This window comes from Shewanella sp. Arc9-LZ, assembly GCF_010092445.1.
GTDB lineage: Bacteria > Pseudomonadota > Gammaproteobacteria > Enterobacterales > Shewanellaceae > Shewanella.
In genome coordinates this window covers 2,479,870-2,595,212 of sequence record NZ_CP048031.1, presented here as the reverse complement: position 1 = coordinate 2,595,212, position 115,343 = coordinate 2,479,870, and the positions used below count along the sequence as shown (strand labels likewise).

Annotated in this window: 91 protein-coding genes (2 of these 91 only partly in view); 62 read left to right on the top strand and 29 right to left on the bottom strand. The window is 40.8% G+C overall.

The features are described from left to right. The 14 genes from GUY17_RS11130 to GUY17_RS11065 all read left to right on the top strand — a co-directional run. A protein-coding gene (locus tag GUY17_RS11130; protein WP_162023200.1) for a PAS domain-containing hybrid sensor histidine kinase/response regulator crosses the window boundary here: on the top strand, positions 1–1,396 show its 3' portion. The gene continues 1,052 nt to the left of window position 1, outside the view; the window shows 1,396 of its 2,448 coding nt (coding positions 1,053–2,448); its start codon lies off the left edge, out of view; the stop codon is at positions 1,394–1,396. A 102-nt stretch (positions 1,397–1,498) separates the two neighbouring features. Then, entirely contained in the window at positions 1,499–3,832 is a 2,334-nt protein-coding gene (locus GUY17_RS11125; protein WP_162023199.1) for an ATP-binding protein, read from the top strand. 197 nt (positions 3,833–4,029) lie between these two features. Further along, positions 4,030–4,839 (top strand): bifunctional diguanylate cyclase/phosphodiesterase, encoded by an 810-nt coding sequence (locus GUY17_RS11120; RefSeq protein WP_254439812.1) that lies wholly within the window; start codon positions 4,030–4,032, stop codon positions 4,837–4,839. A gap of 278 nt (positions 4,840–5,117) precedes the next feature. Beyond that, positions 5,118–5,486: an Hpt domain-containing protein gene (locus GUY17_RS11115; RefSeq protein WP_162023198.1), complete on the top strand. Its 369-nt coding sequence runs from the start codon at positions 5,118–5,120 to the stop codon at positions 5,484–5,486. A 12-nt stretch (positions 5,487–5,498) separates the two neighbouring features. After that, a complete protein-coding gene (locus GUY17_RS11110; protein WP_162023197.1) occupies positions 5,499–6,950 on the top strand; it encodes a sigma-54 dependent transcriptional regulator in 1,452 nt (483 codons plus the stop codon). Positions 6,951–7,220: 270 nt separating this feature from the next. Beyond that, positions 7,221–9,173, top strand: a complete 1,953-nt coding sequence (locus GUY17_RS11105; RefSeq protein WP_162023196.1) for a pilus assembly protein N-terminal domain-containing protein — start codon at positions 7,221–7,223, stop codon at positions 9,171–9,173. Between the two features lie 14 nt (positions 9,174–9,187). Next, complete coding sequence (locus GUY17_RS11100; protein WP_102037622.1) at positions 9,188–9,910, top strand: tetratricopeptide repeat protein; 723 nt, start codon at positions 9,188–9,190, stop codon at positions 9,908–9,910. Between the two features lie 1,002 nt (positions 9,911–10,912). Further along, the gene (locus GUY17_RS11095) at positions 10,913–11,305 is read left to right on the top strand and encodes a hypothetical protein (RefSeq protein ID WP_162023195.1); all 393 of its coding nucleotides are present in this window, start codon (positions 10,913–10,915) and stop codon (positions 11,303–11,305) included. A gap of 85 nt (positions 11,306–11,390) precedes the next feature. After that, a complete protein-coding gene (locus GUY17_RS11090; RefSeq protein WP_162023194.1) occupies positions 11,391–12,152 on the top strand; it encodes a hypothetical protein in 762 nt (253 codons plus the stop codon). A 38-nt stretch (positions 12,153–12,190) separates the two neighbouring features. Beyond that, on the top strand, positions 12,191–13,534 hold the full coding sequence (locus tag GUY17_RS11085; protein ID WP_162023193.1) for a CpaF family protein: 1,344 nt from the start codon (positions 12,191–12,193) through the stop codon (positions 13,532–13,534). Then, on the top strand, positions 13,521–14,387 hold the full coding sequence (locus tag GUY17_RS11080) for a type II secretion system F family protein (RefSeq protein ID WP_162023192.1): 867 nt from the start codon (positions 13,521–13,523) through the stop codon (positions 14,385–14,387). The genes GUY17_RS11085 and GUY17_RS11080 overlap by 14 nt, the downstream gene beginning before the upstream one ends. After that, positions 14,384–15,208, top strand: a complete 825-nt coding sequence (locus GUY17_RS11075; protein WP_162023191.1) for a type II secretion system F family protein — start codon at positions 14,384–14,386, stop codon at positions 15,206–15,208. The genes GUY17_RS11080 and GUY17_RS11075 overlap by 4 nt, the downstream gene beginning before the upstream one ends. A gap of 12 nt (positions 15,209–15,220) precedes the next feature. After that, positions 15,221–16,432, top strand: coding sequence for a hypothetical protein (locus GUY17_RS11070; protein ID WP_162023190.1), 1,212 nt, complete (start codon positions 15,221–15,223; stop codon positions 16,430–16,432). A gap of 21 nt (positions 16,433–16,453) precedes the next feature. Continuing rightward, positions 16,454–16,795 carry a hypothetical protein gene (locus GUY17_RS11065; RefSeq protein WP_162023189.1) on the top strand — a complete coding sequence of 114 codons (342 nt, stop codon included), beginning with the start codon at positions 16,454–16,456 and terminating at the stop codon, positions 16,793–16,795. Positions 16,796–16,852: 57 nt separating this feature from the next. Here the strand turns inward: GUY17_RS11065 and GUY17_RS11060 are convergent, their stop codons facing one another. The 3 genes from GUY17_RS11060 to GUY17_RS11050 form a co-directional block, all read right to left on the bottom strand. Continuing rightward, on the bottom strand, positions 16,853–19,744 hold the full coding sequence (locus tag GUY17_RS11060; RefSeq protein ID WP_162023188.1) for a DEAD/DEAH box helicase family protein: 2,892 nt from the start codon (positions 19,742–19,744) through the stop codon (positions 16,853–16,855). Positions 19,745–19,754: 10 nt separating this feature from the next. Further along, entirely contained in the window at positions 19,755–20,342 is a 588-nt protein-coding gene (locus GUY17_RS11055) for a class I SAM-dependent methyltransferase (RefSeq protein ID WP_162023187.1), read from the bottom strand. Positions 20,343–20,422: 80 nt separating this feature from the next. Then, positions 20,423–21,013, bottom strand: coding sequence for a hypothetical protein (locus tag GUY17_RS11050; RefSeq protein WP_162023186.1), 591 nt, complete (start codon positions 21,011–21,013; stop codon positions 20,423–20,425). Positions 21,014–21,384: 371 nt separating this feature from the next. On the opposite strand from GUY17_RS11050, the gene GUY17_RS11045 reads away from it, so the two are divergent. Next, a complete protein-coding gene (locus GUY17_RS11045; protein WP_162023185.1) occupies positions 21,385–22,389 on the top strand; it encodes a DUF4382 domain-containing protein in 1,005 nt (334 codons plus the stop codon). A 195-nt stretch (positions 22,390–22,584) separates the two neighbouring features. On the opposite strand, the gene GUY17_RS11040 is transcribed toward GUY17_RS11045, so the two are convergent. Beyond that, positions 22,585–22,938, bottom strand: coding sequence for a YkgJ family cysteine cluster protein (locus GUY17_RS11040; RefSeq protein ID WP_101031310.1), 354 nt, complete (start codon positions 22,936–22,938; stop codon positions 22,585–22,587). Positions 22,939–23,181: 243 nt separating this feature from the next. Next, the gene (locus tag GUY17_RS11035) at positions 23,182–23,862 is read right to left on the bottom strand and encodes an Hpt domain-containing protein (RefSeq protein ID WP_162023184.1); all 681 of its coding nucleotides are present in this window, start codon (positions 23,860–23,862) and stop codon (positions 23,182–23,184) included. 219 nt (positions 23,863–24,081) lie between these two features. Here GUY17_RS11035 and GUY17_RS11030 point away from each other — a divergent pair, with 219 nt between their 5' ends. Further along, positions 24,082–24,489: a response regulator gene (locus tag GUY17_RS11030; protein WP_123777549.1), complete on the top strand. Its 408-nt coding sequence runs from the start codon at positions 24,082–24,084 to the stop codon at positions 24,487–24,489. Positions 24,490–24,492: 3 nt separating this feature from the next. After that, entirely contained in the window at positions 24,493–27,243 is a 2,751-nt protein-coding gene (locus tag GUY17_RS11025) for a PAS domain-containing protein (RefSeq protein ID WP_162023183.1), read from the top strand. A 697-nt stretch (positions 27,244–27,940) separates the two neighbouring features. On the opposite strand, the gene GUY17_RS11020 is transcribed toward GUY17_RS11025, so the two are convergent. Together GUY17_RS11020 and GUY17_RS11015 are read right to left on the bottom strand one after the other, a co-directional pair. Beyond that, complete coding sequence (locus GUY17_RS11020) at positions 27,941–28,819, bottom strand: NAD(P)-dependent oxidoreductase (RefSeq protein WP_101087147.1); 879 nt, start codon at positions 28,817–28,819, stop codon at positions 27,941–27,943. Between the two features lie 596 nt (positions 28,820–29,415). After that, positions 29,416–32,400, bottom strand: coding sequence for a TonB-dependent receptor (locus GUY17_RS11015; protein WP_162023182.1), 2,985 nt, complete (start codon positions 32,398–32,400; stop codon positions 29,416–29,418). Positions 32,401–32,670: 270 nt separating this feature from the next. On the opposite strand from GUY17_RS11015, the gene GUY17_RS21300 reads away from it, so the two are divergent. Then, complete coding sequence (locus GUY17_RS21300; RefSeq protein ID WP_302476608.1) at positions 32,671–32,799, top strand: hypothetical protein; 129 nt, start codon at positions 32,671–32,673, stop codon at positions 32,797–32,799. A gap of 251 nt (positions 32,800–33,050) precedes the next feature. On the opposite strand, the gene GUY17_RS11010 is transcribed toward GUY17_RS21300, so the two are convergent. Together GUY17_RS11010 and GUY17_RS11005 are read right to left on the bottom strand one after the other, a co-directional pair. After that, positions 33,051–35,291, bottom strand: a complete 2,241-nt coding sequence (locus GUY17_RS11010) for a peptidase U32 family protein (protein ID WP_162023181.1) — start codon at positions 35,289–35,291, stop codon at positions 33,051–33,053. Positions 35,292–35,582: 291 nt separating this feature from the next. Further along, positions 35,583–37,184: an ABC-F family ATPase gene (locus tag GUY17_RS11005; RefSeq protein ID WP_101087233.1), complete on the bottom strand. Its 1,602-nt coding sequence runs from the start codon at positions 37,182–37,184 to the stop codon at positions 35,583–35,585. Positions 37,185–37,487: 303 nt separating this feature from the next. Here GUY17_RS11005 and GUY17_RS11000 point away from each other — a divergent pair, with 303 nt between their 5' ends. The 4 genes from GUY17_RS11000 (at position 37,488) to GUY17_RS10985 (ending at position 44,420) form a co-directional block, all read left to right on the top strand. After that, positions 37,488–38,630 carry a PcfJ domain-containing protein gene (locus GUY17_RS11000; RefSeq protein ID WP_162023180.1) on the top strand — a complete coding sequence of 381 codons (1,143 nt, stop codon included), beginning with the start codon at positions 37,488–37,490 and terminating at the stop codon, positions 38,628–38,630. Between the two features lie 255 nt (positions 38,631–38,885). Continuing rightward, on the top strand, positions 38,886–39,662 hold the full coding sequence (locus GUY17_RS10995; RefSeq protein ID WP_162023179.1) for a hypothetical protein: 777 nt from the start codon (positions 38,886–38,888) through the stop codon (positions 39,660–39,662). 556 nt (positions 39,663–40,218) lie between these two features. After that, positions 40,219–42,936: an EAL domain-containing protein gene (locus GUY17_RS10990; RefSeq protein ID WP_162023178.1), complete on the top strand. Its 2,718-nt coding sequence runs from the start codon at positions 40,219–40,221 to the stop codon at positions 42,934–42,936. A 581-nt stretch (positions 42,937–43,517) separates the two neighbouring features. After that, entirely contained in the window at positions 43,518–44,420 is a 903-nt protein-coding gene (locus GUY17_RS10985) for a homocysteine S-methyltransferase family protein (protein WP_162023177.1), read from the top strand. Between the two features lie 537 nt (positions 44,421–44,957). Here the strand turns inward: GUY17_RS10985 and eat are convergent. Genes eat through GUY17_RS10970 form a run of 3 tightly spaced genes read right to left on the bottom strand, consistent with a single transcriptional unit; the run spans position 44,958 to position 48,707 of the window. Further along, positions 44,958–46,361, bottom strand: a complete 1,404-nt coding sequence (eat, locus tag GUY17_RS10980; RefSeq protein ID WP_101087155.1) for an ethanolamine permease — start codon at positions 46,359–46,361, stop codon at positions 44,958–44,960. Between the two features lie 49 nt (positions 46,362–46,410). Continuing rightward, positions 46,411–47,304: an ethanolamine ammonia-lyase subunit EutC gene (gene eutC, locus GUY17_RS10975; RefSeq protein ID WP_162023176.1), complete on the bottom strand. Its 894-nt coding sequence runs from the start codon at positions 47,302–47,304 to the stop codon at positions 46,411–46,413. Further along, a complete protein-coding gene (locus GUY17_RS10970) occupies positions 47,304–48,707 on the bottom strand; it encodes an ethanolamine ammonia-lyase subunit EutB (protein WP_162023175.1) in 1,404 nt (467 codons plus the stop codon). Before GUY17_RS10970 ends, eutC begins: the two co-directional genes overlap by 1 nt. A gap of 215 nt (positions 48,708–48,922) precedes the next feature. Between GUY17_RS10970 and GUY17_RS10965 the strand changes: the two genes are divergently transcribed. Both GUY17_RS10965 and GUY17_RS10960 read left to right on the top strand, forming a co-directional pair. After that, entirely contained in the window at positions 48,923–49,882 is a 960-nt protein-coding gene (locus GUY17_RS10965) for a helix-turn-helix domain-containing protein (RefSeq protein ID WP_101087158.1), read from the top strand. Between the two features lie 192 nt (positions 49,883–50,074). Continuing rightward, the gene (locus GUY17_RS10960; protein ID WP_162023174.1) at positions 50,075–50,965 is read left to right on the top strand and encodes a dienelactone hydrolase family protein; all 891 of its coding nucleotides are present in this window, start codon (positions 50,075–50,077) and stop codon (positions 50,963–50,965) included. Positions 50,966–50,987: 22 nt separating this feature from the next. On the opposite strand, the gene GUY17_RS10955 is transcribed toward GUY17_RS10960, so the two are convergent. Together GUY17_RS10955 and GUY17_RS10950 are read right to left on the bottom strand one after the other, a co-directional pair. Then, positions 50,988–51,896 carry a sensor histidine kinase gene (locus tag GUY17_RS10955; protein ID WP_162023173.1) on the bottom strand — a complete coding sequence of 303 codons (909 nt, stop codon included), beginning with the start codon at positions 51,894–51,896 and terminating at the stop codon, positions 50,988–50,990. Beyond that, on the bottom strand, positions 51,889–52,434 hold the full coding sequence (locus tag GUY17_RS10950; protein ID WP_162023172.1) for a heme NO-binding domain-containing protein: 546 nt from the start codon (positions 52,432–52,434) through the stop codon (positions 51,889–51,891). Before GUY17_RS10950 ends, GUY17_RS10955 begins: the two co-directional genes overlap by 8 nt. Before the next feature lie 185 nt (positions 52,435–52,619). Here GUY17_RS10950 and GUY17_RS10945 point away from each other — a divergent pair, with 185 nt between their 5' ends. From GUY17_RS10945 to GUY17_RS10935, 3 genes are read left to right on the top strand one after another with little or no spacing between them, the layout of a single operon-like run. Continuing rightward, positions 52,620–52,985: a response regulator gene (locus tag GUY17_RS10945; protein WP_162023171.1), complete on the top strand. Its 366-nt coding sequence runs from the start codon at positions 52,620–52,622 to the stop codon at positions 52,983–52,985. Beyond that, a complete protein-coding gene (locus GUY17_RS10940) occupies positions 52,982–53,560 on the top strand; it encodes a chemotaxis protein CheC (protein WP_101087163.1) in 579 nt (192 codons plus the stop codon). Before GUY17_RS10945 ends, GUY17_RS10940 begins: the two co-directional genes overlap by 4 nt. A gap of 14 nt (positions 53,561–53,574) precedes the next feature. Beyond that, a complete protein-coding gene (locus GUY17_RS10935; RefSeq protein WP_254439810.1) occupies positions 53,575–54,867 on the top strand; it encodes a sensor histidine kinase in 1,293 nt (430 codons plus the stop codon). Here the strand turns inward: GUY17_RS10935 and GUY17_RS10930 are convergent. Both GUY17_RS10930 and GUY17_RS10925 read right to left on the bottom strand, forming a co-directional pair. Further along, the gene (locus GUY17_RS10930; protein ID WP_162023170.1) at positions 54,856–57,960 is read right to left on the bottom strand and encodes an ATP-binding protein; all 3,105 of its coding nucleotides are present in this window, start codon (positions 57,958–57,960) and stop codon (positions 54,856–54,858) included. The two genes, GUY17_RS10935 and GUY17_RS10930, sit on opposite strands and share 12 nt — an antisense overlap. A 90-nt stretch (positions 57,961–58,050) precedes the next feature. Then, positions 58,051–59,385, bottom strand: coding sequence for an HD domain-containing phosphohydrolase (locus tag GUY17_RS10925; RefSeq protein ID WP_162023169.1), 1,335 nt, complete (start codon positions 59,383–59,385; stop codon positions 58,051–58,053). Positions 59,386–59,485: 100 nt separating this feature from the next. Between GUY17_RS10925 and GUY17_RS10920 the strand changes: the two genes are divergently transcribed. From GUY17_RS10920 to GUY17_RS10910, 3 genes are read left to right on the top strand one after another with little or no spacing between them, the layout of a single operon-like run. Continuing rightward, a complete protein-coding gene (locus GUY17_RS10920) occupies positions 59,486–60,088 on the top strand; it encodes a response regulator (RefSeq protein WP_101087167.1) in 603 nt (200 codons plus the stop codon). Next, positions 60,081–62,078, top strand: a complete 1,998-nt coding sequence (locus tag GUY17_RS10915; protein ID WP_162023168.1) for an EAL domain-containing protein — start codon at positions 60,081–60,083, stop codon at positions 62,076–62,078. Before GUY17_RS10920 ends, GUY17_RS10915 begins: the two co-directional genes overlap by 8 nt. Then, complete coding sequence (locus GUY17_RS10910; RefSeq protein ID WP_162023167.1) at positions 62,075–63,208, top strand: HDOD domain-containing protein; 1,134 nt, start codon at positions 62,075–62,077, stop codon at positions 63,206–63,208. The genes GUY17_RS10915 and GUY17_RS10910 overlap by 4 nt, the downstream gene beginning before the upstream one ends. 185 nt (positions 63,209–63,393) lie before the next feature. Here the strand turns inward: GUY17_RS10910 and GUY17_RS10905 are convergent, their stop codons facing one another. Next, a complete protein-coding gene (locus GUY17_RS10905) occupies positions 63,394–64,308 on the bottom strand; it encodes a LysR family transcriptional regulator (RefSeq protein WP_162023166.1) in 915 nt (304 codons plus the stop codon). A 354-nt stretch (positions 64,309–64,662) separates the two neighbouring features. Here GUY17_RS10905 and GUY17_RS10900 point away from each other — a divergent pair, with 354 nt between their 5' ends. The 18 genes from GUY17_RS10900 (at position 64,663) to GUY17_RS10815 (ending at position 86,251) form a co-directional block, all read left to right on the top strand. Then, positions 64,663–65,397, top strand: coding sequence for a histidine phosphatase family protein (locus GUY17_RS10900; protein WP_162023165.1), 735 nt, complete (start codon positions 64,663–64,665; stop codon positions 65,395–65,397). Between the two features lie 54 nt (positions 65,398–65,451). Continuing rightward, on the top strand, positions 65,452–66,222 hold the full coding sequence (locus GUY17_RS10895) for an SDR family oxidoreductase (protein WP_101087172.1): 771 nt from the start codon (positions 65,452–65,454) through the stop codon (positions 66,220–66,222). Between the two features lie 62 nt (positions 66,223–66,284). After that, positions 66,285–67,409, top strand: coding sequence for an NADH:flavin oxidoreductase (locus tag GUY17_RS10890; RefSeq protein WP_162023164.1), 1,125 nt, complete (start codon positions 66,285–66,287; stop codon positions 67,407–67,409). A gap of 90 nt (positions 67,410–67,499) precedes the next feature. After that, entirely contained in the window at positions 67,500–68,711 is a 1,212-nt protein-coding gene (locus GUY17_RS10885) for an acyl-CoA dehydrogenase family protein (RefSeq protein WP_162023163.1), read from the top strand. A 198-nt stretch (positions 68,712–68,909) separates the two neighbouring features. Next, positions 68,910–69,944: a phosphotransferase family protein gene (locus tag GUY17_RS10880; protein ID WP_162023162.1), complete on the top strand. Its 1,035-nt coding sequence runs from the start codon at positions 68,910–68,912 to the stop codon at positions 69,942–69,944. A gap of 189 nt (positions 69,945–70,133) precedes the next feature. Next, positions 70,134–70,895, top strand: a complete 762-nt coding sequence (locus GUY17_RS10875) for an SDR family NAD(P)-dependent oxidoreductase (protein ID WP_101087176.1) — start codon at positions 70,134–70,136, stop codon at positions 70,893–70,895. A 103-nt stretch (positions 70,896–70,998) separates the two neighbouring features. Continuing rightward, on the top strand, positions 70,999–72,804 hold the full coding sequence (locus tag GUY17_RS10870; protein WP_162023161.1) for an acyl-CoA dehydrogenase: 1,806 nt from the start codon (positions 70,999–71,001) through the stop codon (positions 72,802–72,804). A 385-nt stretch (positions 72,805–73,189) separates the two neighbouring features. Beyond that, a complete protein-coding gene (locus tag GUY17_RS10865; RefSeq protein WP_059743536.1) occupies positions 73,190–73,651 on the top strand; it encodes a MaoC family dehydratase in 462 nt (153 codons plus the stop codon). A 75-nt stretch (positions 73,652–73,726) separates the two neighbouring features. Further along, the gene (locus tag GUY17_RS10860) at positions 73,727–74,647 is read left to right on the top strand and encodes an SDR family NAD(P)-dependent oxidoreductase (RefSeq protein ID WP_162023160.1); all 921 of its coding nucleotides are present in this window, start codon (positions 73,727–73,729) and stop codon (positions 74,645–74,647) included. Positions 74,648–74,768: 121 nt separating this feature from the next. Continuing rightward, the gene (locus GUY17_RS10855) at positions 74,769–75,950 is read left to right on the top strand and encodes an acetyl-CoA C-acyltransferase (RefSeq protein WP_162023159.1); all 1,182 of its coding nucleotides are present in this window, start codon (positions 74,769–74,771) and stop codon (positions 75,948–75,950) included. Positions 75,951–76,039: 89 nt separating this feature from the next. After that, positions 76,040–77,710 carry an AMP-binding protein gene (locus GUY17_RS10850; RefSeq protein WP_101087180.1) on the top strand — a complete coding sequence of 557 codons (1,671 nt, stop codon included), beginning with the start codon at positions 76,040–76,042 and terminating at the stop codon, positions 77,708–77,710. A gap of 54 nt (positions 77,711–77,764) precedes the next feature. Next, positions 77,765–78,829, top strand: coding sequence for a patatin-like phospholipase family protein (locus GUY17_RS10845; protein ID WP_162023158.1), 1,065 nt, complete (start codon positions 77,765–77,767; stop codon positions 78,827–78,829). Between the two features lie 84 nt (positions 78,830–78,913). Then, complete coding sequence (locus GUY17_RS10840; protein ID WP_162023157.1) at positions 78,914–79,912, top strand: NADP-dependent oxidoreductase; 999 nt, start codon at positions 78,914–78,916, stop codon at positions 79,910–79,912. A 213-nt stretch (positions 79,913–80,125) separates the two neighbouring features. After that, positions 80,126–82,240 (top strand): molybdopterin-dependent oxidoreductase, encoded by a 2,115-nt coding sequence (locus tag GUY17_RS10835; RefSeq protein WP_162023156.1) that lies wholly within the window; start codon positions 80,126–80,128, stop codon positions 82,238–82,240. Between the two features lie 74 nt (positions 82,241–82,314). Continuing rightward, entirely contained in the window at positions 82,315–83,148 is an 834-nt protein-coding gene (locus GUY17_RS10830) for a MoxR family ATPase (protein WP_101087184.1), read from the top strand. A 6-nt stretch (positions 83,149–83,154) separates the two neighbouring features. Beyond that, positions 83,155–84,327, top strand: a complete 1,173-nt coding sequence (locus GUY17_RS10825) for a VWA domain-containing protein (RefSeq protein WP_162023155.1) — start codon at positions 83,155–83,157, stop codon at positions 84,325–84,327. A gap of 142 nt (positions 84,328–84,469) precedes the next feature. Next, a complete protein-coding gene (locus GUY17_RS10820; RefSeq protein WP_162023154.1) occupies positions 84,470–85,378 on the top strand; it encodes a haloalkane dehalogenase in 909 nt (302 codons plus the stop codon). A gap of 102 nt (positions 85,379–85,480) precedes the next feature. Continuing rightward, entirely contained in the window at positions 85,481–86,251 is a 771-nt protein-coding gene (locus GUY17_RS10815; RefSeq protein ID WP_254439808.1) for an SGNH/GDSL hydrolase family protein, read from the top strand. A 680-nt stretch (positions 86,252–86,931) separates the two neighbouring features. Here GUY17_RS10815 and GUY17_RS10810 read toward each other — a convergent pair. After that, the gene (locus GUY17_RS10810) at positions 86,932–87,270 is read right to left on the bottom strand and encodes a cytosolic protein (RefSeq protein WP_123777506.1); all 339 of its coding nucleotides are present in this window, start codon (positions 87,268–87,270) and stop codon (positions 86,932–86,934) included. A 609-nt stretch (positions 87,271–87,879) separates the two neighbouring features. Here GUY17_RS10810 and GUY17_RS10805 point away from each other — a divergent pair. The 5 genes from GUY17_RS10805 (at position 87,880) to GUY17_RS10785 (ending at position 90,329) form a co-directional block, all read left to right on the top strand. Further along, positions 87,880–88,284 (top strand): hypothetical protein, encoded by a 405-nt coding sequence (locus tag GUY17_RS10805; RefSeq protein WP_162023152.1) that lies wholly within the window; start codon positions 87,880–87,882, stop codon positions 88,282–88,284. Positions 88,285–88,407: 123 nt separating this feature from the next. Then, positions 88,408–88,740, top strand: a complete 333-nt coding sequence (locus GUY17_RS10800) for a hypothetical protein (RefSeq protein WP_162023151.1) — start codon at positions 88,408–88,410, stop codon at positions 88,738–88,740. A gap of 123 nt (positions 88,741–88,863) precedes the next feature. Beyond that, positions 88,864–89,163 carry a hypothetical protein gene (locus tag GUY17_RS10795; RefSeq protein ID WP_254439806.1) on the top strand — a complete coding sequence of 100 codons (300 nt, stop codon included), beginning with the start codon at positions 88,864–88,866 and terminating at the stop codon, positions 89,161–89,163. Positions 89,164–89,253: 90 nt separating this feature from the next. Further along, positions 89,254–89,823 carry a hypothetical protein gene (locus GUY17_RS10790; RefSeq protein WP_162023149.1) on the top strand — a complete coding sequence of 190 codons (570 nt, stop codon included), beginning with the start codon at positions 89,254–89,256 and terminating at the stop codon, positions 89,821–89,823. After that, complete coding sequence (locus tag GUY17_RS10785; RefSeq protein WP_217351050.1) at positions 89,814–90,329, top strand: DUF4279 domain-containing protein; 516 nt, start codon at positions 89,814–89,816, stop codon at positions 90,327–90,329. The genes GUY17_RS10790 and GUY17_RS10785 overlap by 10 nt, the downstream gene beginning before the upstream one ends. A 1,216-nt stretch (positions 90,330–91,545) precedes the next feature. Here the strand turns inward: GUY17_RS10785 and GUY17_RS10780 are convergent. The 9 genes from GUY17_RS10780 to GUY17_RS10740 all read right to left on the bottom strand — a co-directional run bounded on the left by GUY17_RS10780 (position 91,546) and on the right by GUY17_RS10740 (position 101,788). Then, positions 91,546–92,649 (bottom strand): sorbosone dehydrogenase family protein, encoded by a 1,104-nt coding sequence (locus tag GUY17_RS10780; protein ID WP_217351049.1) that lies wholly within the window; start codon positions 92,647–92,649, stop codon positions 91,546–91,548. 60 nt (positions 92,650–92,709) lie between these two features. Beyond that, positions 92,710–93,495, bottom strand: a complete 786-nt coding sequence (locus GUY17_RS10775) for an alpha/beta fold hydrolase (protein ID WP_162023148.1) — start codon at positions 93,493–93,495, stop codon at positions 92,710–92,712. 90 nt (positions 93,496–93,585) lie between these two features. Next, the gene (locus GUY17_RS10770; RefSeq protein ID WP_162023147.1) at positions 93,586–94,440 is read right to left on the bottom strand and encodes a crotonase/enoyl-CoA hydratase family protein; all 855 of its coding nucleotides are present in this window, start codon (positions 94,438–94,440) and stop codon (positions 93,586–93,588) included. Positions 94,441–94,450: 10 nt separating this feature from the next. After that, positions 94,451–95,143: a crotonase/enoyl-CoA hydratase family protein gene (locus tag GUY17_RS10765; RefSeq protein ID WP_162023146.1), complete on the bottom strand. Its 693-nt coding sequence runs from the start codon at positions 95,141–95,143 to the stop codon at positions 94,451–94,453. A gap of 34 nt (positions 95,144–95,177) precedes the next feature. Next, positions 95,178–96,089: a bile acid:sodium symporter family protein gene (locus GUY17_RS10760; RefSeq protein WP_162023145.1), complete on the bottom strand. Its 912-nt coding sequence runs from the start codon at positions 96,087–96,089 to the stop codon at positions 95,178–95,180. Positions 96,090–96,175: 86 nt separating this feature from the next. Beyond that, positions 96,176–97,381, bottom strand: coding sequence for a DUF2855 family protein (locus GUY17_RS10755; RefSeq protein ID WP_162023144.1), 1,206 nt, complete (start codon positions 97,379–97,381; stop codon positions 96,176–96,178). A gap of 125 nt (positions 97,382–97,506) precedes the next feature. Continuing rightward, positions 97,507–98,511 carry an alpha/beta fold hydrolase gene (locus GUY17_RS10750; RefSeq protein WP_254439804.1) on the bottom strand — a complete coding sequence of 335 codons (1,005 nt, stop codon included), beginning with the start codon at positions 98,509–98,511 and terminating at the stop codon, positions 97,507–97,509. A gap of 25 nt (positions 98,512–98,536) precedes the next feature. After that, the gene (locus GUY17_RS10745) at positions 98,537–99,199 is read right to left on the bottom strand and encodes a nitroreductase (RefSeq protein WP_162023142.1); all 663 of its coding nucleotides are present in this window, start codon (positions 99,197–99,199) and stop codon (positions 98,537–98,539) included. 141 nt (positions 99,200–99,340) lie between these two features. Continuing rightward, positions 99,341–101,788: a TonB-dependent receptor gene (locus tag GUY17_RS10740; RefSeq protein WP_162023141.1), complete on the bottom strand. Its 2,448-nt coding sequence runs from the start codon at positions 101,786–101,788 to the stop codon at positions 99,341–99,343. Positions 101,789–102,368: 580 nt separating this feature from the next. Between GUY17_RS10740 and GUY17_RS10735 the strand changes: the two genes are divergently transcribed. Continuing rightward, a complete protein-coding gene (locus tag GUY17_RS10735) occupies positions 102,369–104,165 on the top strand; it encodes an acyl-CoA dehydrogenase C-terminal domain-containing protein (protein ID WP_101088254.1) in 1,797 nt (598 codons plus the stop codon). Between the two features lie 270 nt (positions 104,166–104,435). Continuing rightward, positions 104,436–106,175 carry a DUF885 domain-containing protein gene (locus GUY17_RS10730; RefSeq protein WP_162023140.1) on the top strand — a complete coding sequence of 580 codons (1,740 nt, stop codon included), beginning with the start codon at positions 104,436–104,438 and terminating at the stop codon, positions 106,173–106,175. A 126-nt stretch (positions 106,176–106,301) separates the two neighbouring features. On the opposite strand, the gene GUY17_RS10725 is transcribed toward GUY17_RS10730, so the two are convergent. Beyond that, entirely contained in the window at positions 106,302–106,910 is a 609-nt protein-coding gene (locus tag GUY17_RS10725; protein ID WP_162023139.1) for a flavin reductase family protein, read from the bottom strand. Between the two features lie 587 nt (positions 106,911–107,497). Here GUY17_RS10725 and GUY17_RS10720 point away from each other — a divergent pair. Together GUY17_RS10720 and GUY17_RS10715 are read left to right on the top strand one after the other, a co-directional pair. Continuing rightward, the gene (locus GUY17_RS10720) at positions 107,498–107,785 is read left to right on the top strand and encodes a coiled coil domain-containing protein (protein ID WP_162023137.1); all 288 of its coding nucleotides are present in this window, start codon (positions 107,498–107,500) and stop codon (positions 107,783–107,785) included. Positions 107,786–107,972: 187 nt separating this feature from the next. After that, positions 107,973–108,440 carry a hypothetical protein gene (locus GUY17_RS10715; RefSeq protein ID WP_162023135.1) on the top strand — a complete coding sequence of 156 codons (468 nt, stop codon included), beginning with the start codon at positions 107,973–107,975 and terminating at the stop codon, positions 108,438–108,440. Positions 108,441–108,571: 131 nt separating this feature from the next. On the opposite strand, the gene GUY17_RS10710 is transcribed toward GUY17_RS10715, so the two are convergent. Then, positions 108,572–108,784: a hypothetical protein gene (locus tag GUY17_RS10710; protein WP_011637494.1), complete on the bottom strand. Its 213-nt coding sequence runs from the start codon at positions 108,782–108,784 to the stop codon at positions 108,572–108,574. A 380-nt stretch (positions 108,785–109,164) separates the two neighbouring features. Between GUY17_RS10710 and nhaA the strand changes: the two genes are divergently transcribed. The 5 genes from nhaA to GUY17_RS10685 all read left to right on the top strand — a co-directional run. Next, positions 109,165–110,526: a Na+/H+ antiporter NhaA gene (nhaA, locus tag GUY17_RS10705; protein ID WP_162023134.1), complete on the top strand. Its 1,362-nt coding sequence runs from the start codon at positions 109,165–109,167 to the stop codon at positions 110,524–110,526. Between the two features lie 130 nt (positions 110,527–110,656). Continuing rightward, positions 110,657–110,809 carry a TetR/AcrR family transcriptional regulator gene (locus GUY17_RS21335; protein WP_162023133.1) on the top strand — a complete coding sequence of 51 codons (153 nt, stop codon included), beginning with the start codon at positions 110,657–110,659 and terminating at the stop codon, positions 110,807–110,809. Between the two features lie 959 nt (positions 110,810–111,768). After that, on the top strand, positions 111,769–112,926 hold the full coding sequence (locus GUY17_RS10695; protein WP_162023131.1) for an iron-containing alcohol dehydrogenase: 1,158 nt from the start codon (positions 111,769–111,771) through the stop codon (positions 112,924–112,926). A 12-nt stretch (positions 112,927–112,938) separates the two neighbouring features. Then, positions 112,939–113,973, top strand: a complete 1,035-nt coding sequence (locus tag GUY17_RS10690; protein WP_101088262.1) for an NADP-dependent oxidoreductase — start codon at positions 112,939–112,941, stop codon at positions 113,971–113,973. Positions 113,974–114,102: 129 nt separating this feature from the next. Beyond that, positions 114,103–115,343 carry the 5' portion of an NAD-dependent succinate-semialdehyde dehydrogenase gene (locus GUY17_RS10685; RefSeq protein WP_162023129.1) on the top strand. 142 nt of this gene lie beyond the right edge of the window, so the window shows 1,241 of its 1,383 coding nt (coding positions 1–1,241); it begins with the start codon at positions 114,103–114,105; the stop codon falls past the right edge of the window.

Here is a 115,343-nt window from a genome sequence, read left to right as displayed (position 1 = left end):
AGCCGGTAAAATAAATATTGTTAATGAACCTTTTAAGCTTGATCGTTGCCTTGAAGAAGCGATTGATATCGTATCTGGCCCAGCTTTAGAAAAAGGCTTATCAGTTATCTTAAATATTATGCCAACAGTGCCGCTAGCTATCATTGGTGATAAAGCCCGTATCAGGCAAATATTAATTAATTTATTGGCCAATGCCGTTAAGTTTACCCCCCAAGGGGAGGTCGTTGTATCGGTTAATTACATGAATAATGATGACCAACTCACCTTACAGATAACCGTTCAAGATACGGGGATTGGTATTGAGGCGGATAAAATTGAACAGATGTTCGAAGCGTTTATGCAATCAGACACCTCATCAACTCGTGTTTATGGTGGTAGTGGCTTAGGGCTGGCAATTTGTCGTCAGATTTGTGAAGCGATGGGCGGTGATATTTGTGTTGAATCGACTCTCGGGGTAGGTAGTCGTTTTATTGTTGAAATTCCGCTGAAGCTTGAGCCTAAAATTTGTGATTCAACCGCCAAAATTATTAATAATAATAAATATTCACATTGTTGGGTTGTCGGCCAAAATAACAGCTTAAATCCAGCCGTTTACAATATGTTGCAGCATTACAGTCTCACTTATAGTGCGTTTAACAACCCGACTGATTTACCCCAACAGCTGGCAGATAATGTCGATATTATTGTGTTAACAGAACCAAATCAATTGCAGTCTTGTCGTGATTATTTGCAAGCCATCAATAACCTTAAATCAACCAAAGTGTGTTTTCTTTCAATAGACTTACTCGGCCAAGAGAGTAGTTTTGTGTATAACAATCAAAACGAAATTCAGCTTAATGGCCCATTTAAATTATCACATTTGAGTTGGGCATTAGAGTTATTAGATGATCCTTTGGTTAACCTAGAGTTAACTCATTCATGCGAGAGTGGGTTTCCAGCATCACTGGCACTGCAGTTTACTGATAAGCATGTATTAATCGTTGAAGATAACATCAACAATCAGGCAGTGTTAAGTCAATTACTGGTTCAAGTGGGTTGTGAGGTTCATTGTGCTGAAAATGGCCAAGCAGCATTGAACTACTTAGCTGAACACAAAACCGACTTAATCCTTATGGATATTCAAATGCCTGTTATGGATGGCATTACCGCGACAGAAAAAATTCGTTCTGGTCGAGAGATATTCAGTCAAACACCGATTATAGCCGTGACGGCTAATGCTATTCATGGTGATAAAAAGCGTTTTATTCAAGCAGGAATGAATGATTATCTAGCAAAACCCATCAATCGAGACAGCTTGTATGAGTTACTCCAACGCTATTTGAATTCAACCAATAGTGTTAAGCGGAGTAAGTTAGATAAACTCCAATATACCTTAGATCAATTAAATGGCTTATAACGGTTGCCTCAATGATTTGTGCATATAAATCAACTCTATATAGCGATAGCACTGATAGTAATATAGAGTGTTATTGATGTTTGATAATTCTAGGGACCTAATATGGATCAACCACAGCCGACAATTGATGAAGCAAACAGGCTTAAGGCATTACTTGAGTTGAATTTGCTGGATACGTTTCCAGAAGAGCAGTTTGATCACATGACTCGTTTTGTCCAAGCCTACTTCAATGTATCAATTTGTTTGGTCAGTTTGGTTGATAAAAATAGACAATGGTTCAAATCTAAACAAGGCTTAGAAGCCTGCGAAACAGGTAGAGCAGAGTCCTTTTGTGGCCATGCTATTCATTCCAGTGATGTATTTGTTGTTGAAGATACCTTAGAAGACAAACGCTTTGCTGATAACCCCTTAGTTTTAGATGGCCCTAAAATTCGTTTTTATGCAGGATTTCCTTTGCAAACTGCTGGTGGTCATCGTATTGGCACCTTGTGCATTATCGACACTAAGCCAAGACAATTTAATTATAGCGACAAACAGCATCTGCAAGATTTTGGTAAAGTAATTGAAAGCCTGATCCGTCAACGCAGTGCAGAAATAGCAACCGACAAGCAAAGCTCATTTACCCAAAGGTTAATCAGCTTACTCACGAAACCATCGCCGCTATGGACCCGCAGAGCCGTGGCTTTTTCAATCAGTTTGATTGTACTGGCATCGAGCCTGTTCCTTGCCGTACAAACAGACAATCAACATGTAATTTCGCAAGCTGATATTATTGAACATTTAACTCCGGATGAGTCAACTAACGACTCTTGGTGGCATTATACGCTATACATTTTTGCTGGTGGCTGCCTGGCCATGCTGATGTATTTCTTGCTTCGATTACCGGCTAACTTACGTAAAATGTTACATATTTTATCAGTTAATCAAGTTAGGAATGAAAGACGTTTTCGTGATGCGATTGAAGCATTAGCTGATGGATTTATCATTTTTGATAATCAGCAAAAAGTGGCGGTGTATAATCAAAATTTTATTTCGCTTTATCCTGAACTGGCTGATATTGTTCACGAAGGCATCAGTTATCAAGAATTACGAAAAAACTCCACAGTACGCAGTTTAGTTAAACAACCTGATTTTCTAGATGTAGATGACCTACGTAAGCAGCAACCTGAGCGGATTATTGAGTTCAATGACGGCCGTTGGATTAAAATGGTTGAACGACCAATGCGAGATGGCGGTATTGTTGGGTTCCATACCGATATAACTGAGTTGAAACGCAAAGAACTACAACTCATCGAAGCGCGCCAAAAAGCAGAAACGGCTAACGTAGTTAAATCAAAATTTTTAGCCAATGTCAGTCACGAAGTCAGAACCCCATTAAATGGTATTATTGGCCTTTTGGATGTGTTGGTTGACGATGAAGAGCTTAATTCGCAGCAACAATTTTATTTAACCACAATGCAAGATTCATCTAATAGCCTACTGCAAATATTGAACGACATTTTAGATGTCAGCAAAATGGAAGCCGGTAAGTTAACCTTAGTCTCTGAACCCTTTAATTTAACGACCACACTGCAATCTGCCTGCAGCTTAATGAATACAAATGCTGAGGCGAGTGGTTTATCGCTTAGTTTATCATTACCTGAACAAGAGTTAAGTTTGCTCGGTGACCCAGGCCGCATACGCCAATTAGTGCTTAATTTATTATCAAATTCGATCAAATTCACCAAAGTGGGAAGTATAAACTTAACCGCAACATACGATGTGGTCTCTGATACTCAAGTGAGCGTGACCATTACCATTACCGACACCGGTATTGGTATTCCTGAAACGATGCTGAATCACATCTTAGAACCCTTCACTCAAGTCGATAATAGTGCAATAAAACACAGCTCAGGTACTGGGCTTGGCTTAGCAATCAGTAATAATTTAGTTAAGTTAATGCAAGGGACATTAACCATAAACAGCCAAGAACAAAGCGGTACCGAAATCATTATTGGTATACCGTTTACCCTAGCTAAACCGGTTGAATATAACTCAGCAACATTAATTAGTAATCTCAATCTTCGCGATAGAAATGTCAAAATATTGCTCGCCGATGATGACAATACTAATCAACTAGTGATGCAAGCGATGTGCGACAAACTGCAATGTAATATTGATATTGTTAATGATGGAATAGAGGCCGTTGAAGCGGCCAAAAAACTAAAGTACGACGTTATTTTAATGGATATATATATGCCAAGAATGGATGGCATTACCGCGTCTACACTCATTCGTGCAGACTCTTTATGCAAAAAAACGCCCATCATTGCTTTTACCGCCAATGCTATGGAAGGGGATAAAAAACGCTTTATGGATGCCGGTATGGACGATTATGTTTCAAAACCGATTAACAAAGTTCATTTCTTACAAACCCTGTCTAAATTCCTACAGTAGTCATCTGTTTGCTTTGTAATTTGAGTTGCATTTTGCAAACAGAATGGCAAGTTGCTATCTAAAATAACTTAACTAATTTCATTGCGGTTATTGCTTTATATATCAGTAATTTATCGATTGATTAATAATTGTTTTTTTGGCTCGACTCTTGCTGTCTATTAATTACCACATAAGTATTAATCGTTTTGGAGTCAGATATGTATCCCCAAAAACAAACTGTGATCAATGAAGATGCAAGTAACTCACACTGGAATGACCTTACCGACGTTATAGAGGAGGCATTAAAACAACATTGTTTCAGCATGGTGTATCAACCGCTTATTTCAGTGCAAACAGGTCGAATTGTCGGCTTTGAATCATTGGTTCGATGTGACTCGCCAACGTTTGGGGTTATTTCACCCAGTGACTTTATCCCTTGTGCTGAGCAAAGTGGACAAATCTTAGAGCTAGGGAGTTGGATATTTCAACAAGCATTGCTAGATTTAAAGCGCATGCGTAACCAGGGCATGCAAAACATTTGTTTATCGTTGAATGTATCCCCAGTTCAGTTGCTGCATACTAATGTTTATGAACAACTCATGTCTCTTATTATCGAACTCCAAATCCCGCCGTCTGCCGTTAAATTAGAATTAACCGAAACCGCACTCATTCACGATCCCCAAACCATTTGTAAAGTGTTTAATGCCTTTAAACAAGAAGATGTACAAGTGTGGCTGGACGATTTTGGTACTGGGTTCGCCTCATTAAGTTTATTGCGAAAATTCAATATTGACGGCCTAAAAATAGATCGCAGCTTTGTCAGTGGCATTGCAGACAATAATGAAGATTTCACTTTATGCAGCGCCGTTATCGCCATGGCGCAACGACTTGGATTACATATTGTCGCAGAAGGCGTCGAGACAGAAAGCCAGCTGCAAATATTAAGTCAGCTTGGGTGCGATGTCGTCCAAGGTTACTTATTAGGTAAACCACAAACATTAGAAAAGAACCTTAGCCTATGGAGTTAACACATTTTGTTTATCGTTTATGACCAAACTATTTTTGTAGATACTGAAGCTGCATATTGATTTGCAAAATGCGAATCAATATGCGACTGTAAATTAAGTAGCCTTTGTTTATAATATGAGGTTAATTAATTCACTGAATAATAACGGTAAAATTGTTTCCTTTATCTTGGCGTAACTCTTGCGTTTACCCTATAAGACAAGCCAAAACGCGACTTTAATGCTTTTTGCTCATTATGCTTATAACGCAGTGGTTATATTAAACCACCATGAGGTGAACAATGTTAGAACCCACAGCAATAACAGCATGCCCAATCATGCAGCGAAGTACCTTAGACAATTTATTGTCCGATTTAGGTTTTGAAACTTATCAACATTTGCTTAATTTATTTGAACAAGAATTAATTCAATTGCATTTAAATCTGCAAACGGCAGTAGAGCAACAACAATACCAAGAGATTAATAACGTGACGCACATCCTGAAGAACACTGCTGCATTATATGGAGCAGAACGTTTATCGAAAAGTGCCTGTCTGGTATATCAAATAGAAATTGGCCAAGCGTTTATCCCACAAACTCAGCAGTTAATAGCTATTTTAGTTGAAACACTCAATGTATTTAACGTGCATATTCACTCGTTAGTCGAGTAGGGAAGGTCGGTAATGAATGAACACAATAAACCGCTCGTATACGTAGTTGAAGACAGCCTCTCTAGTGGAGCGTTATATTGCAGCCAATTGAAAAAGGCCGGTTTTGATACGCAACATTTTGTCGATGGTTATTCTGCACTCGTGGCGATTAAAGAAAAAATGCCTGCTGTATTAGTGCAAGATGTTTGTTTACCCGACATTAGTGGTTTAGAAGTATTGAAATACGTCAATAATCAAGACACCTCAGCCAAAGTGATTATCATCACTTCAAACAGTTCTATCGATGTTGCCGTTGATGCAATGCGCTTAGGTGGCTATGACTTTATTGAAAAACCGTTTACTTCAGAACGCCTAACCACATCAGTAGGTAATGCTGTTAAGCAACAAAATCAAGACATAAAAACCATTACTGTAGAGCCAGAAGCAACCTCGCTCGAGCGAATGAACTTTATTGGTGAATCGTTATCAATGCATACCGTATTTCGCTTATTAGAAAGTGCTGCACGCAGTAAAGCCAGTGTGTTTGTAACCGGTGAAAGCGGTACAGGTAAAGAAGTGTGTGCTCTTGGTTTGCATCAGGCCAGTGCTCGCGAGCAAGGTCCATTTATTGCCATTAACTGTGCGGCTATTCCTGCAGAGCTATTTGAGTCAGAGTTTTTTGGTCATGTTAAAGGTGCATTCAGTGGCGCATTAACGGATCGTAAAGGTGCTGTCGAAGTCGCCAATGGTGGTACGCTATTTTTAGATGAAATTTGTGAAATGCAATTAAATTTGCAAGCAAAATTATTGCGTTTTTTACAAACGGGTACATTTTGCAAAGTGGGCAGTAACGATCTGCAACAAAGTGATGTCCGCATCGTTTGTGCAACGAACCGTAATCCGGCAGAAGAAGTCGGTGAAGGCCGTTTTCGGGAAGACTTGTACTATCGACTCAATGTTATCCCGGTTATGTTGCCGCCATTACGTGAGCGTGGCGATGATATTTTATTGCTAGCAAATCATATTTTGCAGTCTAAAACGGCTGAGAATAACAAACAATTTACTGACTTTAGTGCTGACGTTAAGCATACCTTTATGCAATACGATTGGCCTGGTAATATTCGTGAATTGCAAAATGTCATCGAAAACATTGTGGTAATTTACGATGGCCAGTCTGTTCAGCCTGACATGTTACCAGGTAATTTTGGTCATTCAATCGTCAGCCATACCAACAGCCATCTTACAAATAACCATGGTATTCAGCCGAATCAAACAACCACTAATATCACGGCCAGAACCTCAACCAATAGCGTTAATACCCAACAACCTTCACCACATAATATTGTTCAGCTTTGGATAGTAGAGAAAAATACCATTGAAGCAGCCATTGACCAATGTGACGGTAATATTCCACTAGCAGCAGCTTATTTAGGCATTAGCGCATCAACTATTTATCGAAAAATGAAAAGCTGGGCTGAGAGTTAATAGTCTTTTCTAAACCTTTAAAAGTTACCTTAATCGGTAACTTTTTTTTGCCATTTGAAAAGCTATTCAAATTGCTAGGCTCATCCCCCTAAGTGCGTCGCAAAATGCGAATCGATTTGAGAGCAATGTAAGCCAGAACATTTAATAACGACAAATAACTATCTAACCTATTGTTTTAAAACAGCTAATATATTTTTAATTTTGTGGCCAGCTTCCTGCATTAATCATTGTACTGTCTTAAATGACGCGTCAAATGTTAAGGGGTGAACCATGAAACAATCTCTCTGTGTAACGTCAATCTGTTTGTTGCTAGTGAGCATGTCAGTATTTTCTGGCACTAAAGGCCTAGATTTTATTGAAACAGCAGATGGCCGCCAGTCCAGTATGATCCGAGAAATGGTCCAGTGGACTCATTCACGTTTGGTGTTTAAAAAAAGCATTTCACGCGTAGCCATTGGCCAAGATGCCATTATGCAAGTTGAAGTACTCGATAAAAATGAAGTACTGGCACTGGCAAAAAAAGTGGGCCGTACCAGCCTTATTGTTTGGTATACCGACGACACCTCTGAAACGTTTCTATTCAGTGTCACAGAAGACTTGAGTGTGTTAAGGCAAGCGCTCAGTGATATTCACCCTAAAATTCGCCTAACATTAGCACCTGATCGCGCAGCTCTGGTACTTAGGGGCCGAGTGCCAACGGTAAAATATAAATTAGCCGCTGAAACTGCCGCTCGTCATTACTTAGATGCAGGTAAAAACCGTATCAACGATAACAATAGTTTAGTCATGAAATCACCTACCGATTTTTTGGCCGACTTAAGTCCTAATATTCGTCTACCGTCGCAGCAACTGCGTAAGTCTAATCGGGGGAGTGTAGGCCACGCCGCTATTATCAACTTAATTCAAGTTGATGTATTACCAATGAGCATGATTGAAAAAGTCAAAAAGGCCATTATTCAATTAGGTGGTGAATCAGTCACGGTAAGTCGTATTCAAAAAGGCGACATGCCTGATGATCAAGCCGACACCTTGTTACTAGGCGGTCAGGTTGAAACCCAAGTTGACCTCGTTAGAGTATTAAATTTAGCATCGCGCCTTTTCACTGGAGATCGTATTAATTCAATCACTGGAAAAATAGAAGCAGGCAGTAATGACATTACCGTTATCGCCAATGAGTCGGGTGGGTTAATCAGCTCAAGCCAACAGGTAAGCAGTAATTCGTCATCAAATAGAGGCGGTAATGCAAAATCTAGCAGTAACAATGTGAAGTCAAATATTGCCCGAGCTAAGTTGTTGTCTATGGCGAATGGTAGATTGTTGTCGACCATCGAAGTCCGCGATTTACCCCAGGTACGTGTAGCGATTCAAATGTACGAAGTGAATCGTCGCAGTTTAACCCAATGGCGTCCTGACTTTTCATTGATCACTCAAGGCTACAACAAAACCGACGGTAATTTCGGTTTAGATGGGGCAACTAATCAAGCACTGGGTTCAGGCCAAGTCGAAAATGCATTGCAGGTATTAGGTGGCGCACTGGTGAACAACTTCCAAGTGGGCGGCAGTGAGATTGCATTTGATTTACTGTTTTCATTGTTAGAAAAAGACGGTATCTCACGCACATTATCTCGTCCGACGTTAACCGTCTTAGCAGGAGAAAAAGCCGTATTCCGAGCCGGTGGTGAAGTGCCAGTGCCAACATCATTTTCACCCAATGGAATTAGTAGTGCCAATGGGGGTAATAGCCAAGGGGTATTTAGTGGCACCGAGTTTAAATCGTTTGGTATCCAGCTTGAAGTACGAGCAATGGTGGACGAAAACGACTTAATCACTTTAGATTTAAGTCCTAGTATTTCAACACCAGACACTTTGTTAACCCAACAAATATCGTCGAGCACAGGGTCATCATTAACCACTAGTGCATTCAATGTCAGAAACCTGACCACCAGTACGCGCTTACGTGATGGACAGCCATTAATCATCGGTGGGTTAGTCAGCCGTGACATAAGCGATTCACGTGACTTTGTACCGGGTATTAACGATGTTCCGTTGCTGGGTAAGTTAACCGAGTCATCGTCTGACGCCGATACCGCCCGCGAGTTAATTATTATTGTGACGCCAACACTGGTAAGAGAGCCACGTCATGATGTTGCCTTATGGCAATTCCAAACATCAGCTGAAATGCTACAAAGCATGCAATTTCCATTAGCTGACTCGTCACTATAAAGAGGACATTAATTATGAAGACCTTAACTCATTTCCGCCTCAGTACCGTGATTGTGGTTGCCTTAGTCAGCAGTGCGTGTAGTACCAGCCAAACTAAGCGTGAATATCAACCAGATGATCAGTTAACGGCGATGTTAAAACAATACAATGTAAATCAAACCGATGGTGTTAATTGCCAAGGTTATCAGTCTGCTATTAGTGACTGTGAACGCTTGTCGAACGACCTAGGTGCATTATCAATGACCTATCCACAACACCAACAAATTGGTTTTACAGCCGCGATTGTTTACCATCAAATCGGTCGTGATGTTGATAGCCAAATGGTGCTAGATAGGTTGTTATCGCAACAACAACCAGTATCCGAAGTAGCCATTTTGCGCAGTAAACTGGCCATGCAAGAGGGTAATATCAACCTGGCAAGAACCGTATTACAACGACAAGTGCAGTTACAACCGGATCACCCAGAACTGCATGCAACATTAGCAGCAAGTTATTATTTAGAAGGTCGTTACGAAAAAGCCGAAGCCGTGATTGCTACCGCCGACCGATTAGGCGCTCCAGTATGGCGAACCAGTTACCACTTAGGACTAATTCACGAAGCACAATCAAATTGGTCGCAAGCGTGTCATTTTTACGCCGATACCCTGAGTTACCAGCCGGCACACCGACAAAGTTTGTCGAGACTGCTGTATTTAAGTGATCATCCCGAGTGTCGAGTCCAGTTAAGTAGTCTGTAATGTCATAACTCAGTCTGTAAAAGTCCCCAAATGGGGACTTTTTGCTTTAGGCCAATGCTCTAATCTGTAATACAGAGCTGACTAACGATTCGCTTAAGCCAAGACGTCGCCGTTGGTAACGATAAGCCCGTAAATATCGTATTAATTTGCTCTGTGTAAGAATATTTATAAAAATTTTACTCAACAGCTCAACAGCTCAACAGCTCAACAGCTCAACAGCTCAACAGCTCAACAGCTCAACAGCTCAACAGCTCAACAGCTCAAAATTCATATACTCAGCAACTCAGTATCAGTTAAGTGATTACAGCATGGAATTGATTAACCGCTCAGTTGTCGCAATAGGCTACAAAAAATCACATTCAGAGAATATGCCCAAGCCGATATCCCTGGCACCAATAGCAACACAGTAATAACGGATGACAGTGGCCTTAATCACTTATCACCTTGAGCCAAACATTTAGAAATGCAGCAACACTAACCGCGAACCAATGGAGCAGCTAAAGCCGTCGACAATAGCCGCCAATAAGGGCCTCAGTTATCTAACAATGTAATTACTAATGACAGGTAAATGTAGATCCGATTGATGATTCAGGCGTTAAGCATGGATACAACCGTACTGATAACACTCACAGAACCAGTGTTCATGAGTCACGCTATTGAATTAATGGACTGCGCAAAAATTGGATTAACAGTAGATTTACAACTTTTCGCATTTTGCCATTCACTCTGCAATTCATATCCATTTTCAATTCGATACTGTTGATAATCTCATTGTATGCAAAATCAATTTTAAAAGCATAAGTACATGATAAATAACAATTTTAAATTTTATTTTATGAATATCCTATATTGGCATGTTGTTCGCAATTACTTATACAGAGGCAGTTTATAGCAGTATCTAGATTCCTCTTAATGTAACAGAGCAAGTTAATTCTCTACCCACTTTCACAGTACAACAATTGATGGCTGTGAACATGATAGTTAATAAATGAGGTAAACATTATGAAATCTATTAAATCAATGATTAAAAACAATAAGAAGCAAGGCGGTTTTGTTATGACATCTGAGTTGATTTTATTATCAACTGTCATGGCAGCAGGCTTAGTAGTAGGACTAACTACAATGCGAGATTCGGTAACGGCTGAGTTAGAGGATGTTGCAGAAGCGATTGGTTCATTAGACCAAAGCTACGCATTTGACGGCATCATTAATGCTGAAAATACCGCAGAAATCAGTGGCTCAGGCTTTATCGATGCAGTCGATGTAAATGCAGGTGATGGTGCAACCTTCCAGTTTGTTGCAACCGACTTCGCAGAATCTGCTGTGTCGATTTCAAATTCACCTAGTGCAGGTGCTGCTTCGGCCTCTCAGGCTGACGGTAGTTTAGATAACTAATTTAATCTAAGTCTACGTCGGTTGTCTCACACAGAGGCAATCGGCGCCTAATCTTTAGATTAACAACATAACGCAGAGGTGCATCATGAAACGCAAATTCACAGGTAGTACGACAATAGCCATTGCACTATTCGTCACCTCCGGCGTATTGGCATCAGCACTGGGTATTCGTCAAGTAGATCGTTTATCTACAACCACTGCGGTAGTGTTAAGCCAAGATTTAAAAGCCGGTGACACTATTACTTCATCAGTATTAACAAGGAGAAAAACAGATAAAGATGATTCTGAACAAAGTGTACAAAATCCACAGCAGTTACTTGGCAAAGTACTTAATGTTGCCAAACGCAAAGGTGATGTGGTGTTTGCTAACGAACTCATTTTACCCACGGTTAAATCGTTATCGTATGCAGTACCAGAGGGCCGGGTGTTATTCACTCTTTCACAATTACCTACAGGCCTGCCGTTTGCCAAGCTCAATCAAGGCGACCGATTCGATATTTTAGTCCGCGGACGTAAACGTGTCAGAACCGTTGCTCGCAACGTGCAATTAATCGGCGTACTTAAGCCGCCCAAAAAGACCAATAACAGCAAAGGGGCAATCGACAGTTTAAATGCCCAAAGTGCCAACTCATCCAATGGCGCATTAGCGCTAGTCATGGCCGTTAGACCTGGAGATGTTTATCCACTTGCCAGCATTGGTGCCAGCGATATTGTGTCTATTGTATTACACAGCGCCTACGATATTGCCAACGGAACCCAGCCGTTATTGGGCATGGCCCAAACGCACAGAGACATCATTATTCACAGTGGTAATAGCCGCAAAACGGTCAGTATTGAACGTGAGTAATCCGCCTAAATGGAAGTCATAATGCAGTGAGGTGAGATATGTTTAATTCCGAGCATAATATTTTTTCCCCAACAACATTGAACATCTCATCAATCCCCAATGATGAAATGCGTCGACTTAAGCAACTGCTCCATAACAGCTTAATTGATGATATGGACAACGACGACTCATTGCATTTAAAGCAACCCACTCAGCTTAAGCAGCAGCTTGAGCAACTAATCGATTTATTACCAGGGCAACAACAACAGCCATTAAATGCTGCAGATAAGGCACTCCTTATCCAGCAAGTTATCGAAGAACTACAAGGGCTTGGGCCGATTTCTGAATTAATGTTAGACCCAGCCGTTACCGACATTTTAATTAATGGTCCTTTTTCGATTTGGGTTGAGCGTCACGGAGCATTGCGCAAAACCACTCAAGCGTTCGATAACGACTCGCACCTAAGACGATTTCTAGAGCGTATCGTGAGTGCACAAGGTCGTCAGTTAGATGCTAATAATCCTATGGTGGATGCAAGATTGGCCGACGGCAGTCGTTTACATGCGGTTATTCCACCGTTATGCACTATTGGCGCAGTTGTATCAATTCGCCGTTTTCATCATGAAACCATTAGCGCTGAGACATTAGTGTCTAGTGGGTTTATCAACCAAGACATTCTAACGTTTTTAGAAAAAGCCGTTATCGCAGGCATAAACATTGTTATTGCTGGTAGTGCGGGCTCAGGTAAAACCAGCTTACTTAATGTGATTTCTGGCTTTATCCCTAACAGCGAGCGTGTTATCACCATTGAAGAAACGGGTGAGCTGCAACTACATCATCCGCATGTTATTCCACTGGAAAGTCGTGGAACAAACGGCGAGGGTAATGGCGAAGTGTCATTACGAGACTTAGTGAAAACGGCACTACGAATGCGTGCCGACCGCATTATTGTTGGCGAAGTCAGGGGCGGTGAAGTATTTGATATGCTCCAAGCCATGAACTGTGGTCACGATGGAAGCCTAACCACTGTGCATGCCAATAACCCGCAAGATGTGATTAATCGTCTGCGCTCATTGGCCCAAATGGAAGAAGCGGCAATATGCCGTGACACCATTGATCATATGATCAGTTCATCAATACAAGTCATTGTTCAAGTTAGACGTTTTAGAGACGGTAGCCGTCGAGTAGTGAGTGTATGTGAAGTGATACAAACCGCAGCTATAACGGAGGTAAAACCACTTTTTGAGTTTCAACAACAACCACAAACAGATCATAACCATATCGTAGGCCAACATGTTTGCAGCGCAACACAATGCCAGTTAAGCGAACAAATTGCAGCCAAAGGCTTTGATGTTACCGAGCTTAACTCGCTATTTTCGGAGGTAGATTATGCCTTGGTATGAAGTGATTGTATTGGTGGTGTTATTGGCTGTGATGCTTGTGTGTGCCAGGGCTTGGTGGTTTGCCGATGCCCAACCTAAGCCGCAAGAGCTTGAACCACAAACTAAATTAACTAGCGGAATACGCCAAAAGTTACGTTTATTAGACATTAACTTAGCGCCCATTAGTGTGTTGATTGGTATTTTAACTCTATCTATATGTGCCTATATGGCGATTCATACGGCGTTTCCTCAACATCAAAGCATCGCGGTGATCATGGCATTAGCCATATTAGTCAGTAGTTATTTTGTATTAGATGACTTAGTCACATGGCGTATCAAACGGGTAGAAACTGAATTAGTAGATGCAATGGATACCATGCATTCATCGCTACAAGCGGGGTTGTCACCATTACAAGCTATTTCAACCGCAGCCAGTTTAGCCAAAGGGCCATTAAAAGCAGAGCTGACTGAAATTGTCACGCGTTTGTCATCGGGTTATGACGCCAGTCAATCGGTTAATCGATTAGTTAATCGCTACAACACCGAAGGCACACGATTATTTGCTCAAGCATTGGTAGCAAGGCATCAAACTGGCAGCGACTTTAATGCCATGTTACAAGCAGTAACGAAGCTTATGCGTCAACGTATTCAGCAGTATCAATTTATTAATAGCCAAATGTCAGGCACACGTTATGCGGCGTTCTTTTGTGGGCTTATGCCTTATGCACTTATTCCATTGTTTGTGTCGCAGGAGCAGCATTGGTTTGCACCATTACTAGAGCACCCTAATGGCGCTAACTTCTTAAGCACTGCGTTGTTATTACAAATTATTGGCTTCTTTTGGTTACGTAAAGTATTAAAGGCCAACTTATGAATACATCACTTTTTACCGATCTTATTCTAGGCGTGTTATTGGTTATAACTTGTTGGTTATTTTACTTATTCCATAACACCCGCGTCGACGATAAAGACATTACTTCTTTTGGTGATTTACTGCCATTAGACAACATATATCCTGCAAACCTGATTAGACAAGCGGGTTTATCGGTATTTCGTAATCGGTTGCTGTATTGGTCTATTAAACTCAGTTTAGCGATTACAGCCGTTATCATGGCACTTGAATTTATGCCGACAATGCCGGTATGGCTTCACATTCTGATCAGTGTTATTGCATTTTTCATGTTAGATGGCTGGTTACTGTTAAAACGCCAAATGAGAAAACAGCGCATCGATGCATCATTAGAATTTTTTATCAGTTTATTAGTGGTGTATTTACAATCCGGAACGCCTTTAAGCCAGGCATTTAGGCTGTCGGCAAAATATGGCTTAACCAAAGAACACCCATTAGCAGATGAGTTATTACTGCTGTCTTTAGAATTAGAGTCTGGTCGTGATAGGCAACGCGCTTTTGCGGATTTAGCCAAACGAACCGGGGTGCAAAATCTGAATAAATTGGCGGCTATTATTAACATTGGTTTGCAAATTGGCTCACCATTAATCAATTGTCTGCAATCACAACTCAGTGCAATACAGCAGCAACGCCAGCAATTGGTAAACAGTAAAATTAATCGAAAGTCGCTAGAAGTATTATTACCGATGTTATTGGTGTGTTTTCCGATGTTTCTGGTTCTGGTTTTTTTCCCCGCCGCAATTCAGTTTATGGATTTGCTGAGCGTTTTAGCCGATTCATTATAAGAGGCAGCCAACATGATAAATAACATATCAACAAGGTTAAGTAAGCAGGCTGGTTTTGTGTTGACCATTGAGCTTATATTAATCACAACCATTTTAATCATTGGCAGTTTTGTGGGTATATCGGCGGTAAGAAACGCGCTGGTTAAATCTCAAGTTGCACAGCAAAACAGAGACATAACCGTGGCCGACAGTAATGGGGTTAAGTTAGGTAAAATGCTGAGCCTAAATGAGCACGAAACCCCAATTGTACCGTTTATTGATGGCGGCGTTGCACCATTAGCGCCCGATCCAGCACACAAAAACTACCGTGCAATTTTAGGGGTAAGGGATGACCGTTTTACCTCACGTGAACCAGTTTATTACGATTCACCTAACTGTACTGGTAACCCTTGTATTAAAGGCATTAGCGATGAAACCTCAGACAATAGAGGCGTTGATAACATTGATGCTTCCGGTGCCGTGAGTTATTTGCATGCGCTTCAAGGTGGGCCTAATTATGCCATTGGCCGATCGGATGACGGTATTATTGGCCATTTATATCGTTCAACGCCGTTACAATGCCCAGTTGATATTAGCGATATTCAATCGCGCTACATGTCGCAAAGGGTTGTAACGGGCACGCCGTGTGAAGCCTTTGAAGTTAATCAAACTGAAGCCGATGTCAGTTGTTTGGTCGGGGTTGAAGCTGGTACGTCTGTAATTGAAGTCGAACCACCGGTAGAGAATCCTTTATGTGAAAGCTGTCCTACTGGCACTGAGTCTCAAGGGGATATTTTAGACCGTTTTCTTCCAGAGATTGAGCCTTTAGTTGATACAGTCTTCAGTACGTTATCACTAGCCGGTTTAGTGCCTGACTTAGATGTCACTGTGGGCGATATATGTTGCCCAATCGGAACACAGCTTGAAGACAATGACAATTTAGTCAGTTCCGTGGTTTACACCTTAGTAGAAACTACATTCGATATCATTAATGTAGATTTAATCAGCAGCCCGCTAGTAATCGATTTATTAGCGACACTCGGCATACAACAAGGCACACTAAACTGTGTTGCTAACATAAACTTATTAAGTGCTGAGTCTGTTGTCGACCCTTACAATGATAATTTCAATGTACTTGATCGTTTCACTCCACCATTTACGATTAACTTGCCAACCAATAACAATGCAGACGATGAGTGGCTCTATGTCGCTCCGGACGGTGAAGGGATCAATACTGGTTTGTAAAAAAACCGCGAGGTAATTACCATGAGACAGCTAAATGATGATGTGTTACAGCAAATGTATGTATCTTCTTTATTAGTGATTGCGTCACATCATGAAGATAAAAAAGACAAGCAACTGTCTAAGCTAAAACGTGATGCAACGTTATTACTGCTTTCACAAAAAAACAGATTAAAGGTGTCGCAACAATACATGCTCGAATTTAGTCGAGATGTACTAAATTGCTTGTCCAAGCAGTCTGAATTTAACGTAATACGCGCCAATTTAGAACACGTTGATATCACGACAACATGTCCACTTGAATATGAACAAAAACCTACGTTAATTGATGACGAAATTGATTTTATCAACAAGCAGTTTGATTAAGTATCGTACTTAATTAAACTGTAATATTGCCAGACCTAAACAAAGGTTCAAGTGGGGTTATTTAACAAAATCAGAGGCATTTAATACCTGCTTTAAGCGTGCAAAGGTCTGCATTGAGTCATTGGCGAGTATTGGTGAGTAAGCTGGATTATGGGCATTAAGTTGATATTGACCATTAGTGAGTTTACTCACTTTACGTAATAAATATTGGTTATTGCCTGCATCATCTTGGATTTCAATCGCCATGATTTTACCGGTAATCGAACCAGCATTAATTGCTGTAATACGTTCTAGTAACAATAAATTACCATTTTCAATTGGATTTTTACCGCCGTTCATCGAATCACCACTTGCTGGAGCAACAAAAAAAATCGATGGATCGAGTTTACTAAAGGTCGAGTTTAACGTCAGTGTTTCACTATTGTCGTCAGTACCCGTTTTAAAATGACCGCAGGCAATTTTTAGATCTGGGTAATAACTAAGGGATGCCTGTTCATCGCGACTCACTTCAATTGGAAGTGTAACCACATTCGATTGTACAGTTTTGCTTATTGGAGTGAGTGTCGATGCTGATTGGCGTTGGCTATAACGCGCTAACAACAATTCGCTTAATTCGCTCATTGCGGTAGACATTACTTCAATATCATCAACTTTTACATCAACATTTGCATGTAACCGATTTTCTTGTACAACAAACCAAGACTGAGTGTCTGATTTATCTTGTTTGCATAAAAACGTAATCGGGTTGTCTAGCCAATACTTGCGCCATTTTGGGGAATGCACATCAATATGCTGTAAATCGGTTTTAACATCTTGAGTCCACAATTTCGGATAACGTTTAAATACCTGCCAACTCTTAATGCATACCGCTTCAATTGTGGGTGGATGGTTTAATCCGTCTAACTCAACAAATGCTTCGAGTAAAATGGCTTTAAAGCATTTCGTCATTGTGGTTTTTTCAACGCCACGACTCAAAAATGGCAAATAGGGCGTTAACGCCAGTAATGTTTTGTCTTCACGTTCTTGGCTTAATACCAGTTCAAACCAACTATCATTTTGCTTGGTCATTTTACTCCAAACATAACCACTGTGATAAAACTCTGTGGCAGTAGGGCGGTGACCTAAATCATCTTTGAGTAATTGGTATTGTTGATCTGCTTTGGTGTAATCAAGTTTTAGCTGTTGCCAAAAGTCGACCAATTCGGGATCGATATTGATTAAGCACTTAGAATCGATTTCAGGATTGTTAAGACGCTTAATCGCTTCATTGGCATTCGCTGCTTGCAATAACGCCATTGGGCGATTTAAAAAGCTGATGTGATTACCGATGAAATCAATAACAGACACAAAGGTTTTATTGGTTTCGGGAGATGTGCGTAATCCACGGCCTAACTGTTGTAAAAATAGAATTTTGGATTCAGTCGGACGTAAGATTAAGATGGTGTCTATTGAGGGTAAATCAGTACCTTCATTAAACAAATCGACTGAAAATATCACCTCTATTTCACCCGAGTTTAATTGGCTAAGTGCTTCGCCGCGCCTAACTTCTGAGCCGCTATGCACCGACACAGCTTTAATACCTCGGGCAGAAAAACATTGGGCCATAAAGTCGGCATGAGCTTTAGAGACGCAAAATGCTAAGGTGCGTTGCTGCTTGTGGGTTTTCCAATGGCCAAACACGTGTTTAGCGCGCTTCTGTGTAGCAAATAGATTCATTAATTGTTGCGGATCAAACTTACCATTGCGCCACGGTAGTTCTCGGTAATCGACCGTCTCGTCTTTAATACCTTGGTAATGAAATGGTACCAGAATGCCTGATTCAATCCCGTCGATTATGTTTCGCTCAAACACCAAATTATTATCACATAACGATAGAATATCAGCTTGATCCGTGCGCTCTGGTGTGGCAGTTAAACCGAGTAAAAATTGCGGGGTAAAGTGGTTGAGTAATAACCGATAACTGACGGCGCCAGCATGATGAAACTCATCAACAATGACGTAGTCGAAGTGAGCTTGATCTAGTTTATTAAGATATTCCGGTTTGCCTAATGTTTGAATCGATGCAAATACAATGTCAGCATCAATGACTTTAGTTTTGGCATTAAAGTGGCCAGTTGTACTTTGAGGTAATAAGGTTCTAAAAGTCCTTTCTGCTTGAATTAATATCTCTTCTCTATGAGCAACAAATAGCACTTTTTTAGCGTTGAATTGCAATACATCAAATGCAGCTAACCATGTTTTACCCATGCCCGTGGCTAATACAACCAGTCCCTTGGATTGCTTAGCTAAACGTGTATCCGCTAATGCTATCAAGGCTTCTGCTTGGGCAGAATTAGGTACAGGTTCTTCTGGCTCTGTTTCATGAACAATAGCTAAAGGTGGTTTACACAATTTACGTTTTTGGGCATAGTCGTTGATGAAGGTATCACTTAGATCGATTGCCTGTGAATGATTGAAAATATTCAAGAATTGTTGGCGGATATGGTTAAACTCTTTAGGATCTTGATTCGGCAATAAGTCATGGCGCAAGCACCATTCAAATGCGTGTGTGAATGCCGCTTTACTGATGTTATTTGAGCCAATAAAAGCGCTCCCGATATCTGCTAATCCGGTTTGTTGCTGGACGAAAATATAGCTTTTCATATGAAAGCTTTGATTGCTATTACAGGTAAATATTTTGGTTTTTGCACCACGAGATTGCAAAATCATTAAGTGTCGCAATGCGACTGGGTCGGTAATCAAAAGATAGTCGGAGGTGACTATTGAAATACTTGCATCGCGTTCTAATGCATCGGATAAAGCATCAAAAATTAAATCTAGCCCTGATCGTTGAATAAACGACACCGACATTTCAATGCTAGTCGCACGGTTAATGGCTTGCGTTAATTTTGGTAAAAAAGGGTCATCCAAACCACCGCTGGTTAATACAGGTCCTTCTGCTAGCTTCATTTTTACATCTCTATTTTAACGTCTTTATGAGGATGGCATTGAGCCATTTTTCGTTTTCACGACCCGAGCGCACATCTGTAGTCACCCAAGTCTGTTTAATCATTAAACCTGTTTGTTGAATCCACTGTTCTAATAGTGACTCATTAGCATCGGTAAAAAACCGACCGTTATGAATTCGCTCCTGATCACCATATTTAAATGAACAATAGAATACGCCACCATTAACCAAACTGTTAGCCAAAATTTCAAAGGTGTTGGGTAGAGCGCTTGCTTCAACATGAAGCAGAGATGCACAAGCCCAAATGCCGTCAAACTGAAGCGATGTGTCTATTTCATCAAAGGTACAAACCGTGACATGTTGGCCAATATAATCAGATGCCGCTTTGGCTAATTCGGCACTGGCATCAATGGCGGTAACATTGAAGCCCAATTGAATAAAGGCTTTACTGTCACGACCAGAACCACAACCAGCATCTAATACACGTGCGTTAGAAGGGAGTTGTGCGACAAAGGCTTGATACAATTCGCTGACATCAGCATTCACAGTCGACTCGAAAAAATCATGCGAATGTTGATCATAAAACGCAATAGTAGACATGGTTAACCCTATAATTTAAATCGTTTAAATATGAATGATTAAGTCTGAATGCTTCAGTGTGATTTTATAACCTATTACAATCAATAACCCACTTGCTGGATCACCGTGATTGCCGTTTCATCACGGCCTTTTTTAGACGGTACTCGATGGCCGGTGTCGGCATTGGTTTTCATGGTTTGTATAAATTGATTCATTTGCGGGCCAATGCTGATGTGTATTGGTCGGTTTTTACCGTAGTAGTACAGGCGATCAAATTTCAGGTTTTCACACATCCATAGTGCAACTTGCTGCATATCAATCGGTTGGTCATTGTTGCTGCTTACTAGGGTAAAGTCACAGGCGGCACCTAGGCGGTCGCAGATGATTTTTTGATTTTGATTGAGTTCGTGCGAGCAATGTTGATCAAGCTTTGGGGCAATATGCGGATTACGATTTTTAGCAATTTTTCTAACAAGCTCGGGTGAACAAAAACCATAAGTTAAACGCAATGGGCCAAATTTGTCGACAATTGGGTCCAGTATTTGAGTGGCCAATAAACTCAGGGCGCGCCAGGTGTCAGGTTGTAATGGCAGATTTTCAATATTATGTTCGAGCGCGGTTGCACCACAATTAATGAGATCTGCGTAAGTGAAAAAGCGGCTGGCTTTACCGTTGATATTATAGGTAAACAATCAAAATCCATCGTGTACGTTCATTTGGGACAACAATAGCGCTTATTGCTCAAGCTGGCTAGATGGAACTGTGGGATGGTTGTGAGATTGATTAAATATCGTTTAATATCATATTTTTTGAAGTGAAATGGGTGTTAAATTGTCGTTAATTTTTGTTTATCAAAAAATATAATAATTTAATTGTTTACTGAGCTTTGTTATTTACTGAGCTTTGTTATAGAGCTCAGTAAACAGCCCATATTGCTGAATTGAATACTTACAGGGTTATTGAATTTTGATTGTATAAAAATCGAACATGATTTATTTAGTGATCAATACTTTTTACAGTTGTAAAACAAGCAGTAAAAAATGCACGATTAATGAGGTTTATTATGAAAAAGCTTAATACGTTACTTGCCGTCTCGATATCGACTTTACTGGTAGCTTGTGGGGGGAGTGACGATAAAACAGACTCTCCTCAAATGGGGGTATTTAGTTTAGGTGTATCAGATAACCCAAGTGATGCCAAAGACGTGACGATCGCTTTTAAACAAGTTGTGTTAAAAAATGACTCGGGGAGTATTTCGTTTGATGTGTCAGATGATGGTGCTTTGAAACAAGTTAATTTACTTGAATTTCAAGGGCAAGCAGTTGACACACTTGTGAGTGGGCAAAGTATTCCTGTTGGTGAATACCAAATGTGTATTTATATGCAAAGAAGTGAAACCCCGAATGCGGACAGTTCATATGTCATAACCAATGACGATAATTTATTTGGTTTAACGACAAACAGTAATGGTTCATGTGGCGGAGTCGGTGCAACGGATACCGATACTGGACGGCTATTTTTTAATAAGGCATTTACGATTGCAGCAGGCACAAATAGCTTTGTTGCTGAGTTTGATCTGTCTAGTGGATTACAAGACCCCCATGGCAATAAAGACTACTGGACTTTAAAACCTACGTCGGTGCAGTTACATAACATTTCTGAAGTTGGTGCGATTGAGGGAAGTATTCCTGCTGACATGATGACTCAATGTGAAGTTGCCGCTGGCGGAAGTGCATTTAGCCATGCGGTTTATTTATATCAAGATACTGCGCTATTAGAAAATATGGCTGATTTTAATATTGATGCCGTCGTTGCTCCAGACGCTGCGCCTATTGCTTCTTCAAGAGTTAACGCTATTTTAGATCAAAACAATCAAGTGATAGGCCAAGGCTATGAGTTTGGTTTTGTGGTAGCGGGTAATTATAGTCTGGGTTACACCTGTGTTGCACAGTACGATGATCCAGATGTAAAAAATACACTTGATGATGTAGAAAGTCCTTTCTTTTTACATGCTGATTTACAAGATATTGAAGTGACAAATGGTACTGTCGCGAATGGTGAGTTTTAAGCTCATCTAACATTTAGTCTTATGCTGGCATTTTCGTGAATACGAAAATGCATTTATATCAGCATAATCATTGTTCGTGTGTCGTTGGCATGCCTTGTTAATGCATTGACTGGTATTCCTCGGCAGCCTTACCAGACATAAATATTATCTGTTCTGGCAGGTTCTATCACTGCTGTATTTACTACAGATTAAATGTCAAACCAGTACTTGGCGGGTGTTGGCGATATAGTGATGGATCTGCGCCTCAGTTTTTGTGTCAATCATCACTTCCGGTCGACGGTGCTCAGGGCAAGGCATACGTGGTGTTGTGCCAAAAACACGACATATCAATGGGCGCTCTTCATAAACCTCGCAACCATTTGGACCTAAGTATACGCAGTTCCACTCTTTTAATGCGGCTTCATGTTGGGCGTTAGTTTTAAAGGGGAGGCGTGCCATTTCTTCTGAAGATGTGGTTACTGGACCACAACAATCGTGACAACCTGGCTTACATTCAAATGACGGAATGCGTTCACGCAGCAGATCGACTATCTCTATGTTATTTTTCATTAATGCCTAACGTTTAAAGAGTTCGCGGACATTATACGTCGATAGTGGGTTCACTAAAAGTTGCCAAGGTATATATTTGGCCGCAACTTATTTAATAGCCACTTATTTAGTAGCCACTTATTTAGTAGCAATGGACCCTTTGTGCAGGATGGTATATTAGTGGAATAACACTTTTTGTTTAATATTTGCCTAGTGGCATCAAAGATAAATCTACTTTTACACCAAGTAACGGCTAAATGGCTATTACAACTTGTTGGATAATGAAGATAATGCAACAAGTGCATTGTCGAAATCTAATATTTCTACTGCATCATATAGCACTGCTAATTCATGCTTAACCAATAAATTATTAGCCAACATATTTTGCAGATTTAGGATGATATTCACCGCTTCTAGATTGTTATTTTCTAGGTGTTGTTTCAGTTCTGCGAGCATAGCGGTGAGCTCTGGGATTGAATAATCAACTGTTAGGTGTTGTGTTTCAACTTCTTTTTCTGCTAATAAAGCATGGATTCTTGATAGTTCAGCTTGTGTCACTGAACGTAACTGGGGCGCCAGTTCGACACAAAGTATCTCAAAAGCATTTGAACTATTCGCGTCCTTGAGTTTTATCTCCCAGGCACATAAGGCTTGATAGATTGATGTTAAGCCAGCTGTCCCAGAAGTCCCTTTAAGCGTATGAACAATGACCAATATCTCATTGGTGTTGTTTTGCAAGATCATCTGTTCTAGATTATTCAGTTGCTGATCCAGATTTGCTTCAAAAACCTTAAGTAAACGCCGATAAAACTTTTCATTACCACCAAAAGGCTTAAGTAAACTTTCTAGCTCCTTATTATCAGATTCTGATCTAAAATTATTAATGTCATGTTTATTCATTTCATCAAGGGGCTGCTGCTGAGCAGTAATTTTAGTAGATTTCATATGTATGACTCTCGGACCATGATGACTTTCTAAGTACACTATAGAAAAGATAACAGCAGTTTACTGTATTATTGAGTTCCAATGGATGTCCTATCGTCATAAAAAGTTAGGATTTATTGTTAATCAATAGCTTAGTTTGCTTCAACAATAATTATAATGCAATATTAGTCGATAAAATTCGACATATTTGGGGTTTACACCAATCAAACTGGAGTCGGCATGCAATTAGATAAAATTTTACACGTAGAGGATGATGAGTCGATTCGAATCATTGTTGAAATGGCTCTCGTTGATATATGTGGATTTACCTTGTTGGCTTGTGATGGCGGCCAAGAGGCCATTAGCCAAGTTGAGGGTTTTACCCCAGATTTAATATTGTTAGACGCCATGATGCCGGGTATGGATGGTATACAAACGCTGAATGAAATTCGTAAAAAGCCAAATTGTCTAAACATTCCTGTTGTTTTTATGACAGCCAGGATTCAGGATTCTGAAAAGCAGGAATATTTGGCTGTTGGTGCAGTTGCTGTGATTGAAAAACCCTTCGATGCTATGAGTCTTGGTGATAGGTTAGAATCTATTTATCAAGCTAGCTTAATCTCTCAAGAAATCCACAATCAAGAGTAACTTATGCAAACTCCTGTATTACCTATTTCCGAGACAGAAAGACTTACCGCGCTAAATAATACTGGCCTGTTAGATACGGGGCCAGAGGAACGTTTTGATCGTTTAACGCATTTGGCTCAACTTTGTTTAGGCACGGAAATTGTGCTTATCTCATTAGTCGATTCCAATCGTCAATGGTTTAAGTCGAAACAAGGTTTAGATGCATGTGAGACAAGCAGAGACATTTCATTTTGTGGCCATACTATTTTAGGCGAAAGTATTTTTGAAGTTGCTGATGCTCTGCTTGATAGACGGTTTGCAGACAATCCATTAGTTGTATCTGCGCCATATATCCGATTTTACGCCGGTGTGCCTTTAGTGTGTAATGGTGAAAAAATTGGCACACTTTGCTTTATTGATAGTAAACCTCGCCATTTCACTGACAAAGAACGAAACATCGCATACGGTTTTGCTAAAAGTATTGAACAAGAAATTATTGATAGATTACAAAATCAAGCACATGAACAATTAGCCGCGAGTGAACTCATGTATCGGTCGGTGCAGGAAGGCACTAGAGTCGGCACTTGGCAGTGGAATGTTCAAACGGGTGATACCGTATTAAACGAACGCTGGGCCGAGATTATTGGTTATACCCTTGCTGAACTTGAACCCATTTCTAACGAAACATGGGCTGCTAGAATACATCCCGATGACAACATAAAATCTAGTACATCATTGCAAGAGCATTTTAATGATGAAAATCCATTTTATGACTTTAAATGCCGAATGAAACACAAAGATGGTCATTATGTTTGGATACATGATAAAGGTAGAGTGATTTCAAAGACCAGCAATGGTAAGCCATTGATGATGTATGGCACTCGTGCCGACATAACAAAACAAAAAGATAGCGAGTTAGATTTACTGCAGAGTCGTGACCAGTTTAAGACTTTGGTTGCTAATATTCCAGGCGTTACCTACAGATGCAATCCTGATAAAAAATGGACCATGCTCTTTATGAGTGACTATATTTATTCGCTTTCAGGATATCCAGCCAGTGAATTCACCGATAATTATTCTCGCAGTTACGTTAATATTATCCATCCTGAAGACCGCGCTTTGCTTGATAAAATCGTACAAGAGTCTCTGCTTAGTCGAACTAGTTGGGTATTTAATTACCGTATAGTACATAAAAATGGTTCGGTTAAATGGGTAGAGGAGCGGGGCTCCGCTGAATATGATAGTGCAGGTAAAGTGCAATTCCTTAATGGTTTTATACAGGATGTGAGCAAGCAAAAAAAACTGCAAGACCAATTGTACAAACTGACACAGCAGCTTCCGGGTGTGGTTTATCAGTATCAGGTGTGGCCAGACGGACGTAGCGCATTCCCATATGCTAGCTCTGGAATCGAAGATATTTATGGTGTTAAACCGGAAGATGTTCTTACAGATGCTTCCAATGCATTTTCTACAATTTATCCTGAAGATGTTCCTGCAGTTGTTCAGAGTATTGAAGTCTCTAGCCAACAACTGACTATATGGGAACAGGAATATCGTGTTTACCGGGATGACAAGTCGATAATATGGTTATTAGGCAGAGCAACACCGGAAAGGATGCCAGATGGTAGTACGTTATGGCATGGCTATATTCATGATATTACCCAAACTAAAGAATACTATCTCAAACTTGAGGATCTCAATCTTCAGCTGAATGTTACTCAGCAAAGTCTTGATTTAGCGAGTGAGCAAGCCAAAATTGGTTATTGGCATGCATCGCTTGAGCATGGAACATTTTGGTGGTCACCTATTATTTATCAAATTTTTGGGTTTAACGCTGAAGATGTGGTGCCGAGTTCTACATTGTTTAAAAATGCTGTTCATCCTGACGATATCGATAAAGTGCTTAAAAATGAGCAGCAGACTCGTTCGACAGGTATTGTTAACGAAGTTTACCGAATCATCCGCCCTAATGGGGATGTTCGCTGGGTACATGAATTAGGACAGCTGGTTGCCGAAGATCAGAATCCGGATAAGATAATGATAGGTTCTGTGCAAGATATTACCGAGCGGATGACATTACAGAAAATTAAAGATGAATTCATTTCAACTGTGAGTCATGAGCTTCGCACTCCGTTAACATCAATTTATGGCGCATTAAGTTTATTGCAGTCTGGTAAGTTGGTCACACTACCTGCAAAAGCGGAGAAGTTGGTTGAGATTGCGAGCAGTAACTGCAAGCAGCTTAGTCGTTTGATCAATGACTTATTAGATATTGAAAAACTGGCTGCTGGTAAAATGTTGTTTGAAATGAAACGATTAAATGTAGTTCCACTTTTACAAAGAGCTATCAATGATCATCAACCATACGCAGACCTGCATAAAATCACTTTGGCGTTACATGTAGATAAGCAAATAGATGAGTTATTTGTATATGTTGATGAGCATCGTCTGTTACAAATTCTGACTAATTTTCTATCCAATGCGGTTAAATTTTCTCCCGAATCGGGGAGTGTAATATTGTCTGCGACTCTCACTTCTGATGAAATTGAAATTGCTGTACAAGACCAAGGAGCCGGAATCCCTGAAGATTTTAAGAGCAAAATATTTGCAAAGTTTTCGCAAGCAGATGCAAGCAGCTCTAAAGTGAAAGGAGGCACGGGTTTAGGCTTAGCCCTTTGTAAGGAGCTTGTTGAAGCAATGAACGGAAGCATTGACTATCGCTCCGAACCCGGCTGTGGCGCTCGGTTTTTTGTTAGATTACCCTTATCTGTTTAACGTAAAAACAATATCGTGAGTTTAATCTACCGCTACATAAGTGTGGATTTGAGAACACATTTAGACAACATTATATTTAGAGCAACCGACTAGTATTGACCATTAGTGATAATAATAAAATGGTGACTTAATCTGAGTGTGACTTAATCTGAGTGTGACTTAATCTGAGTGAGATTTGAAACAACCGTTGTCGACATACATGACTAGATAGAGGCAATGGTCCTGATCCATTGTTAAATAATATCAATACAGAAGAAGTGATGGCTGTAATCGTCCGGCAAATCAGTTGGTGTTTTCATGCACTCATGGATATTGAAGTCTGCGATTATATTATGTTTAACCAGCATGCATTGGTGTTACACGGGAAATAAAGTCTAAGTGTTGATGAGTATTGAAATCGATACTGTAGACGTTAGCGGTAGTCGTAGCGGTAATAACACTTATACCGAATGACTTTATACAGAGTGACTTTTTTAATCAACAGAAGTGTAGTGTAGAATGGTGTAGTTAAAAGTAGTGAAGTTAAAAGTGCTTCAGTGAAAGGTTATGTAGCGAAGGGTAATGTAGAGTCTTAATGATAGTTTTAGTTTTAGTTTTAGTTATGGCTTTAGTTTAAGTTTTGGCTTTAGTTTTGATATAGACCTTTTCATCTGCAATCGTCACAGATGAAAAGGTTTTATTCACTCAGCTTTATGAATTACTTGGCTAGTTTTACAAAGTAGTCAAATATCTCAGGTACATTGCCGTTACCTAAACCCGCGTCAAATGCAGCTTGTAGATTAGCAGATGAACCTTCAGCAATTTTAGATTCTGTGCCTAAGTCTTCTACCATTTTTAAGAAGTAGCCAAGATCTTTGTTAGCGTTAGCAATAGAGAAGCCTAAATCGCTTACACCGTCTACTGCATAGTTTTTACAGAATTTCATGAACGGTGAGTTAGATGGACCCGCTGACATGATGTCGAACAGTTGCGCACGGTCAACACCAGCAAGATCTGCAACAGCAAAGGCTTGAGACATAGCACAAACGGTAGTCATACCCATAAAGTTGTTGATTAGCTTAGTCGTGTGACCTGCGCCTAATGCACCTAAATGGAATACGTTTTCGCCTTGCTCGTCTAATACTGGTTTAACCTTATTAAAGGTCTCAAGATCGCCAGCTGCCATGATGTTGAGTAAACCGTCTTTAGCGTGAGCAGGAGTACGGCCGAGTGGGGCATCAATCATACCTGCGCCTTTTGCCGCAAGGTCTGCACCAATTTTTCGCGTAGATGAAGGAATTGATGTACCAAAATCAACCAGTACAGAACCTTCTTTAATGCCCGCGAGAATACCATCGTCACCATAAACCAGTTTTTCAACTACGGCAGATGTGGTTAAGCACAGCATAACGATGTCGCTAGATGCAGCAAGTTCTTTTGCTGTCGTTACGGTTTTTGCACCGCGAGCAACACATGTAGCAACCGCTTCTTTGTTAAGGTCCATTACATTTAGCTGGTAACCTCTGTTTTGTAAGTTCTCAACCATGTTGCCGCCCATAAGGCCAAGGCCGATAAAACCGATGACTGGCTTTGTCATGTCTAACTCCTAAATATATTGGTAAATGCGTATTTCAATTTTATTCAGCTCACCGAATGTGCCAGTGCGCTATGTAATTTGTATAAAGAGCCATCTTGAGTTCAGGATTGCTATAAGCCAATTGAGTGGGTTAATGTCCTTTCAAATGGTGTATTCCTGTTTACTCTTCAAAACGACTCATTATTTATCATTTAATATTGCCGGACTGAAAATATCGGTAACAATGACGCTTACTCTTGCTTGAATTGGTTATCAGGTGGTATTACAAAATTGTAAGTAATACTAAGATTTTTGTCAACCAATTATCTTGCCAATGTTATACCAAAAATGTGATTGGTAAGGATGGCGTTGTTGGTTGTTAACTAAAACTAGAATTAATGATGGTGTGGTAGCAAGGTATCGCTATTTGTAATTCGACATTTATATCAACTAATAAATCGTTTATATGACCCTGCACATACATACCGCGTTAAGCCGCTGCTAGTGTCAGGTCCATTTAACGCTCTAATATCGTTTGTAGTGACGGTCAATAATATTGTTGTCGTTAATGGTAGAGCCTATCAATTTGATAGGCTCTACTTTAAGACATCAGTTGATTAAAACTTAGCTCGAACACCAAGAGTGTAGCGACGGTCTGCTTCACTGTAAGCCCAGATAGAATCTAGCTCAGTAGTATAAACAATTGGTTCACCCGTTAGGTTTACCGCATTGGCTACAACAGTGAAGTTTTCGTTGATATCCCAGCTAACTGAAAAATCAAGTTGGCCTCTATCTTCTCGGTAGCTGTTACCCACGGTAGGGTCGTAGTTGTCAGCAGAAGGGTCATTCTGGTTGAAAACGTTATAACCTAAAGCGCCAACAGTTTGTACACGCTTGGTGCTTTGGTCGTCTAAATAACGGTCACGCCAGTTGTAGGCTAAACGTAACTGAACTTCTTCACCTTCCCAGTAAACTTGAGTGTTAGCGGTGTGCTTAGAAATATTCAGTAATGGATTGCCATCGGGTTGCTCACTATCTGCATAGGTATAGTTTGCGTTAACACCTAAACCTGCCCAAATGCCGGGTAAAAAGCTGAACTGTTGCTGGTAACCTAATTCCAAACCTCTGACTTCACCGCTACCACCATTCACATCAGTGTCGATGACGATACCCGTTTGACCTGCGGCTTTTTGAGCATCAACATATGCTAAACCTTGGTCTTGAGTCGCATTAACAATGTCACCTTGGCTTTGACCCGCGGTGTTAAGTAAACAAATATTATTCCACTGGGTGGTATTTTGTCCGCTTATCGTGCTTGAGTCAGCTAAACAGCTGCTGTCGGTTTGGGTGAACGAGTTAACGTCTTTATAGAAAATTGCTGCAGAAAGTAAACCACCATCGCCGAAGTAATGCTCTACAGAAAGGTCATATTGAGTAACACGATACGGTTCTAACTGGTACGAACCTTGAGTACCGGTAACTAAAGAGTTATCGATTGATAATGCAGGACTTAATTCATCAAAATCAGCACGGCGCATCACTTTAGCAGCCGCAAAACGCATTAAGGTTTCTTCTGATAAAGTATAAGTGACATTCAAGCTAGGTAAAAAGTCTGAATAATCGTTACTACCAGTATTGAGGATTTTGTTACCGTTACTGTCTACAGAATCGACAATGCTTGATTCTAATTCTGTTTGAATATAACGCCCACCAACCACTGCAGTAATGTCATCAAAATCTAAATGAAACTGTGCATAGATAGCACGAGTCTTTTCGTTGATGAACTTATATGCGCCAGTGTCTTCAACTATGTTGTCAGCTAAAGTACCGTTCATTGCATAAGTGGTACCTGCTAGCATTTGCTGAGCTAACAAATAGGTTGCTTGAGCATCTTGCAGCTTTTCAGCGTCATACACGTTGTATGTTAATAAGTCGTTTTGACCCGCAATACCGGTTTGGTCGAACGAGTTACTGGCGTTTATTGTTTTAAAGCTATCGCTGATAATTGGGTTATCAATCCAGGTTGGGCTGTATAAACCGTCTGCGTTTTTAGCTTTTTTATAAGCATCTTTAAGCGTGGTTCCGTTAGGTGCTAAGTCAAAGCGATTTGAACTGTAATCTCTATCCGTAAAACGAACGCCCGTTTTTATTGCAGAGATAAAATCTACACCTACATCATGGATTTTAAAGTCAAAGCGTAATGCTTGTTCTTCGTTATCTGTGTCTAATGTTTTGTGGTAAAACTCACGGAATACCAAGTTGTCTGGATTAGTTAACATACCTGTGTCTTCAAAGACATAAGATGGAATGCCACTACCATTAGTCATGCTTGCTGTGCTGGTATGTGTGACTAAATCAAGGGTAGGGTCTGTGCGTTCAATTGGACGTAAGTTAAATTCAGAAGCTGTTTGACGTTCTTCTGATTTCGAAATTGAATATTCGCCTGAGATTTCGATGTTATCAGTAATATTCCACTCACCACCAATAGCATGAGAAGTTGTTTCTGATGTTGTAAAGTCACTCCAGGTTTTAGGAATAACCAATACGCCACTTAGGTCGTAATTTTGCAGTTGTCCATTACCATCGTAGTAGGAATCACTTCTTGGCACCACGGTACCACCAACATCGAGAATTGAATAAGCCGCTTGGCCGCCATCCAGTTTTGTCGAGTTCATGTCAACGTAGAAATTAAGCTCTTCGCTGGTTGGCGCCCACTGTAGTGATAAACCAAATGCTGTACGTTCACGTTGTTCTGTTTTTTGTTCTACTGTACTTTCTGTTCTACGAAGGTATTTGCCGTTAGGGCCACCAGATACATCAACAGTGCCATCACCGTCTAAATCGATATCGTCTTGTAAATCGACCTTGTTAAAATACTCGTCACGACGTAATTCACGGTCTTGGTACGATACGTTAGCTGCAGCACCGAAGGTACCGGCATCACCTAAATCCCAGCTATTACCGACAGCGGCGGTAAAGTTAGGTGCAACATTTTCAGTTTTGTCTGCGTATTCACCGTCGAGGGTAATCGCAATTAGCGGCTCACTAAGTTCTAATGGGCGTACTGTCTGCATGTTAACTGTGCCACCTAAAGCACCTTCAATCATTTCAGGTGTTGGAGATTTAATCACTTCAACTGTTTTTAAGAAACTAGCAGGGAAGTCATCTAAACTAATACCGCCACGTCCTGGGCCTGCTGTTGAGCGGCCATTGAGCAGAATAAGGTTTTCTGATACACCACGGATAGTGACAGATTCACCGACACCAAAATCAGATTCAATAGAAACACCTGTTATGCGTTGCAATGCTTCGGCAATGTTGTTGTCAGGTAATTTACCAATATCTTCAGCAACGATAACATCGACAATACGTTCGTCAGTACGTTTAAGTAAGTTAGCGGCTTTTAAGCTGCCAAATATACCTCGAACGGCTATAACTTCAATTTCACTTGTATTAACTTTTTCCGCTTCAGTTTGTGCTACAGGTTCTGCTGCAAATGCTGGCATCGTTAACATGGCTGTTAAAGTCGCGCCAAAAATGGTTATATTGTTGGCTTTGTTTTTTGCGCCACTGAACATGGCGCTTATTTTATTCAACTTCATAATTCCCCCCAAAGAAATTGTTTGATTTGGTATTACCAATGTTGTTGTTTTAATCAACAGATACATTTATATAACACGTTACCAACAATTGCAATTGATCATTACCAAATTATTTTATTTGTCTTACCAAAACTAATCGAACTAAACTTTATGTTGATGAGAATTACTTGTCAGTCATTATTCTACAATGCAGTCATACTCTGGCTTGTGACTATCGCGTTTAAAACAGAGATTCTTCACTTGATGCGGTCGATATAAGGCTTATATGCGATGAATACTGGTTTTACAGAGTCAGATTTAGAGATGGATATTGGTAAGGTAGGTTTGGGTATTGGTATTACAAGTGGTCGGTGGTTGTTGTCGTTGCTGTGGTTAACACATCAAAGTAGCCACTTTTAGGAGGTTGCTAAAGGTTTTTCGCGAGATAGCTTGCCAATATGTTAGCTTGAAATTAATGTCGATAAAAAGTGTTTCTGTCGGAATTAACCGTGGATCACTTCAGAAACAACAAGGGTCGCACTAATGCGACCCTTGTTGTTTCTATGATGGACAATCAATACAGAGTATCTATATTCTCATCTCTATCCCGAGTTGAGGTTAAAGAGTTAACCATTTACATGCTCTATTGATTGAGTCATTAACAAATTTTATTACAAACCTTGCTGATACTGGGCGTTAGTAGAAATGGTCACAAGTTGATTTAGCTCTACTTTAGATTCGGTGACGCCTTTAAGGACGTTTTCGAAGTGGGCAACCAGCTGAGTTTTATCGATTTCCGCTTTTGAGCCAGATCCTATGTTGGTGAGGTCGATAAAGAACTCATCAAATAAGTGTGATAGATCTTCAACGGCTTCGATGTTTAAAAACTGCTCGTGGTTATAGATACTCGGGTAACCACCTTTTTGTTTGTCTACTGCAAACGAAATACCTTTCACATTAGTGATGGTAGTGGCTTTTTCACACTTGAGCATGCAACCGTCTTCAATGCTGGGTTTATTACAGCCTACCGTTTGTTGGAAAAAGCATTGTCTGCTGGTCATCATCAAAATAGGGTGATAGATGCTGTAAAGCAGTTTGAAGTTTTCTGGTCTGGCGATGTTTTTAATTTGGTTACGATTTATCTCGTTCGAAATAAACGCACCAGCACAATTCAATTGCTCTTGTAATGTTAACAAGGCATAAGAGTTAGTGGTGTTTAAAAACGGCCCCGCAATCCACTCGATGTCCATTTCATAGGCTTTAAACGCAACGCCAGTGTTATTTGTGACAATACGCTTAGGCTTTACTACTTCTAACACTCTTACCGCTTCGATGTAATCTTTGCCGATAAGCACAGCCGGAAACCACGGAATTAACCTTGGGTTACGTAAAAAGATATCGATGTACTTGTTGTCGTTTTTCTTAAAGCTTTCTGGCAGCTTAAAGTAAATATCGGCATCGGTAACATCACACAAATTAACATCTTTTTCATCACTAATAAGCAAAGACAATGTCGGTGTGTCGGTCACTTTAGGATGTTTAGGTAACTTGGGTAAGGTTACTGCGCCTATGTATTCTCTTTGTGTTAGCTGTAATAACAGCTGGTTTTTAAGCTGAGTTAACTGGCTAAACGGCAGGCTTAAATCAGTCTGCAAGCCGTCATAATTAAATGCCTGTAATAAGTAACCGCTGCCTTTTAAGCTTTTAAAGCGTTTTTCAATTGCGGCTTCATCAACCCGTGATTCTGTTGCTTGGGTTAGAGAGATAGATGATTCAATCACAAAGTGTTGATCTGGCGTGGTCACAGTGATCGACAATGGTTGATTGACTTGACCAGAAAATGCCAGTGCTAGCGTAGGCTTGGCAATGCTCAGGTGATTAATTTTTTCGGCAACCAATTGCACAATGGCGTCTTTTTCTGACGACAGTGTTTGTTGGGCTTCTTGAATTTGAACCACTGATATCGCGTTACTTTTGTCGTTAGCATGTTTAAAGCTGTTATCGCGTGGATTATCGATAAACATGTCTTTGGTGAGGTTACCCTTTAAAAACGAGTTGGTAAAATCACGGTTGAACACTTTATGTAAGTTCGAGTCATCGGCTAATAGCTTGCCTGTTTCGATAAATTTGTCGATCTGTTTGCGCCAGCTGTCCACCACGGTATGGACATATTGTGCACCTTTAATACGGCCTTCAATTTTGAGCGAGTCGACGCCGGCATCAACCAATTCTGGTAAATCAAAGTAAGCTGAGTTGTCTTTTAGATTCAGCGGAAACTTGTTACCGGCTGCTGTGACTTCGTATTCATCACGACATGCCTGGCTGCAGCGGCCACGGTTGCCAGAATTACCAACACTGACTGAACTTGAATAACATTGACCCGAGAAGGCAATACATAATGCGCCGTGAACAAATACTTCGGTAAGCACTTCGTGGTCGTGGGCGAGGGTGGTAAGGCTTTTAATTTCGCCAAGGTTTAGCTCACGAGATAAATTGACACGAGTGGCACCGATTTTGGCTAAGAAGCCAATTTGACCTTCGTTATGAGTTGTCAGCTGGGTAGAAGCGTGAATGGCTAGGCTTGGAAAATGCTTAGTGACTAGATTAAACAAGCCTAAATCCTGGACAATAATGCCGTCGATACCCGTATTCACTAACTGATTGAGCAATTTAACCAATGTCGGAACTTCGTTTTCTAAAATAACGATGTTCATGGTGAGAAACACTTCACACTGATATTGGTGAGCAAGCGCGATAACACCAATTAAGTCATCGAATGACAGGTTGGCCGCTCGGTTACGGGCGTTGAAGGTATCTAGGCCACAATAAACGGCATTTGCACCGGCTATAATCGCAGCTTTGATCGCATCGACATCTCCACCGGGTGCCAATAATTCGATTTTTCTATTCATGATATTTTCGCTATTTTATGTCGTTGGTTATTAATTTTACAGGTCGATTTTACGTGTATCTGCAACGGATTACTATTGATTAGGCTTTTCGAATATAAATAACCTGAACTCGGGATAACAAACGTCGCTCAAACAGCCCTTTGTATTGCTTTGCTAACTGCTTAGCTTTCATCTCTATGATGAATTAAACAAAAAAGGTCTTCGTCATTGCAACATTATGCAACATGAAGACCTTACTTTAACGATGTTATCCGTTAATGGACATTGAGTAATACATGCCCAAAAAAGATGTTAGCCTCTGGCTTCTGCTTCAGCTTGGCTTGCAAGGTATTCATCAAATGTACCTTGGAAGTTTATCAATCTTTTGCCTTTTACATCAATAATGCGTGTTGCCAAAGATGACACAAACTCACGGTCATGGCTGACAAATATCAATGTGCCTTCAAATAATTTCAAGGCTTGGTTTAGCGCTTCAATCGCTTCCATGTCCATGTGGTTGGTTGGCTCGTCCATTACCAGTACGTTAATATCCATCATCATTAACTTACCGAATAACAAGCGGTTTTTCTCACCACCTGAACAGTTGCGGACTTTTTTGTTGGCGTCGTCATCAGAAAATAATAGACGACCTAACATGCCGCGAACCATTAAATCATTGTGCTTTGGTGTGCGCCATAATGACATCCAATCAAATAAAGTCATGTCATTATCAAAATCAGCAGTGCTGTCTTGTGGGCAGTAACCAATTGCAGCATTTTCAGACCATTTAATACGGCCGTGATTGTGTTGTAATTGATTCACTAAGCAGCGTAATAGGGTCGTTTTACCCACACCGTTTTCGCCAATAATCGCCAGTTTAGAACCCGCTTCAAGAATAAGGTCGCCGTGTTCGAATAACACTTCGTCGAATCCGTGAGACAATTCTTCAAGCACAAGTGCTTGGCGATGCAGCTTTTTGCTTTCTGCAAAACGAATTGATGGGGTAATACGGCTAGATGACTTAACATCATCTAACTTAATTTTGTCCATCTTTTTAGCGCGTGAGCTAGCTTGTTTTGCTTTAGATGCGTTAGCACCAAAACGGTTAACGAAGTCTTGCAGCTCGTCAATTTCAGCACTTTTCTTGGCATTGCCCGCTAACAGTTGCTCGCGAATTAAGCCTGATTGAGCTAAGAAATATTCGTAATTACCTGGGTAAACACGTAATTCGCCGTAATCGATATCAGCCATGTGGGTACAAACAGAGTTTAAGAAGTGTCTGTCGTGCGAAATGATGATCATGGTGCATTTACGTTTGTTTAGCTCTGTGGCCAACCAACTAATGGTATGAATATCCAAGTTGTTGGTAGGTTCGTCGAGTAACAAAATGTCTGGGTTAGCGAATAAAGCTTGTGCTAATAGCACGCGCAGTTTCCAACCTGGAGCAACCTGTTGCATTAAACCAAAGTGAAATGATTCTTCAATACCGGCTTCTAGCAGAATTTCACCCGCACGACTTTCAGCTGTGTAGCCGTCCATTTCAGCGAACTGACTTTCTAGGTCGCCTACTCGCATGCCGTCTTCGTCGGTCATTTCTGCTTTGGCGTAAATGCTGTCGCGTTCTTGTTTGACTTTCCACAGTCCGACATCACCCATGATCACTGCGTCGACAACACTATATTGTTCAAACGCGAATTGATCTTGACTAAGCGTACCGACTTTAAAGCCTGGTGTAATCGACACGTTTCCTGATGTTGGAGCCAAAGCACCACTCAAAATTTTCATGAACGTGGATTTACCACAGCCATTTGCGCCGATTAAACCGTAACGGTTACCGTGACCAAATTGAGCCGAGATGTTTTCAAATAATGGCTCAGGGCCAAACTGCATGGTGATATTAGCGGTAGAAATCAAAGCAATGTTCCAACTGTGTACTACTGAATATTTATCAACAATAGGCAAGACAACAGCCACGTGTGAATAAGACAGACATGAGTATATGTAAGTAAATAGGCCGCGGATTATACAGGTTAGTGCTAAGTTGTCGATTTATAATCTGCTTATATAGCAGACAATGGCGTTAACGCTGGGCTAGGAAAGCATTGAACTGAGTAAATTGGCTGATATCTGCGCGGTTGAATCGTTTGCAATAGAAACTGATGCCATATTAGTTTCAATATCAGCTACATTATTGATTTGGTTGTTTTAGGAGTCGACATGACCGCTGCATTAACCATCCCTATCCGTGATTTGGGTTTTGATTATGATGTTGAATTACATGGCTGGCATAATGGCTTAGCTGGTTTTAGAACGTTTAATCATCAATCTAATGAGCAACTTGAAGGCGGGTTAGGGCTAGGACTTGATTTAGTGACTCAAACCGATGTAGGTCAAGCCTGGTTGACGTCTATTCCAGAACATTTATTGAAGATAACCGCGCCCTTTGCTGAGCATCAATACCAAATGCTGTGGTTGGCTGCTAATTGTGAACCCGCATTACAAATATTACTCAGCAGACCGGTGCTGTTATTGCTTATTTGCGAGCAATGCAGTGTCGATAACCAACAAGCGTTGGCATTTTGCTTACTTGGACAGCGCCAAATTCTATCGGCATTAGGCTATCACAGCAGTAAAGCAGCGCTTAAGTTTATTGATAAGTTAACCTTAACCTATCAACGAGAAGCCGATTTACTGCATGTTAAACGTCAGTTAGATGTCCGTTTTTGTCACTTTAGTCGGTTTAAACATTATCAACAGATTAACTTAAATGCTTTGAGTGTTGATCACATGTACCCATTTTTTACTGGCACTCCGCTCGGGCTCGATTTGGCGTTTAATCAGCAACAAGGTCGCAGCCAATTAATGGCGTACCTTAATGACACGTTACATATGGGAATGACATTAGGGATTTTCGATCCGCTGCAACGGGTTAGTCAATTGTCGTCGATTAGTGATTTACGCCAGTTACATGATCGCTGGGTGATTGAACGCAATGAAATGGAGCTTGTTAAAACTCGCCCGCAAAATGCTGATTTCGCCTATCCTCAATTGCTTACAGCCAATGGCCAAATTAAGGCTATTAGCCGTTATGATGAGCTCGTCGCAGAAGGTCGCGAACAAGGTCACTGTATTGCTATTTATCATCAAAGCATTGCCAACGGACATTATTGTGCGTTTAAAATGGCTAAGCCTGAGCGAATGACTATTGGCATCAAAATCACTAAAACCCAGCCGCTGATGTGCGAAATCGACCAGATTAGAGGTGCGTCTAATTCAATGCCATCGGAGCAAACACGCGAGATTGTTTATCAGTGGTTTGAGCAAACTAAAGCACAATTAAAGCAACGCAAAGCTGGATAACGTGAGCGTTACTTTATACTAGCTTTGATGCTGTGGTTGTTTGTGCGGTGTCATCAGCTGAAACGCAACTAACATTAACGCAACTAACGCTAACGCCACTAACTTTAACGCGACTAGCATTAACGCCACTAACATCGATACAGCTGTGAATAATGTGTGGCGTTAATACTAACCGCAGATGTATTTATAATAATCACTTACTCGCGACTAAAACTTCGCTTGTTTAAGAACTCACTATCGCAATAGGAAACCGTAATGGTTCAACAAACGCATATAAACGACATTGCCAAACATCTCTTTTCACAGAGGCATTGTGTTAATCCTGAGTCAAATTTACTATCTGAACAGCATATAGACAGTATTGAAACGGCACTTGAAATCCAAGTTGCGATGATTGCCTTGAATCAACATAATGTTACTGGTTGGAAATGTTTAACGCCGCGAGACAATGGCGATTTGATTGTTGCACCTATTTTGGCGGATGCCATTGTTAATCAACATGATTGCGCCATTTTATCATCGGCGCAGCTAGCCCTGATTGAGCCTGAAATCGCTTTTGTTGTTGGTCAAACCTTTGAGGCTCATCGTCATTACTCTGAAGCCGAAATTAATCAGCAAATTAGCGCTACTCATATGGCATTGGAGTTAATTCAACAACGATTTAGCCGAGATTATCCAGCCACATTTGTTGAAAAATTGGCTGACGGACTCAGTAACCAGGGGTTGTATTTAGGCCCTGAAATTGACAAAGCTAAGGCATTAATGGCTAGCAAAATTCAAATATTGGTCACTCAACAACACACTACCAATACCTATGACGGATGTCATCCGTGCCATTTACCTGCATCACCTTTGTACTGGTTAGTGAACTTTTTAACCGCTCGCGGCATTGTGATTACTGCCGGGCAGGCTATTATTACTGGTTCATATTGCGGTGTGCTTAAAGTCGACATGGATAAACCACTGCAGATTGAATATCAAGGATTAGGCAAGATGTCGTTGTCGTTTAGTGAGTTAAGCTTGAGTCAATAATCGACTGTGCTGTTATTACTTAGCGATAACGGGTAAACCTCAAGGCAAAACACTAATAGCAGTCCTAAACGACGACTGCATGGATGCAGGAGATAGAGTAACGCAGGAGCAGTTACCGACGACTGCATGGATGCAGGAGATAGAGTAACGCAGGAGCAGTTACCGACGACGCAGTTTGTCTATCGCAAGTATCACACCGATAACAGTACAACGAATGGTTGGCTGACCGTTTACACTCCCTAGCGGGGCTTACAAAGCCTGCTTTAGTACCTGATCGCAAACATGCAGTTTACTAAAGATTATTGAATAAAATACTCATTAAAGTTTGTATATTGATAATCTTTTTTGTATAAATAGATTCATTAAACTGATTAGAAATGTTGATTAAAAACTCGCGTTATTTATAGCTAAGTGATTGAAAAAATTTATTTAATGCTTAAGTCTGCTAGTTATTATTTTAAATATGGTACGATCCTCTAAGCAGTTCATTAATTCATTACATTTTACCGGTGTTAGTTTTAGCATTGGCTATATAAGCACCAGGAATAAAATAATAATGCCAAATAAACCCTATGTGTATGCAAACGTCTTTTTTTGTATATTGTTATTGCTGTCATTCGCTAACTTTACACGTGCTGATGTTGTCGAGATGACCGCTGTTAGGCCAATAACCCTTAATGAACATGAGCAACAATGGCTGAGCGAACATCAACCAATCCGTGTGGGTGTGGATGGTTATTTCCCTCCTTATACTTATATCAATGAAAACGATCAAATTGTTGGAATGGCAGTTGATACTTTGTTGTTGATTGGGCAAAAGTTAGGCATAGAGTTTGTCATAAATGATGAACATCGCTGGCCAGATATCGTCAAAAATCTGCAGCAAAAAGAGATTGATATGGTGTTAACCATGGTCAACACTCCTGAGCGCGAAAACCAATTTTTGTTCACTAGTCCAATTGTTTATAAATCGCTGGTGATTATTGGTAAAAAAAATAACCATCAAATTCATAACCGCAGTGATATTGCTAATAAAACCATTGCGATAGTGAAGGATTATCAATATTCCGATAAACTTATTAAAGAGTTTCCCAGCGTAACGCCATTTGTGGTTGATAACATGCGTGAAGCAATGGAAGCTGTGCAGGCTAATCAAGCCGATGCTGCAATCACCTTTTTTGCTGCAGCAAATTATTACCAGTTAAAGTACTCATTTTCTGATTTGAAATTCTTCGCTTTTTACGAAAAAAACAATGCTAATGAATCCATTGCAGTCAGACAAGACTTTCCTATTTTAGCCAGTATTATGCAGAAAGGGTTGAGCTCGTTGAGCTCTGCTGAAAAAATTGCCATTAATGAAGCTTGGGGGGCAAACATTACGCTGCCGAAAGATTACCAAGATTTGATTGAGTTTGCGGCGGTGGCAGGTGTATTAATTTTGTTGCTTAGTGTGTGGATTTTGCAAGCTAGACGGAATAATCAAGCCTTAACCATTGCTAATATTAATACTGCAAATGCCAATATGGCATTAAACGAATTAAAAAATAATCTTGAACAAAACGTCTTGGAACGGACGCTTCAGCTTACCATTAGTGAAAATAGATACCGTGGTTTGGTTGAGTCGTTAGAAGATGAATACATTTTTTATCAGCACGATACTGATGGTTTTATACAATATGTCAGCCCTTCTGTGACTCATATTTTAGGGCTCACTATTACTGGATTTGGCGAATATTATTATAAATTGTTAACTGACAATCCGAAAAACCAACTGATCTCAGGATATATCCAGCGCATTATTAACGGAGAGAAATTAGCGCCATTTGAGATAGAAATATTTGATGCGAATGGCGTTATTCATACCTTTGAGGTGCTTGAACGACCTATGTATGATGATGAAGGTGAATGCATTGGTTGCGAAGGTATTGCCCACGATGTGACATCGCGTAAACAGCAACAAGATATGTTGTATCAGCTGTCGCACTATGACGACTTAACGGGCTTAATTAACCGTTATTTTTTTAAGATTTTACTCGACGAGAATATTCAAATATGTCTGCAAAATCAACAGCCGCTGGCATTACTATTTTTAGATCTTACTCGTTTTAAAATTATTAATGATAACTTTGGACATAGTGCTGGCGACTATATTCTACAGCAGGCGGCTACACGCATTAGTACTACGCTAAATGGAACCTTCACAGTGTCACGTTTTGGCGGTGATAAATTTTGTATTGCATTACCCAATAAAGCTGCCGATGAAGCAAATGCCATTGCGACTGAATTAGTTGAAGTGTTTCAACAACATTTTGAGTTTTTAGAACAAACCATTATTTTAGGTTGCCGTGTGGGTATTAGTCTTTTTCCTGAAGATGGCAAAGATGCTGAAGCGATATTGAACCAAGCAGATTCAGCTTTGTATGAAGCGAAAAAAAGACCGTTTGGGGTGGCATTTTGTAACAAACAACAAGCGATACATAATAAACGCCGTCTTATTATCGAGCAGGGGTTACGTAAAGCGTTAGCTGAACCTGTTATTGAACATTATCAATTGTTTGCGGTATATCAGCCTTTAATCCTTTTACCAAGCCAAGGCTTAGGTGGATTTGAAGCGTTGATGCGTTGGGACCATCCAGACTTTGGGCTTATCTCTCCGGCGGAATTTATCCCTATTGCCGAAAATACTGGTTTAATCTTTGAATTAAGTCGTTGGATGCTCAAAACGGTATGCCAACAGTTAGTGAAATGGCATGAGCAAGGTTTTGACTTTAAGAGGGTCTCAGTCAACTTGTCGGCACTGGAACTGATAAATATAAATTTAGCTGACGATTTACTGACTGTTATTACAGATACTGGCGCCGAACCTAAGTGGCTTAAGTTTGAAATCACCGAAACCGCGTTGATGGCCATTCCTGAGCAATCAATTGAGATTTTACAGAAACTGATCGAAGCTGATATTCATGTCGCTATCGACGACTTTGGTACCGGCTATTCGTCACTTGCTTATCTTAAATCACTACCTGCCAACATGTTAAAAATTGATCAGTCATTTATCTCCAATCTGATTCATTCAGCCGAAGATCAAGCTGTGGTAAAAGCGGTGATAAACATGGCTCATTCATTAGGTAAATGCGTCACGGCTGAGGGGGTAGAATTACAAGAACAATTAGATTTTTTGATTGAACATCAATGTGATGTGGCGCAAGGGTATTATTTTTCAAAACCGATGAACATTGATGATGTTTATCATAAATACGCTTTAACAATCGAATAGAGCGCTACTAGTCAGCATTAATATGTATCTCGCTCAGTCGTGCTAATCGACATTAGACTATTGAGCTTTACTAATTTAAACAACGACAAAAATGTCCAAATAAAGACTCATCTTACTGCTAACAATTTCATCATGACAATTCCAACAACCTAAGTGAGTAATGTTATCTGGTTGTACTTCACACTTTATTTGATAGTTTTTACACCTATTTAAATTATCCAATTCTATTCAAGCATCATTCATCTAAGCTGCTGCGGTCATTGATTTGTTATCCTGAGCTCAGGTTAATCAATATTGGACACGATTTAATGGTGTTGTTTAGGTAAGCTAAGCCGTATTTAATATCGATTTAATACCTCGTTTAGGCTTTTAGAATGAGTCGATATCAATAACAAAGTTATTTAATATTTTCGGTATGGTTGATTGCAGTATCCCATTTATACCTTTACACTTTAGCCATCTGGACGTCTGATTTTTTTGGTCGATTTATTCGTGTACTCGACTGTGCCATTGAGATCTATTTCAGCATCACTCGGGATAAAGATTTGTAGAGACATCTTAATATTATGGAGTCATTAATAATGGATAAGCAGGAATTGTGGGTGCTTGATGGCGGAATGGGACGCGAATTGGCAAGCCGAGGTGCTCCATTTCGTCAACCTGAATGGTCCGCTCTGGCTTTAATGGAAGCACCACAAACAGTGGCTCAAGTGCACCGTGCTTATGTCGATAGTGGCGCTCGAGTTATTACAACCAATAGTTATGCCTTGGTGCCGTTTCATATTGGAGCCGAGCGTTTTGCAGCAGAAGGGGAAACATTGGCCGCGCTTGCGAGTAAGTTGGCACGCGATGTGGCCGACGAGCAGGGGAGTTCTGTGTTAGTTGCGGGCTCATTGCCGCCATTGTTTGGCTCATATCGGGCCGATTTGTTCGATGCTGATAAAGTCAGTGAGCTCGCTACTCCGCTGATACGAGCAATGTCACCCAATGTGGATCTGTGGCTGGTCGAAACAGTGAGTCTTATCGCTGAACCGCTTGCGATTAAAAGGTTACTGCCAAATGACGGTAAACCGTTTTGGGTCGCTTTTACGCTTGAGGATGAAATAGTCACAAATGAACCTAGATTACGATCTGGTGAATCCGTCGTGTATGCCATAGAGAGACTGATAGAAGTAGGTGTAGATGCCATTTTGTTTAATTGTTGTCAGCCTGAAGTCATTGAGGCTGCACTAAAGGTAGCCTCTGACTGTCTGGGTAAGCTTGGCCGAAATGACATCCGATTGGGGGCTTATGCGAATGCTTTTCCTCCGCAAGCAAAAGATGCTACGGCCAATGATGGTTTAGATGAGATCCGTAACGATCTTGGGCCACTTGATTATCTAACATGGGCAGAACGCTGGCGTGCCGTGGGGGCATCACTCATTGGCGGTTGTTGTGGGATTGGTCCAGAACATATTGAAGCACTGACCCATCGTCTGCGCTAAGCGTTTGGACGAAAGATAGCAATAATCGGTTTCTGTGCAGGCAAGGAAATGGGTTGATGCCAATAGTGGCATTAATGATTAATGGCTAATGACCAGTGGACAGTGGACAGTGGACAGTGATTATTGATTATTGATTACTGATTACTGATCATGGCTACTTTATGCTGCTGGAGGCGAGTAGTTGTTAGTATTTTTGCTGCTTTATGGAATAGGTTTATGTTGTTTATCTACAGTAGGCGATAGTTTGGGAAGGACGTACGCCTCAGCTGTGCAGTGAGATTTCTTGCTGGCGATACTCTTCTTAGTTTGATTCCAGCGTTGTGGCCGTTCAGTTAATAATAGTGCTAATCTTACAAAATGCTTGTAAATGCACCCTGCATTAATGTGTCTGAACTGACAGCATGGCTAGTGCAAAATTTAACTCGAGATCGTTAGAGTTGATCATTAAATCAATTAATTATATTGGTTAGATGAAGTATACGTTTTTGATATTATGCGATCTGTTATCACAACCAGATCGCATTAAGCGTTGTTTGATTAGTTTTCCATGACTAGTTCTGATTCAGCCGCAGCCAACATCGCAAACTCTTCATCAGCATTTTTTGCTACCAACCTAGTTGAGCTGTAGCCAAAGTAGTATGCAGCGCCAATGACAAATAAACCTATTGTGAATAAGAATGCCCGTGGGTCAAACGCATACACTCCGGTTAATGCTATTAAAGACAGGACTAATGCAATACCTGATGTTACGACACCACCCGGTGTTTTGTATGGACGGACTAATTCAGGCTGTTTTATGCGTAATAATATATGGCTTAATGCCATTAATGCATAAGATACTGTTGCGCCCACAACGGCCATAGCAAGCAATAAATCACCTTCGCCGCTGAGTGATGCAATAAAACCGAATATTGCCGGGACTATTAATGCGCGGGCAGGGACTTTGCGTGAGGTTGTAATTGACAGTGAACGCGGAATATAGCCTGCACGTGACAACGCAAATACCAAACGGCTATAACCATAAATAATTGAGAAAAATGAGGCCACTAGACCTGCTAAACCTAAAATATTTACCATAGTCGCTAAAGTATGATTACCGGTCACATTTAATGCATCAACGAGTGGTACAGCACTTGCGCCCATTGCCGCAGCACCGCCAGCGCCAGGGACTAATACTACAACCAGCAGCGCAGTAAACAATAAAAATATCATTGCACCAATAATACCTTTAGGCACATCTTTGGCCGGATCTTTGGCTTCTTCTGCTGCTAATGGAACACCTTCTACAGCTAAAAATAACCACATGGCAAAGGGCAGAGCAGCCCAAACACCGTACCATCCTAATGGTAAAAACTCACTAGCACCTGCTGCATCAGTAACAGCAACATCATAAAGTCGGGTAGCATCAAAGTTGCCAATCAACACCACTGCAGTGGCAATAATGGCTACAACAGCTAAACCACTGATCACCATCATGACTTTTAGTGCTTCTCCAACACCCGCGAGATGAATACCGACAAAGACGATATAAAACAGTGCATACACCCAAGGGCCGTTAAATCCCAGTAACTCCTGTACCGCAGAGCCAATAAAAATAACAATAGCAGCAGGGGCTAGAGCATACTCGATTAACACCGCCAGTCCGGTTAAATATCCTCCAGCCGGTCCCATTGCTTGGCGAGCAAAGCTATAGCCGCCACCTGCAGCGGGTATTGCTGCTGACATTTCCGCTAAGGACAAGACTAACGCTAAATACATGATTGCCATCAGTACAGCTGCAATGGCAAATCCTCCCCAGCCAGCTTCGGCTATGCCGAAGTTCCAACCTGCGAAATCACCAGAAATAACGTACGACACGCCTAATCCTGCCAATAAAACCCATCCAGCGGTACCGCTTTTAAGTTGCCTTTTGGCAAGATACTCTTTGTTGTTTTCAGACATGATTGTTTCTCCGGTGGTATTTACATTTTTATGTAGAATGTATTTAGGGTTATTCAGCAATTAAAAAGTTTTGAGTTTGTTGTTGGTGTTCAATTACATCGTCTTGAGTGCGATCTTTTAAATTCACTCCTGTTAGTTTGAGTTTTTTAGCTTGTGTTAATAGGTAAACAGCCCGTTTGGCTGCTTCGGTATAAGGCAAGCCAGCAGGGCGAATGTTTGAAATACAATTTCTGCAGGCATCATTAAGCCCCGTTTTAGGCGCCCAAGTGAGATATAAGCCAAGACTGTCTGGTGAGCTGAGTCCCGGGCGTTCGCCGATAAGCACCATCACCACTTGGGCATTTAACAGCTGGCCAATATCATCACCTATGGCAACTCGACCTTGTTCTACTATGGTGATGGGGGCGATATTCCATCCAGAGTGTTGCTGATGTAGTTGACTTAATAACTCGTTGATAAATGGCTTGGCGTTGTTTTGTACCGCTAATGATGACAAACCATCGACCACTACTATGGCAAGGTCGTATTGAGTGTCGGCAGCTTGACCTTGACTGTTCATGTGATGTAGTAAGGTTTTGCGGCCGCTTTCAGCAAGTTTTCTGCCAAGGTCAGGTCTTTGTAAATAGGTGATACGATCATCAACCTGACTGTTAACCCTCATAGGATAAGTCACATTATCCAGTAATAAGATATTGCTTAGATCAATTGCCAGAGCATCGATATTTAGCGGTAAATTCACCGCGTCGCGAGCTTGCGCGTGTGATAATTGGAACGCTAATAACTCTGATGTGGGCAAGCTAATTCCGGCTCTACCAAGGCCAATTCGTGCATCAGTAAAACGGCGAAGGTCGCGCCATGGATTGGAGACTACATTGCCATGTTGATGATGTGATTGAATTGAATCGACAAGGTTGTTCTGTTTATCTACACAATTGGAGTCCATTAATAGTCTCCTTGTAGTGCATACAGTGGTTTAGCAAATGCATTGGGTACCGTGTTGGACAACACAAAATCTGCCGAATTTTTCATAATGTTCATTTTGCTTAACCAGTGTTCAAATTCTGGCGCTGGGCGAGAGCCCAATACACGACGAACATATAAAGCATCATGAAAAGAAGTGGTTTGATAATTCAGCATGATGTCGTCTGAACCTGGTATCCCCATCACAAACGAGCAACCGGCAACCCCCAATAAGGTGAGAAGATTATCCATATCGTTTTGATCGGCTTCGGCATGGTTGGTGTAACACACATCACACCCCATAGGTACACCAAGTAGTTTTGCGCAAAAATGATCTTCTAATCCGGCCCGAGTAATTTCTTTACCATCAAATAAATATTCAGGACCAATAAAGCCAACCACTGTATTCACCAGTAGCGGATTAAACTTGCGCGCGACAGCATAGGCTCTAGCTTCGCAGGTTTGTTGATCTAACCCATGGTGAGCATTAGCAGACAACGAGCTGCCTTGGCCGGTTTCAAAATACATTACGTTATTGCCAACGGTGCCACGCTTTAGACTTAATGCTGCATCTTGTGCTTCTGCTAAGGTATTTAAATTAAACCCAAAACTGCTGTTTGTGGCTTCGGTGCCACCAATTGATTGAAACACCAAATCAACCGGTGCGCCGGCTTCTATACATTCAATGGTGTTAGTGACGTGGGTTAAGACGCAGCTCTGTGTTGGAATGTCATATTTTTGGATCACGTCATCCATCAATTTCATTAGTTTTATGGCTTGCGCTACGTTGTCTGTTGCTGGATTAATGCCAATCACAGCATCGCCATTGCCATACAACAAACCGTCAAGTATTGAAGCTGCAATCCCATTGACATCATCGGTAGGGTGGTTAGGTTGCAAGCGGGTCGATAAATGACCGGGCAAGCCAATGGTATTTCTAAATGCGCTAGTGACATGACATTTTTTAGCCACAAGAATAAGATCTTGATTACGCATAATTTTGCTCACAGCCGCTGCCATTTCAGGTGTGATGCCCATTTTTACTGCGGCTAAAACCTGTGGTGTTACGTAGTCGCTAAGTAGCCAGTTACGAAAATCGCCAACCGTTAAATGGCTAATATAAGCAAATGCACGAGTGTCATGTTCGTCTAAAATTAATCGTGTAACTTCGTCTGTTTCATATGGAATAAACGCTTCGTTAAGGAAGATTTTTAATGGCACATCTGCAAGTGTCATTTGCGCAACAGCTCGTTCTTTCGCTGATTGAGCCATCACTCCGGCTAAGCGATCACCGGATCGCTGTGGCGTTGCTTTAGCCATTAGGTCTGCAAGATGTCGAAATTGATATGTTTGGCTACCTAAGGTGTAGCGATACGATTGACTCATTAATGACCTCGAGGTTAACGATTGAACTTTGGTACAGGTTTTGCTCCTGTAATCGTTAATCAATTAATTTATAAGTTTACATGAGCTTAAATCGTACCAAGTGGCTATCAAGTTTTGGCAAAGTCATTTTTTGTGATTAATTTCAGCTAGATGAAGTTCTTTTTCTTCAGGGTTAGAGTTTGGGTTAACAGTGTTATATCAAGAGGACGTGACAGATGGAGCACCATATTAATCAGTGCGCACCACAAAAGAGCGTGGTCACAACCAACGATATTGATGAGCAGGCGCATAATTTAACTCAATGGCAGCAAGTTTATGATCAAGTCAGTAACGGCAGTTTTTATGGTTGTATAGAAGGGCTTGACTATCCTGAGGCGCATTTATTTAAAGAATTTACTCAGCGTGCACTAAGACAGCAATGCAATATTGCGCCTGAATCAATCTGGTTAGGCATTCCACGTTTTTCAGACCAAAGTAAAATCAATGGTTTACCAGTTGATACTCATCAGTTTATGTGTCGTAGCAGTGATTGTGATTTTGAGTTAATGACCCCAGAACAGTTTACTATTTATGGTTTGGTTATTAATAAACAGATCTTATTCACTATGGCTGAGATCCAAGGTTTGTCACTTAAGAGTTTAACGTCGCAAGGAGCGGAGCGATTAAGTACTAATCCAATGCAACTTAACCAAACCCGTTTTATGATTGAATCACTGATTAACCAAGGTGAATTAGGCTTACATACTGCGTTACAGCAAGATATGTTAAGCACTTTAGCGCTGAATTTATTAACCCAGGAATCATCAAAACAAGTGGTGGCGCCTAGCTATCAACATCGTTTAGCCGTGGTAGAGAAAGTAAAAGAATTCTTGCATGATTATCCTCAACAAGCGGTGACGATAACCCAGCTTTGTGAGCTTACTTTTGTGAGCCGAAGAACCTTGCAGTATAGTTTTGAGAGTATTTTAGGCATTAATCCATTGCGCTTTTTGCGTCTTACACGCTTAAATAATGTGAGGCGTCAGCTGAAACAACCCGACCAAGATACGCCTATTTCGGTGATTGCGGCCAATTGGGGCTTTTGGCATGCTGGCCAATTTACCAAAGATTACACTCAACTCTTTGGAGAAAATCCATCACATACGCTTAAGCGATATCAGCCAGCTCAACCATGACTCATCACAATTGATAGAGTCTTAAATTGTGATAATTAGGCGCACCAAATCAGTTGACCTTAAGCGGCTAATTAAGCGTATAAAATCGGCTGACGATGGTGAATACATTATCTTCAGTTAACATTAACGGTTATCAACTAATATTAATAACCATCAATTAGCGTAATTACATTTGATCAGAAGAGGGAACTTATGCACCACAAATCCGTCGATAATATTCCGCAACAAGCCTTTGATTGGTATGACTCCTATGCTCATGGTGGCATGGACCGTCGTACATTTATGACTAAATTAGGCTCGTTAGTGGCATTAGGTTATTCAATGAGTGTGCTGACTTCGGCATTATTGCCTAATTATGCGCTAGCTGAGCAAGTGTCATTTAATGATGCCGACATTAAAGCCACTTACACTCAATTTGATTCTCCTTTAGGTTATGGCAAAGGCCAGGGCTATTTAGTCGAGCCCACAAGTAAAACAGGGTTATTGCCCGTTGTATTAGTCGTTCATGAAAATCGTGGTTTAAATCCATATATTGAAGATGTTGCTCGCCGTTTAGCGAAAGCGGGGTTTATTGCTTTTGCTCCTGATGCACTTTTTTCACTAGGCGGTTATCCCGGTAATGATGATGAAGGCCGGGCAATGCAGCAATCATTAGACCGCAGCAAAATTGAACAAGACTTTGTTGCGGCCGCCCAGTTTTTAAAATCGCATCAACGCAGTAATGGTAACTTAGGTGCGGTGGGATTTTGTTTTGGCGGCTATATTGTTAATTATCTCGCGGCAGTTGATTCAAATTTGATTCAAGCCGGTGTTCCATTTTATGGCACTCCAGCAGCAAAAGAATTAAGACAAAATATTAAAGCGCCATTATTAATTCAATTAGGCGAGTTAGATGAAAGGGTTAACAATACTTGGCCCGAGTACGAACAAGATTTAAAAGCATTTAAGGTACCCTATACCATGCACATGTATAAAAAAGCCCATCACGGATTTCATAACGATTCTACCAGCAGATATGATGACATTAATGCGGAATTAGCATGGCAGCGGACTGTTGATTTTTTTAATAAAAATATTGGCTAAGTACTTATTTATAATTTATTTTCTATATGGGTGTAGATAAATTAAAGCCAATTTTTATGATGGTACCTTTGTCTAATTCAGACTGTACATCAATCGTCGCATTGTGTTGTTTTAATATCTGCAACACAATCGACATTCCTATACCTGTGCCAGTGCCTACTGGCTTGTTAGTATAAAAAGCATCAAACATTCTTTGTTGCACTTCAGGAGACATACCACAACCATTATCGATAATATTGAGTTGAATCATACCGTCATGCTGCGCCAGTTTGATGGTGATAATCGCGCTATTATTTGCTGACTGTTCACAGGCTTGAATGGCATTAACCAAGATATTGACCAGCACTTGGTTAAGCTCTCCTGAATTAAACCGAATTTTAGGTACCTTGCAAAGTTCTTGTTTAACTTGAATATTTTTTAGTTTTGGGCCTAATAATTTGACTGCCATATCAATGGCACCAGACAAATCAATTTCTGTTAATTCTTCGGAGTCTGTTCTGGCAAAGAACAGCAGGTTTTTAACAATATCTTTAATGCGAAAAAAACCTTGATCGTTATCGGTGATAAGCTCTGGTAAGTCTTCTGTAATAAAATGGATAGTATTTTTGTCGCTTTGACTTAACTGTTCTTTAGGGATTACCTCAATTAAGTCGTTCACATAACTGTTTAACGTGGTGACATTACTGATCACAAACGCTAATGGGTTATTGATTTCATGAGCTACACCAGCAGCGAGAGTCCCCAATAAGGCTAATTTCTCTTGTTGTATCAGTGACTGCTGTTGATTTTTAATTTGTTTAATCTGCTGTTCTAACAACATATTTTTTTCATACACTTGTCTAGTGTAATCTTCTAACAATTGCTCAACTTCAACTCGGGCTTTCTTTTCTCGATGGTAGGCAATGTAATATGGGTTAGATTTATCAATCATTTTTTAACTCTATATTTAAGATGCACTGTTCAGCACCTTGATGCATGCAGGTGTCATGTTTGATGCTAATATTTTGATGATAATAATCAGCTGCACCAAAGATAAGCCCTTCAGCACAAAAACATAATTTACGCGGAGAATAGTATTTGAGTTCAATATTATGGTCATCGATCATTGTCGACATGATGGTAGGTAATGAGGGCTCATCGTAAAGCTTATTCACTTCTACGTGGATGATATTATGAATGCCCATAACGAGTGACGTAAAGTCTGTGAAACGTTCAACAACGGCAGTATGGTTTGCAGCCAAGCCTGAAAATAAAAATTGGCCAAAGGCTTTTATGACATCTTGTAAAGGAAGACCTAAAATCTCGGAGACTTCTGTGGCGATGGCAAATAACTCATTTTCTGGATAGTTGATAGCCGAAACATATACTCTGTCCGCAGGCGCATGTTTTTCCATTAAGTCATTCCATACACCCATACCACATTGTTCAACTATCATGTCTTCAAGTACGTTAAAAATGATACCTTTCATAAAAACCTCAATAGTAATAGATGCTTAATTTGTTAATGGAAAGTTGTGTCTTATTTGTCTTCTGCTGATTATGTCAACTAAAATGAATTAACACCACTGTTTATAAAAAATACTCTATTAAATTTTGACTTTCTGTAAGACTACATCATAATCTAAAGGACAAATGAGACAACCTGGAGATTATAATGCCTATACCTGTAACCATTGCAGATGATTCGATGATGTCAAGAAAAGTAGTTAGGCGTGCACTCCCTGTTGATTGGGATGTTGAAATCACCGAAGCCAAAAATGGCAAAGAGGCAATTGAAGCGGTTGAAGCAGGCAAAGCAGAAGTGCTTTTTTTGGATTTAACTATGCCCGAACTGGACGGATTTGGTGTCCTAAGCTATTTACAGGAACATCATGCTAAAACAGTTGTTATTGTGATTAGCGCGGATATTCAACCCGAAGCTAAAAAATTAGTCGATCGACTTGGGGCATTTCGCTTTTTACATAAACCGCTACAAGCAGAGCAATTATCGCAGGCTTTATCTGACGTGGGGTTAATATGAATGACTATTTAAGTGAAGAACAGCGTGATGCTTTGCAGGAGCTAATGAACATTTCTATGGGGCAAGCAGCCAATTCTCTTGCGAGACTGATTGGCGCTAAGATTACACTTTCTATCCCTCAAATATCGTCAGTTACCCCTACAGAGTTTGTTGAGATGATCAACTTAGACACCATGTGGCATACCAGGCAGTCTTTTCTGGGTACAGTGAAAGGGGAAGTACTTTCCCTGCAATCCAAACAGGGCTGTGAAGCCATTGCTGAATTGATGGATTACGAATTGCCATTGTCTAACATTACCCAAGAAGAGTTATTACTGGAATTATCTAATATTCTTGCTGGGGCCTGCTTAAATGGTTTTGCACAACAATTAACATTGAATACAAAATTAAGTATGCCAACAGTATTTGACCCAACACTTCTTTCTGCGGGTCATTATCGCTGGGGCAACACATTATTAATGGAAGTTGAATTTAAAATAGAATCTAGTCGATTTGATTCTAAAATAATGATTTGTTTAGAAGCTGACTCAATTTCGATTGTTTTAACCAAATTAAATGAGTTATTGGAGTCATGATGGCAACAGAGTCCATGTTACAGAATCTAACAGCAAAACTTCCCTTAGGTGTTTGTGTGCTGAATGATCAGTTTGAGATTGAGTATTGGAATGACTTTTTTGCCGATCGCCTCAAGATTAGCAGCGATGATGTTAGAGGGCTGAATTTATTAGAGATGTTTCCAGACCAAGCTACGTATTTAAAGAAAAAAATCAACAGTGTCTTTATATTAAATAATGCCAGTTTTTCTTATTGGGAACATAAGCCGCACGTTTTTGTGTTTGGCAGTAGCCGTCCAATTACGGGTGAAGAAACCTTGATGTATCAAAATATTGAGTTTCTACCATTGGATGTGTCTAATAATACGGTTAAAACAGTCTGTATGATTGTGCAAGATGTGACTGAACTTGCCAGTTATTATCAAGGCCAAAAAGGATTAACTCAACAACTGGCGCAAGAACATTCTGTTTTGCTAGAGTTAAACAATAAACTTGAAGCTGCACAGAATCAATTATTACAATCAGAGAAAATGGCTGCAATTGGACAATTAGCCGCTGGTGTTGCGCATGAAATTAATAATCCGATTGGCTTCATCTTTTCAAATTTACAAATTTTACAAGATTACTCGAGTAAGCTACTAAAACTGGTTAGTTTTTATGAAAAAGTGATTGATAAAACCAAAAATCAAACTTTTATTAATCTTCAACAAGACATGCAACAACGCATGCAATATCCTTTTTTACGCGACGATATGCCAGATTTAGTCAGTGAATCTATCGAAGGTATTGAACGGGTAACCGATATAGTCAGAAGCTTGAAAGCATTTTCTCATGTTGATAGCAGTGAATGGGAAAACTGTAATGTCATTGATGGCATCGAAAGCACCTTAAAAATTGCCAATAGCCAATTTAAACACAAAATCGAAATTCATCGCGATTATCAAGAGTCTGTACCTCTATTGTTATGCCAGCCAATGCAATTGAATCAGGTATTTCTTAATATATTGGTCAATGCGGCACAAGCGATCGAAAATAAAGGCCACATTTATATCTCAGTGCGCGGCGATGATACTGAGGTCACTATTGAGATAAAAGATACCGGCAGTGGTATTGGCGAGAGCGCGATACGTAAAATATTTGAGCCTTTTTATACGACCAAACCCGTAGGTCAGGGCACTGGTTTAGGCCTGTCCTTGTCCTACAGTATCATTCAAAAACATAACGGCAAGATATCGGTTAGTTCGTCTGTGAATGTTGGCACGACTTTTACCATCATTTTACCCTTATTACCCCCAGGTGAAATTGATAAAACACATCTAAGCATCTGAATCTGTAATTAATTTATTTAAACTAGAATTGAATTTTTTGCATACGTCATGTAGATTTTCTCCAGCCTTTAAGCCTATTTCGGCTTGTTTTGCTGATTCGCTGACATTATCTAACCCTAAGCAAGCACTGGTTCCTTTAATTTTGTGAAATAAATTCTTAACTTGATCGTGATCTGCACTTGATGCAAGTAAGATGAGTTGGTCGGGCATTGCTCGTAAACTATCTAGATACTCTAGGCGTAAGTTTTTAATTTCATTTAACATGTCTAATTCGTCTTGTGTTTTTACATCGTCGTTATCTGGTTTTGATACGTTGGTTTGATGCTTGTCAAAACATCGAGTGATGGTTTGCAATAATTGCGTTTTATCAATGGGTTTGTTCAATACTGCATTGAAAGGCGAGACGGTATTCTGTGAGTGTTCTTCTTTAAATACGTCCGCACTTAATGAAATAATGGGTTTGGTAAAGTGCCTGTTTCTTAACACTTGGGCAGCCTGGTATCCGTCCATAATGGGCATTTGTTGATCCATGATAATAATATCTGGCTGATCTTTGTCGACGATATCAACAGCCTGCTTACCATTTTCAGCAAATAATATTTTCATCTTTAACGGTTTGACATAAACAGCAATGAGTTGGCGTATATCCTCTACATCATCAACAATAAGCAGTGTGCCGCCTAATACTCGTTGAGTAAATGTTGTCGAGTTAACGTGTTCTAGTGGCTTACTCATGGATCTTGTATTGGTAGTAGGCAACGTTAGTGTGAAAGTGGATCCTTGACCCAATTTACTTTTCACGGTTAATAATAACCCCATGGCATCAGCGAGTTGTTTACTGATATACAATCCTAGGCCAGTGCCACCATAATCCCGGCTTATACTTACGTCTGCTTGCTTAAATGCTGCAAATAGAGTGAGTTGTTGTTCATCACTCATTCCAATACCTTCATCTATGATTTGAACAGTACAAGTATTATCAGGTGATTTATGTGCTTTTAGTATAATAGTGCCATTGGCTGTAAATTTAACGGCATTACTGAGTAAATTAAGTAAAATTTGTTGTAGCCTAAAGGGATCAACCATGACATATAAGTCAGATATGTCCTCTATTGCACACTGTATTGATAGCCCTTTAGATTTAGCAATTTGTGATGAACTATCAATTGAATTCACTAGAAAGTCTCTAAGGCCGATAGGCTGTAAATCAAACGTCATTTTACCTTCATCAATTTTAGCGGTATCTAAGATGTCGTTAATAACATTTTGTAGATGTAAGGTATTTTGCCGAATACGATTCAACACTTGTTGGGTTTCACCATTTGTGTGGTTAAGTAACTCTTCTGTGAATCCTTTTATGATAGTGATAGGCGTGCGTATCTCATGGCTCATATTCGCTAAAAAACGAGTCTTGATAGCTGCTAATTGATTTGCTCTGTCGCGCTCTTGTTCTAGTTGTAATGTTCTTTCTTTCACTCTGTCTTCTAATTGATTGTTCAACGTTTTGACTTCAGCCATTGAATTCATCATTGCTTCTCTTGAATTAATAACACGTTCATTAAGGTTATTTATACTTTGAGTCAGTATCTCAAATTCTCGCGCTGAATAGTTAAAATGCAGCGGTTGATTGATTCGTTTATCAGTGCCTAATTGATGTGTGAATTCTGTAATTTTTTCGAGTGTTTCCGTATAGTTATGCACTAAACGACCTGATAATGACGTGATATATTTCAATAGTAATAATGAAGATAACATTGCGATACTAAGATAAATTAAATAGCGAACAACAAAAGGGGTTGTTTCTTGATAATGTATTGTTGACCAATTTAATTTATCTAATTGGCTTTTTACTAGTATGTAACGAGCATCTGTTGTGAAAACAATGGGTTTTGCCGTGTTAAAAAACAACTGTTGCAGTAATGAAGGATGATATGGTTCAAATATTGCGTGTTCATTCCAAACATCGCCTAATTCCCCTAAGTGATTGCTTCCCCATATCTTTTTCGACTGCCGATCAAGTATAATCGTGTTTGGACTGATGTTATCAGTAAACGCTAATGTTTTGGTGAGAGTGTCTAGAACGACCGAAACTTCGACCACGCCATCAAAAATACCGTCTAGATAAATAGGTGCACTCACGGCAAAAAGCAGGTCTTCTCCGAGGGCTCTACCTTTAAAACTCTCACTCACAAAACTAGTATTAATTGTTTTGGGTTGACTGAAATAACTGCGGTCAGTAACAGACATATTGTTAATCGGTAGTTTCGATACACCAGCTTTGTAAAATTGTGTCACGATGCCATTTTTATCGGTCACCAATGTCGAGATAAATTCAGGTTCCTGGCCGTTAAGTGTTTGTAGAGTATGTGTATCTATATTTTTATGTCCTAAGCTGGCAACGAGCTCAGTATTACTGATATATCGTTCTATATGCCGCTGTATTTTTGACACAAACACATTTTGCTCATCTTGATAAAATTGTAGTTGCGATGATAAATGCAGTCCGATTGCTGCTTGCAAAATAAATGCAATCAATATTGTGCATGGCACTGCACTGTATAGTCCAATTCGGTGACTCAGTTGAAGACGCAAACTTTGCTGTTTTTGATTTAATGGGGTGATGGTGATGGTATTAAGCATCAATGCGGTTTTGGTACACAGGGCAAAAAGACAGCAGTGTAACATGGTGGCAATGATCCATAACATCGTTGTACTTTTTAAAGAATCATTACCCAATAGGTAATCAAGGGCAAAGATTGATATGGAATATACACAAAATATAGGCCATAAAGACTGCTTAAGATTGAGCCTAAGCCACATAAGAAACATTAATTGTAAAACGCAATTACCAATAACTAATGGGCTTTCTAGTGGTAAGCAAACAATGATTAACGATAATAACGACCAAGTGAAACCTAATCGAAATAGTATAATTGAAAACGCAATATTACCCACAAGAAACGGCACAACAATGGGAATGTCAATTGCCATGGTATTAGCAACCAAGCAAAGAAATGTGGTGTAGATAAAAAACCACATGCGCCTTGTAGAAAATGCCTTTGAGAAAAACAGTTTTATTAACATGTTTTTCATAATAATTCACCGTTAAAACATATGTGGATAAATAGTAACAATGTAGATGCGATTATCGTGTTATACATTCTTTTGTTCTGCCTGATCAGGTCACTTTTCAACTTTCTCTGCTTTTATCAGTAACGTTTCTTTGTGTCTCTTTTCATAACTCTGTAAGTTATTGATTGTTTTAGCACAAAAGATATGTCCCTTTGGTAGTAGTAGCATATGCTTACGATTATAGAGATTTTGACTAAGTCGCATACCAATAGATATTTCTCCTATGTGTATGCCATTTGAGAACTCTTCTTCAGAATAATGAATGTTTTCTTTATTATTTTCATTACTAAATATTAATTTACCCAATGCTTCAACCACTTTTGGGTCGTATAAAATACCTTGTTGAAGCATTATCAGTTTATATACTTGTTCTTTTGTCGGCTCTTGAATATTTTTTTTAGGCAGAAATTCATGCCAAAAATCTCTAGCAACGGATAAAATTCGCGATCCTATGTGAATATTTTTGCCCGCTGTCTGTAATGGCTCTCCGGTACCATTATATTGTTCATATTGACTAGCAATAATTTCACTCATTACAGATAAATGAACGGCAGGTGTTAAAATTTCTTCTGCTAATTGAGGGTGACGCATAAAATGTTTTTGGTCAGCACTAGTCAGTTCATCATATGGCTTATTTAGGCAATAAGAAGGTAACCCTAATTTGCCTAGCTCGGAATATAATCCTGCTTTAGTAATAATTTCGACTCCAGGTGGAGTGATGCCTAATAGGTTAGCGATGTTATTGCAGGTTTCACTGATTTTAAGTGCAAACTGACCGTTTATTTCCGGATTGATACTAATTAAATTATAAAGCACTTCTAATGTGGCTTTCTGTTCATTACCTCGATTATTGGCCAAGGTTTTATATTGTTGTAAACTTTGTTTTAGTTGTTGGGTTCGTTGCTGTACCGTGTCTTCTAGATTGGTATTCAATTGTTTTAGTTGTTTATTTTGAACTGCAATTTTCTTTGTCAGTTCTTTATTTTTTTTAAGTAGGCGATAAGTCTCTAGCCCCTCATTAACTTGTGCAAGTAGTTCAGTATTATCCCAAGGCTTTTGAATATAACGATGAATTTTACCGATATTAATGGCCGCAACAGTAGATTGAATATCCGAGTATCCAGTCATCAAAATACGATAACTGTCAGGCTGCATTACGGCTGCTTGTGCAAGAAACTCTGCACCTGTCATATTCGGCATTCGCATATCAGAAATGATCAGGTTCACTTTGTGTTGTTGCATTATTTCTAGTGCTTGTTTACCACTAGAAGCTTGTAATAGTTGAACATTTGATGAAAAAAATACACGTTGTAAAGACTTTAAAATACTGGTCTCATCGTCTACACATAAAATTACAGGTAAATCTGCAGTTTCTAATTGTTTCATATGTTCCTAAATTTACGATGTCTTCAATGTCTCATTTGTCTCATTGATTAAGTTATGCTATAAATGACAACTAATCAAGTTTTATGATGAGTGATAAAATATGAAAACGTTACGACCCAGTGTCATTGCGCAGTATTGTGATGTGCATCATAGGACTGTTAGTCGTTGGATTTCGCAAGGTCGGTTAAAAGGACATAAATTGCCGGGTAGGGGTAATTACCGAGTTCTACTGGACGATTTTATTTTGTTTTTACAACAACAAAAAATGCCAATGCCTGAAGAATTAATGAGTTACTGTGAGGATATAGAGACTGATTCCGACTCAGGTTCTGCATCACCAAAACGTATTTTAATTATTGATGATGAAACTGAAATTAGAAATGCAATACGCCGAGTTTTATCATCAAGCGGTTATTATTTCTCTTTTGCCGCAGATGGATTTCACGCGGGAGTTAAATTACTCAGTGATAAACCTGATTTGATTACACTTGACCTTGCAATGCCTAGTTTAGATGGTTTTGAAGTATTGCAATTTATCCGTCAACAGCCAGAATTAGCGGAATTAAAAATCCTTGTGTTGTCTGGATTATCTGAACATGAATTGCAAAAGGCCTTAGATTTAGGTGCTGATGCGGTATTATCAAAACCGTTTGATAACGACAAGCTGCGATCTTTAGTCAACAGTCTTTTAATTAATGGGTAAAATTATGAAGCAAAAGCTACTCATTGTTGATGATGAACAGTCCATATTACGAGCGTTAAAAAGATTGTTCACGCGTGTAGGTTATCAAGTATTTATTGCTGATAACGGTAAAGAAGCTTTAGAGATCATGTCTAAAGAAGCATGTCCTGTCGTTATTTCAGATTATCGTATGCCTATGATGAATGGGTCTGATTTACTGCTAGCAATAAAATCTATGCAACCTAATACGGTGTGTATGGTGCTTAGTGGTTCGTCTGATTTTAATTCTATATTAACGCTGCTTAACTCTCGTACTGTATTTCGTTTTTTACAAAAACCATGGGACGACAATGCACTTGTTATTGAGGTCGAGAAGGCCTTTTGTCAATACCACAGTAAACAACAAAGAAGTATTATTGCTGATCTACTCGCCAGCAGTGATGAAGCTGTAATCGAGCTTTTTCCACATGGTCAAATAGGTAGGTTCAATGGCTTATCTAAAAAGATACTTGCAATAAGAAACGAAAATACATTATTAAATGACCTGTTTCCGTATTGTACTGATCGTTGCATTGACTATTTATTTAGCCCTAACGTTGAAACCCCGACATTACAAACGACTCAAGGCGAAAGTGTTATGTTTAGCCTTAAGCATGTGACCGATAATTCTAGATTTTTTTCCATTTCAATCGCATCAGACGTTGATAATAATGTCCTTTGTGAGTCAAAAACGCTAATCGATCAAACAAGTTTATTAAGCACTGCGCAAACATTACTTGAGACAGATAAATCATTTGCTTTGGTGGCTATACATCTAAAAAATTATGGCTACTGGGCTGATATGCTAGGCGATATTGATTCTGTTGCATTATTTAATGAGATACACACAACATTAATAATGGAATGTGAAAGGTTTAATCACCGAATATCTGTATTACCGAATGAATATTTTGTGATTCTTGTTGCTAACTATGTATCGGAGATTGAATTACACAGTCAACTAGATAATATTTTTTCATCGTTTACTGACAAAAAATATGCTGAAAAAACCGTACGCATTGAATTTACGATTAGCTATTGCATTGCTCCAAGTGATGGCGCGAGTGCACAGCAGTTATTCAGTAATGCATTGGTCAGTAACAGACTGCATAGTAATGGAAACTCTCATTTTTACATGCGTTTTGACGACTCAATCATCGAGCAGAAACGCAAACAATTATTTACAAGTAAAGCCTTATATCATGCCATTGAAAATCAAGAGTTATTTTTAAACTTTCAACCTAAGTACGATTTAAGATTACGTAAAATTGCTAGTTGTGAAGTACTGTTACGCTGGAATAGTCCAGAGTTAGGAATGGTCTCTCCAGACGTATTTATTCCAATAGCGGAGCAAGAAGGGCAAATTATTGAAATAGGCTACTGGGTAATTGAAAAAACCTGTTTAGCGATTTCAAATTGGCTTAAAAACGGAATCGTTCTCGATCATGTTGCTGTTAATATCTCTGGAAAGCAATTATCTGAACCCGATTTTATACCAAGAGTCGAAGCGTTATTGAAAGGTTTCGATATCGACATGTCAATTCTCGAATTTGAATTAACAGAGTCATGGTTGGTTGATAATATTGAAGAAAGTGCAGAGAAACTGGCTAGACTTAAAAAAGCAGGGATCAGTATTGCGATTGATGATTTTGGTACGGGCTATTCATCTTTGTCTTATTTATCAAAATTGCCAATCGATGTGCTTAAAATAGATCGGTCTTTAATCATCGACATTGCCAGTAATTTAAACACTCAAAGCATGATCGCTAACATTACCCGTATGGCCCATGATTTAGGTATGAAAGTGGTGGTTGAAGGAGTAGAGTATTTTGACCAAATTCCAATTCTTGAACGGCTGAATTGTGACATTATCCAAGGCTATGTTATTGCTCGCCCTCAAATAGAGGAGCAGTTTATTTCTTTAATTTCTGATCCTAATTTTTCAGTTGCCAGATTAATGGGTGATTTATGAAAACATTAACTGTACTGTTTATTGATGACGATATTTTTATGCTTAAAGCGCTAAATAGAGTCGCAAGTCGTCTCAAACCACATTGGCAATTTTATTTATGCAGTGATCCACTTCATTGGCAGCAGGCTTTGCCTGATGGGGCCATTGTCGATACCGTGATTTGTGATTACTTAATGCCAGATATTAATGGTGATGAGCTGCTAAAACAGGTTTCTCAAATAATGCCGTCGGCATTACGGGTGTTATTAACCGGTGACACCGCCGAGGATGTTGTGTCTAAAGTAACAGAAATTGCCCATTTTGTGTTGAAAAAACCTTTTACACAACAAGACATAAATGATGTTTTTTGCTCATTAGAACACTTAAATACCCTAGATATAGAACAACCTCTACGAAATAAACTGGGTCGTATCGGGTACTTTTTTGCATTACCAGATATCGCGAGACAAATTCAGTCTATGTTCGCCAATGAAGAAGTTGATATCTCTCATGCCGCGGACATAATTCACCAGGAAAGTGTTATCGCTGCCAAGCTGATACAAATCGCAAACTCAGCTTTCTTAGGCTACAGCCGCAAGACTGTGAGCTTGGAAGAGGCCATAAAACGTTTAGGTCTTAAAATGACTGAAACGATCGTTGTTAGTATGGTCGTTGATCAAGCATTAGCCTTAAGAGTGCCAGAAAAAGCACATAAAAAAATTAATGAATGGTCATTTAATTATTCTCGATTATGTCGTCAGTTAAGTAAGTCGATGGGATTTAGCATTGAGCAGCAAGATGTTGTTTTTATAGCTGCTTTACTCAGTGGTATTGGCCATTTAGTGCTAATGTCTGAAACAAACGAGCATGTTGATTTTGATTCAGATGACACTCATACCATGCTTGCAGATGCGACTGTCTTGACGGTTTATATCTTGACACTTTGGGGTTACCCACTTGATCTATGTGAACTGATTTTAATGCAAGATAAACCGGATTTTAATGCCACTGGATTAAACGTGAATACTCTGGGATTAATTTTGTATGTTGTCAATTTATCATTAACTAATCAACTCGATGAACCGTCAAAAAATGAGCTGTTAAATTTAGTTGTCGATGTCGATATTAGGCAATGGATCAGCAACTCTTAGTGTATAAAATTGATTGAACAGTCTTTAGGTTTATTAGGTGAACATATCAATTTACTGCAAGAACACAGTTTGATGGATAATTACCTGCAGTGTTAATTAAACGGCAATATATAAGGGGCATGTCCTTATATATTGCGTGAAAAAATATAGTTGGCATTTAAGCTCAATCATTACCTATATGAATGTCAATTTTTCTCTATGCGAGTATTTGTTGCCGCAATAATCATTTTGTTTCTAAGCCATTTGTTAGCCGGTTCTTTGTCGACGTTAACATGCCAATATAAATGCACGCCAATATCAGGTAATTCCACTGGCATAGGGTAAATAGCAATATCAAGCATCTTGCTATACATGGCTGCGGCGGTTTTGGGTAATGTGAGCAACATATCGTTATTTAAGATGACTTGGCACGCTGATAAAGCATGCTGGCAACGTAATGAGATTTTACGATGCAAACCAATACGAGAAAGTTCAAAATCTTCCAAGCTAGGGCCCGTTGAGCGAGATGAAACTAGCACGTGATTTAACCGAAGGTAAGTATCTAAATCAAGTTCTGGTGTAATAGCTGGGTGGTTTTTACGAGCGACAACAACCAGTTGGTCTACTTCTAATTGGATGTGCATAATGTTATTACTGACAGGGATTAGGGTATCAATTGCCAAATCAATATCACCGCTGGCAAGTTTGTTTTCGAGTTCCGTTCGTCTGACCCTTTTATTACTGCGTAAATTGATTGCCGGAGACTCTAACGACAAACTTTGCTGCAATATCGGTAAATAGTAGGGTTCTAACGAGCCATGTAATGACAGTGAAAAACTCTTACGTGAGGTTAAGGGTTCAAACTGCCGCGATTGTACTAAACACACCTGTAGTTGATGTAATGCTTCGCGCACGTCATCAATGACATTCTTTGCCACCGGTGTTGGCCGCATTTCATTGCCTTGCCTGATAAACAAAGCATCATCAAAATGAGTGCGCAATTTACCTAATGAATGACTCACTGCTGGTTGCGATAAATTTAGCACTGACGCTGCTTTGGTTATGTTTCCTTCACAATAAATCGCATCGAAAACCACAAACAAATTCAAATCAATTTTCATACTCACTCCGGTGATCTCACGGTGTACGTTGATAACACCTCAACTCATATCTGCTATTTTTGATCTAACATCTACTATTTAAATTATAAATAGTAGGGTATTAGAACTATTCATTTGTTCAATTTAGATGTTGCTATTAGCATAGTCAAGTAGATTCGGTGCAGTACAAAAAATGGCTAAATATACGCTAAAAGTATTAATTATTAACATCTACTACAGATATTCGAAAATAATTCAATATTGCTTTCAAGGTTGTTAAACCTAGATTAACGACAATCTAAACAATAAGTTAAACAGTGAGTTAATTTTTTACTTTTGTATTGAACCATCATTTTAATCAGTTAGAGACCTAATATGGCAGCAATTTATTTGATTCGACACGGGCAGGCATCTTTTGGAAGCACTGATTACGATCAACTGTCAGATAAAGGTAGCCAGCAAGCGACAATATTAGGTCAGTACTGGCGCGCTAGGGCTATCCCCAGCAAGTTTTATAGTGGTGATTTATTGCGTCATGGCCAAACGTTAACCAGCTTTGTAAAAGGATACCAAGGTGAATCAACACCCATGATTATCCATTCTGGCTTTAATGAGTTTGACCATGTAGATATTTTAAAAAAGTACAATGACCAGTGGCAAAACTTTGCAGAAATGAGTCTAGAAATTAGTCAACGTAATGAACCGAATAAAACGCTACAAAAAGAATTTTCTCAAGCACTCAGTCGTTGGATTGCTGGTGATAAAGATCATGAATACAAAGAGAGTTGGCCACAATTTAAAGCGCGTTGTATTCGGGCTCTGCACAATATTATTGAACAAGAATTAGCAAAAAATCGTGAGATTACTACCGCTGGAAATAACACAAAAAAATCAAAAGACATTTTAGTGTTTACTTCAGGAGGGACTATTTCAGCAATCGTGCAACACATTTTACAATTGAACGATCAGCAAACATTAGCCTTGAATCAGCAGGCTAGAAATACAGGTGTCACTAAACTGTTATTTTCTGAAAACATGTTGAGTGTTGATTATTTTAATAACTACAGTCACTTAGAGCAGGCTGGCGATGACTGGGTAACCTTTAGGTAATCACGAGGCTCTTTAGCGCTTTGAACCATTAATCAAAAATATAAAGGAAAAAACATGAACAATGTCAATTTGTTTGATTTAACAGGGAAGGTTGCCTTAGTGACTGGTGCAAGTCGTGGTATTGGCGAAAGTGTTGCCAAACTATTAGCTCAGTACGGTGCTCATGTGATTGTATCAAGTCGAAAAATTGAAGCTTGCCAGATAGTGGTTGATGAGATTGTTAAAGCCGGCGGCAGTGCACAAGCCATCGCGTGTCACATTGGCGACATGGATCAAATAGAGTCGATTTTCGCCGCCATTACAGAGCAACATGGCAAATTAGATATTCTGGTGAATAACGCTGCGGCCAATCCTTATTTTGGTCACATTATTGATACTGACTTAATCGCCTTTCAAAAAACCGTCGACGTTAACATTCGTGGTTACTTCTTTATGTCGACCAAAGGCGCAAAATTAATGAAAGACAGTGGCGGTGGTTCAATCATTAACGTGGCGTCTGTTAATGGCGTCATCCCAGGAGATTTCCAAGGTATTTACTCTATTACTAAAGCGGCTGTTATTTCAATGACACAAGCATTCGCAAAAGAATGCGCCCAATTCAATATCCGCGTTAACGCATTACTCCCAGGTGGAACTGATACTAAGTTTGCTTCTGCATTAGTCGATAACCCAGCCATTTTGAAGCAAATGATGCACCACGTGCCAATGAAGCGCGTTGCTCAACCAGACGAAATGGCCGGCACTGTGTTGTATCTCGCATCTAACGCATCAAGTTACACCACAGGTACCGCCATCAATGTTGACGGCGGTTATCTGATTGGGTAATGAATTGATTAGTATAAGAAAAAAACAGATAAATAAAAACTATAACACGCTAGGAAATACTCATGAACAGCGATAAAAACACCAGTATCGATAAGTTATTTGAATCATTCAGCACTAAATCGTTGTCATTGAAAAATAAAACCGTCATGGCGCCGATGACCCGTGCGTTTTCACCTAATTATGTCCCTAATAAAGATGTTGCAGCATATTACCGCAGACGTGCTGAAGGTGATGTGGGATTGATTATCACCGAAGGGACGTTTATTTCTCATAAAGCGGCCAACGGTTATGAAAATGTACCTGCAATTTATGGCGAAGCAGCATTAGCAGGTTGGAAACACGTAGTGGATGAAGTGCATGCGGCAGGTGGAAAAATTGCCCCACAGCTTTGGCATGTAGGTTCAGTGAGAAAACCTGGAATTGGACCAGATAAAGAAGCACCAGCCTATAGCCCATCAGGTTTATATAAACCCGGTGCAAAAAATGGCGTTGCGATGACCCAAGATGATATCGATGAAGTGGTTGCCTCATTTGCACAAGCCGCATTAGATGCCAAAAACATTGGCTTTGATGCCATTGAAGTACACGGCGCGCACGGTTACTTAGTGGATCAGTTCTTTTGGGAAGGCACTAACCAACGTGATGACCAATACGGTGGTCCGTTAGAAAATCGAACTCGCTTTGGCGTTGAAATTGTTAAAGCCATTCGCGCCGCAGTGGGTGAGGCGTTTACGATTATCTTCCGCTTTTCACAGTGGAAACAACAAGATTACAGTGCAAAACTGTGTCAAACCCCTACAGAGTTAGCCACCTTTTTAGGTTTGCTAAGCGATGCTGGCGTCGATATTTTTCATGCCAGTACCCGCCGATTCTGGGTACCCGAGTTTGAAGGTTCAGATCTTAACTTAGCAGGTTGGACCAAAAAGCTCACTAATAAGCCCGTCATTACCGTTGGCAATGTAGGGTTAGACGCTGACTTTATTGGTGAAGGCAATGCCGATTTATCTGGCACGTCTAATCCAACTGGCATTGATGAGTTATTAGTGCGTTTAAATAATGACGAATTTGATTTAGTCGCAGTTGGCCGAGCCTTGTTAGTCGATCCGCAGTGGGTCAATAAAATTAAACACAAAGCCATCGCGGAGATTAAACCGTTTAACAAAAAATCATTAACGTCACTCAGTTAACGTTTGCTGATCTGCTTGAGTCTTAATTGAAATATTAAGCCTCACTCTAGCACTGCTATTACACCGTAATGACCAATAGAAGGGTAGAACATGAATTTTGAATACAGTGAAAAAGTTCAAGCATTAATCAAACGTGTAACCGATTTTATGGATTTGAACGTGTTTCCGGTTGAAGACGAAATGCACCGACAGGTAGAGCTTGATCCTTGGTCAACGCCTCCGTTAATGGAAGAATTAAAAGCCAAAGCGAAAGCAGAAGGATTGTGGAATTTATTTCTGCCTGTGGCGTACGGCAAATACAGTGCAGGATTGACCAATTTAGAATATGCACCACTGGCTGAAATTATGGGCAAAGTGATGTGGGCATCTGAAGTGTTTAACTGTGCGGCACCCGATACCGGCAATATGGAAGTATTGGCTAAATACGGTAATGATGCACAGAAAAAACAATGGCTAGAGCCATTGCTGGAAGGCAAAATTCGATCAGCATTTGCGATGACAGAACCTGAGGTGGCCTCAAGTGATGCGACTAATATTGAGTTAAGCATTGAACGTGATGGTGACGAGTATGTCATTAATGGCCGCAAGTTTTACATCAGTGGCGCGTGTCGTAAGCAATGCGAAATTATGATTGTGATGGGCAAAACAGACTCAACCAACAGCAATCGTTACATTCAACAATCACAAGTGCTTGTGCCAATGAACACGCCTGGCGTGACGTTAGTGCGGCCAATGAAAGTGTTTGGTTATAACGACGCTCCCGAAGGTCACGGCGAAGTGACGTTTACCAATGTCCGCGTACCGGTTGAAAATATTATTGTTGCTGAAGGCAAAGGTTTTGAAATTGCCCAAGGCCGCCTTGGCCCTGGACGTATTCATCACTGCATGCGTTCAGTTGGTATCGCTCAGCGCGCATTAGATTTAATGTGTAAACGCGTTGGAGAACGTATTGTGTTTGGTCAACCGATGATCAAGCAACAGTCGGTTCGTGAAGACATTGCTAAATCTGCCTGCCAGATTGAACAAGCTCGCTTAATGACCTTAAAAGCGGCGCAAAAAATGGATACCGACGGCAATAAAGCCGCCAAAGAACTGATTGCAATGATCAAAATTGTCGCGCCGAATATGTCACTTGATGTGATTGACCGTGCTATTCAATGCCATGGTGCTGTGGGTGTGAGTCAAGACACCTTCTTAGCACACGCATGGGCTGGACAACGTACTTTGCGTTTAGCCGATGGTCCAGACCAAGTGCATATGATGCAGTTAGGCCGTGATTTAGTGAAAAAGATTGCAGAGTAATTCGATACGTTGCAGACATTGAGCAACAGATTGAAACGCATTACTGCGTTTCAATCTGAATGCCGTGTCACCAATCAGATGGCAATCATTGAGTCAGAAAATTGGATCGTAAACACTGATTCAAGCTGACTAATTTTAATAACTGCGATTCAATGACTGCAATCTAATGACTAAGAATAACAACAAGAGTATTGCTAAATGCCCCAAGTATTATCAATTAATAATCAACAGCTGACTGCTTACTTAGAAAATCAAGTTGAGGGTTTTGAAGGCCCGATTACCTTAGAAAAGTTTGCCGGCGGTCAGTCTAATCCAACGTTTAAAGTCACCGCAAAATCGGGTGTGTATGTGTTACGCCGTCAACCTTCAGGCAAGTTATTAAAGTCTGCTCATGCGGTTGACCGAGAGTATCGGGTTCTTAATGCATTAAAAGACAGCGAAGTTCCGGTCGCAAAAGTATTCCATCTGTGTGAAGACATCTCTGTTATCGGTTCGATGTTTTACTTAATGGAATATTGCGATGGCACCGTTTATTGGAGCGCATCGTTAGCTGAGATTGGCACCAATGAGCGCCGCTCAGCCATGTATAACGAAATGAACCGAGTATTAGCTGCATTGCACAGTGTTGATGTGAATGCGGTTGGCTTAACTGATTATGGTAAAGCAGGAAATTATTTTGAGCGTCAATTAACTCGCTGGACATCACAGTATCGGTTGACCGAGCTAAAAAAAATACCCGCGATGGACCAGCTAAGCCAGTGGCTTGAAGATAATTTACCCGAAGATGATGGCCGAGTGTGTTTAGTCCATGGCGACTTTAGATTAGACAACATGATGTTTGCCAAAGATGAGCCACAGGTTATTGCGTTGCTCGACTGGGAATTATCGACATTAGGTCATCCATATGCCGACCTTGCTTATCAATGCATGCAATTACGTATGCCAGCAGGAATGGGCAGTATTGACGGTTTAAAAGACGTCGACCGTGGCAGCTTAGGCATTCCGACTGAACAAGAATATGTCGATTTATATTGCCACCGCATGGGCATTGAACGGATTGAAAACTGGGTGTTTTATCTTGCGTTTAGTTTCTTTCGTTTAGCGGCGATTGCCCAAGGAGTGGCAAAACGCGCTGCAGAAGGCAATGCATCAAATGAACATGCTAATAAAGTGGGATCGTTCGTTGAACCGCTGGCACAAATGGCGTTGCAGGTTGTCGCACAAGAGAAATAATAGCGTTCTATCAACGACATCTACCGTGATAAAGCGACGTTAACACTCATTTTAATCTTTAATCTTTAATACTTAATACTTAATACTTAATACTTAATACTTAAGATTTCAGCTAAAAACAAATGATAAAAAATTGATAAACAGACACTCAATATAACAATAAGACCATCAATTACAGGAGTTACTCGCATGGATCCATTATTAGACTTTACGGGCAAAGTCGCCGTTATTACGGGCGCAGCACAAGGTTTTGGTAAATTATTGGCCGAAGAGTTAGCCAAACGTGGCGCTAAGTTAGTCATCAGTGACATTAACGAAGCTGGCGTGCATCAAGTGGCAGATGCTATTGCCGCGACCGGTGCTGAAGTGGTCGCAATGAAATGCGATGTGTCCAAAAATGAATCTTGTAAAGCGATGGTCGATACCGCGATTGAATATTTTGGTCGAGTGGATATTGGCGTTAATAATGCCGGTATCGCGCACGAGTTTATGCCGCTGCATCACATTGACGAGTCCATTATGGACAGCCAATTTGCTGTCAACGTCAAAGGTGTGCAATTTGGCATGCGTCATCAAATACAACAAATGCTTAAACAAGGCGAGGGCGCCATTCTCAATGTCAGTTCAATGGCCGGTTTAGGTGGCGCTGCTCGAGGCAGTGCTTATTCTATGGCAAAACATGCTGTTATTGGTTTAACCAAGACGGGTGCAGTTGAATACGGCCGCGAGAATATTCGTATTAATGCAATATGCCCATTCTTTACCCTAACGCCGATGGTGACCAACTTTGCTGACGAAGAAAAGCAAAAGAAAATGGCCCGTGGCGCGCCAATGAATCGTTTAGGTGAGCCAAAAGAAATCGTCGCGGTGATGTTAATGATGTTATCACCCGCCAACACCTATATGACAGGACAATGCATTGCGGTTGATGGCGGCGTGTCAGCGTTTTAAGCCTCAGTGGACAGTCAGCAAATATTTGTCACTATCCATTTAACAATACATTGTGAGCAGATGTCATGACATCTGCTCAGTAACAAGATAAGAAGAGACTATTATGCCTGCAACGTTAATGAATGAACGCGATCTTGAATTTATGCTTTACGAACTGTTTGACAGTGAAGCGTTAACGAGCCGAGCGCGCTATCAAGATCACGATCGCCAGACCTTCAATGAAGTCGTCACCACGGCTAAAGCGATCGCAGAAAAATACTTTCTTCCTATCCGTCAAAAACTTGATACTCATCAACCAACATTTGATGGTAAAAAAGTGCATATCATCCCAGAGCTTAAAACCGCGATAGATGCGGTTAATGAGTCTGGTATTGGTGCTGCAACAGCTGATTATGATTTGGGTGGTATGCAATTACCGCCGATTATCGCCAGTGCAGCAGCCTCATTTTTGAGTGTGGCTGGCGGTGTGGGTATGGGTTACAACATGTTAACCACAGCCAACGCCAACTTGTTGCAAGCACATGGCAGTCAAGAACTGATTAACACTTGGGTTAAACCCATGCGTGAAGGCCGTTTTATGGGCACCATGGCCATGACGGAACCGGGCAGTGGCTCAGCGTTAGGCGACTTAATTACCAAAGCGGTAAAATCGGACGACGGTACTTATCGCATTACTGGCAATAAAATTTATATCTCAGGCGGCGACCATGATTTAAGCGAGAATATCGTTCATTTGGTGTTAGCACGAATTCAAGGCGCACCAAAAGGTGTTAAAGGTATTTCGTTATTTGTGGTACCTAAGTTTTTGCTTAATGAAGATGGTTCCGTCGGTGAAGACAATGAAGTGGCTCTCGCTGGGCTATTTCATAAAATGGGTGGCCGCGCGCAAACGTCTACTGCACTGAGTTTTGGTGAGAAAAATGGTTCAATTGGTTATTTAGTCGGTGAAGAACATTGCGGTTTAAAGTACATGTTCCACATGATGAATGAAGCTCGCATTATGGTGGGTACTAGTGGTGCGGTATTGGCTGTGGCCGGTTATCAATATTCAGTCGATTACGCTAAAAACCGTCCGCAGGGTCGACTACCCTCGTGTAAAGACCCGCAATCCCCAATGGTCAACATCATTGAACATGCTGACGTAAAGCGCATGTTATTAGCACAAAAAGCTTATGCCGAAGGGGCAATGGCGTTAGTGTTGTATGGGACTCAATTAAGCGATGATGAGCGTACTGCAGACACCGTTGAACAACGTGAACATGCCCATACCTTGTTAGACTTTTTAACCCCAATCATTAAAACCTGGCCATCTGAATATGGCCCTAAAGCTAACTCTTATGCTATTCAAGTCATGGGCGGGCATGGTTACATCAATGAGCATCCAGTTGAGATGTTCTATCGTGATAACCGTTTAAATCCGATTCATGAAGGCACCACGGGAATACAATCGTTAGATTTGATTACCCGTAAAGTGCCGATGAATAAGATGCAGGGTTATAAAGCTACCCTGCATGAAATTGCCCAAACCATTGAGCAAGCCAAACAATACGACAGCTTGAGCGAATATACCCAGAAGCTAAGCGAAGCGGTAGAGACATTAACGCTGACAACTGAAGCGGTGCTCAACGGCATGGCGACGAAGAACATCGACTTAGCCTTAGCCAACTCAGTTAAGTATTTAGAGTTGTTTGGCCATGTGATTATTGCGTGGTTATGGCTTAAACAAAGTATGGTTGCTACCAAAGCCTTAGCACAGCAACCGCATCAAGCTGATGAGTTTTTCTATAAAGGTAAGTTACAGGCATCGCAGTATTTCTATCGCTTTGAATTACCCAAAATTGCGGTGTGGTCATCTCTGTTGATGAGTACTGACAGTACCAGTTTTGACATGCAAGCCGACTGGTTTTAACCTAAATTGAATGATGTCCAAGTTGGTCATAGTCATCATAGGTTATCACTGACTGAGCTGAGTTATTTATAGGTAGGTCGATTCCCTAGATGAGTATTACCAGTCAGACTTTGCCTATAGTTGGATTTTGATTCGCGAGGTAATTTCTCAATTCTAGCTAGTATAAATCCTTTATTATTAACGCATTACTCATTAATTGGGTAATGCGTTTTTGTTATAATCTCCCTGACGTATTACTTCCTTTCAACACGCTAGACTATTCATATTGCGAATGTCTTGGTATTAAAACTATTCATTTGTTTAATGTGTCCACCCCAACTAGCATGAGATATCGCTTAAATTTCATTCATGGACAGTACCTGAACGTACAAGAGGAAAGGGAACAATGCCGACAGTCATCAATCGTAACGACATCACAAACTATATTGGCTTCCAAGCCGAGCCAACAAGCTGGTATCAAATCACTCAAGATCAGATTAATCAGTTTGCGGATTGCACACTGGATCATCAGTTTATTCACGTAGATGAAGAAAAAGCCAAAGCCACGCCTTTTGGCTCGACCATTGCCCATGGCTTCCTGTCACTTTCCATGCTGTCACATTTTGCTGAAGAATTTAGTGTCATCATTGACGGTTTTTATATGGGCTTGAATGCCGGTTTCGATAAAGTGAGATTTTTACAGCCGGTTACCGTGAACAGTCGCATTAGAGCACACGCTAAAACTCTTTCAATTGAAGAAAAGAAACCAGGGCAGTTCCGTTTATCAACCGAAGTGACCATTGAAATTGAAGGTGTTGATACTCCGGCATTAGTGGCTGAGTGGATTTCTGTGCAAATGGTTAAGTAGATTTCTATCATTTGTCACCTTCACATGAACATAAAACAACAATAAAAAATCAAAAAAAACCGTTAAGGAAACATTATGACGATCAGTTTTGCAGGACAAGTAGCCATAGTCACAGGTGCCGGTAATGGTTTAGGTCGCTCTCATGCGTTGGAACTCGCCAGACGTGGTGCTAAAGTGGTGGTAAATGATTTAGGTGGCGCACGTGATGGAAGCGGCGCATCTTCTGCAGCATCGCAAGATGTGGTTCGTTTAATCGAAGAAATGGGCGGTGAAGCCATTAGTCATGGTGCAAACGTCGCTAATTTTGACGAAGTGCAAGACATGGTGCAACAAACCATGGACAAGTGGGGCCGCGTTGATATTTTAATCAATAATGCCGGAATTTTGCGCGATAAGTCGTTTTCTAAAATGACCTTAGATGACTTTAAGTTAGTCATGGATGTCCACGTGATGGGCTCGGTTAACTGCACCAAAGCAGTGTGGGAAATAATGAAACAGCAAAATTATGGTCGTATTGTGATGACCACATCGTCAAGCGGCATGTACGGTAATTTTGGTCAGTCTAATTATGGCGCAGCCAAAATGGCAGTGCTTGGGTTAATGAATACCTTAGTGCTTGAAGGTGCAAAAAATAATATCCACATCAATGCGCTAGCTCCCACTGCGGGGACGCGTATGACTGAAGATTTAATGCCTGAAGAAATCGTTAAAGCCTTCGCGCCAGAAGCGGTAACTGCGGGGATGTTGACCTTGTGTGATGAACACGCGCCAAACCGCTTTATTTTATGTGCCGGAGCGGGTGGTTATTCAAGTGCCAGTATCTTTGAAACAGAAGGTTGTTTTATCCCTAAAGCATCACAAACCCCAGAAACGGTGCGTGACAACTGGGAGAAACTCACTGCGCAAGATAATCAAAAAGCGTTGAAATCTGGTACTCAACAAGGCGAGAAGTTTGTGATCAAGGCGATGGCATTTATGAAATCGCAGCAACAGTAAATGATTCTAATGTAGGTTGAGCTGTTTCGTTAACTGTTCTTGTGATTATGACTAATACTTAGCTCAACCTCAAAACCTGATTAAATACATGTCTTAGAAGACATATAAACAAGGAATTATTATGAGAGAAGCCGTCATTGTATCTGTAGCGAGAACCCCCATTGGTAAGGCGTACCGCGGTGCGTTTAATGATTTATCTGCTCCAACATTAGCTGCAGTTGCTGTTAATGCAGCCGTTGAGCGTGCGGGTATTGACCCGAATGAAATTGAAGATTGTATTTTTGGTGCTGCACTAACCCAAGGTAACCAGGGGATGAACTTTGGTCGTCAAGTGGCAATGGCGGCAAAACTGCCTGTGTCTGTGCCAGGTATGACTGTCGACCGTCAATGTTCATCAGGGTTAATGTCTATTGCTATCGCTGCCAACTATATTGTTTGTGATGGCGCCAACGTGGTAGTTGCTGGCGGTTGTGACTCAATCAGCTTGGTTCAAAATGATAAAATGAACATGCACCGAGCGGTCGACCCAAGTGTTAAAGCTTATCGTCCAGCGATTTATATGCCGATGCTTGATACCGCCGAAGTGGTTGCTAATCGTTATGGCATCTCGCGTGAAGCACAAGATGCTTATGCATTAATCTCGCAACAACGCACTGCTGATGCACAAGCTGCAGGTAAATTTGATGACGAAATTGTGCCAGTTACGTGTACAAAATTGGTGATGGATAAAGCCAGCAATGATATCACTAAAGAACAAGTCACCTTAACTCAAGATGAAGGTAACCGTCCTTCAACCAATATTGAAGGCTTAGCGGGTTTAAAAGCGGTAAAAGATAACGGCTCAATTACTGGCGGTAACGCATCGCAACTGTCTGACGGTGCTGCCGCTGTTGTGGTAATGGAACGAGAACTCGCTGAGCAACGCGGTCTTAAGCCGTTAGGTGTTTACCGAGGCATGGTGGTTGTAGGTTGTGAGCCAGATGAAATGGGCATAGGTCCAATTTTTGCTATTCCTAAGTTGCTTGAACGTCATAGTTTGAATATTGATGACATTGGTTTGTGGGAAATCAATGAAGCGTTTGCGGTTCAGGTCATTTACTGTGCCGAAAAATTGGGCATTCCATATGATCGTTTAAACGTCGACGGGGGCGCAATTTCTATTGGTCATCCTTATGGCATGAGCGGTACTCGTATGGTGATGCACGCGTTAATTGAAGGTAAACGTCGTGGTGTTAAATACGTCGTGATCAGCATGTGTATTGGTGGCGGTCAAGGTGCTGCAGGTTTATTTGAAGTGTTGTAAAGCTGGGTGTAGGTTAAAAATAACAATAATAATCACAGCAGCCGGTAATGTAGGCTGCTGATAATTTTGTAATAATTGGGGACAGTATTATGGAAAGGATTTGGTTAGAAAAGAGTTATCCGCCTGGGGTTGAGTTTGAAATCGATCCAGATAAATACAACTCATTGGCAGATTTGTTTTTAAAATATACCAAGTTATATGCCACGAATACGGCATTTATCAACATGGATGTTAGCATTACTTATACGCAGCTTGCCCAGCAAGCTACTGACTTTGCAACCTATTTACAGCAAGACTTAGGTTTAGTGAAAGGCGATAAGTTTGCCATCATGATCCCCAATACACTGCAATATCCGATCGCATTATTTGGTGCACTTATTGCGGGATTAACCGTAGTGAATGTCAATCCACTCTATACCGCCCGTGAGTTAGAACATCAATTAAAAGACTCAGGCACGAAAGGCATATTAATTTTAGAAAACTTTGCTCATGTATTGCAGGCAGTCATTGATAAAACCGATGTTAAACATGTTATCACCACTGGTGTGGGTGACCGATTAGGCCTGATTAAAGGCGCATTAGTTAACGGCGCGATTAAGCACGTGAAGAAATTGGTGCCAGCGTTCGATTTACCTAATGCGGTTAAATTTAATGACGCCATGGCAAAAGGCAGTAAAAAAACCTTTATACCGGTTGACGTTATCGGTTCTGACTTAGCCTTTTTGCAATACACTGGCGGCACTACAGGCCCTTCAAAAGGTGCCATGCTGACTCACCGTAATATGGTTGCCAACCTTGAACAGTCCAATGCGGTTACCAAAAACGTCTATGAAATTGGTAAAGAGCTGATTATTACCGCATTACCGCTTTATCACATCTACGCGTTAACCTCCAACTGCCTAGCCTTTTTACCTTTTGGCGGCACCAACTTATTAATCACCAATCCAAGAGACATGGCCGGCTTTGTCAAAGAACTGGCGAAATATCGCTTTACTGTTATTACAGGTGTAAACACCTTGTTTAACGGATTATTGAATACTCCAGGATTTGATCAACTCGATTTCAGTGCATTAAAGATGGGCTTTGGTGGCGGAATGTCAGTTCAGCGACCAGTTGCAGAACATTGGGAGCGAGTCACTAAAAGCCGTTTACTTGAAGGCTATGGTTTAACGGAATGTGCACCTTTAGTGACAATGAGCCCTTATAACCAAAAAAGCTATAATGGCTCGATTGGTTTACCGGCATCATCAACCGATATTCGTTTAGTCGGTGCTGATGGTGAAGATGTGGCATTAGGTGAACCGGGTGAGATGTGGGTTAAAGGCCCACAAGTGATGAAGGGATATTACAATCGCCAAAAAGCCACTGACGAAGTGTTAATCGATGGTTGGCTAGCCACCGGTGACATTGCCACCATGGACGAGAATGGTTTCTTTAAAATTGTGGATCGCAAAAAAGACATGATTAACGTGTCTGGTTTTAACGTGTTCCCTAACGAAATTGAAGAAGTAATTGTGTCGCACGAAGGGGTATTGGAAGCTGCCGCTGTGGGCGTGTCTTGCGACATTACTGGCGAGCGCGTCAAAGTGTACATTGTGCGTAAGGACCCAACATTAACAGAACAAGATATTTTTGATCACTGCAATAAAATGCTGACTAACTATAAACGCCCTAAAATCATTGAGTTTATGAATGAATTGCCTAAAAGCAATGTCGGTAAAGTATTGCGTAAAGATCTTCGTAATCAGTCACAAGCGTAAAATAACAAGAGCTGCTGTCGGCATGTATTGCGACAGTCCAATAATAAGAGTCATATGTTAGAAATATACGCTGGTGAAACGGCTTTAAAATCGATACAACAACAGGGTTTTTCTCCAGATTTATTCAGTTCTTTCCTTGGTGCAAGTGGTGGACCTAAATGGTTCACCTTGCTGGGGTTAGACAAATACCTTTTTGGGGAATTCTTTAAAGGCAGACAACAACCTTTAAACCTGATTGGTTCAAGTGCCGGTGCATTTCGCGCCGCGTGCTTTGCCCAAAATGACCCTGTCGCGGCGATAGAACGCTTAGCCAAAAATTACAGTGAAACCGTTTATTCTAATGACACTAAACCGCAACCGGATGAAATTACAGCTAAAGCAGTTGAATTACTCGATGAATTATTTGGTGATAGCGGTGCGGATGAGATTATCAATAACACAGTCTTTAAAGCCCATTTTATTGTGGCCAAATGTAAAGGGCTGGTCGCTTCAGAAAATAAACTGCTGCAAGGGGCTGGCTTATTTAACAGTTTTATTAGAAATACCATCAGCAGGCCACTGCTTAACAGTCAGTACGAACGCTACATCTTTCAACATCGCCAAAGCGATTTGGCGATTTATGATCCTGACAATATCGCCACAACGTCTATGGCATTAAGCCAGCGTAATATCAAAGCAGCGCTATTAGCGTCTGGCTCGATTCCTATGGTGATGCAAGGCATAAAAGACATTGCTGATTGCCCTCAAGGTATGTACCGAGATGGTGGAATTATTGACTATCATTTTGATTTTAATATTCAAAATGAAGGCTTAACTCTGTATCCACATTTCAGCTCGACATTAAAGCCGGGTTGGTTTGATAAAAACCTGTCTCGCAAAGTGCGTGTACAACACTACGACAAAACTGTGCTCCTATGTCCATCCGCTGAATTTGTCGCATCATTGCCGTTTAGCAAAATCCCCGACCGTGGTGATTTTGTCGAAATGAAACCGACGCAGCGCTTAGAGTATTGGCAGCAGGTGTTTGTGGAAAGTGAAAAGCTAGCCGAGCATTTTAAACATTTTTATCAACAGCAAAATATTCACAGCATTAAAAGTATTGAGCAGTTACTGGCTTAACGGCAATAAGATTTCATTTTTGGATATCAATTAAAAAGTCGTCATCACTATGTTGACGTTAACTCATTAAAAAAGGATTTGAACATGACCACATACAAAGCCATTAACTTAATCGCCCGTCCAGAGGGCGGCCCAGTCGGCCCTGAATTATTCGAAGTGGTCCAAAAAGACATGCCGAAAGTGGCACAAGGGCAATTTTTGGTAAAACAGAATCATATGTCACTGGATCCTGCCATGTTTGGTTGGATGAGCGCAGACACCGAAAGCTATATTCCACCAGTTGAGTTAGGTGATGTGATGCGCAGTTCTGGCATTGGTGAGATTGTTGAAAGCAATCACCCTGATTTTAACGTGGGCGACCGTGTAATGGGCATGATGGGCTGGCAAGAATACTTTTTAAGTAACGGTGCAGGGTTAAATAAAGTCACCGCGCCATTACCAGACGAAGCCATTTTATCAGTATTCGCCTTGCCTGGCTTAACTGCAACCCAAGGACTTTTTAACGTGGGTAAACCACAAAAAGGTGAAACTATTGTGGTTTCGGGTGCAGCAGGTTCTGTTGGCTCTATTGTGGGGCAGCTTGCTAAAGCAGACGGCCTAAGAGTAATTGGCGTTGTCGGCAGTGACGAAAAAGCAGATTGGATCGTAAATGAGCTTGGTTTTGATGGCGCAGTCAATTACAAAACCGATGATATTGTAGCAAAGCTTGCCGAGTTAACCCCTGATGGCGTTGATGTGTATTTTGAAAATACTGGCGGCCCAATTCAGCATCATGTGTTTGCCAGAATGAACGCCCATGGGCGTATTGTGGTATGCGGCATGATTGCGGATTACCCGAAAGCAGTGCCTGATTTAGGCCCTAATTGGATCCAAGTGATTAAAAAGCGCTTGATTATCCAAGGTTTCACCATGCCAGACCATTTCGGTGATGTGCCTGCATTACTTGAAAAATTAACCCCTTATGTGATGAAAGGGCAAATTAAGCATCGTGCCCACGTATTAAATGGACTCGAGTCTGCAATGACTGGCTTGAATTTGTTTTTTACTGGTAAAAACAAAGGCAAGTTAATCGTCAAACTGTAAGTGTTATGGCTATCAGCAATCGATAAACCTTAGTTATTAATGGGGCATAACGGAGCTTAGCAACCAGATAACCTCGCCAAATAAAGCCTAATAGCACAGTCAGCATTGTGTTATTAGGTGCGTTATTAGGTGTGTTATTAGCTGAGTTATTAGGTGAGTTAACGTTGGCAGTTCAGTTACATTCACATTCATTTTCCAAGTCAGGCGATATATATGAGCGACATAAAAACCCATTATAGAAATTGCAATATTTGTGAAGCCATGTGTGGCTTGGAAATAAAATATCAAGACAAACAAATTTTGTCGATCAAAGGCGATCAGCTCGATCCCTTTAGCCAAGGTTACAACTGCCCTAAAGCATTGGCGCTGGAAGATTTTTATACCGACAAAGATCGCTTAAAAACCCCAATCAAACGTACCGATTCAGGTTGGCAAGCCATTAGTTGGGATGACGCATTTAGTGAAATCACCGCTAAGTTTAAAAGTATTCAGCAGCAACATGGCAACAATGCTTTAGCGGTGTATTTAGGTAATCCTAACGCCCATAGCCTAGGCAATGCGTTAGTGCTTAAACCTTTTATGAAGTCATTAGGCACGGTCAATCGCTTTAGCTCAGCTTCGGCTGATCAATTACCCCATCATGTAGCGTCTAACTTTATGTTCGGTGCAGGTATGTTAATTCCGGTACCGGATATTGATAGAACTGACTTTATGTTGATCATTGGCGCTAATCCGGTGGTATCAAACGGCAGCATGATGACCGCGCCCAATGTGATAGGGCGAATGAAAGCGATTCAAAAGCGTGGTGGAAAAATTGTCGTAGTCGATCCGCGCAAAACCCGCACCGCTAACATTGCTGACCAGCACTTATTTATTCGACCTGAAAAAGATGCCCTGTTATTACTGGCATTAATTCACTGTGTGTTTGCCAATGATAAGGTCAATTTACGCCATTTAGAGAACATGGTTGAAGGATTGGACGATGTAGCTAAGCTTGCCAAAGGCTATTCGCCTGAAGCGCTAGCAGAGTTTGTGGGTATTGATGCCGCTAGTATTCGCACGCTTGCAGATGACATGACGGCGGCCGAATCTGCGGTCTGTTATAGCCGCATGGGCGCCTCGACTCAAACGTTCGGTGGCTTATGTTTATGGCTCACCAATGTACTCAATATTATTACTGGCAACTTTGACCGCGCCGGTGGGGCCATGTTTCCACAACCTGCGTTTGATTTATTACGTAATCATAAACGAGGCCATAAAAGCTCATTTGGTCAGCATCACACTCGTGTTCGTCAATTGCCATTCTTTAATGGCGAATTCCCGGTGGCAACCTTAGCAGAAGAAATACAAACCGAGGGTGAAGGGCAGATTAAAAGCCTCATTACCGTCGCGGGCAATCCTGTATTGTCAGCGCCCAGTGGTCATAAATTGGCACAAGCCTTTGCTGGGCTTGAATACATGGTGTCGGTAGATATCTATTTAAATGAAACTACCAAATACGCAGACATTATTTTACCGGGCACTACAGGAGTCGAGAACTCCCACTTTGATATTTTCTTTAATTCATTTTCGGTGCGAAACACGGTGAAATACTCAGCACCATTATTTGAAAAACTGCCAGAACAACGCAGCGATTGGCAAATTCTAAAAGAGATTTCAGCCAGAATGCTAAACCTGCCTGCCGATGACCCAATGCAAAAAGTCACCCCAGAGATGATACTGGACATGGAACTCAAAAATGGTCCGTATGGTGAACAAGGCATCAGCTTGCAAAAGTTAATAGACAATCCGCATGGTATCGACCTTGGCCCGTTAATGCCCTGTATTGAACAACGCATTAAAACCGCAGACGGTAAGGTTAATTTATTCCCACAAGTGTACCTTGATGACTTACCACGTTTAGATGCGATGATGACACCAACTGCACGCGACAAGGCTTATCCATTTGATTTAATCGGTCGCCGATTAGTGAAAAGTCATAACACCTGGACACAGAACTCCGAGCGGTTAACTAAGGGTAAAAATCCGTGTACTTTAGAAGTGCATTCTGAAGATGCTAAACAGCTTGGGATAACACAGGGGCAAATCGTGTCTGTTCGTTCAGCCGTTGGCCAAATTGAAATCGAAGTTGTTATTACTGACGATATTCAACAAGGTGTTGTGAGTATGCCGCAAGGGTGGGGCCATAATCAGCAAGGCACTAACATGTCAGTGGCCTCTGCGCAGCCAGGCGTGAGCATTAATGATTTAACGGATGCCGCTAGAGTTGATATGCTAACAGGAAATGCAGCATTCAATGGCACGCCGGTTGCCATTAACGTGGCTTAAAGCCAGATATATGCCCAAAAAAATACATGAAAAAGCTTTGCTACGGCAAAATGACATAAATGAAAAGGTTGACCATGTTTAAAAGTACACAGAACTACATTGCCTCAAACGAACTGACTTTAGCGGTAAATGCCGCCATAGCCTTAGAGAAACCGTTATTAATTAAGGGCGAACCGGGCACGGGTAAAACCCAGTTAGCAGAAGAACTTGCTCGTTCTCTTAATTGTAAACTGTATCAATGGCACATTAAGTCGACCACCAAGGCGCAACAAGGTTTATACGAATATGATGCTGTGTCCCGTCTACGTGACAGTCAGTTAGGTGATGCGCGTGTACACGACATCGGTAACTACATCGTTAAAGGTAAGCTATGGCATGCGTTTGAAGAAGAACAAAGACCGATATTGCTGATTGATGAAATTGATAAAGCGGACATCGAGTTTCCTAACGACTTGCTACAAGAACTCGATAAAATGGAGTTTTATGTGTACGAAACTCAACAGGTTATCAAAGCTAAACAACGTCCCATTATCATCATTACCTCTAACAACGAAAAAGAGCTACCAGATGCGTTTTTAAGACGGTGCTTTTTCCATTACATTAAATTTCCCACCAAAGATGAAATGGCAAAAATTATCGACGTGCATCATCCTAATGTTAAGCAAGACTTGTTACAGCAAGCATTAGAGGTGTTTTTCGATTTACGAGACGTCAACGGTATTAAGAAAAAACCATCTACATCTGAATTGATCGATTGGCTTAAATTATTAATATCGGATGATATTTCTCAAAGCACTTTGCTAAATAAACAATCAGACATCATTCCTTTGTTTGGCGCATTGCTTAAAAATGAACAAGACGTTTCATTGATTGAAAAGCTTGCTTTTATGAGCCGCAGAAACAGGTAGTGCATCGTGTTTATTGATTTTTTTCTGATCCTAAAAAAGCACAAAGTGCCTTGTAGCTTACGTGAGCTATTAGATTTGATTGCGTTACTAAAAGCTGGGGTGGTGTTTGCCGATGTGGAAGAGTTTTATAACCTTGCCAAAATTGTCATGGTTAAAGATGAAATCAACTACGACAAGTACGATAACGCCTTTGCTGAGTATTTTAAAGGCATCGAAAGTATTGATGTATTTGATAAAATTTTGCCCGAAGATTGGCTAAGAAAGGAGTTTGAAAAGCACCTTTCTCAAGAAGAAAAAGACAAGCTTAAATCTTTAGGCGGGCTTGAAGCATTAATGAAGGCGTTAAAAGAACGTCTAGAAGAACAGAAAAAACGTCATGCAGGCGGCAATAAATGGGTTGGCACAGGCGGCACATCTCCGTTTGGCGCTTATGGCTATAACCCTGAAGGGATTAGAGTCGGCCAAGATAAAAACCGTAATAACAGTGCCGTGAAAGTGTGGGATAAGCGCGAGTTTAAAAACTTCGACCAAGACCGTGAACTGGGTACTCGAAATATTAAATTGGCACTTAAAAAACTCAGAAAATTTGCCCGCACTGGGGCCAGTGAAAAACTGGATATTAATACCACTATCAGTTCAACCGCCAAGAACGGCGGAATGTTAGATGTTCACATGGAACCGGAACGTCACAATGCCGTTAAAGTGTTGATGTTTTTCGATATTGGCGGCTCGATGGATGATTATATTCATACATGTGAAGAGCTTTTTTCTGCGGCGCACAGTGAGTTTAAGCATTTAAAATTCTTTTATTTTCATAACTGTGTGTACGAAAATCTCTGGCAAGATAATAACCGCCGCTTTGATAAAGTGATTAATTTAGAAGAGATCATCAGAACATTTGGTGCCGATTATAAAGTCATTTTTGTCGGTGATGCGACCATGGGGCCTTACGAGATTATCGCTAAAGGCGGCAGTGTTGAACATTGGAATGAAAAGCCCGGCATTGAATACATGAATCGATTGCTGGGGCATTTCAATAAAGTGGCATGGCTTAATCCACAACCGGAAAATCGCTGGCCAATACATCATTCTATTTCCATTATTCAACAGTTGCTGAACAATAAAATGTATCCGTTAACGGTTGATGGAATAGGACGGGCGATTAAGGATCTGAGTTAATGTCAGTTCGTTGCGTGCAATAAACTGACGCCGTGACGTCAACATTCAAGGTTCAGTGACAGTCAGCAATGTGGCTTATTTAGCGCGAGGTTAAATTGCTCAGACAATATTGATACAAAACACAATAAGGAAGGGAATTAATATGGATTTTTTACGCACCGACGACAGTTGTTTCGCCAATTTACCTGATTACCATTTTACTGCGAATTACTTATCCGTTGATGACACTGAGGGTGGTGAACTGAGAGTCCATTATCTTGATGAAGGCCCTAAGGATGCCGCACCAATATTGTTATTACATGGTGAGCCGACCTGGAGCTTTTTGTACCGCAAAATGATCCCCATTCTTGTTAAAGCCGGTCATCGTGTTATTGCTCCTGATCTTATTGGTTTTGGTCGCTCAGATAAACCGACAAACCGTAACGATTATACTTATCAACGTCATGTCGATTGGATTAAATCACTGATGCTGCAACTTAATCTCACTAACATTACCTTGGTTTGTCAGGATTGGGGCGGATTAATTGGTTTACGTTTAGCCGCCGAAGAAAGCGAGCGATTTGCACAGGTTGTTTGTGCCAACACCATGTTACCCACTGGTGACCATGAGCCAGGTGAAGCATTTAAAAAATGGCGTCAGTTCTCACAAGACGTTGAGATATTCCCAACGGGCAACTTAATTAACAGCGCTTGTGTATCGACTTTACGTGCTGAGGTTATTGCTGCGTACGATGCGCCGTTTCCAGATGAGCGCTACAAAGAGGGCGCGCGTCAATTCCCGTTATTAGTGCCAATAACGCCTGACGATCCTGCTGCAGATAAAAACCGCGCCGCGTGGAAAGTATTGTGCCAATGGCAAAAGCCATTTTTAACCGCGTTTAGCGATTCAGATCCGATTACTGCGGGTGGTGATGCCTTGATGCAAAAACTCATTCCAGGAACAAAAGGGCAAAAGCACACCACTATCGTCGCTGCAGGGCACTTTTTGCAAGAGGACAAAGGCGAAATCTTAGCCGACGTTGTAGTCAACTTTATTGCTGATAATCGTTAAGGGTCTATTCAACATTAATGATTAAGCCGTGCTGAGTGACAATATTAGGATTCGTTTAATAGTGAATAAAGGATAACCATGCTGTATCAAGGAGTGTCACTCATGTTAGCCCCGTTGTTGGTGTTTCAGGGGCTTAAGGTTCGCCGCACTACGCCAAGATTACCGGAACCCGAGGGCGAGCGTGTCGGGCAAACTGGGCCCAATCCTGCGTTGAGTTTGCTTATTTTGGGCGACTCAGCCGCTGCCGGAGTGGGAGTTACAATTCAACAGCATGCATTATTGGGACAGGTTATTGAGCTATTAAGTCCTCAACTCGAGTTTAGTTATGGCTTATTTGCTAAAACAGGTTCGACAACATATACCACTTTACAAGCCTTACAACAGCAGATTGATAACGCACATCCCATACTCGGGCAAAAGCATTACGATGTCATCGTGACATCGTTAGGGGTGAATGACATTACCTCATCAATCAGTTGCGAGAAGTGGTTGCTGCAACAAAAAACGTTATTTGAACTGATTACAAAGCGATACAGGCCCAAATTGATATTGGTCACTGCGTTACCGCCTTTGGGGCTATTTCCTGCATTGCCTCATCCACTTCGTTGGAGTTTAGGCCAGCGAGCAAATCAATTTAATCGCCAATTACAGCAATTACTTATTAAATTAAATCAACAAGTCGACCAACCGACAAGTTTCAGATTAATTAAATTACCATTAGAAAACCCACAACCTGATATCACTATGCTGGAGTTTATGCGCCAAGTGATGGCTACCGATGGGTTTCACCCAGGAGCACCGATTTATAATGCATGGGCAAAGTTAGTGGTAGAGCAAATAGTTGGTGGTATTAAATCTGACGGTATTGAATAAAATAGGTATTTTCTCATGTGTTGCTGCCTATTATGAGTCGGATATATGGCCTGCGGCCACTAACGTCGTGACGGTTCACCCACACCAGACCAAGAGGAAACCAACGGCTGTTCCCTCTTTACTCTTTATAAAAGAATGGGCCCAGCCGCCCCGCAACATTTTCTCTATTTACAAAACAACAGCTGCGAAAAGGTCGCGAGGGAAGCTAATCAACCTTTTGGCCTCGTTTGAATCCTGCTTCGGTCCATCTTGTAATAAGGAGTGAAAATGCTAACGCTTCCGATGGGAATCTGATGTGAATGGATTCACGAATGTCGTGATGGCAAGGTCAATGATGTTCCCGACATCATAATGACATTCCCCATATCCATATGGGTCAGATGCCAAAGAACGACCTGTACCGCGAAAGCTAAGCTCACATCTGATAGGCAGGATGCCTGAATGCCTTGTAGCACATGGTCAATGATGTTCCCTACATCCTAATGACATTTCCAATATCCTTATCGGTCAGATGTGCGAGAAAGGCCATGTGAGCATCACGCATTCTTGTATAAAGAGTCTTCAACGTCCTCAAGTTCATAGTTAAACCCGTCCATTTTAAATTATGGCCGGCTGACTAATTTATGCCCCATTCCTTGCTAGGGATGCCAATTCGTCAATTTCAACTTACTGAATAATTTTCAGTCTATTCGGGTAATAAAGGTTTGCTCGTCATCCACAAAAGCTACAAAGCCGCCGTGATAGATAAATACCCGACCATGCCCCTCAACTAAGCAGGCAAGCTGTGGGTCCAAATCTTCTTCGTTACCCTGTCTTTGATATGTACCGATATCGGTGATTACGCCGCTGAGAGTAGGCAAATATCTATAAGTTCGCTTTGCCTGATCAACCAGATTCAATTCGCTGGCGGTAGAGAAGCAAGAGGGTATCGTACCTGCTTCTTCGATAAACATAGTTTTCAGTTCTTCAAAAGCTGTGATCACTAGCCAGTCGATGCCGTTAACATGATGGATAAACATTGAGTTTCTCGGTAATTCTGATGCGGAGATTTTAACATTATCAGGGGCAGAACATAGTAGAGATTTAGTAATTCTGTGCAATTTACGGTCATTCACTAGGCCACCTTGAAACACGTCTTTGCCCCAAAGTTTGTTTAAAATATGAACTTGTGGCCACATCATCCCAGACGAAAAATACTAAAAAGTCCATAATTTTCGATGGGGATCGTACTGCTTAACACTTCATCAGTATCTGGCTTATAAATATCGGATAAGTATCCTGTGTAAGCCATATTTCCCACCTTTATGTTGTGTGTACTGTATACAAAAACAGTTGTAATGGTTTTTTAGTGTTTTTTAAGTTAAATCGGCTAATAAGTAAACTAAAGTAGTACGATAAACAATTTGTATATTTTGTAATGCATTGAAATAAATGTGTTTTTATTTCCTGTTGAATATTGAGTCCACTTTTAACGCGCTACCTCGCTTTTATTTGTCAGTGGCGTTAAATAAAACTACTTTACATCAAGAAGATAGTAAATGTAGGATGATATTAATCAATAACTTAAAAGGGCGACTTTAATTTTTTTTGCCCTTCAATAAGCTGTTATAACTCCAAAAGGATTTGCGTTGAAATTTGGCCTTAAAGTCTTAGCAATAATTATTCTGATACCGACTTTATTCATTGGCGGGCTATCAGCTTATTGGTGGTTGACGTACATCGACGAAGATATAGTTGCAGGCAGCGCATATGGTTTTACGATTGGTAGTACCAAGGAAGAAGTTATAGTCGATTTTCAATCTTTAAGAGTTAAATATCCTGAATCCCATATTTATATACGTTACGGTAATAGAGCAGGAGATAACTTCTCAATTCCTGCTGTTCTTAAGTCGAAGTCTCAAATATACGAATATGACAAATGGAATATACTTCTCGACGGTAAATATGAGTTCTTTAACTCAATAGACTTAAAATTTGAATCTGGAAAGCTAGTGAAAATTAATAGGCATAGGCAAAATTTTGAATTGCCGTAGTGGAGTTATAACAAGGCCATTAAAGGCGGACACGCAACAGTTGGCTCGGTTCCGCTTCGCTTCACATTTTAGCCAACTATTACTTAGCCGTTTATGGCGGCGTTACATGTCTTAAGGAATATCGTGGCTAGTCAAAAGGAAGTATGCGAAAAATACAAAGCCGACTTTATACCTTGTTCTGAAGCAGAGAAGCTTGGGCTTGCTATCGAGACGCTAGGCAAACTCCCAATTAATGGATTACGTCATAAATCAGAGAATGGAACGTGCGGTTGGTATATTTGGTGCGGTGAAGAAATGAGCCAAGAAACTGAATTTTTCAAACCGCTACACGTGAGCCATATAAAAGAATACTTACCAGAAATAGAACAATATTTAGCATTACCCCCAGGGTATAGATTTTTAATAGCTGATGATTATGAGGATGTATGGCATGACTCATCGCTCACCAACATGTAACAAGTGCATGTTGCATCAGCCACTTCGTGGCTTGGACAGTTTTTACGCTCGTTCCTCGTTACAAAACTGCCGTAAATGCAGGCGTTAGTACGATAAATGACGAATCGAGAAATTATCACACTCATGCACAAACTATCACACGGCAGAATAGGGCCTTGTGGTAATTGGGTGCGGGTTTTTAATGATAGTGAAGAACTGGACGAGAGGAAGTTTAGTAAACTCTTTGAAGATACCATTCAATCCGACATCGTTGTGATATATCAAAGTTCAATCAATGTCACTGAAGCGAAAGCTTCTAAAGCTTTCGAAATAGTAGCCCAGTTTGTAAAGCACGGTGTAGTTAAAATAGCAGACGTAAGGTTTACGTCTCAGATTGAAATAGACCCATTAGGCGTTGGTGCAGCATATCGTACTAACAAGTAAATTATGTTCGCCCAGCAAGCTGGGCCGGGACGCGCAAACAGCACGCGGCCCATATTTAAAGCGTTAGCTTTAAAGGAGGGCTTCGAGCTCATGGATAGAAAAATAATATTGGCAACCGTCTTAGCTTTGCTACTGTCAGCCTGCAATTCCACACCTACAAGTAATGTCACAAACTATGAGACGGCTGGGAATTTAGAATCTCCCAATCCTGTTGGATGTGTATCTGTAGGCGGGTTATCGAATAAGCAGAACCCAGTCGATATATTTACTGGACTGAATGCCTGCTTGATCAAAAACAACTACTCGAATGCTGCCGAGCTATATTTTGCTGGTATGTCTTATGGCTTTTTTGACACTAAACGTGTATCCGATATAACTGCACATCAAGCGATTAGTGTGCTGCGTATGAATTTATTTGCTGCGCAACCACAAGAAGTCTTGGATAAATTGCAAGGGGCGCTTACTAACATAAATTCTGACAATACTGCTATTTGTAAAAGCCTAACAAAATTAGGAGCGCCAGCTTATAAGCCAACCTATATGATTCAACATGGTATGGGGGCATTTACTGGTCAAAGCACTAAAGATGGTTTGGTGGAAAACTTTGATTCTGGAGCGGGTTGGAAAGATGCTTTATCTACAATTGCTAAGTGTGTTTAAAGCTAACAAGTCAATTATGTTCGCCCAGCAAGCTGGGCTGGGACGCGCAAACAGCACGCGCCCCATATTTAAAGCGTTATGCAGATAAATCGAATCCACCTATGGCATGTAATTTAACTTACGCAACATTGAGAATATCGTCAGTTGAAATGTCACCTGATAAGATCACAGAAGTTATTGGTATTAGTCCGACATTGATAAGGAGAATTGAGCCAGATTCAAAATACAGACATAGACGTGAGTTCAATTATTGGGCTTTTTCTACAAAAGAATTATCTAATTCAACTGACAATAAAGAACACATAGACATTATTCTTAATAAACTTTACGGTAAGCAAGAACAAATGGATTCCTTGGTTAAGTTGAAATGCTCAGTAGATATATTTTGTTTTTGGAATTCAACAGGACAAGGTGGTCCGTCAATGGATGTTAATTTAATGAGAAAATTAGTGCAGTTTGGTCTTAACATCAGTTGGGACATGTATTTCGACGACGAATCTGCATAACACATATGAGCCTTCCGCCAGTCAATAGGCGAGCCCTTTTGCTACGGGAAGGTATTTGACTGCTTTTGCAGTCAAATACCTTTAGTATCCAAGATGGTCAATCAACAAATTCATCTACTTCGTCTGTCATTTAGCTGTCAAATCATCGTGCTTTTAGCAACAACAGCATGCAAACACTTATAGAGGCTCTCTTAGTGCGATTTCTTTAAAAATAAAGAATGCTGCCTGACACTTTTCATTCCTTTGACATGTCAGGGGCACTACGACTAAATGGATTTCGGAGTAAGAGCGGCGCAGGAGGCTAAAGCCGAGACATTTATCGGTTAACCCTAAGATGGCACTATTCAAGTCAGAGGTGCTTTTTGCACAGTTAGTTTCAGGCTCATTTAGAGTGTAAACGACTTTGTTGATTGTATTTATTAATGCGCACCAATAAGGTGTCATTCTTTGTAAAATCAAGTGCAGTCGATGTAGCTTAAATAGCATTTGGCATAGTGATGATGGTCAGAAGTCATTGCTTCACTTTTCACATCATTCACGGTGATGATCGCTTCTCTTTTTAAGAGTATCTAGTTGGCCATTCAGCTCACTTTATTGCGCGACTTATCCTTTCAGGAATCTTTATTTATTGAACTCAGCCCTGTCCAATTACTCGTTAGCCTTACTTGAAAATGGTGTGAACTCAGCTCTGAACTTGAGGCCGTTGAAGACTTTTTATACAAGAATGCGTGAGCCTGACAGGACGTCAGGCTAGCTTTCGCGGTACAGGTTGTTCTTTGGCATCTGACCCATATGGATATGGGGAATGTCATTATGATGTCGGGAACATCATTGACCTTGCCATCACGACATTCGTGAATCCATTCACATCAGATTCCCATCGGAAGCGTTAGCATTTTCACTCTTTATAACAAGATGGGCCGAAGACGGTTACAGATGAAGTCAAAAGCTGGATTCATTTCCGTCGCAATTTTTCGCTGTTGTTGTTTGGTAAAAATGCGAAAATGTTGCCGGAACGCTGAGGGTTTGCATAGGCTGATTCATAAACAAGAATGCACTTTACCCCTTTGCTCTGGTGTGGGCGACGCGCCAAGATGTTGTGGCCGCAGGCCATAAGTAAATATACAAAAGTACAAACACCTGGATCCCGGCTCAAAAGCACTGCCGGGACGACAAGAAGGGGGTTAGTAACTTTACTATCAGCCTGATCGTGCTTTTACTGCTTGGTATAACTAATCCGGTACACGGCATTGGCAAAGTCATCTGATACCAAGATAGAACCATCTGCCAGGGTCATCACATCAACAGGGCGGCCCCAGCTTTGTTCACCTTCAAGCCAACCTGTGGCAAAGGGCTTATAGTCAATCACCTTATTCCCTTCAAGTGCCACCTGCATAATGCGATAACCCACTTTGTTAGTGCGGTTCCACGAGCCGTGTTGGGCAATTAAGATTGATTGTTTATAAGTAGCAGGGAATTGATTACCTTGGTAAAACTCCATGCCTAATGCAGCAACATGTGCACCTAAGGTTAATACCGGAGGGGTGTTGAGTTTGGCGATTTTGGGGTTAGTAAAATCTGCATCGGCAATATCTGTGTTGTGAATATAAGGAAAACCAAAGTGTTGGCCTTTTTTGCTCACACGATTAAGCTCATCATCGGGTAAATCATCGCCCATCATGTCGCGGCCATTATCGGTAAACCATAACTCACCTGTTTGTGGGTGGAAATCAAATCCGACACTGTTGCGTACACCTTGAGCAACGACAGTGGTTTGTTTTGTTTCAAGATCTAATTGTAAAATACTGGCAAAGGGAAGCTCACTTTCACACACATTACAAGGCGCGCCGACGGGGATATACAGCTTTCCATCCGGGCCAAAAGTGATAAATTTCCAACCGTGATGGGACTTATTTGGCAGTTTGTCGTATACCAATTCTGGTTTAGGAATAGTGGGTAATGATTGTTCAATATCAGGATAACGCCAGATTTTATCGACTTCAGCAACATACAAACTGCCATTATGGTAAGCAAGACCGGATGGCATAAACAAATCCGTTGCGATAATGATTTTCTTATCAGCTTTGAAGTCATTATCACTGTCTATAAGTGCATAAACATTGCCTGCTTTGCGACTGCCGATAAAAACAGTTCCGTTGTCACCAAGCGCCATCTGGCGCGCATTTTCAACATTTTCGGCATACACATCAATGGTAAACCCTGCTGGTAATTGGATCTTATCCAGTGGTAATGCAAATGATGGATAAGAGACACCCATAGCTATGATTAAGGTTGAACATAAACTAATTGGTTTCATCATATTGGGGCCTCTTATGTAGATTTATTGTTAGCTATTGTTGAGCCAGTACTAAGGTCATCATTACCAGTCTTTAATGATCTGTTTGACCAAAGTGGCGGTGTTTTCTGGTTGTTCTAATGGAAACATGTGTCCGCCATTGGGCAGTGTCATTAACTCAATGTCATTCAGCTTTGCAAACCGAACAAAATGTTTAATCGGGAATATATTGGTATTTTCACCGTAAACCAGTTTAGCCGGTATGGTTAACTTGTTTTTATACTTTATTAGATTAGTCGGTAAGTGCCTAAAAATGTCGGCTTCTACAGCGGGTGAGAAGGTGAGCTCTAAACGCTTATTGCGCTGTATTACGGCAGAAGTGGCATAGTCTTGTAAGCAACGAGAATCAAAGTTTTTAAACAATGTTTTCTGTGAAAAATAATCAACTAAGTTAGTGTTTTGTGGCCAATTATTTTGGCGTGTGTTGGCTTTTCCTGCAGGAGAAAGCTTGTCAATATAAGGTGTTCGCTTAATAAATCTCAGTAAATGCGAGAACGCACCGGTGACAACTGGCGGATCTAACATCACCAAACCCCGAAAAAGCTCAGGATGTTGGCAAGCGGCAATAAATGAAATTACGCCGCCGAACGAATGCCCCACGCAAATCACTTTCTCATCTTGCTTCTTAATAAATTCAACAAGTTCAGTAACAAGGTGTTGCCAGTTATTGTGTATTGGATACAGAACATTATGGCCAAATTGATTGTGGGCAACGGTACGGTAGTCGTTATCAAATTCTTGTAGAAATGTTTTATAGCTGCCAGCGGGGAAGCCATTGGCATGCACGAGGTTTATCAAAGGTTTTGTCATAGTTCACTCTAAAGGGTTAGCACTATTTGTGATTAAATTATTTCACTCATAATTTTGGTCTATAGCAAATAGTGCAATGATGCCCAATGCTTAGAATATTTTTAAAGGATCAATTTGAGTTAACTCTTCAAATTCTGGTTCACGGTTTTGTGCTTTTGCTTTGAAGATTTCCATCATGTCGTTTTGGGGTTGGAACATGCCGCTTTGCCATACCGACATGTAATGTAAACTGTCGGCGACACTGTGGTCGCGGGCATAGTTGATCATCTCTTTGCAACCGGTAACGGCTAAAGGCGAGCGGGCGGCAATGTCTGCAGCAATGCCTAATACAGCAGTTAGCATTGATGCTTGGTCTTCATATATATGATTGACTAATCCGGCTGCTTTGGCTTCTGCTGCAGGCATTCTTCGGCCCGTGTAGGCTAACTCTTTAACTAATCCGATTGAAATCAATTTAGGTAAACGCTGCAAGGTCCCTACATCAGCGGTCATGCCGAGTTTGGTTTCTTCGATGCTAAAAAAAGCGTCGCTGGTGCAATAACGGCAATCTGCCGCGGTGACCATATCGACAGCACCACCAATACAGCCACCTTGAATGGCCATGAGTACAGGCATACGGGCTGTTTCAAGCACATTAAAGCAATCTTGTAGCTTGAGAACCAAGCGACGTAATTGGTCGTGTTTACGGCCTAATTCGATATTCTCGTCGCGGTTACTCGCACTGAATACGGCTAAGTCCATACCGGCACTAAAATGCTTGCCAGTTGAGGAAATGACAATGGCGCGAGCCGCCGATTGATTATTGATATCGTGTATTACGCTTGGAAATTCATGCCAAAAGTCGACGTTCATTGAATTTAACGCGTCAGGACGATTAAGGATAATGTGAGCCACTTTATCGGTAATGTCGACAGTGAGCGTTTGATAGGTCTTTTGCGATATCATATTTATATCCTTATAATTTCAATGAAATTTGCTTATCTTGCTCGATGGCTGCATCCAATGAGGCGAGAATAGTCTTACGCTCTTTTAATTTGGTGCCTAAATGCGCAGCCATATTCAGCGTTTGCATGTGTTTAGCCACGGCATGTGCAGTGTCCATGAGTTGTTCTGGCTCAACCACTTGATCGAGAAAACCTGCCATTACTGCTTGTTCTGGTGTAAATAACTCAGCATTGATTACCGCGCGCGACAGATAATTTTGCGGAATACGATTACGCGCGATTTCAATGCCTGCCTGATGCATAGTCATGCCAATAGCCACTTCGTTAAGGCCAATTTTAAACGGACCTGCGCTGCCAATACGGTAGTCGCAGCTGAGTAGTAAAAATGCGCCTTTGGCGATTGCATGGCCTGAACAGGCACCGATAATAGGCGTTGGGAATGCGAGCATTCTGCGGGCTAACGTTGAGCCTGCAGTGACCAAAGCAATTGCCGCTTCAGCGCTTTGCTTCATGGTTTTAAGGTCATAGCCGCCAGATAGAATTCCGGGTTGGCCAGTTATTATTACCACTGCATTTTGCTGCTCTGCATGGTCCAATGCACTGTTGATTTGGGCGATGACTTCAGGCGATATTGCGTTAACTTTGCCATTGCTAAGGGTAATAACATGCACATTGTTTTCAATTACTACGGTGATCAGTTCCATTGTTTACCTTTGTTATTTTAATGATTAGTTTCGTCTAGGCGTTTTCGGCAACCACTTCGCCATTATTTTTCGATTTAAAATACTTGGAATTTAACATACCCGCTAGAATCCCTGCGGTAAAGAGCATTGTGAGGGTGTAAATCGCCGGCGTGAATGACATCTTGTAATTAGCCAACAATGTTAACGCCATAAACATGGATAAGGTACTGTTTTGTAAGCCGACTTCAATGGTAATGGACGTTCTTTGAGCAAGATTTAATCCAAACCATTTACTTGAATAATACCCCAATAGCATGGTTGAAATATTAAGAATAATCGATACCGGTCCTGCGGCGATAAGTGCAGGGATAACAATATCTTGCTGAATATACGTTAAAAATATAATTAACAACGTCAAAAACAATATGCCAAAGCGTGATACATGGACTTGAGTACTTTCAGCAATTTTGGGAGCGTAACGTCTGATCAACATGCCCAGCAAAATAGGCACAATGGTCAGCTTCATTAAGCTGAACATGGTTGCCAGTATTGGTAACTGGAATTCATTGCCTTGCCCCATGAAGTGAATTAATGAGTAATTAAGCACCACGGGAATAGTAAACACGGTGATTAAACTGGCCACCGCCGTCATGGTGACCGACAGTGCCACATCACCTTTCGCTAAATGAGAAAACATATTGGATGTTGTGCCACCTGGACACAGTACCAGTAACATGACTCCTACTGCGTATTCTGGTTCTAATGGCATGATATTGGCTAATGCAAAGCCAATAATAGGTAACAAAAGTAGCTGGTTAGTTAATCCAATTGCCACTGCTTTAGGGTATTTAAGCACGCGTTTAAAATCGTCTGTCACTAAAGATAGCCCCATGCCCATCATAATTAAAAAGATGCACACTGGGATAACTTGCGAATTAACAAATGTCACTAATTCAATATCTTCCATAATAACCTCATTCAGATATGACCTTTATTGGGCCGATAACGTCCATTTTTATTTTTTAAACACGAGCTTGTTGATTGAGAGTTTGCCTATTGCTTACTTGGTTGGAGTGTATTTGGGTCTAACGATATGATTTGTCCAACAGATGCATCAGCTGTTCCGGCTAAAACCTGTTGGTAAATATCATTAACGTGGTGAAGATCATGGGTGTGGGAAATGGTGATAATGGATCTACAAAAGTCTATATAATGGAGTAACGATTGATTCATTTGTTTCATGGTTTCGCCAACCCCCCATTCAAGACTGCGTTTTTTCAATTGTGTTGGCGCAAAGAAGAATGTTGGAGGTGCACCAGGTAACAGGCTGTCACTTTGTGTGTCTGTTATGTCGATATCACCATGGTGGGTTGCACCGATCCGGCATGAATAACGCAGTTGTTGGGTAAAGTGATGATGAATGGCGGCTAAGGTTTTTTTACCTCCGGCCATGTCCACTAAGATGGATGCAACATTGGCATCTAGGGTGGTGATGTCGTTATAGTTAATAACGTGATCGTAACAACCTAATGATTTAACGAAACTTAAATTGGCCTCGGAGGTAATACCAATCGCACTGCGTTGACCTCTTTGCTTAATGGCAAAGGCGAGGGCAATGCTGGTTTTACTGGATGCACTGGTTACCAGATACTGAGTCGCATAGAAATACTGATTGTCGAACATAAAGTCATCCACTAGCCAAGACGTGGTGAACAGTCCGCGTAATAAGATGTCGTAGTCTTCATTTTTTTGCTGATAAAAAGGATTAGCACTGACGCGATCAAAGCGCGCATAAACCGGAGATAGGCCTTCTCTGCATGGATTGAGATCTGAAAATCCCGTAGGGTTAACTTTACCGCCAATGATTTTGAAATGAGTCGCCATCGGCATAAATCCCCATACTCGTTCACCAACGTTGATATCTTTATTATTTGATGACACCACATCTGCAAACCCCATCACAGGTAATCGTCCCCATTGAGTGTGTTGAACTGTATTAGCTTTAGACGTAATCGAATTTGAAGCAGTATCCAAAGGGGAATTGTTAACAGGAAAGAATTGCCAATAACCTAATGCATCACCAGTGATGCCATAGCTGATGTTATTTGCGGTTAACGCGAATTTACTCACTTTAAGTAATACTTCATTTTCAGCCAATGGCAGCTCAATATTAAGCTCAACAACACGTGTTTGTGACAAGTCATTTTTAGCCACTTCAAATACGAGTGCCTGTTGAGTTTGTGATGTTAATGTCGTCATAAAATCCCTTTATCGTTATTATTATTTCGTTTGTTATTCAGCGCACTATATTGAGTTTGTTTTACAACAAGCCTTTAACTAAGGATGTAATTAACTTGTTGTTTTTAAATTTCTTTAAATAAATGTTAATCGTTTATGAAATTATTAATGGCGACATTCACTTCGTCTGGTCTTTCGTGTTGTAGCCAATGACTGGTGTCTTGAAAACGTTTTATGATGCAGTTAGGCACATAGTGATGAATGTCATCGAGATTTTCATTAACGAAGGCAAGGTCTTGTTCGCCCCATAAAATCAATGTGGGAACATTGATCCGTATATTGGGTACTTTAAGCTGCGATGCTTGTTTAACGGGACTCGATTTAGTTGTGTCATTTTGAGTCGATGTTGTGTCTAGGGATGATGCCGTTGTTGAATTACAACGTTGATTATCTGTGTCATTTTCTGCCAGTTGGGGCATAGCGCGATAATATTGCAACATGCCATTAATTGCGCCTGCTTGGCTCCACACTTGCTTATATTTCGCTTTTACAGCGGCGGTAAACACGCTTGGGTTGGTACTAACCATGATGTCTTCGCTTAAATAGCGATAATCATCTTGCGTTAATAATGACTCCCCCGATGCGCTGATTAATTGATGTATATAAGCACTTTTTTTGCGTTGTAGTGGATTGTTAATCATTTCTCGAGTGAAGGTACTTGGGTGAGCCGCATTAACAATTATCAGCTTACTGATTAACTGAGCATGAAACGCTGCTAATGGCCAAGCAATAGCGCCGCCCCAATCATGGGCGACTAAAATAACAGGCTGAGTAGGGCTAATTGCAGCAATAAACTTGGCCATAAAGCCGATAAGATTGGGTACCGCATAAAAGCTGACATCGTCTGGTTTATCGCTTAGATTATATCCCGGCAAATCGGGTGCGATAACACGATAATGTGGTGAGAAAAAACTCAGTTGAGCTGACCATGTACCCCAATACTCAGGAAATCCATGCAAAAATATTATTGTCGGTTTGAGCGCAGTGATGTCAGCGACAGCAGATACGTTATTTGCTTCGGTAGATTGCCCTGATTCAACATAATGAATATTGACGTTATCCACTAAAATATTTTTATGCTCTAGTTTCATATTCAATCTCATTAGTCATGACTGGTTAATCGAAAAATGCCACAGCGTTTTCAATGGATTCACGATCGGTACGGGTATTGTTTACCGCTGCACTGTCATCGGCGTAACCAAAAGACATCCCAAATAAAATACCGCGCTCGGCAGGGAGGTTTAATATTTCTCTTACTGGGTCGGGGAATTGCCCTAATGCACCTTGCATGCAATTTGATATGCCGTGATCTGCCATAATCAATGACAGTGTTTGAGCATATATACCTAAATCAACAGCGCCCATAATGTCTAAGTATTTATCCATAGTGAAAAACACCGCATGTGGCGCATCAAAGAACTGCCAGTTACGTACCATCGCCATTTGACGGGCTTTTTTGTCTTCTCGTGCTACACCGATTGCACTATACAACGCATTCGCTGAGCCAAATTGACGATCACGATGAATACCTTGATATTGCGGTAGCCAATTAAAGTCAGGATTTGGCGAGGCGCCGCTCATGAGAGTTTGCATAAATTTTTGCTTTAATGTGTCTTTTGTCTGACCCGAAACCACACAAGTTTGCCATGGCTGCACATTACAATTGGAAGGAGAAAGCTGAGCATGGGCAAAAATCAAATCCAAGGTTTCCTTGGCAACCGGTTTGTCGAGAAAGGCGCGTGCTGAGTAATGGTTTTTTAATATTGATTCTATAGACATATAGGACACTCTTATTGTTTTATTGATAGTGAGTTTATAGCGTTATTAGCGATATAAATCAGTTGCTTCATCTTGATGTTAATAAAAAAGTCTACAGTGGCAGTAAAGCGCTATTACCGTCACTGCAGACTGTTTAGCTAGTTAAAATTGGTACGAAATATTGGCTCCAAAGGTACGTGGTTGATTTGGATAACCATTAAAACTGCCCGCTTGAATTGGAGGTGGGAATGCCGACAACAGATATTCATCATTGGTTAAGTTACGCACCCAAAGCTGTAAACTGACGCCATTATCAAATGCCAGTCCCGTACTTGCGTTGAAGGTGTTTACCTCGCGAGATAATGATTCAGGGGTATTTTCAGCCAGCTTAGTATCACTTTCGAAAAGGTAATCGGTACGAACATAGCCATCGGCACCATTAAATACTTCAAAGTTATACACAATACCGGCAGTGATACTGACTTCATGAATACCAGCCGGTTTCTCGCCAGATAAATCAACCGGTCCGTTTAAACCTGATGCACCAACAAACGAGTCGTAAACAGGGTCGAGGAAGGTACCCGCTAAGGTAAATGACCAATCTTCAGTGAGGTTATAATTAGAGTCGAACTCAATACCTTGGGTACTTTGTTTACCCGCATTGGCCAGGACATAACCTGTGCCAATGAAAATAGATGACTGAAACCCTTCAATGGTTTGATCAAATATGGTTGCGCTAAATGATCCGTGTTCGAATTGAGTCTTAATGCCCAGCTCGTACACCATTGCTTCTTCAGGTGAGGCATAACGGCCGCCATAAACCTGATTGGGAAGTGCTAAACCTGCCGTTTCTAATGCAGATTGATCCGCTGCGAAAGGGCTTGAATAACGCGATAAGTTCCAAGACGTTGCTTTAAAACCTGTTGCTGCTGTAGCGAATATATTGACATTGTCATTAATTTCGTAAGCTAAGCGTAGTGACCACGTGGTTTTACTATCATCTGATTGATTGTTTTCAACAGCATTTGGCAACCCCAGCATAGGGGGTAAAAACTGCAAACTTTTAATCACTGGTACCGCAGGTGCCAACTGAGGAATACTGCCAATAGGCACGCCATACAATGTTGGCACTGTGTCTAAATCGAGTGCAGAAAGGACATCGGAATGTTGTTGAGTGATGTTGATTTCTTTTTGGTCGTTGGTGTAACTCACGCCAAATATGGCGGTAAAATCGTCGCTGATATGGTAATCAAAACTGGCAAATATCGAGTAAGCATCATTTTCTTGTTCAAACTCAGAACTTACTGCCGAGTCACCTGAGAAAAATGTGCCGGGATCCAGGCCATATACTCCTTCAACACCCGCTAATAAACCCGGAGCACCACCAGCCGCCATCAACACATCAAAGTAATTTCTAATGTCGTTACCATAATACAAGGTATCGCCAGTGGTCACTTCTTCATGAAAAATGAATGCGCCAAACATCCATTCGAGCTGACGATCACCGGTAGAGGTTAAGCGAAACTCTTGGGTAATTGTTTCGATATCGGTGTAGCCGCCTTCGTTCAAAATATCGAGAGAAGTGTAATCGACATCATTCATAAAATCAGAATCGTTGGTACGAAGTGCACTGATTGAGGTAAATGAATAACCATCAAAATCAACATCTAGCTGCAGTGATACTCCACCATCTTTGACGTTGTTATCGGGATTGGAATTAAGAGTAGATTGATAAGCAAATGAATCTGTTTCATCAAGGTCCATGCCCCCGAGCGCACGCACAGCGCCAGTAGTAGGGCCATTAATTGAATTCTCTACGGTACAGCATGCTTCTTCAATTTTACTATAGTCAGCAATTAATCGAAGTTTTACGTCTTCAGTTGGTTCGTACAGTGCCTGACCTCGAATATTCCAACGGTCTCGGTCGTTAATATCGTCTAATCCCACCACACTTTCAGTGTAACCATCTCGTTTGTTCAATCCACCAGAAACACTGAATGCTAAATTATCGGTTATGCCATTGGTGTAATAACCTTTAATTTCTTTTTGGTTGAAATTACCTACGCCAACTTCAATTTTACCTTCTTGATAATAAGCGGGTTCTCGCGTGGTGACGCTAATGACCCCAGCTGAAGCATTTTTACCAAACAAGGTACTTTGTGGTCCACTTAGCACTTCAATTTGCTGCAGTCTTGGTAAGTCACCTATTTGAGATGCCGCACGAGAGCGATACACACCATCGATAAATACCCCAACAGAAGGCTCAATACCCGTATTGTTGGTGCCATTACCAAAGCCACGAATTGAGAAGTTGGTGTTAGTTGAACGTTGTAGTGGGGTGACGCGTAGAGTTGGTACCAGAGTTTGTAAGTCTGTTATGTCCATTACTTTAGCTTGCTCTATTGCTTTGCTACTCACTACCGTAATGGCCACAGGAGATTCCTGTAATCCTTTGGCACGTTTAGATGCCGTTACGACGATTCTTTCTATATCGTCTGCACTTTTTTGTGCTTTTGGTTTTTCATCTTCAGCATTTGCAGCTGAGCTCATTACTCCCATAATCGCAAATGCGAGTAAAGAATGCTTAAAATATGTTGATTTATTATTCATTTATTTATTTCCCCAGACGATGACTAATCGTTATTAAACAAGCTTGCCAATACATTGATTTACAAAAGATATGTATGACGCTTAAGCGTTCTTATTTGTAACCTGTAAATATATAGCGTTGTAAAATTAGCGTTATTCAATAACATCAAGGGGGGATCAATCAGCTTAATTTTCCATGTTGAAAATTTATCCTGAAAATACGTCATTACCACTTTAGTGAACAATTAACCGCCAAATCATGCTAGGGGGTGTTTTATAATTAAACAAATCAATTATTTTGATAAGCAACTATTCATATAACGAATAATGCACTGAGGAATTTCACCGTCTGAGTGTTTTTAGTTATGCGTAGGATGAATAATCGTCGAGGGCTGAGGCGATTTTGTTGCGAAGTTGTTGCTGCAAGTCTAACAATACCGACAAACTATAATTCAAACGAATGTATACATATAATTATTATGCATTTGGATAATACTTGTAGTTAACTTAGCATCGGTAGTAACAAATATTATTTGCATGGAAAAATTCATCCAAATAATCACTAACTAGATATAGATTGATAATGACATGGAGAGTAACAATGCCTGAATATAAAGCCCCCATTCGTGACGTAAAATTTGTTATGCAAGAACTGCTAGATTGTGAAGGGCACTATCAGCGTTTGGGTTACCAGGATGCCAGTATCGATATGGTTGATGCGATTATTGCTGAAGCGGCAAAATTAACCGAACAGGTTGTTGCACCATTAAACCAAATAGGCGATCAGCAAGGTTGTACATGGAACGACGGTGTGGTGACCACACCAGATGGTTTTAAAGAGGCTTACGCTCAATATGTAGAAGGTGGTTGGCCAACGTTATCTCAGTCTGAAGAGTTTGGTGGCCAAGGATTACCTCATTCATTAAATATCAGTATTGCTGAGATGTTTTCCAGTGCTAACCATAGTTTTGCCATGTATCCAGGGTTAAGTCATGGCGCATTAGCCACCATTGAAGCACACGGCACAGAATCTCAAAAACAACAATTTATGCCAAAGTTAGTTGAAGGTAAGTGGACTGGCACAATGTGTTTAACTGAGCCGCATTGTGGTACCGATTTAGGTATGTTGCGCACCAAGGCTGAGTTACAGGCCGATGGCAGTTATTCATTGAGCGGCACTAAAATCTTTATTTCGGCAGGTGAACACGACCTGTCAGATAACATTGTCCATATCGTTATTGCCCGTATTCCTGGCGCGCCAGAAGGTAATAAAGGTATCTCGTTATTTATCGTACCTAAATTCAACGTTAACGAAGATGGCACCATTTCAGATAGAAACGGCGTGAGTTGTGGTTCTATTGAACACAAAATGGGCATTAATGGTAACGCGACCTGTGTGATTAATTTTGATGGTGCAACTGGGCATTTGATTGGTGAACCGAATCGCGGCCTTAAGTGCATGTTCACCTTTATGAATGCTGCCCGTATTGGCGTTGCTAGTGAAGGTGTTGCGGCTGCTGAAGCCTCATTCCAGGGGGCTTTGGCATACGCAAAAGATCGTCTACAAATGCGTTCAATCAGCGGGGTTAAAAATCCTAACGGCCCAGCTGACCCAATCATTGTTCATCCAGATGTTCGTAGAATGCTGTTAACTCAGAAGTCGATTGCTGAAGGTGGCCGTGCGTTAATTTCGTATCTTGCCCAGCTAGTTGATATTGGCCATGCCGAAAAAGACGAAGCCATTAAAGCTGATGCTGAAACAAAGTTAGCCTTATTAACGCCGATTGCTAAAGCATTCCTTTCAGAGCTGGGTTTTGAATGTACCAGCCACGGTGTGCAGATTTTTGGAGGACATGGCTTTATCAAAGAGTGGGGCATGGAACAGTTAATGCGCGATACCAAGATTAGCTGTTTATATGAAGGTACTACCGGTATTCAGGCATTAGACTTACTGGCTCGTAAAATTATTGGTACTCAGGGTGAAGTATTAAAGCCTTTCTCTAAAGACGTTACCGTATTTTGCCAACAAAACATGGATAACCCAGCCATGGCTGAGTTTATTAAACCGATTATGGCTTATGCTAAAGAGTGGCATGAACTGACCGTGTTAATTGGTGGCAAGGCGATGAAGAACCCGGATGAAATCGGCGGGGCGTCTGTGGATTACTTGATGTATGCCGGTTACGTCACACTCGCTTTCTTCTGGGCGAAAATGGCGAAAGTGGCGCAAGATAAATTGGCTGCAGGCACCACCGAGCCAGCGTTCTATGAGGCTAAAATCAAAACAGCTCAGTTCTTTATGCAGCGCATGCTGCCAAGGGCTAAAGGTCATGCGGCATGTATTGCCAATGGTGTCGATTCTATGATGGCACTTGATAGCGAAGACTTTGCTTTTTAATTGAGCAATTATCTCATCCGCTAAAATCGATTATATTCTCGATAGAACAAGCCGCAGCGTCAATCGCTGCGGTTTTTTATTGGCTGCGAAGTAACAATACAGATGTAACTCATGCACTGACTGTTTTTCTAATCATTACTTTAAAAGGGTCTACTTTATAACCTGATTTGTTGATCACTATTCGTTACAGATTAGTTAATTCAGCGCTCATCACTTTAGATCTTTATTCGGTTATAGTAATCACTTCATCATAAAAAAAGGACTAAGCCGATGTCAGGCAAAATACTCACGTCTGTGATTCCACTACTTGCTCTTATTCCGTTGACATCATCAGCGGAATCCTGGGTTGATATCAGTAATGCATACACCAACAAACAAATTCAGGTAACGAGTCAATTTCAACCTGAAATGGCAAGTTCAATTGGCATTACTGAAACCGATAGTCAATGCAGCAGCATTACTAAGGCACAACAAGATAAGTATATTCGTACTCTTGAAACCAGTAAAAAGACGTTGTTACAAGCGCTTAATACTGAAAAGTCATTGCAGGTTCGTCAAGACCTCAACATTATTATCAACAATATTGATCAGACCATTGCCTCAGGTAAATTAGAAGACAAATACATGTTGCCTTGGGTGGACGTGCCGTTAATTATATTTAGAGGCGTGTCGGCATTATTAGATGATCAAATGTCAGATACACGTAAACAAGCGGCTAATACTCGTTTAGCGTGTTATGTCGGTAAAACGGGTCAACCTGCGTTAACTGAACAAGCAAAAACCTTGTATGAAGCCGCATTAGCCAACAAAAAGTTAATGGGGCCAACAAAAGAAGAAGTAAACCAAGCACTGGCAAGAACCGATACCTTATTGCAAGGTTTGCAGCAGTTGTTTGAGAAAAATGAATTCATAAAAGCCGATGAGAATCTGTCGCTACTAAAGCAGCAAATTGCAGATTACCGTCAGTGGGCAGAAAAAACCGTTATTCCAACTAGCCGAGATGACTTCCGCTTACCGTCAGAAATTTACGCTTTAAAACTCAAAACAGTTGGCATTGATATCGAACCTGAGTTGTTAATTGAACGCGCGAAAGCAAGCTATATGATAACCAAAGCCAACATGCAGGCGTTAGCGCCGTTGGTTGCGCAAAAGTTTAATATGCCATCAAGTGATTATCGCGATGTGATAAAAGCACTTAAAAAAGACTCTTTAGACAACGATAAGATTGAAGATCATTATCGAGCCATTAATAAAAAACTTGAAGCGTTAATCACTCAGAAAAAAGTGGTCAATTTACCTGAGCGCGACATGATTATGCGATTGGCCAGCGAAGCAGAGGCTGCGGGCAGTCCAGCGCCTCATATGTTACCGCCACCGTTTATTGGTAATACGGGTGAACAAGGGCAATTTGTACTGACAACCGGTAACCCTGCATTAACCGGGGATGCTGCTTACGATGACTTTAATTTTAATGCCGTTGCTTATACATTAAGTGCTCATGAAGGCAGACCTGGCCATGAATTACAATTTGCGGTCATGTTGGAGCAAGGCGTGTCACTCGCACGTGTTTATTATGCTTTTAACAGCGTAAACGTTGAAGGTTGGGCACTGTATGCCGAAGCTGAAATGTTGCCATACCTTCCTATTGAAGCACAGCTTATAGCGCTTCAGCATCGACTATTACGTAACGCTCGCGCCATGTTAGATCCGATGTTGAACCTAGGTCTAACAACAAAAGAAAACGCCTATGCATTGTTACGCAATGACGTGGTATTTTCAGAAGCGGCAGTGAAACAAGAAGTGGATCGATACACCATGAGAATGCCTGGTCAGGCTGGCAGTTACTTTTATGGCTTATCACGATTATTGGAGATCAGGGCCGACGTCGAAATAGCCCTAGGCGATAAGTTTGATCGCTTGGCATTTAATAACTTTGTGTTAGAGCAAGGCTTAATTCCACCCAATTTAATGGCAGAAGCCGTTAAAGAACGCTTTTTAACTAAAAAGTAAAATACGTTGATATTGATAAATCCCATTTAGTTAAATGGGATTTATCAAATACGACTCGTATTCTGGTTATTTTATGCAGCCGCACATGCTATAAATTAGCTTAAGCACGATAAAATTATGTCACCGCTATTTTTTAGCATAAGGCAAACGAGCCAGTTTATTGCCTGTGTAGTAACAATCGAGCCCGCTAATCGCTACCGTATCAATAGTGTGTAAATCTATAAACCCGTCAGTTTGAACCGCATCATCGTCTACATACACGTCAACTATTTCACCAATAACAAACTCAGTACCATTGATAGCTAAATGTTGATGCTCTACTAGCTTAACTGAATATTTTAGGCGGCTTTCTTTTACAAAAGGCGCGCTAAAGTCTGATAGATATTCAGGCGTTAATCCCGCCGCTACAAACTCTGATTCATCTTTATCATATCGAGCAGATGTTTGATGAGCTTGCTCATAAATAGATTGATTAACTTGATTAATGGTATACAAGCCGGTTTGTAAAATATTTTCAAAGGTATGACGCGGCACACTGTGAGGGCGGATTATCATACCAACCAGCGGCGGATTGGCACCTAGGTGAATAACCGAACTGACAATCGACAAATTAGTGTTGCCCTGTAAATCTTGTGTACCTATTAAATTAGCGCTTTTAAATCCTGACAGTGAATTGATTAAATGGCTACGGGTGTGTTTTTCAAGCGCGTCTAAGCGCTCTTTGGTAAAATGCATTAAAAGTCCTTAACACTAACTAGTGCAACCTTATCAATCAAAATTGGCTGCTTCACCAATTAACGCTACATCTGGGATATTGTTCGTCAATTTGCATTATATGATATCTAGGCCATAAATTATTTCATCTGAGTGTGTTTTTGCTTGTAAATGACTCATTAGCTTTATGGTTATAATTCATTGATATTAATGCTAAATAAATCAAACCAATATACCTCTAGTATGATTTATTCATGTTAGTTTGTTTCTCGCTACTGTATTTCGATACTGCGCAGTGCTCAATTGCCTTGATAAATAACCATCATGTATCTCATGTATTTCATATAACAGCTTAAATTTTTTAATCGCAGGCTTTTTTACGAGCAAAGGTTGCAAATAGATCCATTAACATATCTTCATAACGATATTACATGAACAAGCAATAATAAGGCAGAAGTGAGCAATATGCCGCCTTGCGTGGTAACGTAAATTTAAGCTGGTAAATTTATGCCGGTAAATAATCAAATATGCTGAGGCGCAGTGATTCAAATAAACTAGAAACACTTAAAATGTATAGCGTATCCAATGTATTTAAAAGGACAATCATTATGAGTAAGAAACAAGCATACGAAAAGAAATTGCAAGCGCAGCTCGACGAGTGGAGCGCTGATATCGACAAACTTAAAGCAAAAGCTGATGCGGCCGCAGCTGATGAGCAGCTTGAATACTACAAACAAATAGAGCAACTTCAGTCTATGAAGGACACTGCCAATAAAAAGCTTACTGAGCTTAAAAAGGCCGGTGACGATGCTTGGGAAGACATAAAAGTCGGTATTGACAGCGCCTGGGATTCGCTTGGTTCGGCATTTAAGTCTGCGACGTCAAGATTCAAATAAGTATGCTACATAATAGAAACTCGAGTTAATAGTATCCCTACATTATGGCGGCCAATCATTAATGAGTTTATGCATTAAATGATACAAGCAAGTATCAATATTGGATGAACACCTTCGCTTCAAATGTGTGTACACATTAATAGCTGAATGGGCCACGTTGGTTGATAAATTCTTAGAGGGAAAAAATATGAAAAAACTGTTTAATAAGATTTTCGCTGGAGTTCATTTGTTCGCAGCTGTAGTGCTTATCATCTTATCTTTGATAATTATGCTGTGGTCCATTTATGAGGTCATTTCTGGCATACAGTATGACTCTGGATTTATTCCATTAATGCTTCAATCTGTCGCTGCTATCATTATTGCAGCAGCCATTATTGATGTAGCACAGTATATGATGGAAGAAGAGGTTTTTAAGGACAAAGAGCTGCGAGATCCCAAAGAGGCAAGACGAACAATTACAAAAATTATTGTCATTATTACTATAGCAGTCAGCATTGAAGGACTGGTTTTTATATTTAAAGCAGGAACGAAAGACCTTAGCCTTTTGCTCTATCCAGCCTTACTTATTATGGTATCAGCTATCTTAATTGTCGCACTTGGTGTATATCAAAAATTAAGCGCTACTATAGAAAAAAGAGAAGAGGAAAGTATATAGTCATTTGTGAACAATGGTTTTTATGTATCGCTTAGATAAGTATTTATTCGCCGCTATAAGCGGCGATTCTCTTAAGGGAAAATGGCTAGCTAAATAGAGAGGACATCAACACACTATATTTCTTTGTTTAGCTATTTTTCAGGAATATCTTCAAGTAATTTTATGATAGTACGATTATTGTTTAGATGGGCTAGGTCAAGGAGGTAGCTTTTCTCAAGCTCTTGCATCGGTTCATCTGCCAATAATTCCTTTACTAACTGCTCTTCATCATTTGCAATGGCGGTTTTCAAGGCTGCAAAAGTCGCGATACTGTGTTTATGTTGATCAGTATTGTTAGATCCCATTAGTTTCGCTCCGTTAATTGTTCGATATTTATGTCATAGCGGGTTACCACACTAACAATATAACCGTGTATGTTGCAATCATAGTGATGGTAAATATACCGAAACAGATCAGAATACATAGTCAGTTGATTAAACCGATTACAGTCATATTCTCAGGCGTGTCTTGACAGTTTATCAGCAATGTTAATCGCTTAGCTCCGCTGGTTTGGCAAACGTGATGCTAGGTTTGCATTAAATTTCAGCGCGATTGACAGGATATAAAGCCGTTTTGTTAGCAAAGATGGTATCGTATTTGCTCGATGTTTAATGTATTGATTTTAAAGGGTTCTGGATACATTCTTCGGTTAAAAAATCATGCAATAACGTGATGGAGACAAGTTATGGGTTACGAAATAAAGGAAGAAAATCGTGATCATGCTCCGTTAGAGCGTGGTTTTCTTAAGTTTTCATTACCTGTGGAGTCATTCATCGATAGCCAGATCGTAGCTGGAATCGTGTTACTGGTTTCGGCAATAGCCGCAATTCTTATGGTTAACTTAGGATGGCAACACAGTTATGAAGCACTCAGTACACTTAAATTAACTATTTCTCTTGGCGATTGGTCAATAAGTCATTCCTTACATTATTGGATCAATGATGGCTTGATGGTGTTGTTTTTTTTCATTTTAGGGTTAGAAATAAAATATGAATGTTTGGTCGGCGCTCTTAGCGATTTAAAAGATGCTGCATTAGTTATTGTTATGGCATTAGGGGGCATGGTGCTCCCAGCACTGATATATTCAAGCATTATTTGGATTAGTGACTCGTCCAATGCGTATCAAGGTTGGGGTGTTCCTATGGCCACAGACACGGCATTTGCTATAGGTATTTTAACACTGTTAGGCGCTAAAGCACCTCGGGCTGCTTACATTATTCTTACGGGTTTAGCCATTGTAGATGACATGGGAGCCGTTGCTGTTATTGGATTATTTTATACTGAACAAATCGAAGTTCTGTCATTATTGTGGGCTGCTCTGACGTTATTAGTGTTATTTTTTATCAACATTCTGGGCATAAGAAAACCTATTTTCTATTTAATGGGCGGTTTTTTTCTTTGGTGGTTTATTCTTCAATCAGGCGTACATGCAACCACGGCCGGTCTTTTAGCTGCTATGATGGTACCGACGCGTCCTTATACCAATAAAGTTTGGTTTCGTCGTAAAATGCAACATGTCATTCAAGAATTTAAGGACGTAGACAGTGTAGACACTCCTATCCTTGAGAATGAAAAACAACACGCACTTGCTGTAAAGGCCGAAGATATTGCCAAGCAAAGTACAGCGCCGATATTACGTTGGGGCTATACGCTAGACAAACCCGTTAGCCTTATTATTTTACCTTTGTTTGCTTTTTTGAACGCAGGTGTAATGTTACCCACAATGATTCCTGAATTTAAAGATACTGTGGTCACACTAGCAATAATACTCGCATTGGTGTTGGGAAAGGGCATTGGTATTAGCCTTTTTGCTTGGTTAGGGTTAAAAGTGGGTGCGGTAAGGTTACCTAATGGGATGACATTTCCTCATATCATAGGTATCGGATTTTTAGCGGGTGTAGGCTTTACAATGTCATTGTTTATATCAGCCTTAGCATTTGAGGGGCAGCCCGCTTTAATCGAACAAGCTAAGCTGGGTATCCTTTTCGGTTCATTATTAGCCGGGATAATAGGGGCTACAATATTGTTTTTGGTTTCTGATGATTAAGTTAAATTGGGTAGCCCCAATTAGCGTATCGAGACGAATAGATAATAGTCAACGTCAATAATGTCAACGTCAATAATGTCAACGTATTGATAGGTACTGGAAATGGGCCAAAAGTGATGGCAAAGAACGTTTGCTACAAGCAACATTAGATTTAATGTGGCAGAGCAGCTATGGCACTCTCACTATTGATGCTATATGTGAGCGAGCCGGCGTGAAGAAGGGCTGCTACTATTTTTTCAAATCTAAATCAGAACATGTTACTGAGGCCATCCTCGACGGATAGGAGATAAAAAAGCCGAAAATGAACACCTTTTTCGCTAACTAGGCCACCTTTAGAACGACTTAAAGCCTACCTTGACGACATACAACAAACACTAGTTGAAGCTATCGAGAAACATGGCCGGGTGTTGGGTTGCCCACATTTCTGTATGGATGATGAAATAAGCAGTATTGAAACTGTTGATTGTCACGCGCGTTAGGATTTATTTAAAAACGTAGATGCTTATCTATTTATCTAACTATTTATAAATTTCAGAATTGTTATTAAGTTAATCTTATGTGGCTAATAACATACGCTGATTATTGTTATTCCCTATCATCATTTTTATACTTAAACAAAACTTAATCCCAATCGTTAGTATTGTTAAAAGGATGTACTCAATTACATCCTTTTAGTCTGAACTGTTTACAATTATTAAGATTTATTGGCCTAATTGGAAAGGCTAACATTGGTATGTTAGTGTAACTAAACAGTAAAATATAATTTAGTTTATTTAAAGCACCGCACTAACAGTGATTTTAATCATCTTTTTTTAATCATCTGGTTTTAATATGGTTAGCGTCATGCTGAAAATATATTTTAATATTATATCTAAATATAAATGTCTTAAATCAGAGATAATAACGAGTTTTATATTTAAATATCGTATTGACATATTCAAGTGGTTACTTTAGGTGGTTTACTCATTTAATTATAGTTGACCATTTAGTAAAGAATAACAATGTAGATATCAAGCAAGTGAATATGATCAACGCATTTTATTCCATCTAGGCAATTGCCATGAACGGCAAAATAGCGATATTGGCGATGCTGTTAAGTCTCTTTTTTATCGCCGCAGTTACAAGTTGTCGCAGTATATGTGTTCATCAGGTCTGCCTACATTCGAATACTAGACACAGAAAAATCGACGTATGTCAGCATAAACGTACGCCTTCACATTGAAACAGAAGGAAACATAGAATATGAACAACTTTGACTTGCACAATCCGACAAAAATCCTCTTTGGTAAAGGCCGCATCGAAGACCTTAACGATCATATTCCAGTAGATGCAAAAGTATTGATTATCTATGGCGGTGGTAGCGCGGAACGAACCGGTGTATTAGGGCAAGTGAGAACAGCACTTTCTGGTCGCACATTGGTCGAGTTTGGTGGCATAGAACCAAATCCTCGTTATGCAACGACCCTTAATGCCGTCAAAGTAATCGCTGATAATAACATCACCTTTTTGCTTGCCGTGGGTGGCGGATCTGTCATTGATGCGACTAAATTTATCGCGATGGCGGCGCTTTATGCTGGTGACCCCTGGGAGATCCTTACTGACGGCACGGAAAAAGTGACCGCGGCGATGCCGTTCGGAACGGTGCTTACATTGCCAGCTACAGGATCTGAAATGAACAATGGTGGGGTGATAACCAACCCTGAGAAGATAGCCAAGCTTCCTTTTAGAAGTCCGCATTGCTACCCAATTTTTTCGGTCCTCGATCCTGAACTTACCTATACGCTGCCTGCGCGTCAGATTGCCAATGGCGCTGCAGATGCCTTTGTCCATATTATCGAGCAGTATCTAACTTACCCCAGTGGCGCACACGTGCAGGATGGTTTTGCCGAGTCTCTGCTACGCACCATTATTGAGCTTGGCCCTAAAGCGCTAAAGACACCAGAAGATTATGACATTCGTGCAAGTCTGATGTGGACAGCCACACTGGCTTTGAATGGCTTAATCGGTGCCGGAGTGCCACAAGATTGGGCTTCTCACATGATCGGACATGAGATTACTGCGCTCAATGATACAGACCACGCCCGTACTCTTGCTGTCGTGTTACCGTCACTATTGAATGATCAGCGTGGCCACAAGCACGAAAAATTACTCCAATATGCTAGTAATGTCTGGGGCATCACCGAAGGCACAGATGCTGTGCGAATTGACGCTGCAATAGACGCCACGCGGGCGTTTTTCGAGCAATTAGGGATCAAGACTCGATTGAGCGACTACGGTATTGCCGCAGCAGAAATTGAACTTATTGTTCGCGCCTTGGAGGAACATGGCATGACAGCCCTTGGCGAACACAAAGACATCACCCCAACTGATGTCCGTCGCATTCTTGAAGCGTCACTTTAAAGGAGATTGAATATGACACAAACAAACACAACTAATCGACAATGGGTTCTTGCAGAACGTCCTAAAGGCGAACCTACGCTAGACACGTTAACTTTGATTGAGACCGCTATCCCTGTTGCTAACGACAAACAAATGCTACTGCGGACTGAATTCCTTTCGCTCGACCCCTATATGCGCGGGCGGATGAGCGATGCACCATCTTATGCAGACCCTGTCGAAATAGGCGCGGTGATGATAGGCGGTACTGTGTCTCAAGTTGTTGATTCCAATATCGATGGCTTTGCTCCAGGCGACTTCGTGCTTAGTTTTAATGGTTGGCAAGACTATGCTGTTTCCGATGGCACCGGGCTCACTAACCTCGGTAAGTCTTCGACCCATCTTTCATGGGCGCTGGGTATTTTAGGCATGCCTGGCTTTACTGCTTGGGCTGGCCTAAAGCATATTGGTGCCCCTAAAGCTGGCGAGACCATTGTTGTGGCAGCTGCGACCGGCCCGGTCGGGGCCACTGTTGGCCAAATCGGCAAGCTGCTGGGCTGTCGTGTGGTTGGAATTGCAGGCGGCGCGGAAAAATGTGCCTATGCAGTAGATGAGTTAGGCTTTGACGCGTGCATCGACCATAAGGTTGCTGACTTTGCAGACCAACTTGCCAAGGTGAACTCAAACGGCATCGATGTCTATTTTGAAAGTGTCGGTGGTAAGGTCCTTGATGCCGTCATCCCGCTATTAAATCCGAACGCTCGGATCCCACTTTGCGGGCTGGTGTCACAATATAACGCAACCGAATTGCCAGAAGGGCCAGATAGAATGAACTGGCTGATGGGTCAGATCCTGCGTAAGAAAATTAAGCTGCAAGGTTTTATTATTTTTGATGACTTTGGCCATCTGTATCCCGACTTCGCCGCCGAGATGACTGGTTGGGTTAAAAGCGGCAAGATTAAATACCGAGAAGAGATTATCACAGGGCTCGAAAATGCTCCTCATGCATTTATAGGCCTTCTTAATGGCGAAAACTTCGGCAAACGTACAATCCATGTTGGTCAAAAGTAACAGGTCAATATTTTACCATCTTGATGGTTCTGACTTCGCCCTCGGGCGATAGCTTTTGCACAACAACACAGGGGGCGGTTGTTAAATACCCGTCTCCTGTTAGTACATTACCCAAAAAAGGTAAATATTATGACATATGAAACACGCAATCCTTACACTGGTGATCTTCTGGTAACGTTCCCAGATGCAAGCGACTCAGAGGTAAAGCAAGCAATTGAAAATGCGCATGATGCTTTTTTACTTTGGAAAAATACTGGGTTTACTGAGCGTGCGCGCATAATGCACGCCGCCGCCGAATTATTACGCCGTGACGTTGATTATTATGCCAATCTGCTCACCATTGAGATGGGTAAACTTATATCCGAAGCCAAAGCAGAAATAGCGTTGTCAGCAGATATCTTCGACTACTATGCAAATAATGCACAGAAATTGCTGGCTCCACAAAAGCTACCGGTTGCCGACGCTGATGCGGAAATTTTGTGTGAGCCGCTGGGTGTATTATTGGCGATTGAACCATGGAACTTTCCTTTCTATCAGGTGGTTCGTATCGCTGCACCACAAATATCTGCTGGTAATACACTGTTGCTCAAGCATGCGTCTAACGTTCCGCAGGCCGCGGCTGCATTCGAAAAATTAATGCTCGATGCTGGTTTACCTCAAGGTGTGTTCAAAAATCTATACGCTACAAGGTCGCAGATAGAAACGATCATTAACGATCCGCGCGTTCAGGGCGTAGCATTAACAGGGTCGGAAAGGGCCGGTGCAGTCGTTGCTGCCCAGGCAGGCAAGGCATTAAAGAAATCGACTCTTGAACTTGGCGGTGCTGATGCATTAGTTGTTCTAGCCGATGCAGATATGCAGAAAACAATTAACTGGGCGGTTCTAGGACGACATTGGAATGGTGGTCAGGTCTGTGTGTCATCAAAACGAATGATCATTGTGGATGAGGTGTATGATCGGTTCCTTGAAGGATATATTGGTGGTACTGCGAATCTCAAAGCGGGTGATCCGTTCGAGCCAAGCACAACGCTAGCGCCTCTGTCATCCAAGGCGGCAGCCGATGAAATCAAGGATAAGATTCGCCAGGCGGTTTCTTACGGTGCTACCGCAACTGAGGTTGGGCCAATTGTCCCTGATTCAGGCAATTTTGTTCAGCCGACCATTTTGACTGACATTGCAGAAGACAATCCCGCACGTTATTGGGAATTCTTCGGTCCTGTTTCTATGATGTTTCGCGCCAAAGATGAAGATGACGCGGTCCATATAGCCAATGATTCACCGTTCGGTCTGGGCGGTTCGGTATTTACTGCCAACCCAATCCATGGTGCAGAAGTGGCGAAACGAATATCCACAGGTATGGTCTTCGTCAA

What these genes read in the sequence shown, in the direction of transcription:
- GUY17_RS11065 (WP_162023189.1), top strand. Translation starts at nt 16,454, where the DNA reads ATGAGACAGCTAAATGATGATGTGTTACAGCAAATGTATGTATCTTCT.
- GUY17_RS11000 (WP_162023180.1), top strand. Translation starts at nt 37,488, where the DNA reads ATGACCGCTGCATTAACCATCCCTATCCGTGATTTGGGTTTTGATTAT.
- GUY17_RS10730 (WP_162023140.1), top strand. Translation starts at nt 104,436, where the DNA reads ATGTCAGGCAAAATACTCACGTCTGTGATTCCACTACTTGCTCTTATT.
- GUY17_RS11015 (WP_162023182.1), bottom strand. Translation starts at nt 32,400, where the DNA reads ATGAAGTTGAATAAAATAAGCGCCATGTTCAGTGGCGCAAAAAACAAA.
- GUY17_RS10850 (WP_101087180.1), top strand. Translation starts at nt 76,040, where the DNA reads ATGGAAAGGATTTGGTTAGAAAAGAGTTATCCGCCTGGGGTTGAGTTT.
- GUY17_RS11055 (WP_162023187.1), bottom strand. Translation starts at nt 20,342, where the DNA reads ATGTCTACTATTGCGTTTTATGATCAACATTCGCATGATTTTTTCGAG.
- GUY17_RS10880 (WP_162023162.1), top strand. Translation starts at nt 68,910, where the DNA reads ATGCCCCAAGTATTATCAATTAATAATCAACAGCTGACTGCTTACTTA.
- GUY17_RS10930 (WP_162023170.1), bottom strand. Translation starts at nt 57,960, where the DNA reads ATGAAAAACATGTTAATAAAACTGTTTTTCTCAAAGGCATTTTCTACA.
- GUY17_RS10945 (WP_162023171.1), top strand. Translation starts at nt 52,620, where the DNA reads ATGCCTATACCTGTAACCATTGCAGATGATTCGATGATGTCAAGAAAA.
- GUY17_RS10990 (WP_162023178.1), top strand. Translation starts at nt 40,219, where the DNA reads ATGCCAAATAAACCCTATGTGTATGCAAACGTCTTTTTTTGTATATTG.
- GUY17_RS10910 (WP_162023167.1), top strand. Translation starts at nt 62,075, where the DNA reads ATGAAAACATTAACTGTACTGTTTATTGATGACGATATTTTTATGCTT.
- GUY17_RS10790 (WP_162023149.1), top strand. Translation starts at nt 89,254, where the DNA reads ATGGATAGAAAAATAATATTGGCAACCGTCTTAGCTTTGCTACTGTCA.
- GUY17_RS10905 (WP_162023166.1), bottom strand. Translation starts at nt 64,308, where the DNA reads ATGAAAATTGATTTGAATTTGTTTGTGGTTTTCGATGCGATTTATTGT.
- GUY17_RS10795 (WP_254439806.1), top strand. Translation starts at nt 88,864, where the DNA reads ATGCACAAACTATCACACGGCAGAATAGGGCCTTGTGGTAATTGGGTG.
- GUY17_RS10810 (WP_123777506.1), bottom strand. Translation starts at nt 87,270, where the DNA reads ATGTTTATCCATCATGTTAACGGCATCGACTGGCTAGTGATCACAGCT.
- GUY17_RS11120 (WP_254439812.1), top strand. Translation starts at nt 4,030, where the DNA reads ATGTATCCCCAAAAACAAACTGTGATCAATGAAGATGCAAGTAACTCA.
- GUY17_RS10960 (WP_162023174.1), top strand. Translation starts at nt 50,075, where the DNA reads ATGCACCACAAATCCGTCGATAATATTCCGCAACAAGCCTTTGATTGG.
- GUY17_RS10770 (WP_162023147.1), bottom strand. Translation starts at nt 94,440, where the DNA reads ATGATATCGCAAAAGACCTATCAAACGCTCACTGTCGACATTACCGAT.
- GUY17_RS10740 (WP_162023141.1), bottom strand. Translation starts at nt 101,788, where the DNA reads ATGAATAATAAATCAACATATTTTAAGCATTCTTTACTCGCATTTGCG.
- GUY17_RS10935 (WP_254439810.1), top strand. Translation starts at nt 53,575, where the DNA reads ATGTTACAGAATCTAACAGCAAAACTTCCCTTAGGTGTTTGTGTGCTG.
- GUY17_RS11035 (WP_162023184.1), bottom strand. Translation starts at nt 23,862, where the DNA reads ATGAAATCTACTAAAATTACTGCTCAGCAGCAGCCCCTTGATGAAATG.
- GUY17_RS10925 (WP_162023169.1), bottom strand. Translation starts at nt 59,385, where the DNA reads ATGAAACAATTAGAAACTGCAGATTTACCTGTAATTTTATGTGTAGAC.
- GUY17_RS10780 (WP_217351049.1), bottom strand. Translation starts at nt 92,649, where the DNA reads ATGATGAAACCAATTAGTTTATGTTCAACCTTAATCATAGCTATGGGT.
- GUY17_RS11125 (WP_162023199.1), top strand. Translation starts at nt 1,499, where the DNA reads ATGGATCAACCACAGCCGACAATTGATGAAGCAAACAGGCTTAAGGCA.
- GUY17_RS10820 (WP_162023154.1), top strand. Translation starts at nt 84,470, where the DNA reads ATGGATTTTTTACGCACCGACGACAGTTGTTTCGCCAATTTACCTGAT.
- GUY17_RS10860 (WP_162023160.1), top strand. Translation starts at nt 73,727, where the DNA reads ATGACGATCAGTTTTGCAGGACAAGTAGCCATAGTCACAGGTGCCGGT.
- GUY17_RS10885 (WP_162023163.1), top strand. Translation starts at nt 67,500, where the DNA reads ATGAATTTTGAATACAGTGAAAAAGTTCAAGCATTAATCAAACGTGTA.
- GUY17_RS10865 (WP_059743536.1), top strand. Translation starts at nt 73,190, where the DNA reads ATGCCGACAGTCATCAATCGTAACGACATCACAAACTATATTGGCTTC.
- GUY17_RS11025 (WP_162023183.1), top strand. Translation starts at nt 24,493, where the DNA reads ATGCAAACTCCTGTATTACCTATTTCCGAGACAGAAAGACTTACCGCG.
- GUY17_RS11030 (WP_123777549.1), top strand. Translation starts at nt 24,082, where the DNA reads ATGCAATTAGATAAAATTTTACACGTAGAGGATGATGAGTCGATTCGA.
- GUY17_RS10985 (WP_162023177.1), top strand. Translation starts at nt 43,518, where the DNA reads ATGGATAAGCAGGAATTGTGGGTGCTTGATGGCGGAATGGGACGCGAA.
- GUY17_RS10855 (WP_162023159.1), top strand. Translation starts at nt 74,769, where the DNA reads ATGAGAGAAGCCGTCATTGTATCTGTAGCGAGAACCCCCATTGGTAAG.
- GUY17_RS10915 (WP_162023168.1), top strand. Translation starts at nt 60,081, where the DNA reads ATGGGTAAAATTATGAAGCAAAAGCTACTCATTGTTGATGATGAACAG.
- GUY17_RS11020 (WP_101087147.1), bottom strand. Translation starts at nt 28,819, where the DNA reads ATGACAAAGCCAGTCATCGGTTTTATCGGCCTTGGCCTTATGGGCGGC.
- GUY17_RS10750 (WP_254439804.1), bottom strand. Translation starts at nt 98,511, where the DNA reads ATGAAACTAGAGCATAAAAATATTTTAGTGGATAACGTCAATATTCAT.
- GUY17_RS10835 (WP_162023156.1), top strand. Translation starts at nt 80,126, where the DNA reads ATGAGCGACATAAAAACCCATTATAGAAATTGCAATATTTGTGAAGCC.
- GUY17_RS11060 (WP_162023188.1), bottom strand. Translation starts at nt 19,744, where the DNA reads ATGAAGCTAGCAGAAGGACCTGTATTAACCAGCGGTGGTTTGGATGAC.
- GUY17_RS10870 (WP_162023161.1), top strand. Translation starts at nt 70,999, where the DNA reads ATGCCTGCAACGTTAATGAATGAACGCGATCTTGAATTTATGCTTTAC.
- GUY17_RS10955 (WP_162023173.1), bottom strand. Translation starts at nt 51,896, where the DNA reads ATGATTGATAAATCTAACCCATATTACATTGCCTACCATCGAGAAAAG.
- GUY17_RS10710 (WP_011637494.1), bottom strand. Translation starts at nt 108,784, where the DNA reads ATGGGATCTAACAATACTGATCAACATAAACACAGTATCGCGACTTTT.
- GUY17_RS10900 (WP_162023165.1), top strand. Translation starts at nt 64,663, where the DNA reads ATGGCAGCAATTTATTTGATTCGACACGGGCAGGCATCTTTTGGAAGC.
- GUY17_RS10845 (WP_162023158.1), top strand. Translation starts at nt 77,765, where the DNA reads ATGTTAGAAATATACGCTGGTGAAACGGCTTTAAAATCGATACAACAA.
- GUY17_RS10815 (WP_254439808.1), top strand. Translation starts at nt 85,481, where the DNA reads ATGTTAGCCCCGTTGTTGGTGTTTCAGGGGCTTAAGGTTCGCCGCACT.
- GUY17_RS10760 (WP_162023145.1), bottom strand. Translation starts at nt 96,089, where the DNA reads ATGGAAGATATTGAATTAGTGACATTTGTTAATTCGCAAGTTATCCCA.
- GUY17_RS11100 (WP_102037622.1), top strand. Translation starts at nt 9,188, where the DNA reads ATGAAGACCTTAACTCATTTCCGCCTCAGTACCGTGATTGTGGTTGCC.
- GUY17_RS10840 (WP_162023157.1), top strand. Translation starts at nt 78,914, where the DNA reads ATGACCACATACAAAGCCATTAACTTAATCGCCCGTCCAGAGGGCGGC.
- GUY17_RS10715 (WP_162023135.1), top strand. Translation starts at nt 107,973, where the DNA reads ATGAAAAAACTGTTTAATAAGATTTTCGCTGGAGTTCATTTGTTCGCA.
- GUY17_RS10970 (WP_162023175.1), bottom strand. Translation starts at nt 48,707, where the DNA reads ATGAGTCAATCGTATCGCTACACCTTAGGTAGCCAAACATATCAATTT.
- GUY17_RS11080 (WP_162023192.1), top strand. Translation starts at nt 13,521, where the DNA reads ATGCCTTGGTATGAAGTGATTGTATTGGTGGTGTTATTGGCTGTGATG.
- GUY17_RS10735 (WP_101088254.1), top strand. Translation starts at nt 102,369, where the DNA reads ATGCCTGAATATAAAGCCCCCATTCGTGACGTAAAATTTGTTATGCAA.
- GUY17_RS11095 (WP_162023195.1), top strand. Translation starts at nt 10,913, where the DNA reads ATGAAATCTATTAAATCAATGATTAAAAACAATAAGAAGCAAGGCGGT.
- GUY17_RS11040 (WP_101031310.1), bottom strand. Translation starts at nt 22,938, where the DNA reads ATGAAAAATAACATAGAGATAGTCGATCTGCTGCGTGAACGCATTCCG.
- GUY17_RS11085 (WP_162023193.1), top strand. Translation starts at nt 12,191, where the DNA reads ATGTTTAATTCCGAGCATAATATTTTTTCCCCAACAACATTGAACATC.
- GUY17_RS10720 (WP_162023137.1), top strand. Translation starts at nt 107,498, where the DNA reads ATGAGTAAGAAACAAGCATACGAAAAGAAATTGCAAGCGCAGCTCGAC.
- GUY17_RS11070 (WP_162023190.1), top strand. Translation starts at nt 15,221, where the DNA reads ATGATAAATAACATATCAACAAGGTTAAGTAAGCAGGCTGGTTTTGTG.
- eat (WP_101087155.1), bottom strand. Translation starts at nt 46,361, where the DNA reads ATGTCTGAAAACAACAAAGAGTATCTTGCCAAAAGGCAACTTAAAAGC.
- GUY17_RS10950 (WP_162023172.1), bottom strand. Translation starts at nt 52,434, where the DNA reads ATGAAAGGTATCATTTTTAACGTACTTGAAGACATGATAGTTGAACAA.
- eutC (WP_162023176.1), bottom strand. Translation starts at nt 47,304, where the DNA reads ATGGACTCCAATTGTGTAGATAAACAGAACAACCTTGTCGATTCAATT.
- GUY17_RS10830 (WP_101087184.1), top strand. Translation starts at nt 82,315, where the DNA reads ATGTTTAAAAGTACACAGAACTACATTGCCTCAAACGAACTGACTTTA.
- GUY17_RS11105 (WP_162023196.1), top strand. Translation starts at nt 7,221, where the DNA reads ATGAAACAATCTCTCTGTGTAACGTCAATCTGTTTGTTGCTAGTGAGC.
- nhaA (WP_162023134.1), top strand. Translation starts at nt 109,165, where the DNA reads ATGGGTTACGAAATAAAGGAAGAAAATCGTGATCATGCTCCGTTAGAG.
- GUY17_RS10725 (WP_162023139.1), bottom strand. Translation starts at nt 106,910, where the DNA reads ATGCATTTTACCAAAGAGCGCTTAGACGCGCTTGAAAAACACACCCGT.
- GUY17_RS11075 (WP_162023191.1), top strand. Translation starts at nt 14,384, where the DNA reads ATGAATACATCACTTTTTACCGATCTTATTCTAGGCGTGTTATTGGTT.
- GUY17_RS11110 (WP_162023197.1), top strand. Translation starts at nt 5,499, where the DNA reads ATGAATGAACACAATAAACCGCTCGTATACGTAGTTGAAGACAGCCTC.
- GUY17_RS10765 (WP_162023146.1), bottom strand. Translation starts at nt 95,143, where the DNA reads ATGGAACTGATCACCGTAGTAATTGAAAACAATGTGCATGTTATTACC.
- GUY17_RS10745 (WP_162023142.1), bottom strand. Translation starts at nt 99,199, where the DNA reads ATGTCTATAGAATCAATATTAAAAAACCATTACTCAGCACGCGCCTTT.
- GUY17_RS10965 (WP_101087158.1), top strand. Translation starts at nt 48,923, where the DNA reads ATGGAGCACCATATTAATCAGTGCGCACCACAAAAGAGCGTGGTCACA.
- GUY17_RS10755 (WP_162023144.1), bottom strand. Translation starts at nt 97,381, where the DNA reads ATGACGACATTAACATCACAAACTCAACAGGCACTCGTATTTGAAGTG.
- GUY17_RS10995 (WP_162023179.1), top strand. Translation starts at nt 38,886, where the DNA reads ATGGTTCAACAAACGCATATAAACGACATTGCCAAACATCTCTTTTCA.
- GUY17_RS21300 (WP_302476608.1), top strand. Translation starts at nt 32,671, where the DNA reads ATGAATACTGGTTTTACAGAGTCAGATTTAGAGATGGATATTGGTAAG.
- GUY17_RS10875 (WP_101087176.1), top strand. Translation starts at nt 70,134, where the DNA reads ATGGATCCATTATTAGACTTTACGGGCAAAGTCGCCGTTATTACGGGC.
- GUY17_RS11010 (WP_162023181.1), bottom strand. Translation starts at nt 35,291, where the DNA reads ATGAATAGAAAAATCGAATTATTGGCACCCGGTGGAGATGTCGATGCG.
- GUY17_RS10890 (WP_162023164.1), top strand. Translation starts at nt 66,285, where the DNA reads ATGAACAGCGATAAAAACACCAGTATCGATAAGTTATTTGAATCATTC.
- GUY17_RS10940 (WP_101087163.1), top strand. Translation starts at nt 52,982, where the DNA reads ATGAATGACTATTTAAGTGAAGAACAGCGTGATGCTTTGCAGGAGCTA.
- GUY17_RS10695 (WP_162023131.1), top strand. Translation starts at nt 111,769, where the DNA reads ATGAACAACTTTGACTTGCACAATCCGACAAAAATCCTCTTTGGTAAA.
- GUY17_RS10775 (WP_162023148.1), bottom strand. Translation starts at nt 93,495, where the DNA reads ATGACAAAACCTTTGATAAACCTCGTGCATGCCAATGGCTTCCCCGCT.
- GUY17_RS10895 (WP_101087172.1), top strand. Translation starts at nt 65,452, where the DNA reads ATGAACAATGTCAATTTGTTTGATTTAACAGGGAAGGTTGCCTTAGTG.
- GUY17_RS11115 (WP_162023198.1), top strand. Translation starts at nt 5,118, where the DNA reads ATGTTAGAACCCACAGCAATAACAGCATGCCCAATCATGCAGCGAAGT.
- GUY17_RS11045 (WP_162023185.1), top strand. Translation starts at nt 21,385, where the DNA reads ATGAAAAAGCTTAATACGTTACTTGCCGTCTCGATATCGACTTTACTG.
- GUY17_RS11090 (WP_162023194.1), top strand. Translation starts at nt 11,391, where the DNA reads ATGAAACGCAAATTCACAGGTAGTACGACAATAGCCATTGCACTATTC.
- GUY17_RS10690 (WP_101088262.1), top strand. Translation starts at nt 112,939, where the DNA reads ATGACACAAACAAACACAACTAATCGACAATGGGTTCTTGCAGAACGT.
- GUY17_RS10920 (WP_101087167.1), top strand. Translation starts at nt 59,486, where the DNA reads ATGAAAACGTTACGACCCAGTGTCATTGCGCAGTATTGTGATGTGCAT.